This window comes from Formosa agariphila KMM 3901, from assembly GCF_000723205.1.
GTDB classification, from domain to species: Bacteria; Bacteroidota; Bacteroidia; order Flavobacteriales; family Flavobacteriaceae; genus Formosa; species Formosa agariphila.
In genome coordinates this window covers 3,647,414-3,750,776 of sequence record NZ_HG315671.1, presented here as the reverse complement: position 1 = coordinate 3,750,776, position 103,363 = coordinate 3,647,414, and the positions used below count along the sequence as shown (strand labels likewise).

Here is a 103,363-nt window from a genome sequence, read left to right as displayed (position 1 = left end):
AAAAATCACTCTAACACCTTTATCATTATGAAAACATTAAACTTACAGCCTTAGCCCTTGTATTATTTGGATTATTAACCGCTTGTGTAAATGAAGAAATGGATGACGACATGCTAGTTTCACCAGAGCACGTTGAATCAGGAGTTCTAACCGGAGGAGGAATAGACGAAATATAAAAGATAATATCACTAGATAACTAATTTTTAAAAATCACTCTAACACCTTTATCATTATGAAAACATTAAAACTTACAGCCTTAGCCCTTGTATTATTTGGATCATTAACCGCTTGTGTAAATGAAGAAATGGATGACGACATGCTAGTTTCACCAGAGCACGTTGAATCAGGAGTTCTAACCGGAGGAGGAATAGACGAAATATAAAAGATAATATCACTAGATAACTAATTTTTAAAAATCACCCTAACACCTTTATCATTATGAAAACATTAAAACTTACAGCCTTAGCCCTTGTATTATTTGGATCATTAACCGCTTGTGTAAATGAAGAAATGGATGACGACATGCTAGTTTCACCAGACCACGTTGAATCAGGAGTTCTAACCGGAGGAGGAATAGACGAAATATAAAAGATAATATCACTAGATAACTAATTTTTAAAATCCCCCTAACACCTTTATCACTATGAAAACATTAAAACTTACAGCCTTAGCCCTTGTATTATTTGGATCATTAACTGCATGTGTAAACGAAGAAATGGATGACGACATGCTAGTCTCACCAGACCAGGTAGAATCAGGAGTACTAACAGGAGGAGGAATAGACGAAATATAGCAGTTGAATAAAATTTTATCTTTTATTGAATGTATATATTGTATGTAATATTCAAAAAATATAAATACATTTGATGAAATTGATACACTAAATCTTGAATAGTTTTTTTAAAATTTTAATATTTTTTGTGTTGTATTTTTGCATTTATAATGTAGAAATAATTGCTCAAAATAAAACTAGTGATAGTATTGAAAACTTACTTCTAAAGTCGACCAACCCAACAGAGTTTAGTTTTGAAAGTAGGTTCTTATTTGCAAAACAAGCGCAACAATATTCTAACCAATTAAAATTAGATTCATTAAGTCTAATTAGTACCATACAAATAGCTAGATTATATGAAGAGCGAGGTATTTACGATTTGTTTTTATCTACTAGTCATAAAAATTTAAGAGAAGCAAAACGTCTTGGTGATTCTTTGTCGATGGCGACGGTCAATCATAATATTGCTAATTATTATTTTAAACGATCTGTAGATAGTGCATATAATTACTTTCACAAAGCCGAGAAAATTTATAGAGCTTTAAACGATGATTATAATACAGCCTCAACTTTATTAGGAATTGCTGTAATCCAAAAAAATGAAAAAGATTTTATAGGGAGTGAAGTGACCTCTGTAGAAGGAATAACGCTTTTAGATAATCTACCCGATTCTGAACAGGTTACTCGTAAAAAAGCGTATTTATATAATAATTTAGGACTCGTTTTTGATCAGCTAGAGCAATTTGATGATGCTATTAATTATCATAATAAATCGTTAGAGTTAAAACGAAGTTTAAAGGGTGATAATAGCGAAACCATTAACAACTCCAAGAATAATTTAGCTTTAGCATATAAAAATTCAGGTGCTTACAGCATCGCTTTAAATTATTATGAAGATATTCTAAGTAATAAATCTCTTAAAAAAAAGAGACCCGATATTTATGCACTCGTGTTGGACAACTATGCCCATACACAATACCTTAATAATGATGAAGATCAGGTTCTAAAGTTGTATTTAGAAGCTTTGCACATTTGTGATTCTATTAACTCCTCCTACAATTCGATTATGATTAATCAGCATTTAGCTGAATTTTATAATGATAGAAAACAAATGGATTCAGCTAGATATTATGCCTATAATGCTAAGGAACTTTCGAAGGATTATCATAACGATGATTTTTTAGAGTCTTTATTATTGTTGTCACGAATAGAAGTAGACAGTATCGCGGTTAAGCATTACAAGGATTACATTCATTTAAACGATAGCCTTCAAAAAAGTGAACGTAATGTTCGTAATAAATTCGCTAGAATTAGATACGAGACTAAAGAAATAGAACTTAAAAATAAAAAAATCACCCAAGAACGACTCTCGTTCATGTTGCTGTCTGTAGGGTTATTATTAACTTCATTTTTAATAATTGTCATTATATCTCAACGAAATAAAAATAAATCATTACAATTTAAACAGCGCCAGCAACAAGCTAATGAGGAAATATACAACCTTATGCTATCTCAACAAGATAAGGTCGATGAAGCTCGAACGCTAGAAAAACGTAGAATCTCTGAAGAATTACACGATGGTATTTTAGGCCGCCTTTTTGGAACGCGATTAAGTTTAGATAGCTTAAACGCAAGTAAAACTAACGATGCTATAGAAACACGAAGTAACTATATTGATGAATTAAAATCTATTGAGGCAGAAATTAGAAAAGTTTCTCACGACTTAAACACAGACTTTGTATCGAACTCTGGATATATCGATATTGTAAAAACACTTTTAGAAAAGCAATCTATAGCTTACGACATAAAATGTGACTTGAAATATGAAGATAATATTAATTGGGAAGATATTTCAAATAAAACCAAAATTCATTTTTATAGAATTATTCAAGAAGCGCTTCAAAACACCTATAAACATGCCAAAGCAGATTATATAACTATTGATTTTTATAAAAAAGATGATGATATTTGTTTAGACATTTGCGATAATGGCGTAGGTTTTGATCTCTCAAAATCGAAGAAAGGAATAGGCTTAAAAAACATGTCGTCTAGAGTAAATGAAATTGAAGGATTTTTAACTGTAAAATCGAATATAAACGAGGGGACCAAAATTTCAATTAGAACCCCTCTAAACAACTAAATAAAGATAATAAATGAAAGAGACTATTAGAATTTTAATGACCGACGATCATCCAATGATTATTGAAGGCTATCAAAATACATTGTTATCTACTAAAAAACCAAATCAAGAACTAATTATGCAAACCGCTAATAATTGCGATGAGTCGATTACGGCCATGCATCGTAGCATTAGTAGAGGAGAGCATTTCGATGTTTTATTTATTGATATAAAAATACCACCATCATCAGATGGAAAATTTACCAGCGGCCAAGACCTTGCTAGATATGCAAGAAAAATTTTACCAGAAGCCAAGATTGTAATTCTTACTATGTTTAACGAAACGTATCGTATTCATAATATTGTTGAAGAGTTAAAGCCAGAAGGTTTCCTAATTAAAAGCGACTTAACATCCAGAGAATTAGCAAGTGCATTTCAGGCCATCTTAAATAATCCGCCATTTTACAGCGGAACTGTAAGTAAGTACTTAAAGCAAACTATAATTAGTGATATTTATTTAGACGATAAAAATCGTCGAATTCTATATTTACTATCTCAAGGTGTTAAAACTAAAAACCTTGCAGAGCATATCGATTTATCTTTAAGTGGTGTCGAAAAACGTAAAAAGCAATTAAAGTTATTATTCGGTATTGAAGATGGGCAAGACGAATCTTTAATTATTGAAGCTAAGAATTTAGGATTTATTTAAAGAAATTGCTAAATACTTTAAAAAAAGTGCAAAAAGTACGGTTTTCCCGCAATAAAAACTTAAAAAGACTCCTTATCTTTGATAAATAGGTATCAACTTGTTAGGAAATATTCCAAAAGAAATTAATTGTTGATAATAGCAAAATTAGTATCAAGCCTTATAACCCTCATTATAAGGCTTTTTTTATGTTATATAAATCCTTCCTTATACTGCCAAAACAAACGAATAAATAATCCGAAGTATACCACGGCAATTATAAATTTTAAAAGCGTACCTGTTACAAAACCTAAAAAAGAACCAAAAGCAGCTTTTGCAGCTGTTTTATGATTGGCTTTATACATCATTTCTCCAATAAAGGCACCAACGAAAGGCCAAATTATAATTCCGAGAAATCCTAAAACAGGAAAAATCATAGAAACCACAAGTCCAATAGTCGTACCAATTACACCATATTTACTACCTCCAAATTTCTTGGTCCCCATGGCTGGAATGGCGTAATCTAAAATTACAATTACAATTGCTATAAGTAAAGTAATCCCTAAAAAGGTCCAATCGTTGGGAATGGTTTTGGTTAAGTACAACAATAACAAACCTACCCAAGATATTGGAGGCCCCGGTAATACGGGTAAAAAACTACCCAAAAGCCCAACAATCATACATATAAAACCGAGTATAATAAGTAAGATATCCATTTGTAATATTTTAAGTTTTAGCGAAGTTACATATTTAATTTATTGTTTTTGTAACTAAAAAATTAGTTCAAACTAAATATTTAGTTATATTTGTTTCAAGGTTAAACTAAAAACTTAGTTAAATGAAGGCGTTAACAAAAGCAGAAGAAGAAATTATGCAAGTGCTTTGGCAGTTAGAACAAGGCAATGTAAAAGCTATAATTGAAGAATTACCAGAACCAAAACCAGCTTACAATACAATATCTACCATAGTACGTATTTTAGAAAGTAAAGGCTTTGTAGATTATGAAAAGCAGGGTAAGGGACATATTTATTTTCCGTTAGTCTCTAAACAAGACTATAGTAACCAATCGTTAAACACGTTGGTAGATAATTATTTTCAAGGGTCGTTTAAAAGTTTAGTCTCATTTTTCGTGAAGAAAAACGATGTGAGTTTAAATGATTTGGAAGCCATGATGAAGGAAATTGAAAAAAATAAATAATTATGTTACACTACATCCTACAAACCATAGCGTTCCAGTTGTTTTTTTTAATGGTGTACGATTTATTTTTAAAACGTGAAACCTTCTTTAATTGGAACCGGTTCTACTTATTATTTACACCAATTGCTTCATTAGTATTGCCTTTAATTAAAATTGAAGCTTTTAGAAATGTTTTGCCTCAAAACTATATTGTGCAATTGCCAGCCGTAATCTTAAATCCAGATGCATCAACTGTACAGACACAGTTATTACCGACGGTTTACCTTAAAAATAGCAGTTCGTTTTGGTCGTGGGAATTCATATTATATGTTGGTATTTATGTGTCCGCTTTTATATTTATTTTCAAAATGTTTAAGCTCTTTAAAACAATCAACATAAGTGAAAAGAATACTGCAAGCGGACTTACTATTATCACCTTAAAAAACAGTTCTGCAGCATTTTCATTTTTTAATTATGTCTTTTTAGGCGATGCCATAAATCCTAAAAATTATCAAACTATTTTGGCTCACGAATGTGTTCATAAAAGTCAGAAACACAGTGCCGATTTATTGTTTTTCGAACTTCTTCGAATCCTATTTTGGTTTAATCCGTTAGTGTATATGTACCAAAACAGAATGGTTACACTTCACGAATATATTGCCGATGCTTTAGTTGTGAAACAACAAGATAAAGTGACCTACTATCAGAACTTGTTAAGTCAAGTTTTCGATGTCAATCATATTTCATTCATCAATCCATTTTTTAAACAATCATTAATCAAAAAACGAATCATTATGTTAACAAAATCGAAATCAAAACAAATTCATTTATTAAAGTATGCCATGCTTATTCCTATGGTTTTTGCAATGCTATTGTATACGTCTTGTGATAAAGAGGCTGACAATTCTGAATCTACCGAAATTCAAACAAGTAAAGATAAGATTCAGGAAAAAATAGATAAGATTATGGAGGAAAATCCGAATGTAAAAATTAAAATAATAGAAGAGGATTCTGTAATAGATGATGATATAGAAGTGCCTTATAGCGTTGTAGAGCAAGTACCTATATTTCCAGGATGCGAAGATTTACCTGCGGCGGAACAAAAAGGTTGCTTTTCTGGTGAAATTTCTAAATTTGTAGGGCAAAATTATAATATAGATTTAGCAACAACATTAGGACTTTCAGGAAGACAACGCATTAATGTATTGTTTAAAATTGACAAAAGTGGAAACATTACAGGTGTAAGGGCAAGAGCGCCTCACCCTAAATTAGAAGAGGAGGCTATTCGAGTAATTAATGAATTACCTAAAATGATACCAGGAGAACAAAAGGGAATAGCTGTTACTGTACCATATTCTTTACCAATAGTGTTTGAAATTAAAGAGTAGTCATTTTAAGATTATATCGAACAAAACTGAAGCTAATCACTTCGGTTTTTTTGTTTTAAGGGAAATAGAATCGACTTTAATCAATTTAATTTAAGAATTGGTTCGGAAAAAGTGTTAAATACTAAAAATATTGTATTTTCGATTTTCATCTTAAACTATGAAGCATTTCGTATTTATACTTGCATTACTATTAGTCTGCGCTTGCGACGATTTAAAGGTGAAAAAAACATCTACCGAAGCCATTTTAAATGAAGAATTACAATCGTTTAAATGGAATGAAATCGACGAATATCCTACCTTTATTTCTTGCCAAACATCAGGATCGCAGCAAGACCGTAAACTATGTTTCGAGCAAACATTAGCTACTACTATTTTAAATCGATTAGAAGCTGAGCGAATTATTGTAAACCGCGATGTGTTAGATACGTTGCTTATTCAGTTTAAAATTTCAGATTCCGGTGAGTTAAGTCTGCTAAACTTTAAAGTTGACTCTCTTACTCAAGCCGAAATTCCGAATATTAAATTTTTAGTCACCTCTAGTTTGGATAGTTTGCCAGCTATCGAGCCCGCTATAAAACGCGGACAAAAAGTGAATTCAGAATTTACGCTTCCAATTATTATAAAAGTGAATTAGTCGAGTTATTTCGCAAACTGTCTGTCTTTCCAAGTGTACGATGTAAATAGCGATGCAACTGCTACATACGAGCAAAATATAGGATATAAAATAGCAACTACTGGATACCATTTTAAATGTTTTTTCTGATTAAAAAATACCGCGCTTTTATAGATAAGCATAAAGTCGATATGAAATTTTACGAGGCAAATAATTGTAAAATATATAGGTGAAAAATCTTCAAAACACATAAATATAAATAAGCAAATCCATAAAGCATTCATGCTTAAAACCAAGAGCCCTGTAATCTGACTAAATGTATTTTTATAGGCTTTTGTTTTAGATGCCCAACGTTTACGCTGACTAATTAAATCGCCTAATGTAGGTTGCGCATGCGTGTAAATTACGGCATCAATCGATTTTAAATACTTAACGCTTTCAGGTTGCGCTTTACTGATTTTTTCAAGTAAAAAAATATCGTCACCGCTTGCAATAGAATCATTTTCTGCAAATCCGTTTACCTTGTAAAAACCTTGTTTTGTGTACCCCAAATTAGCACCATTACATAGAAAAGGTGTGTTGATGCCGAATCCACCAACAGTTGCTCCCTGTAAACTCATTACATCAAACCACTGAAAAATAGTTAAAAATTTAGACGTTGTAAAATAGGTAACAGGAGCCACGATTAATTGACAATCCGGATGCCCTTGAATAAAAGCATTAAAGGTGTTTAGCCACGTTTTAGGCAGTACACAATCGGCATCGGTAGTTAATATCCAGCTGAATTGAGCATGAGAAATCGCTAAGCTAATTGCGTCTTTTTTAGGCGAGTTAGAGTGGCGTTTATTTTGGAGTAATGTAATTTGTAACTCACGATGTGTTTGTGTAAAATGGTTAACAATACTTTCGGAAATATCTTCAGACCCATCATTTATAAGAATAATTTCAAAATGATTTTTAGAGTAATCTAATTCAGAAATAGATTGTAATAATTCAGGTAAATGTTTGGCTTCATTCCTAAAGGGGATAACAATAGAGAAACTGGTTTCATTAGAATGCGTATGAGGTTTAAACGTCTTAACTTTTGTAAATCCCCAATACAAACTCCCAATTAAAAAGGTGTATAATGTTAATGTGATTAGACTAAAAATTATCATATGTTAAGATTTTGGAAGTTTAAAACGCATAACAAAATAACTTCCAAAAAAACTTGGTAAAACCACGTTTAAAATCCACATAAGTGTAATGCAACTTAATATAATAGTTCCATTAATGTCGAAAAACGAAAATAAATACACTGCAATACTACCTTTTAAAATCACATCAAAAACAAAAACACTTGGGAGAATTGAAGCTAAAAGATACATGCTGGACAGGGCCATCATGGTGTTTAGATAACTTAAATCTACTTGAAATAATTGCAGTAATAGGTAAAATTGAAATGAAAAAATAAAATATCTTAGGGTAGAAAATAAAAGTGTTTTCATCAGTAAACTAAGAGAAATAGCCGATAAAAAGCGTTTAATTTTTAAGAGCCATGTTTCTGGTTTTAAATAGGTTTTTGCTAGTACTATTAGAGCTGTTACTAAGAGTCCGAAAATTAAATATTGTGACCAATGCAGTGTTTTATAATCGAAATGTATAGGAAATGTACTGCTAAAAAATAGTAAACCCAAACTTCCAAAAAAGGTGGTGACACACATTTGAGCGAAGTTTCCAAGTCCGTTTAATCCCATTATTTTCGCTCTAAGATTGGAAGGGAAATATAAGGCCTTCGCACCATAATCTCCAATACGGTTAGGCGTAAAAAGAGAAGCCGTATGTGCGCCTAAAGTTTGTTCGGTAGCGCGTTTTAAAGAAATCCGTTTAAAAGTACTTACTAAATACTTCCATTTTAAAATTTCAAAAAACCAATTTAAACAAGATAATACCGTAATAAGTAGCAGGGATTGTAAAGAGAAACCTGTTTCAGAATTTAAAATAGTCCAAAATTGGGAGAAGGATAACTCATCGTTATCAGCTAGTTTAGAATAGATAAAATAGAAACTAAAGGCAATTATACTTATCTTAACCAGATAAATTAAAACTGAATGCGATTTATAAGTAAGTGCCTTGGCGTACATAGTGCAAATTAAACCTTTTATTGTAAGATGTCTTCTAAATTAAAAAAACAAAAATACATTTCTGCCTTAGTTATTTTATTAATCTTTACTTCTTTCCACGGGATTGCTCAAATAGATGAAGATGTACTGCGATTAGAATTTAGTGTTGGTGGTAATCACGCCTTAAGCAGTGGGTTTTCCGAAGGGTATTCGGGAAAAGGATTTAATATACCTTCAGTGAATTTAGGGGCTCAATACCTGTTTACAGAAAAGCTTGGTGCTAAATTAGATCTAGGGTTTAATCGTATAAAGGGTGAAGACGATAGCTTTAAAATTAATTATACCCGCGTAAATATTCAAGGGGTATACAATTATTCTAAACTGGTTGGTATAAAAGATAAATCAGATTTTAAACTTCTGGCTCATGCTGGTCCTGGGTATACATTTGTAAGGCCTTTAGGTGGGTTAAAAAATGTAGATCAAAATTATTTTAATGCTATTATTGGAACAAATGCGGTATATGCTTTAAATAGAAATACAAGTTTATTGTTCGATGTTTCTTATGTTCATGGGTTTACAGAACCAGATGTGTATACACCTTTTACAGATGGATTAGGAGCTTTTAATGGCAGTATCGTTACCTTTACAGTTGGCATTTCCCTATCTTTGAGCGGATGTTATTATTGTAATTAATGAGTAAAGAACGTATTATTTTAGGGATTGACCCCGGAACCACAATTATGGGATTTGGACTGATAAAAGTTGTGGGGAAAACCATGTCTTTTTTGCAATTAAATGAATTAGATTTAAAAAAATACGATGACCATTATTTAAAACTTAAACTCATTTTTGAGCGGACTATCGAGCTTATCGAAACGCATCACCCAGACGAAATAGCTATTGAAGCTCCTTTCTTCGGGAAGAACGTACAAAGTATGCTTAAACTAGGGCGTGCACAAGGCGTTGCCATGGCTGCAGGTTTGTCTCGCGAAGTTCCAATTACCGAATATTCGCCAAAGAAAATAAAGATGGCAATAACCGGAAATGGTAATGCCAGTAAAGAACAGGTTGCTAGAATGCTTCAAAGTGTATTAGGATTAAAATCACTTCCTAAAAATCTCGATTCTACCGATGGACTTGCCGCAGCAGTGTGTCATTTTTATAATGAAGGTCGTGTAGAAGTTGGGAAGAACTATACCGGTTGGGATGCTTTTGTAAAGCAAAACGAGAAGCGTGTTACCGCTCCTAAAGTCTCGAAAACGAGAATAAATAGCATTAAAAAATGATACTAAATACAGATTCTAATCGTACAGAATTAGTTGAAGGTGTTGGCATTTACATCCACATTCCATTTTGTAAACAAGCATGTTTTTATTGCGATTTTCATTTTTCTACATCCTTAAAAAAGAAGGATGAGTTAATTGATGCTTTAATTGTAGAACTGGAATTACGAAAATCTGAATTTGAAAACGATACAGTTGCTACTATATATTTTGGAGGCGGAACGCCTAGTTTGCTGTCTCTAGAAGAGATTAATCAGATTTTAAACGCTGTATTTTTAAATTATAAAGTGATTGAAAATCCTGAAATTACTTTAGAAGCCAATCCAGACGATTTATCGGAAACTAAAATATTAGAGCTAGCTAAAAGTAAAATAAACCGTCTAAGTATTGGCGTACAATCGTTTTTTGAAACTGATTTAAAACTGATGAATCGCGCACATAATGCTACAGAAGCAAAGCAGTGTTTAGACTTGGCAACTCAGTATTTCGATAATATTTCGGTCGATTTAATCTACGGAATTCCAGGAGCAACTCATGAGCAATGGCAAGAAAATATTCAAACTGTTTTAGATTTTAATATTCCGCATATTTCAAGTTACGCCCTAACGGTCGAGCCAAAAACGGCCTTAGAATCATTAATAAAAAAAGGGAAGATTGAAGATGTCGATGAGGTGCATGCAGAGACTCAGTTTCATATGTTAATCGACGAATTAAAAGCGGCTAATTTTCAGCATTACGAATTATCGAATTTTGGTAAATCAGGTTATTTTAGTATAAACAATTCAGCCTATTGGAAAGGCAAAAAATATATTGGTATTGGGCCTTCGGCACATTCTTTTAACGGAGAATCTCGCAGTTGGAACATTGCTAATAATTCAAAATATATTATGGCCATTCAATTTAAAGAATTGCCTAGTGAAGTAGAAATTTTATCACTTAACGATAAATATAACGAATACGTTATGACGGGTTTACGTACCATTTGGGGCGTGTCTTTACAAACTGTAGAGACCGTATTTGGTTCCGATTTTAAATCTTATATACTGAATCAATCAGAAAAATATTTAAAAGAAGAATTGTTGTATATTGATGGTGATAATCTTAAAGTTAGTACAAAAGGTAAATTTTTAAGCGACGGCATTGCGTCCCACCTTTTTAAGATTTAAATGTAGTATTTATTATGATTGCAAGCATTCAAACAAATTCAAAAAAATATCAAATCGATTTAACAAAACCAATCGATATTTCTATTCCTTTACGAGCGTCTAGTACTAATGTTTCGGCATTTTATGTAGAGCCTCCAGTAATAGAGCCAATTAAAGATGATGAAGGGTTTTTAGCACGTGTTTCCGATGGTGCGGCGTTTAATTTTAACACCGTTTCATTTACACCACACGGGCATGGTACACACACCGAATGTGTGGGGTATGTATCTCGAGAGTTTAATTCGGTTAACGAAAATTTAAAACAGTTTTTCTTCTTAGCAGAGGTCATTACTGTGGCAGTAGAGAAATTAGGAGAAGATTTGGTAATTTCTAAAAAACAACTTCAGTTTGCTTTAGGAAATAAAAAACGAAAAGCAGTAGTTATTAGAACCATCCCGAATACTGTAGATAAATTGACTATGCAATATTCGCATACCAATCCGCCGTATTTACTAGAAGATGCTGCCATATATTTAAGAGAAAAAGGGGTTGAGCATTTGTTGGTAGATTTACCAAGTTTAGATAAAGAAAAGGATGATGGCGAATTGCTAGCGCATCATGCCTTTTGGAATACTCAAGGAAAGGTGAGGAAAAATGCAACAATTACCGAGTTAATTTATGTTCAGAATTTTGTGCAAGACGGCACCTATTTTCTGAATTTACAAATTGCGCCTTTCGAAAATGATGCAACGCCCAGTAAACCCATTTTATACGAGGTAATTACTAACTAATTTCTGTAAGCATGTTCGAAAACTCATTAATGGTGCTTCTTGGTGTTGTAACGACATATTGGGGATTTACCATTTTTAAAAAGAAGGAAAAAAAGGACCTTACCGAAAAACAGTCTACCATACTTTTAGAAAAAATTAAAAGTGTTTGTAAACTTATTACGGTAGAAGGGGAGTTTGCCGAAATTTATCATCACGAAAATATTAAAGAGCATTTTTTAGGATTGTTCTCTAGTAAGCGTAAAGCATTAATTGTAATTAATGCAAAGGTTCATATAGGGTACGATTTTGCAAAATTAAAAATGCATACAGATACGTTGAATAAAAAAATCGTAATTGAATATATGCCGCAACCCGAAGTCTTATCTATAGAACCAGATCTAAGATATTACGACATAAGAAACGGTTTGTTTAATAAGTTTGCTTCAGAAGATTTAACGGTATTAAATAAAGAAGCTAAACAACATATTTTGGATAAAATTCCAGAAAGTGGTTTAATGATAACTGCAAGAAAAGAAGCACTTCAAGCCATTTTAATGATAGAAAAAATTGTTGAAACCATAGAGTGGGAGCTTGATTATTCAGCTTTAAAGATTGAAGATAAAACCATTGAAAAAATCAAGCACTTATGAAAACTATACTAAAGCTAGAAGAAATTGCAATGTTGATGTTGTCTGTTTTTTTATTTTCCAATTTAACTTTTGATTGGTGGTGGTATTTAGTATTGTTTTTCTTGCCCGATGCTGGTTTTGTGGGCTATGTGTTTAACACACGATTAGGTGCATTTCTATATAATATATTACATCATAAAGGGGTTGCCATTGTGCTTTATATAGCGGGTGCAATATGGCAAATAGAAGCCTTGCAATTGGCAGGAATTATTATGTTTGGACATGCCGCTTTTGATCGTATCTTCGATTACGGATTAAAATATACAGACAGTTTTCATAACACGCATTTAGGACATATAGGAAAATCTTCGGAGTCATGATTAATATCGAGCAACTTTACGATTACTGCTTAAAAAAGAAAGGGGTTACCGAAACATTTCCGTTCGATGATAATGCGCTTGTTTTAAAAGTATTAGATAAAATATTTCTGCTAACTTCGTTAAAAAGTTGGGAAGCTGGAGAACCTACAATAAATTTAAAATGCGACCCTACAAAAGCAGAATCTCTAAGAGGTACTTATAATAGTATTCGGCCTGGATTCCATATGAATAAAAAACACTGGAATACCATGCATTTAAATCAAGGAGACTTACCAATGCCTTTAGTGTTAGAACTTATAGATCATTCTTATGATTTGGTGGTTCAAGGTTTGCCTAAAAAATTAAAAGATACTTTGTAGTTTTTGTTAAGTAATTGTAAATCAATGAAATATTATAGTTGTTTTTTAGTACCTTAGGTTGCTGCCCTCCCAAGTAGAACTAAAATTAATAGAAGCTGTACTGCTCAAAATGAGCAGTAGAGCTATCTAATTTTGTATTAATTTTAATTCTACTATGTTATGAAATCTTATCGTCTTCTTAGTTGTTTAGTATTTTTTAGTTGTATGTATTCTTTGAATGTGGTTGCACAAAAAACGCAATCGGAATCTCCCAAATATATAACAGTAACCTACCATTATTGGGATTTTTCTAGTCAAGATTTAGATATGAATGCATGGAAAATGGGGGAACAAGAGTACTTTGATAAGGTTACCGATAAAAATGAATTTATAAGATCATCTACATATTATCTTCACCGTTTTTCAGATGATAGTAGCGAAATCTTATTAGTGCAATCTTTTAATTCTTGGAGCGATATAGAGAAGTCTACCATTAGAAATTCTGAACTAGAACTTGATGCTTGGCCAGATGAGGCTGAGCGCAACGATTTTTTAAAGAATATGTCTAAATTTTATAAACTCTATCATTCCGATGAAATTTATGCGACCCTTCCACAAATAAAGCCTTTAACAGAATTTGCGACTCCCGAAAAAGAATTATTGCTTTATGTTAGAAAAAGTCACTTTTCAAAAGACGGAAATGGCCCAGATGCAGAGTTCGAATCGCTTCAGAAAATATATCTAGATAAAATTTTTAAAAAGAACGAATACATAAAAGGGTACTATGCTAATATTCACGCTTGGGGTTCCGATAAAACAGAATTTATTGAAGCTTTTTATGTGCGGTCTTATTCAGATTTAGATCTGATGTTCCTTAAAAATGAAGAGTTGATTTCTCAAGCGTGGACTAATGAATCTGATAGATTAAAAATGAACGCACGCTATTCAAATTATTTTACGGGTATTCACGGTGATTATATATACGTGGCAGTTCCTGAATTTTCTAAATAAAATAAAGTGTTTTGCTTTTTTTGTGTGTTTTAATTCGGTGTATAAAAGCTTCAAAAACAGGTGAATCAAAATGAGGATGCCGAAAACCGATTTCAGCTAAAAAAATAACCTTAAATTTGGATACTTTTCATCAATTTAGAATCCAAATATATGCGATATAAACAGATTTCAAATTCACTTTTCAAAAATAATAGAGCACGTTTTAGCAAGAGTATGGCACCTAATACCATTGCTGTTTTAACGTCTAACGATATTAAGCATAATAATGCAGACGATATGATGGGGTTTACCCAAAATAACGATTTGTTTTATTTGTCGGGTATCGATCAAGAAGAATCTATTCTAGTGTTATACCCAGATGCTAATAAAGTAGAAAACCGCGAGATATTATTTGTTAAAGAAACATCGGAACAAATTAAAATTTGGGATGGCGACAAATTAACAAAAGAACAAGCTGCAGAAATATCTGGAGTTAAACGTGTAGAGTGGGTACATGACTTCGAAAAACTATTACAATTTATGGCTTTCGAAGCCGATGGTTTTTATTTAGGACATAACGAACATGTAAAACGCATTACCTATAATCAGCAAACACAGCAGGATCGTATGATTTTATGGATAAAAGAAAAATATCCATTGCATAATCTACACCGAGTTGCAAAGCTTACACGTGCATTACGTCCTGTAAAATCTGTTGAAGAAATTGATTTAATGCAACATGCAGCCGATATTAGTGTAGAGAGTTTTAAACGTGCATTAAGAGCAACTAAACCCGGCGTAAAAGAATATGAAATTGAAGCAGAACTTATTTATCATCTTACAAAATCTGGAGCTACGCGTCATGCGTTTACTCCCATAGTTGCTTCTGGTAAAAACGCTTGTGCGCTTCATTATAACGATAACGATGATGTGTGTCAGGATGGTGAAATGATTTTAATGGATTTTGGAGTCTGTTATGCCAATTATAATAGCGATACTACAAGATGTTTTCCTGTAAATGGAACGTTTTCAAAACGTCAAAAAGAAGTGTATACCTCGGTTTTAAATTGTTTAAAAACAGGAAGTAAATTATTAAAACCTGGAGTGTTATCGGCAGATTATGAAAAACAAATGGGAAAACTGGTTGAAACAGAATTAATTAAATTAGGGCTTTTAAATGCTAAAGATGTTGCAGAACAAGACCCTGAAAAACCATTGTATAAAAAATATTATATGCACGGTTCGGCTCACCATATTGGTTTAGATGTTCATGATGTAGGCTTGTATTATCGTCCGTTTGAAGCAGGTATGGTACTCACTTGCGAACCTGGAATTTATATCCCAGAAGAAGGCATTGGTTGCCGATTAGAAAATGATTATTTAATTACTGAAGACGGTAATCGTAATCTTACGGAAGCGATGCCAATTGAAATAGAGGACATTGAATTAATAATGAAAAACAACAAGTAAAGGATGATGACATTAGGATTAGGAGGCTCTACAGTTGAAGCCGAATTAGCTGCAATACAATCCAAAGCACATTTAGTACAACCTATAAAAAGTGATGCTTATCCAAAGCGTATAAAGCATGCATTACAATTAATGAAGCAAGAACATGTATCGGCAGTTTATTTACATGCGGGTACAAATCTATTTTATTTTACAGGGACAAAATGGAATTCTAGCGAACGCATGGTTGGTGCTTTGTTATTAACAGACGGAAGTATTCATTATATCGCGCCACATTTTGAAGAAGGTACTATTCTAGATTTTATGGAGTTCGAAGGTCTAGTTCATGGTTGGGAAGAGCATGAAAGTCCGTTTGAATTGCTTGTCTCTATTTTAAAAGCAAACGGAATCTCAAGTGGTAAGATTGCCATGGATGAAGTGACTCCGTTTTTTATTATAGATGGTGTTTTAAATTGTCAGACCGATTATAAATTAGTCAATGCAAAGTCTATTACAGCAGGTTGTCGAATGATTAAATCTGATGAAGAAATTGCAATCATGCAAACAGCAATGGATATTACTATGGATATTCATAAAGCGGTAGCACGTATTTTAAAACCAGGAATTTCGGCACAAACTGTGGTCGATTTTATTCATGAAGCTCATAAGCGTTACGGTGCTCCCGAAGGCTCTTACTTCTGCATCGTGTTGTTTGGTGTGGATACTTCTTTTCCGCATGGTGTGAAAAAACCTAAAGATTTAGAAGAAAACGATGTGGTGTTAATAGATACAGGTTGTATGCTTCACGATTATATTTCGGACATTACAAGAACTTATGTGTATGGAGAAATTACAGACGAACAACGTCGTATTTGGAATTTAGAACGCGAAGCACAGTTTGCAGCATTTAAAGCGGCTCAATTAGGCGAAACCTGTGGGTCTATAGATAGTGCAGTTAGAAAAACCTTAGAAGCAAACGGATTAGGTCCAGATTATAATTTACCTGGATTACCGCACAGAACGGGTCACGGTATTGGTTTAGATATTCACGAATGGCCGTATTTGGTAAAAACAGATCAAACGGTTTTAAAGCCAGGCATGTGTTTTAGTAATGAACCTATGTTAGTCGTTCCTAATGCATTTGGAATACGTTTAGAAGATCATATTTATATGACAGAGAACGGCCCAAAATGGTTTACAGAACCAGCACATAGTATTGAAAATCCTTTTGGACTTTCAGAGTAATTTAAGAATTGTGTATTAAATAAGATAATGAAGACTGCTAAAGTAATTAAACGTTTGTCGTAATTCGTTTTAAACCGTATTTTCGCAGCTCTAAAAATATAAAAAAATTATGAGTGTTTTACAAACCCTAGAAGAACGTAGCCAATCTAGTTGCGAGCTTTGCACATCTAAAGAGCAATTAAAAAAATATGTTATTCCACCTTCGTTAAACGAAAGTGTAGATAATAGTGTATTGGTTTGTAATACGTGTTTAGAGCAAATTGAAGGTAACGTCGATATGGATGCAAACCATTGGCGTTGTTTAAATGATAGTATGTGGAACGAGCATGTTGCCGTACAAATTATGTCTTGGAGAATGTTACAACGTTTACGCGGAGAAGGTTGGCCAAAAGATTTAATAGATATGATGTATCTAGATGATGAAGCTATGGCGTTAGCTCGCGCAACAGGAGAACATGAAGATGAAAGTGCTAAAATAATTCACCGCGATGTAAACGGGGTTATTCTAGAAACAGGAGATTCTGTAGTGTTGGTAAAAGACCTAAAAGTAAAAGGATCTAGTATGGTTGCTAAGCAAGGAACTGCGGTTAGAAATATCCGTTTAGATCATGAGAATGCCGAATATATTGAAGGTAAAGTGGGCAGTCAACAAATTGTGATTATTACCAAATACGTGAAAAAATTATAAAAATTAAATACTTTAAGAGTTTTAAAGCGGGCTGTAAATTTTTTTACAGCCCGCTTTTATTGTGCTTTATTTTTGCGTCGACACCTCTTATTTAAGGTTTTAAACTAAAGTTCAATTCGCTTTAACGAGTATTTTGTAGTGTTCTGAAAATAAATTAGAAATTCAATTTAATTATTAGTGCCATAAAAAAAATATCAACCTTAAAGCCAACTAAAATTATAGCGCTATAAATTATAAAACGAATGAATTTCCCCTTTTCTAAAATGAATACATTAGGTCTAAGCTTACTTTGCAGTATGTTGAGTTTTACTTGTACCTATAGTCAAACAGTTACCGATATTATTAATGCAGTTAGCCTAGACTCATTATCACTTACTGTTAACGAATTTTCTGGCGAGCAACCTACAGTAGTTAATGGTAATACTGTTACAATTCTAAACAGAAAGTATAATAATAATGATTTGGCTGCCCAATACTTGTTTGAAAGGTTAGACAAGTTAGAAAATATAGAGGTGCAGTATCAATTTATAGATGATAATGATAGCAAACGAAATGTTATAGCCACCCAATTAGGAACTACCAATCCAGAGCAAATTTATATGATTTGCGCACATTACGATGGTGTAACAGATTATTGTGCAGATGATAATGCAAGTGGAGTGGCGGCCCTTTTAGAGGTGGCTCGAATTTTATCTGGTCAATGTTTAGAAAACACTATTGTTTATGCCCTTTGGGATGATGAAGAAATAGGATTGTTTGGATCCAAATATTATGCTGAACAAGCTAAAGCCAATGGCGATAACATTTTAGGTGTTTACAATATAGACATGATTGGGTATGATGGTGATAATGATGAAAGTTTCGATATTGATGTAAGGAAAAATGACGAAGGTTCTAAAGGTATGAGCGACGATATAGTTGCTGTTTTAGAATCGTATCCGTTTAAGTTAAATGCAAATATTGTTATCCCAGGAACAGAATATAGTGATCATGCTAGTTTTTGGAATCGTGGATATCCGGCCGTATTAATTGGAGAAGCGTGGTCTGAAGATGATCAAAATCCAGAATATCATTCTAGCGACGATCGTTTCGAGCTTTTTAATTTAGAATTTTTTCATGAACTGTCTAAATTGTCCGCAGGATATATGGCGACTAAAGCAGGATTGGTGGGAGTTGATAATGCTGTAGTCCAAACCGGGAATAGTTTAAAAGCAATTCAGGAGTCGGCAACGTACCAATGGTATAATTGTACTACGGGTACAGCTATTGCAGATGCAACATTTCAAACCTATTTGCCTACTGAAAATGGAACTTATAAAGTTGAAATTACTTCGGGATTTTGTACAGAATTTAGTGATTGCTACGAGTTTGGTACTTTAGGTTTACCAACATTTTTACAATCGGAGCTTAAGTTGTATCCTAATCCCGTGCAATCTCATTTAACGGTAGAACGATCTGTTGCCGAAAGTGCAGATTTTACACTCTACGATGTGTCTGGGAAGTTGGTTTTAAATCTAACTTCGGACAAAGAAACTACCGAATTACAGCTGAATGATTTGGCTAAAGGCGTTTACTTTTTAAGTGTAGAAAGTGCAAATAAAAGAGGGGTCTATAAGATTGTTAAAGACTAAGTTTGTAATGATTTTATAAAGTTGAAATAAGCCATAGGCTCTTGCGTTAGCGATTGCAGTGGCATCCTTTTTAGCCATGATACCGATATGTTTTAATTGAAGACTAAAGTCGATGGGATTAAACATGCTGAGGAAAGTTAATATTGAATAAAAAGATATAACGGAAAGCGCGACCTTTAGGTAACGCCCAAATTGGTGTAAATAAAAAATCCGTTCAACACGCTATTGAACGGATTTTTTTAGGTTTACACTATCCTTAAGTTAAAACGTACTGTGTAGTTGCTCTATTTCATCGTGTAGATTATCCAAGGTTATTTCCTTAAAAACAAATTCTATATTGGGATGTTCTGTGGTTTTAGTTTCTAAATTTCCTAAGTATAATTTTCCTTGATCTTTTTTAATAGCTATAAGCACTACGTTTTCATCTTTAGGAACGTTTTTAAAATCGAATACATCACCGATTTTGCTACTTGGTATAATGGACTTTATAGATTTAAAAACCATGCTAACTCTAATGTCGTCGCCCGCATTTTTAATTTTAAGTTTAAATGGTATGTTGGTTCTTCTAATAAACCGATCGCAATTTATCCAGCCTAATTTTGAAGTTCTTAAAATATAACCATTTAGTTCGTAGGCCTTAACGCTTGCGGGGTTCTCGATTAATTTGTCTTCAAACTTTTTGTTTACAATGGAATCTCGTCTTAGAGTTTCTTTTCGAGGCGTGCTTCCTGTAAGAGCAGATAGTTGATTGCTTTCGGCCTGAAAAACAAAGGGCAAAGAGTAGGGGACGATTACTGTTTTTCCTCTTTGTTTCCCGGGTGTCATTTTAGGCAATAAGGCTATAACTCTGTTCGCTTCAATTTCTAATTCTGGGTCAGATGCTCTAGACGTGATAGATACAGGTCTGCCTTCTTGATTAATCCTAAAAATTGTATTAATTCTTTGTCTTCCTGTTAATCCCAAGTTCATGGCGATTTCAGTGTTAAAGTTGGCCATTACAAATTTACTAATGGCGACACTAGTGCATTTTTTGCTCGCCGAAGGTTCAAGATGTTCGCAACCAGGATATGCTGGAGGAATTTCAACAATCGAAAAGGGAATATCTACCTGCTCTTCTTGTACCATGTCTAATACGACTTCTTCAACTACAACGACTTCTGTGTCACTATTATTTTGAAGTGTCCAATTTATGTTTCCACTATCCCATGCTCCCGAAAAAAGTTGCATTCCTTTCTTTTGTGTTTTACTAGGAAATAAAATTTCAATGGTTGTATTTGGCGCCAAGTGTAAGGGTGCATTATTTTGGAAAGCTTTTATATTTAGCATGCCTCCGGTTTCTAATAGTGTTTCATCAGACTGCGTAGATAATTGAGCTAATAACATATCGGAAAGCGTGTAATATTCTGTGACTTCTAAATCTATATTGCCTGTAATTACGGTGTTGTTTTTATCTAGAAAAGACCCTTTTTTTATTGTTAGTTTAGTGCCTTCTTTACAAACAATTGTGGTGTCTTTGTCTGCATTAAAAGTAATGGTTTGAAAAGGCTTCTTAGGGATTTCAATTTTAGCAATTTTTGTTTTTACCTCGGGTTTTACTACATCTGTTTTTGTTTGTTCTTGGGGGGCTTTTGTAATCTCTTTTTCCACGACTGTGTCAGTGGTTGTTTTTAAAGATGTTAAAGTGTCTATTGAAAGAGTAGGAGTAACGACCTCTATAGTGCTGTTATCTTTTTTTATAACCTCTGAATTATTGGCCGTAGTAAAAATAAATACGGAAATAATAATTACCAATGCTAGAGTCGTGAATCCAAAATATTTAAGCCATTTGTATCTCGTGTATATTTTTTTACCCGAAATAATTTCAGCTTTTAATTGTTGACGTTTAATGCCTTCTATAAGGGTGGTGTGCTCTTTAAACAAACTGTTGAATTGCGAATCTGTTTTTAACCGCTCTTCAAAAAAGAGTGTTTCTTTTTTAGATAATGTTTTATTTAAATACCCATTGATAAACGCGATGTCTTTTATATGATTTTCCATGATGTCTCGAATTAAGATTGAAGGGATTGATTTGTTTTGTAGATGTCTTTAGCTTTGGTTAAGCATTTATACTTCTGGTTTTTTGCAATTTTTTCGGATTTAAATTGCATAACATGCGCGATGTCTTTAAAAGACATAGCTTTGTTATAAAACAGTTGTAAAAGTTGCTGACATCGCTCTCCTAATTCGAGGAATGCACGCTCGGCACGTTGGTATTTTTGTTCTTCTAAAACGCTTTGAGCCTGTTCTAGTTCTAGTGCGTTTAAATTTTGTAAGCTGTCTTTGGTGATTTTATTCTGAGTGTCTTTCCATATAAATCGTGAAACCGAATATAAATAGGTGTAAAAGGAAGACGTGAGTTTAAAATCTGACTTTTCGAGATTTCTATTCAAGATAATGAGCGCTTCTTGGAATACATCTGAAGCGTCTTGTTTCTGACCGCCTTTAGATAGAATTAAGGCTTCTATTTTTGGATATAAGCTATATAACTTGCAAAATGCTTGTTCTCGCTGACCGGTTCTAAAAAGTTCTAAAATATGCTTGTCATTCATAAAACGTATTTATTACTTAATGGTCAGAAGATGAAAAGGTCTCCCGAAAAAGTTGAAGTAATTTACAAAAACAAATACGATTATTGTGTTTGCTCTATATTTTAATGATTTGGACGTTTTTGCGTTAGTGATTGCAGTGGCATCCTTTTTATGAGATGATAAGAATGCATTTTAATTGAAGCTTAAAGGTGCTTGGCATAAAATTGCTGAGGTAAGGTAATAAAAAGATATAACGGAAAGCGCGACCTTTAGGTAACGCCCAAATGGGATTAAATAGAAAATCCGCTCAACACGATATTGAACGGATTTTTTATAAATGAAGTCTAAAATTACTTAGACAATGCTGTAAAGTGTTTGTAGAACATTGGTATGGTTTCGATACCTTTTAAGTAGTTCCAGATTCCGAAATGTTCGTTTGGCGAGTGAATGGCGTCGCTGTCTAATCCGAATCCCATTAAAATGGTTTTGCTTTGTAATTCGTCTTCGAAAAGCGATACAATAGGAATACTTCCTCCGCTTCGTTGTGGAATTGGCGCTTGCCCGAACGTATCGGTATAAGCTTTCGATGCCGCTTGGTAACCAATGCTGTCTATAGGTGTTACGTATCCTTGTCCGCCATGATGAGGTTTTACTTTTACAGTTACTGCATCTGGAGCAATACTTTCGAAGTGTTTTTGGAATAAGCCTGTTATCTCTTTCCAATCCTGATTTGGCACTAATCGCATAGAGATTTTTGCAAATGCTTTACTTGCGATAACGGTTTTTGCACCTTCGCCAGTATAACCTCCCCAAATACCGTTAACATCTAACGTCGGGCGGATAGAATTGCGTTCGTTGGTTGTGTAACCAGCTTCGCCGTAAACAGCGTCTATATCTAAAGCTTTCTTATAGTTGTCTAAATTAAAAGGCGCTTTAGCCATTTGAGCACGTTCTTCTGTCGATAATTCTTCAACTTTGTCGTAAAAACCAGGAATGGTAATATGATTGTTTTCGTCGTGTAGAGACGCAATCATTTTGGTTAAAATATTGATTGGGTTTGCAACAGCACCACCGTAAAGTCCAGAGTGTAAATCGCGATTTGGTCCGGTAACCTCAACCTCAACATAGCTCAATCCGCGTAATCCTGTGGTGATTGAAGGCACATCCTTCGCAATCATTCCCGTATCTGAAATCAGGATAACATCGTTTTTAAGTTTCTCGTGATTGTTTTTTACAAAGGTTGCTAGGTTTACACTACCAACTTCTTCTTCCCCTTCAATCATGAACTTTACGTTACATGGTAACTCATTGTTTTTGGTCATGAATTCCAATGCCTTTACATGCATGTACATCTGACCTTTATCGTCGCATGCACCACGCGCGAAAATAGCACCTTCGGGATGTGTTTCGGTAGTTTTTATTACAGGTTCGAATGGTGGAGACGTCCAAAGTTCGATAGGATCTGCCGGTTGTACGTCGTAATGACCATAAACAAGCACAGTTGGAAGCGATTTGTCGATGATTTTTTCACCATAAACAATTGGATGGCCATCGGTTTTACAAATTTCTACGTGATCGCATCCTGCTTCTTCAAGACGTGTTTTAACGATTTCTGAAGTTTTTAAAACGTCGTCTTTATATGCTGAGTCGGCACTAACAGACGGTACCTTAAGTAATTCGATAAGTTCGTTTAAAAATCTATCCTTGTTATTTTCGATGTAAGTCGAGATATTTTTCATGTGGAATTATTCTGTTTCCTACAAAAATACAAAAATGTTGAATTTTTTTTCAAAAGTTGAATTGTTTATTGAAAGTAATTTTTATATTTGCACACCTTATTGCGGGCGTGGTGGAATTGGTAGACACGCTAGACTTAGGATCTAGTGCCGCGAGGTGTGAGAGTTCGAGTCTCTCCGCCCGCACAATAAGAGAAAGCCGACTATTTATAGTCGGCTTTTTTTATGCTTGGTACAACATAGGTACAACATTTACTCTTTTTTTTAAATTTTAACACTTCTCTGTTAATTTGTAGTCAAATGACTTCAATATACTCTATTTTATATTGGTTTTTCAATTTTAGTAACTTCAAAAGCAAACTTTAATCTGGATCATTAATAACCTTACTAGAAACCTTCAACCTCAAATCACGTTCCCCAGCACTTTCATTAAGCGTAAAATTTACCACTCTATCATTACTAATTGAAAACTTAGGAAGTACATAAACAACAGTTTGAGAACGTTTCTTTAAAACACGTGTTGGCATATTGTAAACAAATTTTGGTGCTACAAATAGACTTTGCATAGATTTGTTTTTGCCTTTTTTACGAGTTACAACAGTTGTGTTTAGGTAATTAATATCGTAATCTAGACTGGAATTGTTGATGATTTTTAGGATGGCGTATAATTTGTTCTGGTTATACACAATGTTTTTTAGTTCTAAAGTTATATCGTGTTTTTTCGTTTTCCTGATGGAATTGTTTTTATTTTTTGTGATTAAATATTGGCAGAATTCAGCATTGTAATCTACTGTTTTAGTAGCGTTTGTTATGGATTTTATTTTAGGTTTGATGTTATCATATACTTGTTTTTCATGACCAACAGCTTCTGATGTTGCAACAAACCGATTAAATTCTTTGAGTTGTGGTTTATGTGCTAAAATGTAAGAATACACTAATCCACTATCACTAATAATTAAAAGGTTACTATCTTGACTTTGCTTACCCTGGAGTAATCCGAAATGTTGCTTGTTTTCTCTATTGTAAGTGAATATAAAATCATCTGACCCTGTAATGGCTTGACGGATTGGATCCGGGAAGAACAGCGCCATAGCTTGATGGTCGTTAGCATAAAGGGTGTCTATTATGGGTTTAGGTTGTGCTAAGGCTTTACTGAAACATAGTAAACTAATTGAGAAAATGTAAAAACGTATCATAAGTGCAGAGATTTAAAGATTATAGTGTTGGTTTTAATAGGAGTTTGTAATTATTCAAAATGGTGACTTTAACATGCTGATTACTTCTAGAAAACACGCTTTTAAGACCGCTTATTTGTGGAACACCGGAGATGTTAATGTCATCAACAATATCCCCGATGACTTCGGTTTTTGCTTCAGCCCGATAACTGTTTTCAAAATAAATACCTTCGGAGCCATCAAGCAAATCAAAAGCTTTTAGATTCACTTTATGATGATTAATGTTAGAGATGTTTACCATCACGCGATTCGGTTTAAAACTTACAAAACCAAAGACTTTAGTGTTTTTAGGAAAAGAATGCCCATTTAAAATGGTTGCTTCAGAAAGCCGCATTTGTAAACGGTATTCTTTTTTAACGATTTGAGTTTGGTCTACGACAACAGGAATTGGAGGTATGGTAGATTCCACGTTTATTTTGTCTTGAAACTTAGGATTGGACGCAAAAAAGAGTTGGTGTTCTAATCCGATTTCCTTGAGTTCTATACGATCAGCTTCTACCTGGTTTAAACTGTCTTCAGTTTTAATTGTTGGATTAATTTCAACAGTTTCTTTTTTAGGTCTATAATCACGATTGGAAGTGTTAATTCTATTTTGTTTATAAATACTATCTACAATACGTTGCTTCTCCTTTTCCTGAAAATCCGCATCAAAATACCCGAGAGAATCCATTAGTTTTTCATCGTAAATACTAGGTGCATTGGTTTCTCTAACTTCCTTAAGGTCATTAATCGCATCAAGTTTCGAACTGTAGGTTTGCTTGTCGTCTTCTAGTAAAGGGACTTCCGTTTGTTTTAAAGTGCCTGTGTCGTCTTCAGATTCATTAATTAAAAGTAGCGAGTAACTCACTAGGAAAATAAGTACGACAGTGATCACACCTCCAAAGACTATTTTGTTTTTATTGAGTTTCATAATATCTTGTTTTTTAGTTTTTGGCTTGAACTTTCTTGAGTGTGTTTTCAAAGTAATTGGTTATCAGCATCCCGTGGGTGTTTTTAGGGAAATTCCGATCGACCATAATTAAGTCTCCAGAGGATTCGAGCTCGTACGTATCTATAGTAGTACCGCGATTGATTTCAAAAACAGTTACCGTTTGAAATTGGTAAGGTTCAGACGTTAAATCTAATTGGGTGTCTATTCTGAGTACCTTTTGAACTAAAGAATATTGTAATAAGCGGTTGTAAACGCCATCTGCTTTTTTCTGCCGATATAGGTTATCTACAGAACTATTGCCAAGCCATAAGGCTTTTTCAAGGTGAGACTCATAATTACTAGCATCGATATCATAGAAGTAGGTGTGAAATAATTCTATATGCGCCAAAGCTTCTACTTCTAAGTTTTCTTTTTGAGTCACCCAAGACAACGGAATTACAGCGCCATTGGTGCTGATTGCAAAGGCACTATTAAGCGCTTTTTTATGAGTATCGTAAACAATCCAAGTTGCAAAACAGCAGATTAAAAGTGTGCAGACCACCAAGGAAATCACAATAATTCTATTGAGTTTTAGAACACTATAAATATTTTTATAAGGCGTTTTCATTTAGTTAAAAAGTTTAAAGGTGAAAGATGTAGCACGTTTATATAATTTGAATTTTAGGAAGACTATAAATCCGATAGACCCGAGATCAACTATAGGAGCGAATATGCCGCTTCCGAATTGCGACCCAAAAAGGTTTACCCAAAACGTCGTGTTGATTTCAGTGTAAACCGCATTGACAAATACATTGACAAAAAAGAACGCTGGAACAAGCATATACACTGCTGCATATAATTTAAAAAAGGTGTAGGCCATGGGACGAAACTTTTCAAATACAGCCATGCTTATAATCAAAGGAAAAAAGGCTTGTAGGATCCCTAATAGAAAATAGCGTTCAGCTAAAAAGAGCGGATAAATAAACAAATCGATAAGCCATAATCCTAAACTGATAATAAAGGCTAGAATTTTAAATCCGTATAGCGGAGTCACCAATGCATCATATAATAATGCCATTGCTTTAGTAGCCATATCCAACATGCCTACATCGGTTTCTAAAGGAATATCTTGCATTTGAAGGGGGAGTAGAGCAGGAGCCGTTGTTTTATACTCTGTTTCAATAGCTACCAAAATACTGTCAAAAACCCCTAGCACTTGAGATGAAAAAATCACAAGGATAATCACGGTAAAATTCTTAGCCAATTCTCCAGGACTTAAGCCCCAAGTATACCCATCCTTACTAGCAACACCTTCATTGTATTTCTTTAAAATATTGACTAGGAAAAACAAAACCGCTAAAGATTTCATACCCGTCATGGCATATAGTGAAAAATCACTGCCTTTTATAGTCTGAAAAATGGCATCTACATATTCTAATCCAATGCTCATAAGTATCATAATCTGGAGTGTTTAGTAATTTTTAGCTCTATTGTTTATTAAATCCTGCATTTCTCTAAACGAGATGATTTCACGATAACGTTTGGTTTTATTACTAATTTCCGACACCATATTATTGGACTCCTTTTCCTTTTCTTTAAGGATTTTAGAACGGTCTGCATCAGTCATTTTTAGAAAATTACTAGATAGAATTTGATCAATAAAATCGAGGTCTTCAATGGCTGTTTCCATAATTGCATTGAAGGTGTCTGAAATGCGATTTACTTCGTCTGACCTTATATATTTGGAGTTTAGTATGTCTCGTAAATCCGTACGAACAACGTTATATAAGCGTTCATTATTTTTAGCTAATTCCTTCACTGCTTTGAGTTGCTGGATGACGGCGTTTACTTTCTCTATATTCTCCTTTTGATCTTTTAAAAACTTAACCGTTTGTATAAGCTGGGAGGTTTGTTTTGCAGATTCTACAAGTGATTTTACTAAACTTACAAAATTGGTATTGTCATAAACAGGCATCCCTTGTGCGCTTAGTTTACAGGTAAACGTAAAAGCAATGATTAGAATTAAAAGTGTGATTTTTGGTTTCATAAGGCATCCGTTTTAAGATTTTGAAATGAATGTTGTAATCGCTTTTTCCATAGAACCACAGGACTCATAAAGTGCCATGATATCTTCGTTTTCTTCTCCATCTGTGAGGTAAGCAGCATAAACAGCTTTGGGAACTTCTAACCTAAAAATGTTGCTTTCCTTTCCGATTTTGATAAATATTTCTGTGTATTTACGGTTTCCCGTGAGATTGTTTTTAATGGACTTGAGCTGATTTAGATCGTGGCTAGATAAATGCAAACGTTCCTTTAATTCATCGTAACCTTTTTCGTTATTTAAGCTGTATATCACTTGCGTATTTTCCAAAATACTAGCCGAGGTACTCGAGTTTGGTAACTGGTTTATAGACTGCAGAATAATTCCAATGGCTCCATTTTGTTTTCGAATGGCTTGATAGTAGAATTCTACACTCTCCAAGACATTATCGAATTTGAGTTGCTTAGCAAACTCATCGAAAAGGATGATTCCCTTTTCCGAACGATTCTGCCAAATGGTACGCTGAATGGCTGTTTTAATAAGCTTGAGCATCACAGATAAAATTTCTTTATTATCCTTGACTTCATCAAGTTCAAAGACAATCAAACGCTTGTCTTCAATTTTATAGGATTGATCTTCGTTCACTTCAAATAGAAAACTATACATGCCGTCTCCAACATATTCAGACATAATGTGTAAAAAGTTGGTAATGTTGAAATAGTCTTTATGAATCTTTAAATCGGCTAATAAAGTACCTTGATTTTGTTCAATAAATGAATACAGCCCTTGAAGTGAATGGCCATTCATAACGTCCTTATAATAATGTGCGAGTATCTTTTTAAGGGCCACAGTTTGTGCCTTACTGACTTCGATGCCTGCAGCAAATAGTTCCAATAAAAACACGCTTAAATCTTCAAGACGATCTGTAGTTAGCTCTTCAGATTGTGCCAAGTAAAAGGGATTAATCCCTAAATTGTGACCATATTTGTATTTTAAAATGGTATGATCATTTGGATAAAGTTTTGCGAATTTGGAATAGGAGCCGCCAAGGTCTATGATGACTAGGCGCACACCACTTTCAAAATATTGACGCAGAATATTATTAGCTAAAAAAGACTTTCCTTCTCCCGTAGGTGCAAAAATGGCAAAGTTCCGCGCTTTAATGCGTTTCTTGTCATCATCCCAAACATCCTTGAAAACAGGGGTGTTATTTAGCCTGTCATTGAAGAGAATACCTGTAGCATCAGATTTGTAATTACTAGTGTTGATGAGTAAACAAAGGGCATGTTTTAAATCGGTTACATATAAATCATCATCAGAAAAGTTAGAGGTGAAGCAGCAATAATTATTCAGTATATATTGAGAGCGTTCGTGCCCTTTTGGAGCATATGGAATCATCCCTATATCTTTAAATTCTGTTTTAATTTTGGAAGCAATCGTATCTAATCTAGATTCATCTTTTGACCAAAACATTACATTTAATTGGCCTCGAACCACAAGACTGCTATCGTCCTGATTGATCTGAGATAATATGTGCTGAATCTTTTCAAGAATCACTTTGTTCTGAGATCCGAAATTGGAACTCTTCTGCAGTTCGTCTACTTTTTTATCTAGGAGTTTTCGCCATTTTTGTTTGTCGTCGAGATAGATGATTTGATTGATAATGTGATTGTCGTTTAAGGTTAATCCCAAACCATCTATAAACCCCTGATGGAACACAAAATCATCTGAAGTGAAATTGCTATTCTTCTTGCAAGATTGTACATGCTCATCAAAGCACAATTCGCTGTTTATGGCTAAGACATCAAAATGATGTTCACCGATTTGAGCTCCTGATTTATCCAATAGTATATCCGTATCTACTTCCGTATTAAACCCATTAAAATAGGTTCTGGTATACTCCAGGATTTCAGATTCTGACAGTGGAGTAAATACGAAATGCTTAGACATATTTAGAAAGGAAATGGTGTCTGATACGGCCTTAATAAAGGCAAGGACTAGATCAGTGGATTCCATTGCTTTTGCAATCGACGGTTTTTTAAACGGATTAATAAATTTACTGGAGTTTGTGCCTTTCGATTTAGGAAGGGTAAAAAACAAGTAGCAGTCATGAGTGATGGTACTACGGTCTTTAAAGTGGTCGTGAGTAGCACGTTCTAAAAATGTATTATTTGGCAGCTGTTCTGAATTATACTTTTGATTTAAATACATATCCTGTTTATGAATCACACAACCAGCAGGCAAGGATTTAATAGCTTGAAACCAATTGGTGTGCAAGTCATCAAAATCTTTTTCAGCCAGTGAATAGACTTCAGGTAAGTCGCCTTTATATCCTAAAACTACATGGCCATTATTTGCAAAAATGATATGGTTTTGAATATCTATAATCGGGTGATATTGTGCAAGATTAATTTTATTCATAATTCAGGTTTGAACATTGCTTATTGCTTATAAGTTTTGGAAAGGTATTGCCCAGCTGTAGGTGAAAGGGATGCTTTACGAGTCTTGTAAGTAGGATATAGAGTCCTGCATTTGCGATAAGTACAACAATAACCATCTGAAAGCTGAAAGAGAAGATGATTACCAAAAGCGATAAAATAATCACCATCATCATCACAGCGAAATACAGCATAGGCAAACCAAATATGATGGCACGCTTACGAATATCTTTGTATATGACGTAGCGTTTCATTAGACCACAATTCCGATTAGATATGTGAAAATTCCCACTACAGCGCCTGCGATAAGAACAAAAACTAAGACACGAGTAATTCCCTTTTTTAGATCAGCATTCTCTCCAAAAAAGTGACCGGCATTAAATAAGAATCCGATTAAAAAGATAACCCCTAGAATAATTGGGAAGATGGTTCTGATGGTGTCAGACACATCATTTACAGAATTTTCAATACCTCCAATTTGAGCAGAGGCCGATAGCGATGCTAATAGAAACGATAAAAAAAGAAAAGTTGATTTTTTCATAATACATAGATTTAGCCCTAAAAGGCAGTTAGTGAATATTTTCATTATGGAATCTATGAGGGAATCAAAGAAATGATAGAGAAGTTGAAAAAATTAACATTTCAAACTGTTAATTTTTAGAGTATTATCATGGATTTAGAGAAAACGCTTCATTTTGTGTAATAAAACTTTAACAAAATGAAACACAGGACGATACATATTGTAATTGTATTTGGCATGCTCATGTTAAGCAATATTGTTTTTGGTCAGGTTGTTATTATTGATCCTGGTCATGGCGGTATAGATTCGGGAGCCGTTGGCAGCCACCAACAAAAACTGGAAAAGGATATTGTTTTAGCTATTGCAAAGGCAATGATTGAGCAAAATCGGATGGATGAAACATCGGGCTTAGAAATGTATTTAACGCGGTATACAGATACGTTAATCGCCCTTAAAAATCGCACGCGACTAGCAAAAGCATTAAAACCCATGCTTTTTTTGTCGTTACACTGTAATAATACAACTCATGAAGATGCAAATGGGGTAGAAGTATATGCATATAGCAAAAGTGGAAGATTTAAAGCAGATGCGGTCTATTGGGGCTATGTTTTAGAAAAACAGTTGACACAGTTTAAGAATTTAGAAAGTAGAGGAGTTAAGTTTGAAAACTTTCATGTGCTTAGAAATTTGGTAAATGATACGCCTAGTGTGCTTTTAGAACTCGGATTTCTATCGAATCCTGAAGATGAAACTTATTTATCAAGTAAAAAAGGAATCCATCAAATTGCTCTTAAAATAAACCAAACCATTAATTCAAACTTAAAAAAATGAAACAGTTTTATATACAAACCGTCCTTGTGTTTAAGGAAATTATGCTATCAACTTATACTGAATTAAAGGTTTGGTTGAAGAGATTAAAAAATAAGTCATTCTGATTTACAATTTTAGTTTAGCCCAAATAATGGGGTGTTCACTCGCGGCTTGTCCTTTGTGTTTTAAGCTCGGATACACCGTCCAATGTGGTCTGTGTGGCGGCCACATAGCTTTACGATTCATGCCACTATCTTTTAATGATTTCCATAGATTGGGAGACACTAGCATATAGTCTTTTTGTTTGATGTTTACGCCTTTTCTATAGGCACCTAATCTGTAGTATGAACGATCAGAACCATGATCACAAACGACTTCAAAAGATAAATGTTTGGTGACTTCCTTTAGAGTTGTGTTTTTAAATAAAGGGGATAAAGAATCACAATATGAAGGGACTTGTAATGTGCCAGTAATGATGATGTTTTTAAGGCCTTTTAGGAGTAGTTGATTGTAAATGTTTGCCACTTGGTTGGTTTGTAACTTCCGATCGAAATGAGATTGGTTTAAGTCGGTAGTTGGCTTGTCTAAATGCAAATTGATAATATGAATCGTTTTTCCTTTTGGCGTTTCGATATCGTATTGAATGAAATTTTGATCTTGATGTGTTTTAATACCAAGGAGATTATAACCCTGTCTAAGCAGTATTCCCATTTCTAATCCATTGTATTTATTACTTTGTACAACGATACATTGGGTGTAGGGTTCACAATAAAATTTTGGTAATATTTGATGATTAAATTCTTCTAAAGATCCACGATCTTCTACTTCTTGAAGCAGTAAGACATCAGCATTAATATCTGCAATCAGTCTGGCTTTATGTTCAACTGCAGTATAGGGGATAGGCGTGGTTTGTAATGTAATCCACCCATTCCAATAGTTTAAATAACTGGCTTTATGTTCTAAAGAATGATCAATGCCTTTTAAATACAGGTGTCCAGCTCGTCTACGAAGCACAGCATAGGGTTTGTCTATGGTTTTTTCGAAACCAATTAAAAATGAAAGTTCTTTGATACGATCACGTTGGTCTTCAGAATTATGTTTAATGGTCATTAGGTTATCCAATTCAGAAATCCAATCTTTTAGATTTTTACTCGGATTTACATGGATAAGATTTTTATCGCGATGAAATAAATTTTGAATATTGAAAGTTGCTATTTTCATAAGGTTTAGTTTTAAATACGTTTGTCTGTAGTGTCTTTGTCAAATGTTATCAGATTAAATAAATGGCGCATTCTAGAACGGACTCGTGTTCCATAGCGTTCTTCAATTTCCACAGCGTTAAGATTGGTGGTCAGGTGGGTTTTTATGTTTGTTTCAAGAAACAACTCATATCGAGATAAGAGGATTTCTCCCATAACGTTGTACGTATTGCCATAATATTTCCCCATAGGTTCAATACCTAAATCATCGAAACAGTAGCAGTGCCTATTCCCGAAATCTTCAATGGTTTTTGTTCCCAAATGATTGTAGGCGAAGACTATATTTCGAGTCGGCACCACCTCAATCTTCCTTTTGTTTAAGGATAAATTTCTGATTAATTTCATAAGGCTTGTTTTTCCACTTCCAACTGGTCCTGAAAGCAAAATACCTTTGTTTAAATCAATTCCACGAGCTTCGCAATAGGATTCGTCTTTGATAAAATAACAGCTTAATTTGAGAATCAAATCGTGATCTTGTTTGTATATTTTAAACTGCTCTCCAAACATCAGTTTGCCTTTGGCCTCCAAATACTCCAGGATTTTTTTAAAATCGTAGGAGATCATTTGACCGTTCATTTTTCCCAAAGTATATTCTACGTCTCCTTCGGTAATTTTATAGAGGTTGATCATAATCTTTATTGTTTTGGGTTATGAGGTTGTCTTTGAAATGGGACACTGCAGATTTTTTTTCTATTTCAGCGGCCTTTATCATCCAATTAGAAGCTAAAGCTTGCCAGTTTTCGACTTTCGATTTTCCTCCAATCGTCCATCCAATCGCCTGGTTGTGATTGTAGAATTTTTGTGCTTCAATAGTCGGCCAATTTTTAGATTTAAAAAAAACTAAAACTTCATTTTCGTTTTTTGGTAACTTACTTTGTATAAAGTTTCTATTTGGTTTATTTAAGTTTAGTATTGGTGTTACCGCTTGTTTACAAGTTGTTTCTTCCTTGTTCCTTGCTTGTTTCCTACTTGTATCAAATTTGAGCATCCTAATTTGGCTACCCTTGTACATGTTATGAGAAGGTAAATACAAAAGGTATTTCCAATCATTTAAGTTTCTTAAACAACGGTAATAGGTTTTTGTAGATCCCAATTTTGCTATCCCCATAATTTCAGCTCGAGAAATATAAAATTGGTCTTGAAAATTGGTATAATTCCAATATTGGAAGAGCGCCATATACAGACTAATATGCGAAGGGTTTAGCCTGGGGTCTTTCTGAAATACTTTAAAAACGGAATTAAGATGTTTTATGTAGTTCATAAGGTTTTATTTAAATGTATCTTCAATACGATTATCGTCTAGCATCTTTTGAATTTTTTCTGCATCATAATAAATAAGTCCTCCAACTTTTGAATAGGGAAGGGTGCCATTTATTCTTAAATTTTGTAAAGTGCCAGAACTAATCTGTAGTAGTTTCATAACTTCAGATGAACGTAAATGCTTTTTTAAAGTGGCTTCAGATTTGTTGTTTAATAAAGTTTTAATGTCTTTCAGCAATTCAATTTTGAATTCAGAAAGATCTTCTGTGGTAATAATACTTGTTGGCATATTGTAAGGTTTTAAAAATTAATATGTTACAAATCTCAATACTTTAAATGAGTTTTTAGCAGGAGTTGAATCGAACTCGGTTAATTTTTAACATTTGTAAGTAAACAGTATTAAGTGGTTTAAAATCAGGTAAAAAGCATGGTGAGTTTGCTCGTGTATAGTGTATTTTACTAGGAATTATTTCAAAAAATAGTTAACCGTAGTTCTATCGAACTCTGTTCTTTAATTAATCTTCAGGATCCGAAATATTATTTAAAAATCTTTTAGTCATCATGCTTAAAAAAGTGGGAAGCTCATTGTTTTTATATTTCATTTCGGCATATTTCTGATAAATATTTCCTAAGTCACATGAAAACATAATTTGAAAAGAATGCACTATGTCTTTTAATGTTGAATTGCCATTATTTAATGCACCACTTTGGTGTAATCCATAAATAAGTTCTGTGAGAGCATTTTTGGTAGCTGTCCATTTAAGGGGAATTATATTTGGTGTTTTACTCTTATTTCCAGTTAGTTTATATTTTAAGTGGTCTACGACCAAAAGGAAGGCTTGATGTTTAGCAAGTAGCATATCATATGCTGTACTAAATTCTGGATCTCTAAAATATAAATCGGAACATGAATACGGTATTTTGTCTGCAGCAGATCTTGTGAAGTATAATTTATCGGAGTGGGTATGGCCACAAATAACATATTGGTTAAAGTGTATATTTCTAACAAAGAATTGGTCTATTTCGGTTAATTTCTTATGGATATAAGCCTGTTGAGTTATTTCACTTCCCTTTGGAAGGTTTAATTCAAAATTTCGAATTTCAGTATAATAAACAATTTGTATTAGGGGAACTTGTTTGGTGACTTTAAAAAAGTGGATTTCATCATCAACTGTTTTGAATCCAATTTGAAACATGATTTTTTTTAAGTTTGAAAGCGTATTTCTACTTAGTAATATGGAAGCGTTTGCTTGATTGATAATTTCATTTGTAGAGTTGTTTATTACATTTAATTCATTCTGAAATTTTGTTAATTCGATTTGATAGTTCATTAGTATAGTTTTTAGTTAGAGAAATTATTTTTAGTAGTTTTTCCTAAAAGAGTATCTATGTCTTTTCTTATTCTATACTTTGGGAAGGGCTTTATAAATGTCCGAAAATTGATTTATTAACGGTATTTAAATATGCGTATATTCTGCGTAGATGTACTACACAAACATACGCATTCAATGATAGTAAGGGTTCTCAGAGGGGTGTTTTTTTAAATTTGCTTATAAACTGACTTCTATTAGAGCAATTAGATTTACTAAAAATGTTAGAAGCATGTTTTCTAACGGTGCTTTCTGCGATAAACATATGTTTAGCAATGACCTTGTAATTTGACTCTTTTATTATTTGAAGGGCAATTTCATTTTCCCTATCTGTAAATTCGGGATGAAGTTGTTTTACGAGTTTTATAACAGCTTCATTTCTAATTCTATATAGATAACTATCCAATTCTATTACAGATATTAAAAGAAATGAAATACTAGTCATTGAAATAATCCAAGGTTCAAAAACATGAAACCAAGTAAGCACGGGCAAGAACGTTAAAAAAACAATTGCACTTAGAGCCAAGTAAGTCCTAAATTTAAAATCACTAGAATAGGATATAAATTTTCTAGCGGTAAATACAAAGCTAATCACAAAAGCGATGGCGAGAATAATAGGGTAGATTAAAAAATAGGTGTATGCTAATTGGATAGATCTAGTTAGATAAAGTGGTAAAATAAACAGTAAGACATAGCATAAGGCCATTGTTCTAATTAAATTTTTAATCTTAAAAATCTTGTGTTTAGTTGAAATATTAAACTCTGTATATAAATACCAAATAGTGTATAAACATACAGATAATCCTAAAGCACATTCTATGCTTAGTTGGATTAAAACTGGCAATGGCACATTTTTATTGGGAAGTAGGTTGTTTGTTAAATTGAGAACGAGGTAAATTGAAGTTAAACTCAGGTAGTTGAGCTTTACTTTCCAATTTTTTTTAGGCTTATATAGTATTCTTAATAATTGAAATATAATTATTGCGGTTAGAATAGAAGCCATTAGGATTGTAGTCCAATGTAAAGGGGATACATAGGTGTATGACACCAATTTTACTTGGTAGATTTGTGGAAACATTTGTAGGTTAGTAAGTTAGTTAATTTGAAAGTAAGAAATATCCTCAGGATTCACTAGTTATTTGTTTTTAATTCGTTGAATTGCAGAGAGGTGTGTGTTTTATTGTGATTGTGTAATTAGCGTTTTTAAATATTAAGAATGCTTTATTTGTTTTTTAGTATATTGGATTTAATAAAAGATTTATTCATGTGTTTCCATACGGCAACCACCTCCAAAACTAAAAGACTAGACAAACATTTTGGTGTGAAATTAAGTGCTGAAGATGTTCGTTCTATTTTCGATACGCCTCAATATCATTTAAACGGATTCACGCATCCTAATATGTTAGTCATCCCACAGCAAAAGCCAGAGGTATTGGCACCTGGTGTTTGGGGTATTGTGCCCTATACTAAAACACCGGATCAAATAAACCCGTATTACAAAGAAGCTGTAAAATATGGTGGCGGACTCAACGCACGTGCTGAAAAACTGTTCAATCACTTCATTTATAAAAATGCCATTCACGAGCAACGCTGTATCATTCCGGTAACAGGTTTTTATGAGCCTCATGAGTTTGAGAAGAAGAAATATCCGTTTTTTATTCAAAATGGTAATAGAGAACCACTTTCCTTAGCAGGAATATATACTATTATTGGAACCTATGTAACGTTTTCAGTCATTACTAAAGTAGCTTCACCATTATTTGCTAAAATCCACAACGTTAAAAAGCGTCAGCCTTTAATTTTGGATGCAGAACATGTCAAAGCATGGCTATCTTCAAGCGTATCTGATACTCAAATTAAAGAGCTAGTGAATTTTAATTATTCTGAAGATAAACTACATACTTATACAGTTAGTAAGGATGTGTTTAGTCCTAAATTAGAAAGTAATGTTCCGTCTGTTTTGAATGAAGTGCAATATGATGGTGTGACTATTTAGTATTTTACACTATGTCGTCAAATTCTAATTTTAAGTTATTAATTAACGACTCTAACAGTTTTGATGATTCTGTAATGTTTTGTAAAAATTCCTCATTTTTTATGCGCTTTCTCATATTGCATTGTAAAAGGTTTCTCCCTTCGGTGGTGGTTAATGTCGTGCGAAAATCATTTTCGTTTTGAGGAAACCTATGCGTAAAAGAATTTCTTTTTTCTATGGTCTCTTTTATAGATTCATTAAAAGATATAAGTTGCTGTTTTATGGGGTTTGATTCTATTTCAGAAAACAGTTTTCCCCAGAATTTTACTTGGCTTTCATTTTTTCCCATGTCAAAAAAATAATTTAAAATATGAGCAAGGGTCTCAAGTGAAGAAAAGAAAAAATAATAATAGATTTCTACATAAGATATATAAAACATATGTTTCATATATCTTATATTTGGATGTATATAGTACATAAGTGCTATGTACTAACGTTGTACACAATTTGAACCACAAACTTATGAATAGAATTTTAGTAGTATTATTTGTATTGACTTTTAGCTTTTCTTGTAAAAACAATGAGAATAAAAAAACAGCTGATTCAGTAAAAATTGAATATCAAGAAATAAAAAAAGATGAATATTCATTAAATAAACCTACTAAAAACATAAAAGCTGTTTTAGTGCTTTTTGGTGGTTTTCCCGAAAACGTTGAAGACATAAAACGAGAATTCGAAATACTTGAAAATGCGAAAAAAAATAACATTTCAGTTTTATATATGAACTACAATCGAAAATTGTGGATAGAACAAAATGAATTAGAACAATTATCTAAACGTTTACAAAGCATATTTAAAGAGAATAAATTACCTGTAGATAATATTTATGTTGGTGGATTTTCAAGTGGTGGAAATATTGCTTTATTAATTAGTAATTTTATGACTAATGAAAATTCTAACATAATTCCAAAAGGTGTTTTTATTGGCGATTCACCTATAGATTTAGCAGAGTTATATCATACTGCCGAAAAAAATATTGAACGTAATTTATCAAATTCTTTTGCGGAAGAAAGCAAATGGTTACTTGAAACTTTAGGTAAAGAATTTGGAAACCCAAACAATGATATTTCAAAATATGAACTTTATTCTGTTTTCACTTCTAAAACAAATAATATTGATAATCTAAAAAATTTAAAAAACACCAAAATAAGACTATATACCGAGCCAGATACTCTATGGTGGAAAGAACAAACAATGGCTAAATATGAAGAAATGAATGCTTACCATATTAAACAGCTTTCTGAATTATTAAATAAGTCAAATTTTAAAAATGTAGAATATATTCCAACAGAAAACAAAGGATATCGAGCAGATGGAGAAAAAAACCCTCATAGTTGGTCTATAATTGATAGAAAGGAATTAATAAACTGGATGTTGAATAAATAAAAACTGTGTACAACAAAGTATATAAAAAATTGCTATTTTTAGCTTAACCAATGTTAGTTGCTTTGTTTGCTAGCTTCTGATTTTCCTTCGGAAAATCCTCGCAAACAAAAAAGCAACTTTCCATATACATAAACGTTAGGCACAAGCTAAAAAAACATCCGTCAATAAATGAACTTACAGCAATTAACAGAAAAAGCAGAATTAATAATTACGGATTTAAAAGACAATGGTCGATTTCCAAAAGAAAATAATGGAATTGATTACAAGCTTAAATTAAATATTGCCAAAACGAAAAGTCCGCTTGAAAATTTCCTTCTAAATTTTGCTAAAGACATACTTTCTTTCGCCAATTCAGATGGCGGAATGTTATTGTTAGGAATTGATGAAGATTCAAAAACTGGAATTCATACTGACACAGGTCTTGATAAAGAAAATCTTGATTTACTCAAACAGATTGACTTAAATGATGTAACTCAAAAATTTGAAAAAATTGCTAAAATTGGAATTTCAGTTGACTTACAAATATTTCAAATAAGCACAAGAAAATTTTATTATTTATTAATTGAAAAGAGTAGCCAAATATTAGTTCCAATCAACGATTTTTCTGAATTAAAAATAAAAAAAGGTGCAATTTACTATCGAGCTTCAAGTAAAAATGAACACGCTAACAAATCAACGACAGATTTTAATAGATTTTTACAAATTAAAGCTAATGAGAAAAGTAAGGAATTTATGGAAATTTGGTCGAAATTACTTCCTGAAATGGTTGACATAAACCCTAGAGAAGTTCTTATATTAAATCCTGCACAAAATAAAGTTTATGGTTTTAATAGTAAGGAAAAAACTTTATCTGGAAGTGACATAGAAATTGACAAAACACAAAATGGGGTTTTTAATATAATTTTAAACGCAATATCAGCAGGAGAAATTGGAAAAATAACTACAACAGAAGGAAAACCCATTTATAAAATTGTTGGAGAAATACAAAATGTTAGAGAACACATAATGCTAAGTAATCTTCATAAAGAAATTCAACGTCTTTCAAAATATAAATTCTCAAGTGGACAATTAAAGCAAGTTATGTTTAACTTAGATTGGGTTAAAAATCCTAAATTTAATGCTGTTAATCCAACTAATGGAAATATTAATAACAAATTTGACAAATTTATTTGGATAGAAACTACTGACAAATTTTCTAATCGTACTAAAGTCTATTTTTCAGAAGAAGCAGTTACTGAACTTTTAAAAACAGTAGATGATGAATCAAAACATAAAGAGATTTTCGGAAAATTATTATCGCTAAAAGCCAGTGCCTAACAAAGTACTGTGGTAAAAAACAAGTAAAAAAGCATTAACTTTTCACTAAAGTTCTTCGATAAGAATCATCATATATTAAACCAGATTTTGCGATAGCAAAAGCCTGTTTTAGAAGCTTATTACACACAGCTATTAAAGCTAGTTTTTTACTCTTCCCTTTTGCTACAATTCGTTCATAAATATCTCTGCATGCTTTGTTGTATTTACAGGCATTAAAACTGCACATAAATAATAAATTACGAAGCTTTTGATTTCCTATTTTACTTATTCTACTACGTCCATTTACACTGCTACCACTCTTTCTAACTACAGGAGTTAATCCAGCATAACTGCAGAGTTCACTACCGCTTGTAAAACGCTCAAAACCATCCGTAAGAACCACAAGCATCAATGCCGTTTTATTTCCAATTCCTGGTATGCTTTTTAAGCGAGTTAATACATCCTGGTGGACTTCTTTAACTAATACCATCAGTTTATCTTCTAAAGTTTTGATTTCTTTTAAAACGTGTTTTAAGCTTCGTTTAATAGAACTTACAACTGCTTTGCTAGGATTTCCTAAAACGGCTTCACCATGTATTTTATTCTTCAGCATAGTGCTCTGTTTTGTATACACAGAAAGGAGTCTGGTCATTTGAAGACATTCTGTTTGATGTTTGGATTGACCTTCCCAGGGCTTTAAATCTACTTGTTTTGCATATTCACAAATAAGTTTAGAATCACTCTTATCGGTCTTGATCTTAGACAACTTCATCTGGATAAAGCGTTTAACAGCTAAAGGGTTTTCTACTGATACTTTTATCCCTAATTCTAGTAAATAATAGGCCAATTGATAGTGGTAGTATCCCGTGGCTTCCATAACACAATGACTATCCAAATCTAAGAGTTTTGTGAATTTTTTAAAGCCAGAAATTGTGTTTTTAAATTGGTAGTAATTGCCATCTGAATCTGTCACATCAAAAACTAAATGGCTAATATCAATTCCAAAATATTTAATATCTTTATTCATAAGAAAATGATTTTTGAAAGGACGACTACGCGAGTTTCAACGACTTAAAATCGAGGTCTAAAAGCCTCATAGAACTGTACGAAATCTGTGTAGTAAAAGAGAGGGGATTTTCAATGTTGACGAGATCTGTAGTCTCTCCGTATATAATAACCTTATTCCTCTCTTTTGTTCTTTCTAATTTATAGGTATTAATTTAGTGTTTTTATTAAAATGCTAACTTAAGACGTGTATAATTAATGGCTGGTTTTCGCCTACTTACGAAAAACCTTGCGGATTTTCTATTCGGTAATTATTTGCTAAATTAGGTGCTTAAACACGCCACAAATCATACACAAGACCGTTAGGTGCAATTAAAACCAACTCTTCAACTAAAGAATGACACCAGAATATCGAATAGAAACTGAAAATCAAATTAGAGAGTATTTTAAATCATATGATGATATAAAAGAAATCGTGAATATTAAATGCGAGGAGACATTTAACGATTTAGATGTTGTAGTTAACGTTTGGAACGTAAAAACCGAAGATGAAGCTTATTGGGTTGTCGAAGGAGAAAATGCACCAATGAATTTATATACTCAACGAGCTCACTACTTTTCAGCAGACGAAGCATATTCTTTTCATATGGGAATTACTCAACGATTATCTAAAAGATATCAAAATGATTTTAAACATATAATTGACGAAATTCCATTAGACATTGGTCATTTAAAATCAATAAACAGAAAGTTAAATATGGCTTCTGAAAAACTCTCGATTGATTTAGAACCTGAAGAATTTCAAGCTATCGGACTTTTGTGTCGCGAAAGTTTAATTGACTTATCAAAAGAACTGTGCGAAAGGAATCCTGAATTGATAAAGGAAAAAGGATTAAAAAAATCTGACTTTAAAGGTGTTGCTAATACTTTTATAGACTTGTATATTCCTGGAAAACAAAACTCGGATTTACGAAATTATTCACGAAAATTGGTTGATAGTGCTTGGAGTTATAATTCAATGGTCGTTCATTCACAAAATAAAAAATATCCAGATGCAAAAATTGCATTATTACTTACTTCTTCAATCATTAGTTTACTTGAGAACTTATTTTTTAAGTATATTGGTTTCGACCAAGAATTAGCTTGTCCTGAATGTGGAAGTTTACAAATGGAATTTATTGAATTTGAAAAAGACAAATTAAAACAAGTTTGCCAAAAATGCGAACACGAAGAAGTTTTAAACCTTGAAGAACAATAATAACTGCACCTAACACAGTATAAAATTAATTGCGGTTTAGTGCTTAATCAAAGGTCGTTGCGTGTTTGTAACGTCTGATTTTCCTTCGGAAAATCCTCGCATACAAACCCGCAACTAATCTTATACATAAACGTTAGCAACAAGGCTAAAAAGTGACATCTCCATGAAAGAAGTCTCTACAAACTTGATAGAAATTTATTTTGTTTCCCCTCGCGCAACTTTTTTGAAATGTCAGTGCAAAATTGAAACCCCATTCGCAAACAACACATTTGCAAATCGCTAGAACCAGCCTGCAAACCAAAATTTGCAAAAGAGTTGTTTTTGGCCATCCCAGTATCTACATTTTGATATTATTATCCTTTATCATAGCAGTTAAAAAAATTGTATACTTCTTTTATAAAATAGTTTAAGCAACAAAGCCCTAATATGCCCTTACTTTGTATCGTAAGTTTTTATTAAAAACTAATATTAAAAAGAGATGAAATACAAAAGTTTAGGAAACACAGGATTATATGTTTCAGAGTTAACACTTGGAACAATGACCTTCGACCAAGAAGGCGGAAGTTATTCAGCCATAATGGGGGCAACCGGGCAAGAATTGGCAACTAAAATGGTTAATCTGGCATTGGACGCAGGGATTAATATTTTCGATACTGCCAATATATATGGTTCGGGAGAATCGGAAACTATGCTCGGTAAAGCTTTAGGAGACAAAAGGAAAAATGCAATAATTGCAACAAAGCTGTACAACACAATGACGACAGGTCCAAATGATTTGGGAACAAGCCGCTTGGCAATTATGCGTGAAGTGGAAGCCAGTTTAAAACGTTTAGGGACTGATTATATTGACCTATATCAGGTGCATAACTTCGACATAACAACACCACTGGAAGAAACATTAAGAGCTTTAGATGACTTGGTTCGACAGGGTAAAGTTAGGTACATTGGATTATCCAATTTTAGTGCATGGCAAATTGCTAAAGCCGATGGATTAGCGAAACTAATGGGTACTGAAAAGTTCTGCTCTGTTCAAGCATATTACTCTCTCGTTGGCCGCGAGCTGGAAAGAGAAATTATACCTGCGTCTATGGATTTGGGATTAGGAACGTTGATAGTAAGCCCATTGGCGGCTGGTTTTTTAAGTGGGAAATATACACGCAATGGTGAAACTACTGGACGAAGAGCAATTTTTGAATATCCACCGGTTGAAAAGGAACAGGGTTATAATATTGTTGATACACTGAAGGAAATTGCCGACAGAAAGAATGCTTCGGTTGCACAAATTTCTTTAGCCTGGTTGCTTCACAAACCAGGTGTTACAAGTGTATTAATTGGAGCCCGTAAAGAGGAGCAGTTAATTGATAACCTGGGTGCTGCTGATATTGTTTTAAGCGAAGAAGAAATGAAACAACTGGATGAAGTGAGTGCCATTAAACCAGAATATCCTCAATATTTACCTCTGATGCAGCGAGGACAAAACTTATTTGGAAGTTTTGACCAATAGGCATTCAATTCTTCTTTTATAGAATTACATCTTTGGCTTGCTCTTGCAATAGAGGCAATAGAAGCCAAAGATGATTTCTACTATTGATTTTTAGTATCAAATCATTGTAATTGGAATTGAAAATGAAAAAAATAATCATTATAACAGGGGCAAGCAGCGGAATAGGTAAAGCAACAGCTCTGCAACTAATTAAAGAAGGACATACTGTTTATGGAGTTGCACGCAGATTGGAACATATGAAAGAACTTGTAGCGGCAGGTGGAAAAGCAATTGAAATAGATGTAACCGACCACAATCAAGTACATTCTCAAATAAAAAAAATAATTGAAGCAGAAGGAAAAATTGATGTATTGGTGAACAATGCGGGTTATGCAGTTTATGGCCCTATTGAAGAGGTTAGCTATGAACAAGCAAAGCGACAATTTGATGTAAACTTGTTCGGATTAGCAGAAGTAACAAAAGCCGTGCTACCAATAATGCGAAACCAACAAAGTGGTTCTATTATCAATGTATCTTCCATCGGTGGCAAAGTATACGGACCATTAGGTGCTTGGTATAACGCAAGCAAATTTGCACTGGAAGGATGGAGTGATTGTCTACGCTTAGATGTCAATCAATTTGGAATTAAAGTAATTGTTATTCAACCAGGTGTAATAAATACGGGATTTGCCAAAGCTATGGACCATCATTTAGAGGACAGCAACAGCCCCTACAAAGAACTCAAACAAATTGTTGCTAAAATGATGCAAAACACCAGTAAACCTGGTCAATATAGCGAACCTTCAGTGATTGCAAAAACTATATCTAAGGCAATAAAATCTAAGAAGCCTAAAACAAGATATGCAGCAGGTAAAATGGCAAGGCAGACTCTGTTAGCCAGAAAACTATTGAGTGATAAAGCTTTTGACAAGATGTTTTTAAATATGGTTAAGAATTATGGTAAATAATAATCTTGATAAATAAAGCTAAATATAGAAACAAAAATGTTACGCTAAATGAAATTATTGAAACTAAAAATGGGTAAGTTCAATCCATATTTTTAAACTAAATTTGTAATAATGAATGAGTTCGTATACAAAACAATCACAGAAAGAAATGAGCAAATGGGTTGGGCTCTACCTGAGAATCCTTTGTTTCATATAATGCACTTCAAACTGAAAAAGAACGAGATAATTAGTTGCAGTGATGAAGATAAGACAGAGTCAATAAGCCTAACCAATGGTTTTTATATTATCACTTTAAAGAACATCATTTCAGGAGAACTTATTTATGGGCGAACCAAATACGACTGTACGAAAGGAACTTTGTTCTGCACAGCACCAAACCAAACAATAACATATAAGAAATTGGCTGTTAGTAAGGAAACAATGCAAATATCTTTTCATAAAGATTTCCTAAACGGAAGTCCTTTGTTTGAAAAAATAAAAAAATATAATTTCTTTAATTATAGTGTAAACGAAGCACTTCATGTATCGCCTAAAGAAGAGAAGTTGATTAAAACTATCTTTGGAAATATAAAAACTGAATACCACAACAATCAGGATGAGTTTAGCAAAGTAATTATCCTGAACCAGTTGGAAACCCTACTAAACTACATAGACCGATTTTACAAACGTCAATTCCTAAATCGTCAGGAAATTAATCAGGCTTTATTTACGCAGTTCAAAAAAATATTAGACAAATACTTTGAAACAAACCAATTTGAACAGAATGGCATTCCTAAAGTTGATTGGATAGCAAATCAATTAGGAGTTAGCTACAAATACATGAACGACACCATTAAAACGGAAACAGGTAAAACAGCCGTTGACCAAGTTAACTTATACCTGATAGAAGAAGCAAAGAATCTGCTGCTTGCCCCTAACGCTTCAATCTCAGGAACAGCATATAAATTAGGATTTGAGTATCCGCAATATTTCTCACGATTGTTTAAAAAGAAAGTTGGGGTAAGTCCAAAAGAATATATTGAGAATGCAGGATTGAATTAATTCCCTTCCCTATTTGTAAGCACATTGGCAAGTCTCACAAGCCTCACTCAGACCAAAACTTGCCAAAGAGCTTGCAAAGCCAACCCTAATAACCGCCTTTGAGGGAGGCATTAGGATTTGCTCTCCCTTCTAAAACAAAATAAATTCTGAGCTCTAAATCTAGGTCAGTTTGGATTGATTAGTTGTTTAAATTATTGATAATCTGACATAAACAAAGCAAGCTCAGTTGCTAACAATGTATATAAAACATTTGGCGGATAGTGCTAATTTTTAAGTATATTGCACTTAATAATCATTACAATGGCTTGATACGAGATCGCTTTGAAATGCCAAACGTTTCATATACTTGTCCGTTGTAGCCATTTGAGAAATGACTTTAACTAAAAAAATACTAATCGGAATTTCTTCAACAATAATATTATTTATTGGATTTGTATTTTGGTTATTTTTAGAAATCGCAAATGAAAATAAAGGAGATGAAAGATTTTATAATATAGAAATCCCTGAAAATCTAAAATTTGAGAAACCAATCTTATTTTTATCAAATAGACAAATTGATTCTTTAAGAAATTTAAAAGTTGAACAAGAAAAAATATTGGTAATTGGAAATGGATATTCTGGGTATGACTTTTATATGTGGCATAAACCGAGTGAAAAAGGTGAATTATTTATTAAAGCGTATGAATTGACTAAAAATATTCAATTATCAGAATGGAAATTAAATAACCGAACGAAAAATGAAATATCAGAATTGAGCAACGAATATAAACTCTATGAAGGGAGAACAGTAATTGACGAAGGAACATTTGAAAACTTCTATCCGACTCGATTTGAATTATGGTTTAAATCTGAAAGTTCGGGAAAAGAAAAAAAACTGACTGAAAAAAAATACTTGATTGATGGTTGGGACAGATAAAAAACTGGCTACAACAATGTATAACCGCAATTACGGCGGATTCGACTACGTCCGAATCCACTCGGAATTGCTAAAGCCTGTGCTAAACCGAAAATAATCGCTAATTTAACCCGTAACTGACGGTTATACGAAACCGTCAGACTGTCTAATAACTATTGCTTTTTTAGTTACATTTTTTAGAAGTTCTCAAGTGATTTTCAGGTGATTTTTGTATCTTTTAGTTATGAAATTCATACCTGGAAAAGACCGAAAACAGACCTGTCTTTTTCCTGTTTCTCTTGATGATTCAATAGATTCCGAGAATAGCGTAAGGTCTATAGATCAATTTGTAGATTCACTTAACCTTGCTGAACTTGGATTCCGTTCAGACTTTACCGAAAACGGTCCTCCTGCCTATAACCCAGCTGTTCTTCTCAAACTTTACATCTACGGATACATGAACCGTATTCGTTCTTCAAGACAATTAGAAAAAGAATGCAGGCGTAACATTGAAGTCATGTGGCTGCTTGAATCGCTAGCTCCAGATCACAACACCATCAGCAATTTCAGAAAAGATAATGCAAAGGCTATTAAAAAAGTGTTCTTTGCTACCGTACAAATTGCACGTAATTTTGGGCTTATAGGCGCTACACTTATAGCTGGAGACAGTACTAAGTTTAGAGCTCAGAATAGTAAGAAAAACAATTTTAATAAGAAGAAAATACAGCGTCACATAGATTATATTGACAATAAATTAGAGCAGTACAATAAAGCTCTTGAGCAAAGTGATAGTGAAAATGAAAAAGAGAAAATTAAGAAAGATATTGATAAACATCAAGGTCGCAGAAAAGAATACGAAAAACTAAATGCACAGTTGAAGGCTTCAGAAGAACCACAAATTTCTACCTCTGATCCCGATATCAAGCATTTAATTGTGCGTAACAATATTACTGAAGTTGCTTACTGTGTACAATCTACTGTAGACGCAGATCACAATATTCCGTTCGACTACTTGGTTACCAATAAAAACGACTCCAAGGCTATGGGACAGATGTTACAAAGAGCTAAAACTATTTTAGGAACGAACACCTTTACGGTGCTCTATGACAAAGGATATCATACGGGAAGTGAATTTAAAACTGCTAATAAACTGGGTATTAAAACCCTTGTTGCTATTCCTGGAATAGGAAGAGCATCGCAAGCTCCAGATCCTAACTATAACTCAGAACATTTTAAGTATAACAAAGAAAACGACACCTATACTTGCCCGGAAGGAAACATACTTAAAAGTAATGGCAGCACTTATAAAGGGCGTAATTATCGTTTCAAACAATATAAAACAAACAAATGTAAAGCTTGCCCCGCAAGAGCATTATGCACCACGTCTAAAGTAAATGGAAAAGTAGTACAGCGCAGTGAATTCCATAAATATATTGAAGCCAACGCAAAGAGCGTATTACAAAATCCTGATGCTTATAAAAAACGCCAAGCCATTGTAGAGCATCCATACGGAACCATAAAACGCCAGTGGAGTTTTGATCATATTATGACTAAAAAAACGATACAACGTGCTAGTGCAGATGTAGGGTTTATGTTTATTGCCTATAACTTAAAAAGAATTTGGAATATCATTAGAAAAACAAATACACCTCGTGTTCAAGCTCACAGGTCTTTAATTAGGCTTTTTACAGCTATTCTAACAAGTTTTGAAGAACCCTAGAAACAAAATTCAAAATATAGAATCTTAACTCACGTCTAATAGAAAAAACTGTATTTTAGTAGAAATATATAAAATTGCAGTCGGTTATTAGACGGACTGCCGTTGTGTGTAATGTAAAAACACGCTATTGAACAGAATAAAGTTGATTTGGAATAAAATTTGTAGTATATTTGATATTATGGCAAAGATAAGTTTTTCATTTATAGGTAAACCAAAAACAAAAGACACAGGACTTCGTGGTACTTTTGGAGGCAGACTTTACGTTGATAAAAAAGTTTTTTATAAAAGGAAAGACATTCAAGATATCATTAATGAGATAAAAAATTCTGAATCTATTAAAGAACAAATATCTCAAAGTAAAGCAAGTGCCGTATAATTTATTTTTATTACCAATTATTACAGGATATTTAATCCTAACTTTTTCCTTACTTTTTAAGTATAATTTACAAAGACTTTCCAGAAATCGGATATTGTTTGAATCTGTCGGAATAGGAATTTTAACAGTAACTTTTGGATTCACTATACGTACTGTTTTAGAGTTTTTTTATAAACCAATAATTTCTAAAACCATAGATTTCTTACAATTTGTACCAATCGAAAAACCCGATTATTTTTGGACTGTGATTATTTCTTGCATTATTGGATTAATTATCACTTGGTTAAGTAATAAAATCATAAGAAAAAAATACAAAAATGATGAACCAATAATTTGGGCAATTAGACAGAATGGAGATGAGATAGAAAGATTGTTTAAAGACTCTGTGGAAAAAGGTTTTGCTATGCAAATAACTTTAAAAAACAATAAAGTTTACGTTGGTTTTTCTGAAACAATTCCTATTCCGCAAAAAACTAATTATCTGACAATAACACCAATAATAAGTGGATATAGAGATAGCGAAACTAAAAGATTACACATAACTACAGATTACTTCAAAGTAGTAGAGGAATTTATTAAAGATATAGAAGAACAAGCAGATGAAAATATTGATTCAATACACCTAAATACTGATATTATAATTAAACAAGATGAAATTCTATCAGCGAGTGTATATGAACAAAAAATATATGACAGATTTAACAAACCATCTGAATAAAAACACTACACACAACAAAGTACTGTGGTAAAAAAACAAGTAAAAAAGCATTAACTTTTCACTAAAGTACTTCTATAAGAATCATCATATATTAAACTAGATTTGGCGATGGCAAAAGCCTGTATTAGAAGCTTATTAAAACGCCAGTGGAGTTTTGATTATATTATGACTAAAAAACGATACAACGTGCTAGTACAGATGTAGGGTTTATGTTTATTGCCTATAACTTAAAAAGAATTTGGAATATCATTAGAAAAACAAATACACCTCGTGTTCAAGCTCACAGGTCTTTAATTAGGCTTTTTACAGCTATTCTAACAAGTTTTGAAGAACCCTACAAACAAAATTCAAAATATAGAATCTTAGCTCACGTCTAATAGAAAAAACTGTATTTTAGTAGAAATATATAAAAACGAAGCAAGTTATTAGACAGACTGCCGTTGGGCTTAATGAGGAAATGGATAGATTTAAAGAATTACCAACAGAAATAAAAATTCAGCAAGAAGCTGAAATAAATCCATTAGGAAAAACTATTCGCGGAGTTAAAGCTATTGATAAAATTACTCATTGGGTTTATGACTTCGAAGAGAATTGTGATGAGTTTTTTGAATGTTTTAATGACCCTTTTTCAGAATTATATAAAACTAGTCCTTCCGAAACTGGAGCAAAATACATATTCCGAGGTCAACGAAATTCAGATTGGGAATTAATTCCTTCCGCATTTAGAGATTTAAATTCCAAAGAAGAAAAAAATAGGTTAAATATTTTGAAATCTGGCAACGGCCATTTTTTACCTGAATTAACCGATTTTATAAATTTTATTAGAGGTTTAAATAGTTTGGGGTACAAAATCGAAGATGACTCATTTAAATTAATTAACTCAACTTTAATTGATGATAATTTTAAAGCATTTGACCTAATACAAGATTTTCCAAAACCAGAACAATTAAAAGAATTAGCTTTAGCTCAACATTATGGTGTTCATACAAGATTACTAGATTTTACTTTTAATCCAAATAAGGCAATATTTTTTGCTACTGAGAAAATAAAACCTCCAAAAAAAGAGGATAATTCTAAAATTGGAATTTGGGCAATTCCAGAAAGATTAATTGAAATATGTCAAGAAGACTTTTATTTAAAAAGAATATTCGTTGAAGGATTTCAGAATAATAATATGGTAGCACAACAAGGACTATTTATTAATTATTTTAAAGGTCGTTCAATCGACGAAAATCTTTTTAATAAAGAAGGTAAAATAAAATCATTAGATAAATATTTATTTGATTGTAAAAAGAGTGCTAATAACGAGCGATTAATAAATGAAAAAATTGGAAAACCAAGTTTATTTACTCTATCACATAGAGTTGCTTGGCAAGTTTTAAAGAGACTTGAAATATTAAACATTAACTGGATGACAATTCAACCAGACTTAGATGGAATAAAAAAAGAAGTTGAAAGAAAAAAAATAAATCACTAAGCACAACAAAGTACTGTGGTGAAACTATGCAAAATCCATTACGTATTTCTTTTAAGTACTTCTATAGAAATCCCATAAATTAATCCTGATTAAATTTAGAATTGACTGAACAGATTCTTAATTATCTGGTTGAAAATTTAGTCCGTTTCCATTGTAAAGAAAACAATTGCATTAAATTATCAACGATCCAACTTCGAAACCCAGTAAGACCTTTCACGTCCTATTCCGTGAAAAACGCCATAGGAGCAAAAGGACTTACTTCTAAAAAAATCTTGAACATCTCTTTAGTAGTCTATACAGAGATCATGTCTTTTAGCATATTTATAAGTTAAATGAAGTGTAGTGTTTTCAATATTAGGAAGAGACGTTCGCTTTACATATAGATGAATTCAAAATTCGAGTTCTACTCCCATCAAGCCCATTTATATTCTATTCCGTAAGGACTCCATGTCATAAAAAAGCGCTTGACTCCTAAGTCTTGGACACAACTACAAAGATTTCACTGCTCATTTCGTTTCCTGCTAAAAAGCGAAGGAACTACATGCCCAACTCCAGCTTTTAAGTCAAGTCCGCTAAAACAGGAAATGGATTTATAATCCGTGTTCTACTGCTATCTATGAATGTGTACTTCTCATAGGACTTTTAGATGCTCCGCCATACCATCACTATCCTTCTTTTTTGACAGCAAAATAACAACATTTAGAATTGCATGACTGCATAACCAGGCTCGTTCCTCACCTTTTTATAAGCCATTGCAATTCTGAATATTGAATCGGTCTAAGCAACAAAAAAGGGAACAGTGACGGCACTATGGAAAGTAAATCTAAAATGAAACTTATGAAATCTTACACAATCAATAAAAAGACAGCAGTAGAACAGTTAAAAAAACAAAACCAGGAAAACGTTCTGGATATAATAAGTAAATCATTCATTATTAATCTTTAAATCTTTTATTATGAGCACAATTAAAAATCATGTACAGTTAATTGGAAACGTTGGACAAGAGCCAGTAATCACCAATCTTGAAAGCGGTAAGAAAGTAGCTCGTTTTTCATTAGCCACAAACGAGCATTACAAAAATGCTAATGGCGAGAAGCAAACCGAAACCACTTGGCACACCATTGTGACGTGGGGTAAATCTGCAGAAATTATTGAAAAGTATGCCGGGAAAGGAAAAGAACTTGGAATCTCAGGGAAATTGAAATCTAGAAGCTATGAAGCTGAAGATGGAACCACGCGTTATGTTACCGAAGTTGTTGCAGATGAAATTTTATTACTAGGAGTAAAACCAAATTAAATCTATTAAGCAGATGTTGCAACGGTGTGGCATCTGCTTTTTTATTCACTTTAAAAAGCAAAGATCATGACAACTCAAGCACATATTTTACAACATAAATTAGATCATTTTTGTGGATCTCAAACGGTATTTGAAATCCCAACATTCGGCACGCGATTTACAGAAGGTGTACAATTTTTGGCGACCGAAGCAAGGTGTTTCTGGCTAATTACGGATGCCTCAATTATTGCCCATAATTTAATGGCAAAAAGTTACTTTATTACCATCGATTTTAAACGCTTACCTATAGAAGAGCAGATTAAAAAAGGGTATGAGGCGAAAGTTACTTTTAGTGATGGCGATGAAAATGTTTTTGAAATCCAAACCTATCAATCGACAGATTTTCCGTTCGATACCTTTAAATTATTTTTTATAGATAATACGCTTATGTTAACTAGCGAATATTAATGTAATTGAAGCGTGTGAAATTATATATGTGATTAGCATATAAGAAGTATTTATAAAGACTTTTGATAATCAAGGGTCTTTTTTTTGTTTATGAATTTGGCAATGATTTCTGAAATTCGATAAGAATTCAATTAAAACTGCACGTCTAAAATCTTAAAAATTTCCGGCTATCCATTCAATTGAAATGTGAGTACTATCTTAAAATTGGTTGAAATTTTGTCCCGCTGTGGCGGGACGAAATGGTAGAGCAAGAGGGTAACCCGCTGCACGAGGTTACGGGAGCTAACAGTTGTTTTAAGGTGCTGTAAATCAGTAGTTTAAAATCACAAATATTTAAATGTAAGTGCTTGATTAACAGGTTTTTTACTAAAAAATAGTCTCAGCCCAATGAAACAGGATATTAAATTACTAAAAAATGGATAAAAGACTAAAGAAAGGAGGTTTTACAACCTTGAAAATTAAAGATGAAGTTGCTAAGCGATTTAGAAGGTTTAGTAAGAATATGACATTGTCCCAATCTATGACTTTGTTGTATATGATAGACTTTTTTGAAAATAACGGATTGTCTCCATTGGAGTCTATCAGTCCTAAAATTCAAACTTTAGAAGTCCTCTTTAAGAAACGAATGAATGGTATGATTGCCATTATGAAGGATATTGAAAAGCATCAAACCAAACCAACAGTAGCTATGTTACAAGCGCTTTTTGAACAAGCGGAAGCCAGTAAAAAACCAATATTAGAGCAAAAAGTTCGCTTTGAAGAAAAGATAAACAAAGTGAAAAATAATGAAGAAAACCATAAAACGTAAGGTCATGTATATCGCAATTAGCCCACAAAAAGTGTCAGGAACCTATTCCAAAAGTGTAGCCGACTTTGTGTCTTATTTAGAGAAAGAAAACGAAGGTCGGAGTGAAGGAGAGATGGAACATTTCTTTAATCAATATGGTGATGAAATATCAGCTGAAACGGTGATTGAAACTATTGATAAAAACACGGCTAAACTTAAATTAAATGAACCTAAATTTTATAGTATAACTGTAAGTCCAAGTGCACGAGAATTAAAACAATTACAGCACAGTAGTGAAGATCTAAAACGCTACACGAAATCCATAATGCATGATTATGTTTCTGCCTTTAACCGTGAGATTTTAGGTAAACCGATTTCTATAAATGATATTGTCTACTTCGCAAAAATAGAACATGAACGTACTTTTAAAGGCACTGATAAAGTGGTTCAGGAAAACCAGCCCTTTGCAACTAAAATACTAGAGCTTAAAACCGAGCTTCGAAAAATAGATCAAGGGTTGAAAACAGGAAATTCTAAAGAAATTGTAAACGATATTAATCGTTTAGAACAGGAAGCACCGCATAAGCAGGATGGTAAACGCATTGTTCAAGGGATGCAGAAGTCAGGAAATCAAAGTCACATTCATATTATTGTAAGTCGAAAGGATGCCTCTAATAGAGTGAGTCTATCTCCAGGAAGTAAATACAAGGCTTCGGATGTTGAGTTTAATGGTAAGCAAGTCAAACGCGGATTTAATCGTGACGCGTTTTTTACAAAAGCAGAAGAGCGATTTGATGCAACATTTGGGTATCAACGGAATTTTGCAGAATCCTATGCTTCAAAAAAGCTCTATGTAAAACATCCCGATCGTTACTTTAAAATTCTATTGGGTTTACCAACGAATGAGCGTTCAATAGCTTTTAAAATATTAGGACGGTCCGGAATTAAAATTCCTCATATTCCAACCAGTACAGCACAATTGGCATTTAGTGCTTTGCGAATATTTAAGCGTGGTGTGGGTGTCGCTATGAAATCAGGTTCAATTGGCATATAATATGGATGATTCAATAGTAACATATGGACTAATATTTCTTTTAGGCACTGGAACAATATTTGGTTGTTATAAGATTACTAATTATGCCTTTATGCTGAATCTCATTTGGATGAGTATTGGGCTATTATTCATTTGGGGAATGGAGATAAATAATCATCAATTTCTGAATATCTTAATCTATTTGGGGTGTCCGTTACTATTCTTGAATTGTATAGGAATAGTGTTTTTACAAAATGAAGATGATAATACGGGAGTCGATACAACCTATCAGGTACATTTTAAATTAGAGCGTGGGAAACTAAAACTCGATAATATAAAGCGGGGTGTATCTATTATTGGATCTGCAGGAAGTGGGAAAACGGAGAGTGTGGTTTATAATTTACTTGATCATTTTAGTACGCATCAATTTTCAGGTGTCATTCACGATTATAAACATTTTGAATTGACAGAAATGGCATATCCCATTTTTGAAAAACAAGGTGTAGATTTTAAAATTATTTCATTTGATACGATATATCATCGGGTGAATCCGATTGCACCACGTTATATGATAAATGAAGAAAGTGTAAATGAAGTGTCTCGTGTATTAATTGAAAATCTTTTAGAACAGAAGGAGTCCGGCAGTGTGGGAGCAAGTAAATTTTTTAATGATGCTGCAGAAGGATTAATTGGTGGATTGATATGGAAATTGAAAACAGCTTATCCAAAACAGTGTACTTTACCACATGTTATTGCGATTTATCAATATTTAGATACTGAGAGTTTAATTAAATTTCTGAGTAGTAATACCACATCACGAGCTATGGCTGATGCTTTTATCAGCGGAAAGGATTCTGAACGGCAAACAGCAGGAGTAAAAAGTACCTTGGCAAATGCACTAAAAAAGATTAGTACACAACGTATTTTTATGACACTATCTGAAGATGAAGTTCCACTAAATTTAAATACGCTGGAGAAACCAACTGTAGTTTCAGTTGTGAATAATCCCAAATATGAAACAGCATATGCGCCAGTTATAGCAACCGTTATTCATACCATCACAAAACAATTGAGTATCCGCCATGGAAATCCTTCATTTTTGATGATGGAAGAAGCTCCGACTATCCGATTATTAAATATGCATCGGATTCCTGCCACCTTGCGGAGTTATAATATTGCTACGGTTTATGTGATGCAGGATAAAATCCAGAATGATATTATGTATGGAGATAAAGCGAGTCGTGCGATTCTAAGTAATTTATCCTATCAATTTTTTGGAAAAGTAAATGATCCAGATACTGCTAAATACTATGAGCGCTTTTTTGAAATTGTAAAACAGGAAACTACAAGTATTAATCGAGGTCATAATTTAGATTTTGATACGAGAGTAACAACAGGAGAACGAGAAGTTGCAAAAGTACGAGCAGATGCTTTTTTCAGATTAAAGCAAGGCCAGTTTGTGGTGTTTGCCGATGGAACAGACCACAAGGTTCAGTTTACTTTGCTGAATATAGTTAGAGGTTTACCAAAACAAGTACAGGTATATTCTGATGAAGATTTGCAGGTGAATTTTGACCGAGTATATGATGAGGTTAGAAGTATGTTTAATTAAAAAATCTAGAATATATTTTTTATACCTTTAAAGTTAATTCTAAATTCAGATGGTGTACAATTCTGTTTTTTCTTAAATATTCTATTGAAATTAGATAAGTTATTAAATCCACAACTAAAGCAAATATCAGTTACACTATCGTTTGTTTCAATTAATTTTCTAGTGGCATAACCAAGACGTAATTCGTTTAAAAACTCTATAAAAGTTTTGCCTGTCCGTTGTTTTATCAATCTGCTAAAAGAGATAACAGTCATGTTAACTAGGGAAGCTGCATCCTCAACTTTAATTTTTGAATTATAATTTGCTTTTACATATTTATATACTTTTTCGATACGCTCACTATTGTGGAAGTCATATTGCTCTTCAAAAGAAATATTAGTTAGTAGTCTTTTGTTTTTAGCTATGGATAAAGCGTACAAAATAGATTGAAAGTTTAAAAAATTATCAAAGCCACTCTTCTTACTTAATGAGTTTAGCTTATCTTCTAATTTGATAGCGGTCTCTTTAGAAAATAGAATACCTTGATTTGAATTTCTGAAAAGTTCTTTAATAGGGGTGAGTATATTTTTGCTGAGTAATTTCGAATCAAAAATATCTCTAGGAAATTGAATTGTAATTTCATGTAAAGTCTGTGATTTGTCATTCTTAAAGTTCTCCCAGCCATGGTAAATATTAGGGCCAACCATAACTAGCTCGTATTCGTTAATTTCGCTAATGTGATCTCCAATTATTCTTTTTCCTCCAGTTGCATTTTTTATAAAATTGATTTCATATTCCGGATGGAAATGGATTGGAAAAGAGAATTCTTTTCGTTTTCTATCAAAAACCAAAAAACAATCATTTTCCTTCAAAGGTGTTATTTCTCGATGTATTTCCATGATTTAAAATGCCTAATTAAGCTTGAATCTTAGTGTTTAGTCGTAATAGTATGTGTGTTTATTTACCCTAAATATATGTAAAATTAACAGTTAAAAGTTGTTTTTACTATGTAACTAGTAATAGTTTTTGTGTAATATATTGGTATTGAGTTATTTAAAATTAAAAACATGTGGTTCTGATTTAATAAAAATATAAAGATGTGTTTAAGTATGATATAATAGTATTGTTAATTGATGTAAAACTATTTGTTAACACCTTGTTAAGGTCATAATTTTGAATCGTGGAATTAGTATATAATTATTATTTAGTCAAATTATTGTTAATTCCATAATAAATACGATTAAAACAAAACAAACTAACAAGCAAACATGTTTATTATGAAAAAAAACCTTCGATTTATTTTACTGTTTTTATTTCTAGTTTCTAACTGGATTGGATATTCTCAAACCAATACTGTTAAAGGAACCATAACAGATGAAAGTGGTATGCCTTTACCGGGAGTAACTATTTTGGTTAAAGGGACAGCTAATGGAACAATTACTGATTTTGATGGAAATTATACTTTGGAATATACTAGTCCTGATGATGTTTTTTCATTCTCATATGTAGGTTTCAAAACGGAAGAGGTTATAATAGGAACAAAAACCTCCTTAGATTTAACAATGGAGTCCGATATCGTTGGACTAAATGAAGTTGTGATTGTTGGGTATGGAGCCATGAAAAAAAGTGATTTAACAGGAGCTGTTTCTTCTGTAACAGGAGATGATTTATTAAAAGTGGCTTCGAGTAGACCTGTAGAAGCTCTGCAAGGTCGAGTGGCAGGTATGAATATTTCAAAATCTTCAGGACGGCCTGGTGCAGGAGTAAAAGTAAGAATTAGAGGAGTAGGTAGCACTAATAACTCAGATCCGTTATATGTAGTGGACGGGGTTCCTGTTGGTACTGATATTGAATTTTTAGCTCCAGAGGATATTCAAAGTATTGAAGTGTTAAAAGACGCATCCTCTACTGCAATCTACGGAAATAAAGGTGCAAATGGAGTTATTATTGTAACTACAAAGTCAGGTAAATCTTCTAGTAAACCTGTTTTTTCCTTTAATACTTATTATGGAGTTGCAGAAATTCCTAATAAGGTAGATTTATTAAATGCATCAGAACAAGGACGTCTTATCTTAGAAGCTGCTGCAAACGATGGACAATCTTTACCTTCAGATTTAGAGACACGAATTAATTATGTAGTTGCCAACAATTATAAAGGAACGGATTGGCAAAATCAAGTGTTTAGGGATGGTAGTCAGCAAAATTACAATCTGAGTGTTAGAGGAGGAGTAGCTTCAAACGAAGCTGATCGAGGGATTACTTATTCTTTGAGTGGAACTATTTTTGATGAAGAAGGAATTGTTGAAAATACAGGTTTTAAGAAATATATATTTAATTCTAAGAATGAGTATAAGATAAATAAACGTTTAAAAATTGGAGTTCAATTAGACTTGTTTAGAAATGAATATGGGAATTTTCCACAAGGAATTTATGGTGGACCAATTCCATTATCACTGACTAGTAGCCCGATAGATAGTCCTACAAATTCCGAAGGTGATTTTATTGCAATGCAAACAGCCTTTGGTAATAACCCAGCTTTAATAGTTGATCAATTAAAGTATGGTGAAAATACTACAAACTCATATGGTTTTAGATCTTGGCTAGAATATGATATAACAGATGACTTAAATTTTAAAACAAATTATAAAATTTCTAGAGGAGCTACCCATAACAAAAATTATAGTCCTGTATATTATTTAAGTGAAAATTTTAATAGAGGTCAAAGTGAATTATATGAGCAACGTGGAGATTTTTACAGTTGGACATGGATTAATTTTTTAACGTACACCTATACTTTTAATGATATACATAAGGTTATTGCAACCTTAGGACATGAATCTGCATATAATACAAGTTCTGGTTTTAGCGGTGTTGGGATTGACGTACCTGAAGATGAGAATTTACAATATTTAAATCTTGCTAAATCCTTTAATGAAAGATTAAATGCATATCAAAGTCAAACAGGAACAACTTCATATTTTGCCAGAGGATTTTATTCTTTTAAGAATAAGTATATGCTTACAGGTACCGTAAGATATGACGGTTCAAGTAAATTTTCAGGGGATAATAAGTGGGGGCTTTTTCCTTCTGTTGGTGCATCTTGGAAGGCTGATGAAGAAGCTTTTATTCAAGATTTAAATATGTTTTCTACTTTGAAATTTAGAGCTGGTTGGGGTCGAGTAGGAAATGAGTCTAGTGCGCAAGCAGGTTCGGATGTTGCTAATATTGGGAATTATTCAATGCAATATGTGTTTAATGATGAACAATATCAAGGGGGAACATCTACTAACATTCCAACTCCAGATTTAAGGTGGGAAATTGTAGAAACTCAAAATTATGGTGTCGATTTAGGATTTTTAGAGGGTGACATTAGTGTCACGGCAGATTACTTCATCCGAGATACAAAAGATATGATAACCAGAGTTGCATTACCTAGTTATTATCCTAAAGATAGACCAAATTCTAATATTGGAACAATGAACAATAGTGGGTTTGAGTTTTCCTTAAATTATGGTAAATCTATCGGACAGATTAATTTTAGTATAGGTGGTAATATTACGTTTATTGATAATGAAATCATAAAATTAAATGCTGATCAGGATGCTTTTATTGATGGTGGTTATATTGATAAATTAGGATATACTACAAGAACAGAGGCTGGTAGAGAAATAGCTTATTTCTATGGGTACCAAACAGACGGAATATTTAGAACGCAAGAAGAGGTAGATGAATATATTTCAATTCAACCAAATGCTCAGGTAGGAGACGTGAGATTTAAAGATAATAATGAAAATGGTGCTATTGATGCAGATGATAGAGCGTATTTAGGTTCTGGTCAAGCGGATTTTTCTTATGGCTTTAATTTTAGTGTTGATTATAAAGGATTCGATTTATCAGGAAATTTTTATGGTGTTCAAGGTGCGGAAATTGTCAATGGGATGAGTTTAAGATTACTTGATGTAAACGACTACTTTAATGCTTATGCAGACCGTGTCGATCGTTTTCATCCTGTAAATAATCCTACAGGAACTCAACCTAGAGTTACTTTGTCTGACGCAAATAATAATCTTCAATTTTCAGATAGATATGTAGAGGATGGTTCTTATTTAAGACTTAAAAATTTACAGATTGGTTATACAATACCTTCAGAGTTTACAAAAAAATCTGGAATAGATAAGCTTAGATTTTATGTGTCTGGACAGAACCTTTTAACGTTTACAGATTATAAAGGTTTCGATCCGGAAATTGGAGACCTCACTCAAGATGCAGCTAGTGATGTTCAGAGTTTAGGTATAGGTGTGGATTTGGGAAATTATCCGCAACCTAAATTATACTACTTCGGTATTAATCTTACATTTTAATTAAAAGAAACAATTATGAAAATATTTAAATTGATATCATTCACGATGATTATTCTGTTAGTTATCTCATGTGAAGATAATTTAACTGAACTAGATAACATAGGAACGCAAACAGCAGATGATTATTTTAATGATCCTGAAAATGCTCTGGCAGGTTTAAATTCTTGCTATGCGGCGCTTCAAGATGACGAATACTTTATTTATGGAGATATTCTTTCAGATGACGCTATTAAAGGAGGTAGTAGTCTTTTTGATTGGGCAGATCGCCAATATTTGAAAGATTTTAATGCAAATTCAGGTAATGCTGCTTCTGAAGGAATTTGGTCGCTAATGTATACTGGTATAGTGAGGTCAAACGAAGTGATTAATGCAATTCCTAACGCAACTTTTGATGAAGATCTAAAATCTCGAATTATCGGAGAGGCGAAGTTCTTACGTGCTTATTTCTACTTAAGGTTGGTTAGTTTATATGGTGGTGTGCCATTAATTACAGGAGATTTAAGTGTAGACGATCTTGCTGTGCCAAGAAGTACCGAGAAAGATGTGTTTGATTTAATTAAATCAGATTTAGATGAGTCTATTTCTGTTTTACCTGAAAAAAATGAATATGCATTATCAGATCTAGGAAGGGTTACCAAGGGTGCAGCTCAAATGTTGAAAGTTAGGGCTCTAATGCAAGAAACAGCATTTGCTAATAATGAGGTTCTGGCAAGTTCTACAGATTATAATGTGGATTTAAACGCAGTATGGAATGAAGTATTTAGTCTTACCTCTGAAATTATAAACTCTGGCCAATATGCTTTAGCAAATAATTTTGCTACAATTTTTGAAGAAGAAGGAGAAAATAATGTAGAATCTGTTTTCGAAGTACAGCATAAGCAAACTAATAATGAATGGGGAGAAAGTGTTGGAAATACAACTATTGTCCAAATGGGGAATAGAGATGATTGGGGATGGTGTTTTAATCTACCTACAGATGCTTTGTATAATACCTATTTAACTACAGATCCACGGTTATTTAATACTATTTATGGTCAAGAGTTTGGTATTCTTTATGGCATACCTCAAACGTGGGACAAACAATTATGGACCTTAGAGGACGACAGTACTAAAGATTTTGTTTCTAGTTGTAGATTAAATAGAAAATATGCTTTAGCTAAAGAAGATAGAGCAAGTAATCATAATAACCAAGACGTTAATAAAAGATTGATGCGTTATGCAGAAGTATTATTAGCTCATGCGGAAGCTGCATATTATGTAGGACAAGAGGGGGTAGCTCGTAATACAATTAATCTTATTCGTTCTCGTGCTGAAAATTCAACGATGCCGTTAGGTTCTAAAGAAGGTCAAACTAATAATTATTCTTATGATGCGCTTTCGGGAGCTAAGGTACCAGCTATTACAAGTACAGGTGAAGATTTATTGTTAGATATATGGAAAGAGAGAAGGATGGAATTAGCAATGGAAGGAATTAGATATTTTGATATAATTCGTACCGGAAGATTAGAATTACTACCAAATGAGTCTAATTATAGGTCTCATGATGGGTTACTACCTATCCCAGTAGGAGATGTAAATGCATTTGAAATAGCTCAAAATAAAGGGTATTAATAATCTTAAAAAAAATAAAATGAATAAAAATATAAAATATTTAGTCTTGACTGTCACAATGATGTTGATGGTGATTGCTTGTGAAACTGACGATTCTGTATATGATGTAGATTGGCCAGTGCCAGAAATATTTGAAGTTAGTTCTTTTAATGAAGTGCTTTCAAATACAATAAAACTTACTGGAGAATTTGAAAAAGTAGATAATGTTTATTTCGGGGATGTCGTTGGGGATAATTTAAAAGTTTCAGATGATGAGAAATCTTTACAGGTAGATGTACCAAGAACCATGAATGTAGACGGAGCTCCAATTGTAGTTTCGAATAAATACGGGCAACAAAGTGAGACAGCTGCTAATTTTGTACCTATTATTCCTTCAACGGAAGTTAAGGAGGTAAGTGATATTCAGGTTGGTTTGAATTTTAAAGTTATAGGAATAAATGTCGATTTGTTAACAGAGGTAACAGTTAATGGAGAAGTGGTAGATGAAATTTCTAAAACTACAGAGGAATCTGTTTTTTCAGTTGCAGATTTAGATTTAAAAGCAGGTATGTTAGTAGATGTAGCCTTTAAAAGTTTGGCAAATGATGAAATTCCAGTGGCGAAAAAAGTAGAGGTAATCTATCCATTTATTTCTTATGATGAAGTGGTGGTTTGGGACTTTAAAGACGGAACTCATCAATATGTAGGAGAGGGAGATGCAAGCGTAAAAACTGGAGATTTCAATGGAACAGATATTAATTATTTTTCTTTAAGAGCACCTGGCTATGGTTGGGATAAAGAATCTGGAAATATGACCTCTGAAGAAGTTCCTGATGTGAGTGGTTTAATTAATCCATTTTTAACATTTGCGGTAAGAACACCTGCGGGAAGTGCAGGATATTTTCAACTTGAAGATCAAGCAGGAAACTGGAGACATTTTGGATATGGATTTGATACCGGTGGTCAATGGGTTATAGTGTCTCAGCCTTTAGAAGATAATTGGGAAGGAGGAGAGTTTAATTCAGGGGCTTTTAAACCTAAGTTAACTTTTAAATCAGGAAATGCAGGCGCAAATCAAGATCTGGATATTGCATTTTTCAAAATTACAGAAGGGCAGTACGATGGAAGTCAGGAAATTGGTGATGCTTTAGTGGGGTCAACTAAACCTTCAAAAATTACCGTTATGGGATTTGAAGATTCAGGAGCATGGCCGGATATATATAATAACGGAAATTTGGTAGCCTCTTTAGATTTAAGAACTAATGAAATTGATCCATTTTTTGGGAATCAATTCTATACCTATACCGATGATGGAAGTTTAGGTAATTGGGGTGGATATTGGGGACAATCAATTTCTAAAGAAATGAAGTCCTCTCAGCTTTCTGTATTTAACGATCCATATGTGTCACTAGCGCTTAATAGTATTCCTGATGAAACCCAATATATAATTGTAAGAATGTTTCAATACGATGAACAGCTAGTACTTATTCAAAAATTCTTTCCTAATACTAATGGAAAATGGGAGACGTTTCAATTTAGCTTATTTAATTCAGATATGGAAAACTGGAGTGACTCTACAACAGAGTTAGGGCAGCATTATGCTTCGTTAAAAAGGTTTAATAAAGACGCACCACTTGATCGTATAGAAGTTATTGTGAACAGAAATGATGGTAATGAAATTGGGGTTAGCATAGATGATATGGTAATTACTGAAGGACCAAGATATTAGATTTGTTTTTTTATTATTAGTTTTTTTTTTGGTTAGGAAATCGGGTTCCTGTGGTTAAGGTGCCCGGTTTACCTATTCAATTCAATTTTTAAAAATGTATTAAATGAAGCAATTTATAAAGTTAGTATTAATTTCTGTATTTATTATTTCATGTTCAGAAGATAGTGATACACTGTTAAGTAGTGATGCAGAACTCTTATCCTTTTCTATTTCAGAATTAAATGTCAATTTTGATATTCTATCGAATAATAATGTTGTTGCAACTGTAGAAGAAGGTGTGGATTTAAAGGATCTTACAGCTGTATTTAAAGTCTCTGATAAAGCAAATGTTTATGTAGAAAATAATCTACAAACTTCTGGATATTCAAAAAATGATTTTTCCAATCCTGTTGTATATGTTGTGGAAGCTGAGGATGGAACAAAGCAAAATTACTCGGTAATAATTAATGTGAAAGCAAGTGTTACTTCTTTCAAAATAAAAGAATTACCAGATACTGATTTTGATATTAATGGTACCTCAATAGCAGCGAATGTAAACGCAAATACAATATTAAATAATTTAACAGCAGAATTCACTTTAAGTGATGGTGCAGAATTATTTATCGGTGATAAGCTACAAGTATCAGGTGAAACAAAAAATGACTTTTCAAAAATTGTTAATTATACACTAAAACAAAATAATGAAATAGTTAAAGAGTATACAGTTATAATTACACAAGCTGAAAATAGTTTGCCTGTAGCAAATGCAGGAGAAGATAAAATAGCAATTATAACTGAAGAACAATCTAAGGTATGGGTAGAACTTGATGGTTCCGCATCCTCAGATGAAGATGGTGAAATAGTTGAATATAAGTGGCTAAAAGCAGATGTAGTTGTTGGGAATGAGAAGGAAATTAGGTTAGAGCTCCCTTTAGGAATTCATGAAATAGAATTAATTGTTACCGACGATGTTGGAGCTACGGCATCAACTACTATAACCGTAGAAGTTAGAAAGCAAGGAGAGTATATACCAATTGATGCTGGAGCGACATATGAAACTAAAAATTTGTTTCAAAAAATTGGGCAATTATCTAATAGTAGCCAATTTGCTTTTGGGCAAGAGTTTCCAATGTCTTTTAAATTAGATGGATTAAGAACAGATTTAAGTACATCTGACTGTAAAGATGTGACAGGAGATCATCCCGGTGTTTTTGGTATTGATCCCCATTACATGTTGTATAAATCAAATGAAGAAAAACAACTTCATATTCAAGAAGCTAAATACGCTTATAACAATGGAGCAATAGTCACATTTGATTTTCATCAGCAGAGTAGAAATGATAATAAAATTTATTTTGACGAGATGAGCACAGATCAAGATAAATCTCTAGTGTATGATATTGTTAATGATATCGATGGTTCTCGAGATTGGTTTTATAATGAGTTAGATGATGTAGTGAATATCATTAATTCAGATTTAGGTTTTCCTGTTGTATTCAGGTTATATCATGAAATGGATGGTGACTGGTTTTGGTGGGGAACCAAAACAAAAAATCATAGTTCTCAACTGTATATTCAGTTTTATCAGTTAGCAGTAAACTATATCAAGTCAAAAACCGATTTAGTTCTATTTGGTTGGACTCCAAATCAAAAAATAGATGAGAGTTATTATCCGGGTGATAATTATGTAGATGTCGTTGGTGTAGATGTGTATGACCCTACAAAATCAACATTAAAATCTAATCTTATTGAGCTTAGTTCCTTTGCCTTAAATCATGGTAAAGTGGCTGTTCTTTCTGAAACAGGTAGACAGGGATATATAAATTCAAATCCTACCTTTTGGACTTCAAATATATTAGCAGCTATAGAAGAAGGAGCAAGTGATATTAGAATAGCGTGGGCCTTAGCATGGTTTAATGCGCCTTGGGAAACCTCTCAAAATAATTTATTTATTCCTAATGCAAGTAGCCCTAATAATGTGAAAGATGATTTTAATAAATTTTATGAAAGTGAGAGAACCTTATTTATGGATGAGATAAAAACTTTTGATATTTATAATTAGAGAAATGAGAATAATTAGTAATCATAATTTAATCACATTCGTGATAATGGGGGCTGTTTTGCTTGGTTGTGCTGGAAACAAATCTGTTGTTTCATATAAGACTAAAAAGGCTCCAAAACTTCTAAAGAAGTTAAAAAAGGACAATCATAAGGGAGTTATGCTTGGTCACGAGGATGCTTTGGCTTATGGTATAGGTTGGAAACATACTAAAATTGATTCTTTACAGTCTGATGTGAAAAAGGCTACTAATAAGTTTCCGGTAGTAATGGGGTGGGACTTAGGAGGAATAGGCGATGCTGCAAATTTAGATGGTGTTTCTTTTAACGATATGAAATTGTTAGCAATTCAATCTCATGAAAAGGGTGCAATAAATACATTTAATTGGCATCCATTTATTTACAGTGACACCATTTCGTCTTGGGATACAAGTACAAAAATTGTAGAGACAATTTTACCTGGTGGAAATAAGCATCAAGCTTTAATTTTAAAATTAGACCAAATTGCCACGTTTATTAGTTCTTTAAAAACGAAATCGAACAAATCAATTCCAGTCATATTTAGACCATGGCATGAGATGAATGGTACATGGTTTTGGTGGGGAAAGGATTACTGTACGCCAGAAGAATATAAAGCCTTATTCAAATTCACGGTAGACTATTTGAAAAGAGATAAAGGTTTAGATAATTTAATTATAGCTTATTCTCCAGATAGACAATTTTATACAGAAAAACAGTATTTAGAATGGTATCCTGGTGATGCTTATGTTGATATTTTGGGAGTGGATAATTATTACGATTTTACCGAAAATGGTGATGGTTTACAAGCTGTAATTAACAAACTGAATATTGTTGTAGGGTTAGCAGATGAAAGAGGAAAATTGGCAGCTTTTACAGAAACAGGTTCAGATAAATTACTAGATAGTGCGTGGTTCACTGATAAGTTAAGTAAGGTCTTAATAGAATCTGAATTGTATAAAAAAATTTCTTATGTGCTTCTTTGGAGAAATAGAGATGAAGAACATTTTTATGTTCCATATAAAGGGCATCCAGCATTCCAAGACTTTATAGAATTTACTAAAAATGAAAATATTTTACTTTTAAAATAAAGAGTCAATCATAAAAAAAAATACATTGAAAATGAATTATTTAGAACGTGTTGAAAAAATTAAATCGGATCATGAAAAATTAATTAAAACTCCAAATAAAGAGCTTTTTAGTTCTAATGGTGTTTATAGTAGATACGAGAACCCTATTTTAACAAGAAATCATGTGCCTTTAAATTGGCGTTATGATTTTAATCAATTAACGAATCCCTACTTTTTAGAGCGTATAGGCGTAAATGCTGTATTTAATGCCGGAGCAATAAAATTAAATAATAAATATTTATTAGTAGCTAGAGTAGAAGGTGATGATAGAAAATCATTTTTTGCCGTAGCTGAGAGTCCAAATGGAACTGATAATTTTAAATTTTGGGAAAGACCAATCCATTTGCCGCAGAATGAGGAGTTCGATACAAATGTTTACGATATGAGATTAACGCAACATGATGATGGCTGGATTTATGGTGTGTTCTGTTCTGAAAAAAAAGATAAAAATGCACCAACAGGAGATACTTCAACAGCAGTCGCTTCTGCAGGAATAGCTAGAACAAAGGATTTGATTACGTGGGAAAGATTACCTGATTTAATATCACACACAGGACAACAAAGAAATGTCGTATTGTTTCCTCACTTTATAGATAATAAATATGCATTCTTTACAAGACCACAAGATGGGTTTATAGATACCGGTAAAGGTGGAGGTATAGGTTTCGGATTGTCTGAAAGTATTTTAAATGCTGAAGTAAAGGAGGAAAAGATAGTAGATGCCAAGACCTATCATACTATTTATGAAGTTAAAAATGGGTTAGGTCCAGCTCCAATAAAGACAAGTAAGGGATGGTTGAATATGGCTCATGGTGTAAGGAATACAGCTGCAGGATTACGCTATACATTGTATTTGTTTATGACGCATTTAGATCGACCATGGGAGGTAATACATAAACCACAAGGTCATTTAATGGCTCCAATGAAAGAGGAACGAGTGGGAGATGTTTCAAATGTCTTGTTTAGTAATGGTTGGATTGCTGATGATAATGGAGATGTATTTATATACTATGCTTCTTCTGATACTAGAATGCATGTTGCGAAATCTAATATAGATATACTAGTAGATTATTGTATAAATACACCTTCTGATAAATTATATTCTCATCTTTCTGTAGAAACAATAAATGAGAATATTATTAAGAATGAAAGCCATCGGATAGACTTGTAAATGAATTACCAAATAATTAATAGAAGATAGCTTAAGCGTTAAAAAAATAAAAATGACTTTAGAGGAAATTAGCCAATTTAAATTAGAATTATCATCAGAATTAGATGCCTTATTGTCATATTGGGCCACTACAGTTAGAGATGTTGAATATAAAGGTTTTTTTGGCGAAATAAACAGTTCTGGAACAATTGATAAAAAGGCTACACGAGGTGTTGTTTTAAATACCCGAATTTTATGGGCTTTTGCAGCAGGCTATAACCGTACCCAAAAAGAAGAATATAAGCAGATTGCAGAAGAACAATTTATCTACATTATTGAAAACTTTTGGGATTCTGAAAATGAAGGTGTAATATGGGAAATTGATTGTGATGGGAATCCAGTGAATACCAGGAAACAAGCTTATGCTCAAGGATTTGCAATATATGGGTTTTCTGAATTTTATAGAGCGACAGGGAATGAATTGAGTCTAGACTTGTCCATAAAATTATATAATATTTTACAAGACAAATTTTGGGATAAAGAACATTTAGGATACATCGAGGCATTGCAAAAAGATTGGAGTATAATCCAAGATATGCGCTTAAGTGATAAAGACTTAAATGTACCCAAATCAATGAATACACATTTACATATTTTGGAACCTTATACTAATCTGTATAGGGTCTGGTCAGATGGCAGTTTGAAAAATAGTATTCAAGACTTAATTTCTATTTTTCAAAATATTATCGTCGATAAAGATACAGGACATTTTAATTTGTTTTTTGGTCAAAACTGGAAATCAAAATCAAAGACAATTTCTTATGGACATGATATTGAAGGGGCTTGGTTACTACATGAAGCAGCAATAGAAATTAATGAACCAAAGGTGATTGAAAGTATTAAAAAAACATCTCTAAGATTGGTTGATATAACCTGTAATGAGGGAATGGGGCAAGATGGTTCAATATTTAATGAATCGGAAGAAGGTATTATTGATAAAGACAAACATTGGTGGGTTCAGGCAGAGGGGCTTGTAGGTTTAATTGATGCTTATGAGATTTCAGGCGATGCGACATATTTTTATAAGGCAGTAAAGTTGTGGGCATACATAAAAACATATATACGAGATATAAAAGAAGGGGAGTGGTATTGGAGAGTTGATATAGAAAATAAACCCATCTTATCGGAGTACAAAATAGGCTTTTGGAAATGCCCATATCATAATAGTAGAGCTTTAATTGAGCTCTTAAATAGATTAGATAAAATAGAAGAAGTGAGGTTATGAAAGATAAAATTGGAATAAAGGAGAAAGTTGGTTACGGGTTTGGGGATTTTGCGTCATCTATGTTCTGGAAGTTGTTTTCTATGTATCTCATGATATATTACACAGATATTGTTGGTCTTACCCCAGCAGCTGTCGGAACTATGTTTTTACTTACAAGGTTGTGGGATGGATTAAATGATCCAATTATGGGAATAATAGCAGATCGGACACAAACATCTAAAGGGAAATTTAGACCTTATTTGTTATGGGTAGCAATACCTTTTGGTCTAATAGGTGTGCTAACATTTTCAACGCCTGATTTAGATGCATCAGGAAAATTAATTTATGCCTATATAACATATTCATTAATGATGATGGTGTATACCGCTGTAAATGTACCGTATTCCTCTTTAATGGGAGTTATGACTTCTGATACAAAAGAGAGAACTACTTTAGCTTCTTTTCGATTTATAGGTGCGTATTCAGGTGGAATATTTATGACGGCTTCTGTACCTTATTTACTGGATTATTTTAGAGATACTGGGGCAAATGACGCGCAAAGTTATCAGTATACAGTTGCTATTTATGCAGTTCTTGCGGCCTTCTTTTTTATTATGACGTATAAATGGACTAAAGAACGCGTTAAACCCTTAAAGTCTAAACAATCTATTAAAAAGGATTTAAAAGATTTAGCTAAAAATGGTCAATGGTTTATAATGCTTGGTGCCGGAATAGCGGTACTTATATTTAATTCTTTGAGAGATGGTAGTATTATGTACTACTTTAAATATTTCGTTCATGATCAGACCTTACCTGTTTTTGGTGAAGTAAAATGGGATAAACTAGCTGGAGCTTATATGACTGTATGGTTAGTAACAAATCTATTAGGTGTCTTAATCGCAAAACCGGCTTCCGCCAAATTTGGAAAGAAAAATACGTTTATAGGAGCTATGATTGTAGCATCTATTTTTAGTTTTCTTTTTTATTGGGTTGATCCCAATAGTATAGCGTTAATTTTTATCCTAAATATAATTATAGGGTTGTCTGCGGGTATTGTATTACCACTTATTTGGTCTATGTATGCGGATATAGCCGATTATTCTGAATGGAAAACTGGTCGCCGTGCAACGGGATTAGTTTTCTCATCATCTTCAATGTCTCAAAAGATGGGATGGACCTTAGGAGGTGCAATTACCGGTTGGTTGCTCTATGCCTACGGTTTTGAAGCAAATGCAGATCAAACCACCGAATCTTTAAAAGGAATTAAAATGTTAATTAGTATTTATCCTGCAATTGGCGCCTTAGTTTCTGCACTAATACTTATGATTTATAAGTTGAGTGATTCTTATATGAGTAAAATTTCTAAAGAACTAGAATTAAAAAGATACAACTAATATTATGAAAAAAATATTTTTTTATGTGTTCACCCTAATATTTTGTTTTGGGTGTGGGACACCACGTCATACAGTTAAGACATCAACGAACTTAAAAGACAATACGTTTCAAAATTTTATAACCACTAATGGTGCTTATCTTATGGATGGGAATAAAGAATTTAGGTTTATCTCAATGAATATCCCTAATCTAAATTATATAGAAGACGAATTAGACTTCGAAACCCAAAACCCATATAGATATCCAACGGAATTCGAAATAAGAGATGCTTTTAAAACAATAAAGCAAATGGGAGGAAAAGTAGTTCGCATGTATACCCTTCCTGTTTTTAGAAAAGATGAACCAAATAATCCAACCTTTATTACAGGACCTGGAGAATTTGTAGAAGAGGCCTTCGTTATAAATGATTTAATGTTGAAAATTGCTAATGAAGAAGGTGTGCGTGTTGTATTTTCTTTGCTTAATAATTGGAAATGGATGGGGGGAGCTCCTCAGTACGCAGATTTTAGACGGAAAACTTTTGAAGATTTTTGGGTAGACGAACAATTAATTTCCGACTATAAAAAAACGATAGAATATACGTTAAATAGAAAAAATACTTTAACAGGAATACGTTACAAAGACGATAAATCTATTTTATGCTGGGAAACGGGAAACGAATTAAATTCTCCTTATTCTTGGGTTAAAGAAATAGCGGCATACCTAAAACAATTAGATAATAACCATCTTGTTATGGACGGTTATTATGCTATGGATAATTTTAGATATGTACATCAAGAATCAGTTGAAGATCCTAATGTAGATATTTTATCGTCTCATCATTATGAACAAGATCCATATTCTCAAATCGAAAATATTGAAAGTAATTTGTCTATTATTAAAGGTCGTAAACCCTATATACTTGGTGAATTGGGGTTCGAAAGTACATCTGCTCATCGTCATGTTTATGATTATATAATTGCAAATAAAGAAATTGCAGGAACCTTTAATTGGAGTATTAGATCGCATCGAGAAGAAGGTGGTTTCTATTGGCATTCAGAACCTGTTGGTCATAATTTGTATAAAGCCTACCATTGGCCAGGATTTGATTCGGGAAATGATTATGATGAAAAGGGGTTGTTGCAATTAATGCGAGAAAAAGCCTATGAGATAAGTGGCTTAGACGTTCCTGAACTGCCGATTCCACAAGCACCTACTTTATTACCTATTAATTATGTTTACGAGATTTCTTGGCAAGGTTCGGTTGGAGCATCTGGTTATAATATAGAAAGATCAGAATCTAAGAATGGCCTATGGGAAACCATTGCTCATAATGTTTCCGATGCAGCTGTACAATATGTGCCAATTTTTAATGATACTTCAGTCGAAATAGGACAGTCATATTACTATAGAGTAGAGGCTTTAAATACATCAGGGATTTCTTCAAAATCAAACGTAATTGGTCCAATTAAAGTCGGTGAAAAAGCAATTATTGATGAAATGGGGAATTTAATGACAGTATTTGGGTATAAGGATGTTACTGTTAATAAAGGTTTAGATAGAAAATTTAAAGAAGATACCGAACGCATTCTAGGTGAATTAGGTGCCGAATTATCCTATGTTGTTCCAGGTAATATTGATGGAATTAAAGTTTACGCTTATGAACAAAACGATTTAGATGGTTTGGAGTTTTTTGTGTCTAAAGATGGGGAAACATTTACTTCTATGCCAATTGATGCGATAAAACAATCAAAAGGAGGTGGTGACTATGATTACTGGAATCCTGTATTGTACAAGAGTGATGATTTAACTCCAGGTTATAATTATTTAAAAATAAAATTTAAAAATAAAACTCAAATAGGAAGAGTATTGATTAGTTATAATTAAAGCAATTAACGAGATCTTGAAGTTTTAACTAAATACCCTTAGAAATTATGTTTAATGCAAAAGTGGCAATATTATTATCATCATTTATCATTTTTATGGTAGGCTGTAAACAGGATATTGTGAAGGAAATTAAATCAACAGAAGTGCAACCTAATGTGATTATAATTTTAACAGACGATCAAGCTTATGGCGATTTATCCTTTACGGGAAACCCTTATGTTAACACGCCTGTAATTGATAAACTAGCGGCTACTGGGGCTATTGCAGATCAATTTTATGTGAGTCCAGTTTGTGCACCAACACGGGCTAGTTTGTTAACAGGAAGGTATCATCAACGGACAGGTGTGTCCGGTGTAACTAGGGGTAGAGAAAATATGAACTTAGATGAAGTGACTTTTGGAGATGTGTTTCAGTCATTAGGTTACAGAACAGGTATTTTTGGTAAATGGCATAATGGTGCACACTTCCCGTATCATCCTTTAGGACGAGGATTCGATACATTTGTTGGATTTACCTCTGGCCACTGGACCAACTATTATAATACAACAATTGAAAAAAATGGGAAAGATTTTAAAACAAGTGGATATTTAACGGATGTTTTAACAGACGAAGCTATTTCTTTTATAAAGGAGAGCAATACAGAAAAAAAACCTTTCTTATGTTATATCCCTTATCAGACGCCACACACACCATTACAAGTGCCCGATAGTTATTTTAATAAATTTAATAGAATAGGCTTGGGTGCTTTTAATTCTGCTATTTATGGAATGGCAGAAAATATAGATGATAATATTGGAAGGTTGGTAACTGTCCTAGAAGATTTAAATATTAAGGATAATACAATTATTGTTTATATGTCAGACAATGGCCCTTTGAATTTTCGATATAATGCAGGTTTAAAAGGTAAAAAAGGGTCTGTAAATGAAGGGGGAGTGAAAGTGCCATTTCTAATTAATTGGAAGAACAAAATCGAAGCTCACAAACAAATTTCTATACCTCTAGCACATATAGATGTTTTGCCAACGATATTAGATTTAATAAACAAAAATTATGATTTTGAAAAACAAATTGATGGTATTAGTTTCAAATCTCAAATAGAATCGAAAAATGAAATCCAATTGCCATCTCGTAAATTGTATCAGGAATGGAATGGGAATAAACGAGTAAGATCAGGTGACTATTTATTAGTTAATGAAGAACTTTTTAATGTTAAGTTAGATAGTTCTCAGAGCCAAGATGTTAGAAGTGATAGAAAAGGGGTCTTTGATTCTCTAAGTTTTGCATTTTCCACTTGGGAAAATACGTTACCCAAAGAAACAAAACAGAAATATATACCTGTAGGTTTTTGTGAATTTCCACAAACGTATTTGCCGGCACATGAAGCCAATTTATATCCGCCATTTGAATTTAGAAAAGATCGAAAAAAAACAGGAATTGCCTATCATAGTTTATACGGTTGGGCTCATGATTGGATTGATTATTGGACGAGTACAGCAGCATATCCATCTTGGGAAATTGATGTTCAGGAGTCCGGAAATTATAAAATATATTTAGAATATGCACTAGCTTTAAAAGACGAAGGGGTAAGGTTAAGATTGAGGATAGATTCTACAACCGTTGCAATAAATAACTTAAAAGCGTTTGAGCACACCGAATTGAAAAATTATGATCGTGTAAAACGTGATCAAGAAGCTCCTGAGACAAATTGGAAAACGCATTTTGTAGCTGAGATAAACCTTTTACAGGGACAACAGGAATTAAGAATTGAAACGGAGACTATTACAGGAGAGAAATCAATTGAGCTTAAGGGAATTAAAATAATAAAAGTGGGATGTTTAGATTATTAATCTTACTTATCATGTCGGGGCTTTAATTTGGATGCCATTCAAAAGATACTAATAATATGAAAGAGGTTGTAATTCAAAAACAATGGACATATAAGTCCGCTGATGGTTTGTATTCAGGAATAGCAGTCGTTCCAGGAACTATTCATACTGATTTATTAGCAAATGGTTTCATTGAAGATCCATTTTATAGAGTGAATGAAAAACAACAACAATGGATTGATAAAAAAGACTGGGAATACACTACGGTTTTTAATATTTCTAAAGAAGAAATAGAAAAAGACAATATTATTTTAGACTTTAAAGGATTGGATACTTATGCAGACGTCTATGTAAATGATAGCCTAGTATTAGAAGCTAATAATATGTTTAGGGAATGGGAGGTTAATATTAAAAAGTTGGCAATATTAGGAGATAATAAGTTAAAAGTGTTATTGCATTCGCCAATTAAAAAAGGGTTAGAGTTATTAGAAAAAGCACCTTATGCATATCCAGCAATTAATGATCAATCAGAAAATGGGGAAATGGGAGATAAAAAAGTTTCTGTTTTCACGCGTAAAGCAGGGTATCATTACGGTTGGGATTGGGGACCACGTTTAGTAACTTCAGGAATTTGGAGACCCGTTATTTTAAAAGCTTGGAACGAAATTAGAATTACAGATGTATTTGTTAAACAACCAAATATTACCAAAGAAGAGGCTAAATTAATATTTGATGTTTCTGTAGATGTTGATGAGCAGTTTTCAGGAACTATCAATATTATAAATTCCGAAACACAATCAATTTATAAATCAATAAAAGTTGATTTAAAATCAGAAAACGAAAAAATAGCAGTACCATTTTCAATTCAGAAACCAAAATTATGGTGGTCTAAAGGATTAGGGCTTCCTAATATGTATAATTTTACAGTTCAACTTTTAGGTAATAATGATAACGAAGTTTCAAGAAAAGAGATTTCAACTGGATTAAAAAGCATAAAATTAATTAGAGAAAAAGACGAAGTTGGTGAATCTTTTCTGTTTGAAGTAAATGGAATTCGCACGTTTATAAAAGGTGCAAACTACATTCCTAATGATAATTTTGTGACTAGGGTTACAGAGTCAGATTATAAAAAAGTGATAAAAGATGCTGTAGATGCCAATATGAATATGTTACGTGTTTGGGGTGGAGGTATTTATGAATCCGATACATTTTATAAACTTTGCGATGAAAACGGATTATTGGTATGGCAAGATTTTATGTTCGCTTGTTCAATGTATCCTGGTGATACCACATTTTTAGAGAATGTAAAACAAGAAGCTATAGACAATGTAGTTCGTTTAAGAAATCATCCAAGTATTGCACTTTGGTGTGGGAATAATGAAATGAATGCAGCTTGGAGCCATTATTCTGATGGTGGTTGGGGTTGGAAAGAAACCTATGAAGAAAAACAAAGAGAAGAAATTCATAATACCTATTTAGAAATTTTTCATAAGATTTTACCAGAAGTAATTGAAAAATATACAGATGGAGATGATTATTGGCCATCATCACCACAAGCAGGTTTTGAACCCGAAAAGCACGCAGGTTACGAAAATACTTCGGGCGATATGCATTATTGGGGCGTTTGGCACGGAAAACATCCTTTTGAAGATTTCGAAAAATACAAAACACGTTTTATGAGTGAATACGGTTTTCAATCGTTCCCAGATTTTGAAACTGTAAAAAAGTACGCCATTCCAGAAGACTTTGATATAGAATCTGATGTTATGGCATCGCATCAAAGAAGTGGAATAGGAAATTTAACCATAAAAGAATATATGGGATGGGATTATAAAGTGCCATCAAAATTTGAAGATTTCTTGTATATGAGTCAAGTTTTACAGGCCCGTGGTGTAAAAATGGCTATAGAAGCGCACCGTGGAGCAATGCCTTATTGTATGGGAACCATGTATTGGCAATTGAACGATTGTTGGCCAGTAGCAAGTTGGAGTAGTACAGATTATTACCATAAATGGAAAGCCCTACATTATACCGTAAAAAAAGTATACGAATCAATTATATTAATTGTAAAGCAAGAAGGAAAATCGATTGTAATTAAAGGAGTTTCTGATGAGTTACAAGATGTAAAAGGTAATTTAAGGATTACATCGGTAGACTTTAATGGAAATGAGATCTTTACTACTTCTAAAAAGGTAACTGTATTAAAAAATGCAAGTACCATTATTAATGAAATTAATAAAAATGAAATTTTAGGAAAAGCAAACTCTAATCAGGTTGTTTTAAAAGTGGAATTATTAAATGATGAAGAAATAGTAACTAATAATTTATACTACTTCTCTAAACCCAAAGATTTTCAATTACTAAAACCATCCATAAAAACTGAAATAATTATTAAAAAGGGAAAAGTATTTTTAAAGGTTTCTTCAGATAAATTGGTGAAAGATTTGTATATCAATTTTAAGAATCAAAAGGTGTTTTTGTCTGATAATTATTTTGATTTGTTACCTAATGAGACCACGCTACTAGAACTAACAACCGATGAAAAATTAGATGTAGATTCACTTGAGCTAAAACATCTACAAAACTTAAAATAGTTCACTTATGTATAAAAAAGAATACCAAATTATTAAATCTCTAAAACATTTAGGGTTGATAACACTAATGTTTTTAATCAACATTTCTTGTGATAGAAATGCTACAATTAATAAGGAGGAAAAAACTAAAGATTGGCCAATAATTACTCGAAAAGGAGATCAACTTTTTGAGGGAGATAAAGCCTTTAGATTTTTAGGGTTTGCAGCTCCTAATATTCAGCAAAATGAATCTCAATTAAAAGCAGATATGTCAAACCGATTTCCAGATGAATATGAAATAAGAGATATATTATCTGGTTTACAAAGAATAGGCAGTAGAGCTACACGTACTTTTGCTTTATCGGTGTTTTCGCCAGAAGATAATTTACCTGTATACATATCATCAAAACGAGAATATAATGAAGAGGCGTTTCAATGCTTAGATAAAATTTTAGCATTTGCTCCTGAATATGATGTGAGAATTATTATTCCTTTTATTGCATCTCAACGTTTCGGAGGTTTTAGAGGGGTAGATGAGTTTGCTATTTTATCAGGGAAAGAAGAAGGAGAATTTTGGACCGATAAAGAAGTGAAAGAAGATTTTAAACACTTTCTTAATTTTATTTTGAATAGAAAGAATACTGTAAACGGAGTTATCTATAAAGATGATCCTGCAATTTTAGCATGGCAATTAGGTAATGAGTTTGGAAGTTATTATGGAGATAGAGGATTACCTGAAGAGGTTTGGAGTCCGAAAATTTTAGAATGGAGTCTCGAAATGGCAGCTTATATTAAAACGGAAGACCCAAATCATTTAGTAATGGAAGCGGGTGGAGCTGATAAAGAAGCGTTTATTGAAGACCCAAATATTGATGTTATTAGTGAACACTTATATGAGTATTGGAATAAAGTAGCAGGTAAACCATGGAAGTTAGCTCCTTATGCAAAAGAAGTTCGCGAAATGTCTAAAGGTAAGAAGCCTTTAATAATAGACGAGTTTGGTTTAGGAACTACCGAAAATATTAAAGAATTAATTAATACTATTAGAGACGAAAATATCGTTGGTGGTTTAATGTGGAGTATGCGTGGTCATCGTCGAGATGGTGGCTGGTATTACCATAATGAAGGAGGAACACCTGTAAATTCATTCCATGTACCAGGTTTTTCGGCTGGATTTAATTACCAAGAAGATCAAATACTTCAAGTGATGAAAAAGTACGCTTACGAAATTTCTGATATACCAAAACAAGAGACTAAACCTCCTTATCCAAAACCAGTTTTAATGAAAAAAGGTGAAGGGTTTACTTGGAGAGGTTCTGCGGGAGCTGCTTTTTATACTATTGAAAGAGCCGAAAGTGAAAATGGAGAATGGATAGTAATTGCTACAGGTTTACAGGATTCTGTAATAGCCGATGTTATAAATTTTGAGCATACAAAACAAGCCTCAGAGCCTTTAGTCTTATTTTATGATGAACTTAAAGAGAAAGGTGAAAAATACTATTACCGTATTAAAGGAGAGAACATTGCTGGTGTAACTGAGTATTCAAATGTTTTAGAAGTTGAATAAGATGTTAGAAACACTTTCATTAAATAAACTTGGACAGATTTAGATGTTTTTCCAGAAAGATTTACAAATAGTGAATCTAATTATGGTTATTGGAAACCGAAAATTTATAGTTACTCAGGTGCTAAAAAATACAAATACTTAAAAGTATTGTTTAAGGGAGGAATTGCTCAATTGGCAAGAGTAGAAATAACATATAAATAAAAACTAATGAACCAAATTAGAATAGGGATATTACTTATTTCTGTGCTTTTTTTATCGTGTGACATGGTAACGGAAAAAAAACAATCGCCGAATGTTTTAATAATACAGGTTGATGATTTAGGTTATGATGATTTGTCATTGCATGGAAATCCACATTTAGAAACACCAAATCTTGATAAATTGGGTAAAGAATCTGTTGAGTTTCAACAATTTTATTTGCAAAGTGTATGTGCTCCCTCAAGAGCTGCTTTTTTAACAGGACGAAATTTTCAAAGAACAGGCGTAACTTCTGTACACGCAGGACGTGATTTTATGAATTTAGAGGAAACCACAATTGCAGAAATTTTCAAAGAAAATGGATATCAAACAGGCATGTGGGGTAAATGGCATTCTGGTAAAACAAATGGTTATTTTCCTTGGGACAGAGGTTTTGATGAAGCGTATTATGCTTGCCTATATAATTATTGGGATAATACCGGTCTTTTAAACGGAAAACCGATTCAAACCAAAGGATTTACAACAGATGCAATTACAGATATGGCAATTAATTTTGTTGCTAAAAAAAGAGACAAACCTTTTTTTGCTTATATATCTCATTTAGCTCCCCATAATCCGTGGAGAGCTCCTGATAATTATGTTAAAAAATATCAATCTAAAGGACTTTCTGACCCTATGGCACAGCTGTATGGAATGATTGATAATTTAGATTATAATATAGGTAGATTGCTAAATGCCTTAGATGAGAATGGATTAACAAAAAACACCATTATTGTTTTTATGAGTGATAATGGGCCTTGGGTTAGAAGCTATAGATTTGGATTAACTGATAAGGAATGGGAAATGCGGAATCCTTCAGGGCTACGAGGAGCTAAAGGTCAGAATTGGCAAAATGGAGTGAAGTCTACGCTTTTTATAAAATGGCAAAATAAATTAATGCCTAGCAAAACCAAACAGATCACAAAAATTGAAGATCTTTTTCCGTCTTTAACACGTATGTGTAAAATAAAAATACCAGATTCATTAGATTTAGATGGAATAGATTTTTCACCAATTTTTAAAGGAGAAAAGGTGATTGAAACCCCTGTGTTCTTTGCGAATCACAGTCCAAAAGGAACATCTTTTGAAAATTCAATTGATGCAATGGTCACTGCAAGTACGCCTCTAACAGAAACTTTCAAGTCAACATTTATTTTCGAAAATCAAGGGTTGGCAATACGTAAAGGTGACTATAAGTATGTACAGAATCAAGATAAGGTACAAAAGGGATTATATAATATTAGTAGCGATTCTAAAGAAGAGTATAACTTAATTGATAGTATTCCGGATAAAGCCAAAGAATTGGAAAAAGAATTAGAGAATTGGTATCAAGGTATATTAAAAGCAGATTCTTTTAATATGCCAGTTCTACAAATAGGATTTGAAAACAGGGAATTTAGTCAGATTTATGCTGCGTCACCAAGTTCTCTAAGTGGTGATTTAATTAATAAAAATCATGAATTGGAAAATTGGAACACTGTTTCGGATAGTGCATTTTATAAAATAAAAGTACACACACCAGGTAAGTATAAAGTGTTTTTAATCCATAAAATGGAAGATTATAAGGATATTTCATTTTCAGTGTCAACAGGTGTAAAAACTATTTCGGCACAATTATTAGATAAAGGAAATCGAGATTTTGGGACACTTTTGGAAGGAGAAAGTGCCTATTGGGATGATTTTGATAATCCAGATACTTTTAAAAAAGAAATTATAAAATCAGAAATTGGAGAGCTTCAATTATTTAAAACTGATACCGTTTTAAATATTTCTCCTACACGAATAAAAGACATTAAAAATAACAGGCAATTAATTGCTATTCAATTTTATAAAATTAAATAAAATGAACACACTATATCCTTTAAAATTTCAACCTCTTTTTCACTACAGAATATGGGGAGGTGATAAATTAAGAACAGTCTTAAATAAAGATTATTCAGAAAACAACATTGGAGAGTCATGGGAAATTTCTACTGTACCTGGTAATGAATCTGTGGTTAGTAAAGGAAGCTTAAAAGGAAATACTATAAATGAACTGATTAAAGAGTATGGGGCTGATTTTTTAGGTGAAAATGTTTTAGAAAGGTTTGGAACGGATTTTCCATTATTAATCAAATTTATAGATGCGAAAACACCCTTATCTATTCAAGTGCATCCAGATGATGTATTGGCCAAAAAGCGACATAATTCGTTTGGAAAAAACGAAATGTGGTATGTAATGGGGGCTGATAAGGATGCTGAATTAATTATCGGGTTTAATAAACTGTTAGATAAAAAGTCTTATAAAGCGTCTATTGAAAAAGGGGATATTGAAGAAGCCTTAAACAAGGTGAAAGTTTTAGAGGGGGATACCTTTTTTATTCCAGCTGGTCGAGTACATGCTATTGGTGCTGGGGTTATGATTGCCGAAATTCAGCAAACATCAGATGTGACGTACAGAATATTCGACTTTAATAGAGTAGATGAAAAAACAGGAGCAACACGTGAGTTACACACCGAACAATCTGTTGACGCTATCGATTTTAATTTAATTGACAATTACAAAACAGTGTATAGCTTAAGTGAAGCAAATAATAAATTGGTTCATACAAGGTATTTTAAAACTAATATTTTAAATATTCAAGGTAATATAAGTTTAACAGTTTCTAAAAAAGAATCGTTTAAAATATTGATTTGTATAGAAGGGGATGTGGATATTTTATATCAAAATAAAATGGAAATGTTAAACAGAGGTGAAACTATTTTGTTGCCAGCATCATTAGACTACAAAGTATTGATAAGTGCTACCAATGCTAAAATATTAGAAGTTTATATATAATTCACTATCTCAAAATCTAAATTAATTATGACTTTAAGTTCTAAATTATCACTAATAATTATCTGTCTGAGTTTGTGTTCTTGCGCGGGTTATAAAAAGAGCCTGGTTCAAGTTAATGATAAAGGGTTTCAAGCTAATAACAAAAACTATAATTACATTGGGGCTAATTATTGGCAAGGAATGAATTTAGGAGCTCCAAAATCTGGAGATCAACAACGATTGATACGAGAATTAAATCATTTACAAGCATTAGGAGTAACGAATCTACGGGTGCTGGCATCAAGTGAAGCAGATGCTGAAATGAAATATGCAGTACATCCTGCTTTACAAACTGCACCTGGTGTATATGATGAAGATATTTGGCAAGGTTTAGATTTTTTATTGTCAGAAATGGAAAAAAGAGGCATGAAAGCTGTTATGGTACTAGGTAATTTTTGGACCTGGAGTGGAGGCTTTCCTCAATATTTGAAATGGGCAGGAGCAGGGAAAATCCCTTATCCACAAGAAGAAGGTACTACTTGGTCCAATTTTTCAGATTATTCAAAACAATTTTATACTAATGACAAAGCTCAGGACATGATGAATAATCATATTAAAAAGGTTATTTATAGAAAAAATACTATTACAGGAAAAGTATACAAAAAAGACGCTACAATTATGGCTTGGCAATTGGCCAATGAACCAAGAGGTTATGATGTTCCAATTGAATTTGTGAAATGGACCAGGAAAACTTCGGCATATATAAAAAGCTTAGATAAGAATCATTTAGTTTGTTTAGGTACAGAAGGAAATACAGCAGCAAAATATGCAGGGACGGATGTTTTTAGAGATAATAATGATGTAAATATCGATTATATAACAATGCATATATGGGCTCAGAATTGGGAGTGGTTTGAACCCACTGATGGAGAGTCTGTATATAAAGAAGCGATAGAAAAGGTAAATAATTATTGGGAAGATCATAAAAAAGTAGCTCTACAACTAAATAAACCTATAGTTTTAGAAGAGTTTGGTATCGCGAGAGATTATTCGTCTTACAATCCTAAAGAGACTACAGTTTGGAGAGATAAGTTTTTTGATTATTTATTTAGTAAGGTAGTACATTCTATAGAAACCAATGATGTTGTAAAAGGTTTAAACTTTTGGAGTTATTCAGGAGAAGGTAGACCAAATAATCCAGGAGAATTTTGGGACATAGGAGATGCTATTTTAGGCGATCCCCCTCATGAAAGGCAAGGCTGGTATGGTGTTTATAATACGGATATTTCTACAACTAATATAATAAAACGGTATAGTGATAGAATTAATAACTAATTTAATTTTAAGGTAAGATTGAAGGTAGATATTTTTCAATTTATTAATATTTAATCAGGTATATAGTTTTAATTGTTATTTAGATTCGCAGTGTTAAAAACCTCCCAAAATTGAATAAAGTAAACGACTCCTTTTTATTGGATAGACTCAAGGAAAATGATCATAAGGCATTTAACCGCATTTATGATTTGTATTGGGAAAAACTGTTTGCTTTCTGTTATAAATTGACAGGGAGTAATGAACTTACGCATGAAATTATTCAAATTATTTTTGTGCAATTATGGGAAAAAAGGCATGAAACAGAAATTTCTAATCTTAAGTCGTATCTTTTTCAAAGTGTAAAATATCAATTCTTCTCTTATTATAAAAAGAATAAAATCCATTCAAATACTTTGCCAGCCGAATTGGAGAGTTACTTGATGGAAAATTTAAATGAAGATCATCCCGAAATATTAAATACCTTAAATAAAGCCTTGGAACAGCTTCCACAAAAAAGAAAAGAAATTTTATTACTAAGCAAGTATCAAAATATGTCTGTTCAAGAAATTTCTGAAAGCTTAAATATATCTCCTCAGACTGTTAGAAATCAAGTGTCTAAGGCTCTTATTCAATTGCGAGAAGTGTTATGTCAAGGTGTTTTTTTATTTGTTTACCTTGAATTAACGTTTTGGTAATGTAGGAGGGTGGTACATAATTATGTTTTCAATACTTAGTTAAAAGTAAAGAAGTATAATATGCTAAATCATAATGAAAAAAATATAAACGGACTTTTTGAAAAACATATTTCTAATCAAACTTCGAAAGATGAAGTAAAGATTTTAAATGATTTTTTAAAAACGCTTTATGAAAACTCAGAATGGGATGAAACTCATATGGGAAATAAGATTAAAGCTAAGAACGATTTGAAAGATGCAGTTAATTTAAAAATTAAAAAGTCTAAGCGAAGTTTTTCATGGGTAAAATATGCAGCAGTTGGAGTTTTACTTATTCTTTTAAAGTTGTATTTACCTGTTACCAAATCTTTAGATGAAATATCATTTTATACAGGAAAATCCATAGATAGTATAACGCTTCCCGATAATTCTAAAATTATTTTAAGTCCAAATTCAGAAATTGTTTATACATCTAATTTCAATGACAAGGATAGAAAGGTTGCTCTACTACGTGGGAATGCATTCTTCAAAGTAAGTAAAAACAAGCAAAAGCCCTTTATTGTCACCTCACAGGATCTTAAAACAACTGTTTTAGGTACTTCATTTAATATTGACTTAAATGATGAAAATATTAAAGTTTTAGTTAAAACAGGACGAGTTAAAGTGTCGAGCTCTAAAAATCACGAAATCCTTATACCTGATCAAGGAGTATTGTATAATCCTGAATCTCAGAATATGAGAAGAATTGAACAAATTATAGTCCACCCTTGGTATAAAACAGACGTCACCTTAAATGAAATATCTATACAGGAATTAGGTGTTTTTATTCAGAATAGATTTGGAGTTGACTTGATTTATTCAAATGAAATTGTAAGAGATCAATTTGTTACACTGCATGTGTCTAAGGATGATGAAGTTCTAAAAATTATTGAAAAACTAAATTATATAACCAATTTAAACTTTAAAATAGATGCAAATGAAATAATAGTTACTAAATAAAAAAGAAAAAACCGTAGTTGCGCCAACAACCACGGTCTAAATAAGATTAAAGTATTGAAAAAATGTATTACAAGTACAACACTAAAAAATTATGCTAAACAAAAATATAAATATTTGTCTAATACTCACATTGTGTTTTAGTTTATTAATAACAAATACAATGCCAGCAGCAGTTAAGTATGATACTATTTCAGAAAATAGAGTCGTTTTAAAAGCTGATAATATCACAATTCAGGCCATATTTAATGAATTACAGAGTTTAACTCATTATAATTTTAATTACGGAATTGACATTATTAACAACAAATCTACATATTCTATAGATTATAATGATGCCACTTTAAATAATGTTTTGAGCGATTTGTCAAAAAAAATTGGATTTACTTATGTTATTGAACAAAATAATGTATTAATAAAAACACCAAAATCAGTAAGTATACAACAACAGGCTGTTAAAGGAGTAATAATAGACGATTACGATATGCCACTACCTGGTGTAAATGTTGTTGAAAAAGGAACAAAAAATGGAGTGATTACAGATTTTGATGGAAATTACTCGATTTCAACAACAACCTCAAATCCGATTTTAATTTTTTCTTATATAGGTTACAAAACGAAAGAAGTTCAAGTTTCAGGGCAAAGTGTGATTGATCTTAAAATGGAATCTGAATACACTGCTTTAGATGAAGTTGTTGCTATTGGATATGCTGTTAAGAAAAAAGTGAATTTAACGGGAGCTGTAAGTTCAATCGATTCAAAAGTTTTGGAAAGTAGACCTATAACAAATTTAAGCCAAGGGCTACAAGGTCAATTACCAAATGTTGAGATTTCTTTTCCTTCGGGAAGACCAGATGAAACTGGAGAGTTTAATATTCGTGGGTTAGGGTCTATAAATGGAGGAAGTCCTTTAATTCTAATTGATGGGACTCCTGGAAATATCAACACTTTAAACCCTCGTGATATCGCAAATGTATCTGTATTAAAGGATGCCGCTGCATCCTCAATTTATGGAGCACGAGGTGCTTTTGGAGTTGTTTTAATTACAACCAAAAAAGGTAAGGAAGATGGTTTAAATATTACCTATGATTCAATGTTTGGGTTTTCTTCTCCTACTCGTATACCTAAATTGTATCTTGATGATCCTGTTAAATATGCAGAAATTCATCAGCAGGCAGGTAATTCATTTTCAGATGCACAGATGGATTATATTAAAGCAAGAGCAAATGATCCAAGTTTGCCAGAAATTGTGGCAAGTGTAAATGATGCTGGGCAACCGTATTGGCTTACTGCAGGAAACACAAATTGGTATGATCTTATGTATCAGGACAACGCGCCTATGAATATTCAAAATGTAGGTGTTTCTGGTGAGTCAGGAAAGTTTAACTATTATTTATCTGGAGGCTTATTAAATCAAGAAGGGGTCTATAAAATAGGTACAGATGATTACAAAAGATATAATCTAAGAACTAAAATTACAATAGATCTAGCGAGTTGGTTGTCAGTAACTACAAATACTGAATTTGCTAATGGGGTTTACGATCAGCCTAATCCTTATTTTAGATATAATCTTAATGTGGAGCGTATGATGTCTCAAGAAGCTAATCCGTATAATGTGTTACAAACACCTGATGGTTATTGGACAAATCACGGTGTAGTTCTTGGGTTTATGCAAGATGGAGGACGTCAAGTAGAAGACCAAAAATTATTTAAAACTACCCTTGCCTTTGATATGTCATTTTTAAATAACGATTTAAAAATACATGGGGATTACACGTATCAAAATGATAATACCTTATTAACAGCTAAACGTATTTCACCGTTATATTCACCATCTCCTGGAATCGTTGAGGAGTTCCCTATCGATGATCCAAACTCATTGAAACGCGGAACGACAGATAATGATTTTAATGTTATTAATCTACACGCAACCTATAGTAAAACACTTGGGAAACATGATTTTTCTGCGATGTTAGGGTATAATCAAGAGGAATATTCAAATAGCTACTATGAAGTTCTTAGAGCTGGGCAATTAAGTGATGATTATTCATCATTAAACCTCTCAACTGGAACGATTAAAACCTATGACAAAGAAAGTGAATATGCTCTTAGAGGTGCTTTTTATAGAGTAAACTATAATTTTAATGATCGTTATTTAATTGAGTTGAATGGGCGTTATGATTTATCTTCTAGATTTCCAACCGACGATCGTGGTGGATTCTTTCCGTCAATATCAGCAGGGTGGAGGATTTCGGAAGAAAATTTCTTTAAAAACGCAAACTTAGGGATAAAAAACTTAAAGCTTAGAGCATCATACGGTGCACTCGGAAACCAAAATGTAAACGATTATTTATATATCTCAAATCTATCTGTAAATAATAGTACATGGTTGTTTGATGATAGTATACAACCTTATGCTGGAGCACCTAGTCCAATAAGTTCTAATATAACTTGGGAGCAAATAAAAAGTTCAAACTTTGGTTTAGACTTAAGTACGTTCAACGGAAGATTAACTGCGAATTTCGATTATTTTATTCGTAATACATACGATATGTTAATCCCTGGAGGAAGCTTGCCTTCTATTTATGGTGCTACCGTACCGATGCAAAATTCCGGAGATCTAAATACCAAAGGTTGGGAAGTTTCCGTAGGATGGAGAGATAATTTTATGTTAGCAGAGAAGGACTTCTCTTATTTCGTTAATGTAAATGTTGGAGATGCAAAATCAGAAATAACTTCTTTTAATAGTAATGCTACTAAAAGTTTAGGAAGTTGGACCGATCCAGATTTTTATGAAGGTATGGTTGTAGGCGAGATTTGGGGGTACACAACGGATGGGTATTTTCAAAATGATGGAGAGGTCAATGCTGCACCAGATCATCAACAAGTCTATCCAGATTTTGCTCCGGCACCTGGAGATATAAAGTTTGTAGATACTAATGGAGATGGTGTTATAGATAAAGGTCAAAACACATTTGATGACCATGGGGATTTAAGTGTCATTGGTAATAGTACACCTAGATATAATTATGGTTTTGGTTTAGGGTTTAATTGGAATAATATTGATTTTTCTGTGTTTTTCCAAGGTGTTGGTGAGCGTGATTTTATGCCTAATAATGAAGCTGCACTTTATTATGGTTTTTATAATAGAAAATATCAGCCAATATTCGAGCATATGACAGATTATTGGACAGCAGACAATCCAGATGCCGCTTTTCCAAATCCAAGAGGATATATAGCAGGAGCATGGAAAGATCAACCTTTAAGTGTAAATCAAACGGGGCAGATCCAAGATGCATCTTATTTACGTTGGAAAAATTTAACCATTGGATATACCTTTAAGAGAGATGTTATGAAATTCTTAGAATCGTTTAGACTTTATGTTTCTGCAGAAAATATTATGGAATGGACAGCCCTTAGTGAAGCGTTTGATCCAGAAGCATTAGGAGATGATCCTTACTCGCCAGGTCTAGATGGACAAGGTATGGTTTACCCGTTAAACAGAAAAGTTACATTGGGATTACAGTTAAACTTTTAATTTAAAATTTATAATTTAAGATGAAAAATATATATAAAATATATAGTGTAGTTGTACTTACTTTTATGTTTGGATGTAACGACGATTTTTTAGAACGTTACCCTACAACCGAAATTACTGAACAAAACTTTTTTCAATCTGCTGGTGATTTAAGATTATATACCAATGGGTTTTACGAGACTTTAAATCCACCACATAGTTTAGGATATGGTGCAGATTATGAAAGTGACGATATGGAAACTGGTAATGATGAATTATCTGTGTTAGAACAAGGTCGTGTTATTCCTTCAACTATTTTAGGTGCCGATGGTTGGGATTGGGAATCCTTAAGAAGCATTAATTACTTTTTAGAACATTATAATAATGAAGAAATTCCTGTAGAGTCAAGACAACATTATGCTGGAATTGCTAGATTTTTTAGAGCATGGTTTTATTTCGATAAGGTGAAAACTTTTGGAGATGTGCCATGGGTTAATAAGGTTTTAGAAGATGGAGATGAGGCTTTAATGGGGGAAAGAGATTCTCGAACTCTAGTTATGGATTCTATTTTATCAGATTTAAATTATGCAATAAATAATATAAATCTAGACGAAGGGTATAATAGAATTAACAGTAATTCCGCCCTAGCGCTAAAGTCTCGTGTAGCATTGTTTGAAGGGTCTTGGCAAAAATACCATAATGCGGATCAGTCAAGGTCAAATGTATTGTTTAATGAGGCTAAAAGTGCAGCTAAAGAATTAATTGAGAGTGGTGCCTATGCTATACATAATACAGGGAACAGCGATGAAGATTATCTTAATGTATTCGCGTCCGAAGAAGCATTGGACGATGAGTCTATCTTAGTACGTACCTATATTGAAGGCGAAGGTTCTGGACACAGTTCTAATTATATTTTTAATGATTACAATCAAGGACGACGTCAAGCAACTAAATCATTCATAGATTCTTTTTTAATGAATGATGGTTCTGCATTTTCAAATCAAAGTAATTCTCAAAATTTACCTTATAGTGAAGAGATCTTAAATAGAGACCCGAGATTAAGTCAAATAATTAGAACACCGGGGTATAAAAGGTTAAATGAAGACTTGGAATTATTACCAGACTTAACATATGCAGCCACTGGATATCAAATTATAAAATATGTCACAGGTCCAGAAGACGACTCGTATGTGGCTAATACAAATGATTATATTCTGATTCGTTATGCTGAAGTTCTTTTAAATTATGCTGAAGCAGTAGCAGAATTAGGAGAATTAGGCCAACAGGATTTAGATATCTCTATTAATAAATTAAGATCAAGAGCAGGGCTTCCAAATTTGTTGTTGAATGCAGCTTTAGACCCTTTTCAAAGTGCGTTATATCCTAATGTAACAGATCCAATGTTGCTTGAAATAAGAAGAGAAAGACGTGTGGAATTATGTTTTGAAGGTTTTCGTTTAGATGATGTTAGACGTTGGAAGGTTGGCCAGTTAATTCGTAATGAATATCAAGGAATGTATATTGAAATGGTAGGTAAAGCCTTTGATATGAATAATGATGGTAATAATGATGCAATTGTATTAAATAATCAAGCAGATTATGATGATACCACTATGAATGGGTTGCAGCGTATTATTTTAGGTGAAGATTCTCCTAATGGAGGTAAAGCTATTGAATTGTCATCAGGAAATTCAGGGAATATTATTTTGCATGCAGATGTGAGACCAGTGTTTCAAGATTACGAATACCTATATCCAATACCAACGCCAGAGTTATTGTTGAATCCGAACTTAGTTCAAAACGAAGGTTACTAAAATGAAGTTACAACTAAATGTAAATCTAAAAAACACAATCCGTTTTTTAGGTTTACTTAGTATTGGGATAGTCAATGCACAGGATATAACAGGAATCGTTTTTGAAGATGTTAATGCCAATCAAATTTTTGATGCTGGTGATAAGGCATTAAAAAATGTTGTAGTAACTAATCAATTAGAGTCTGTGGTAACAAATTCAGATGGAGTTTTTACATTGCAATTAAGGGAAGAGCATTTTATTTCTGTAACTAAACCTAAAGGCTATCAGTTTGAAATCGATAATAAAAACAAACCAAAATCTTATTTTTATTATCAGCCAAATCCCATTAAGGAAGTTTTAAAATATCCTGGAACAAATGTGTCAAATGAGCTTCCAAAAACTTTGTACTTCCCAATGCATAAAGTTAATGAAGACTCCCATAGAGCACTATTAGTAGGTGACCCTCAAATGGGAAATGACCAACGGTTAGATTATTTTAAAGATGGATTACTGCCATTTATGGCGATAGAAGATGCTGATTTTAGAATCGTTTTGGGAGATATAGCTGATGATTATTTAGATATTTTATCTAAAGAATTAGAGTTTTCAAGTAAAATGGGTCAGGTAGGTTATTATGTTTTTGGAAATCATGATATCAATTATCAGGCTAAAGATAATCGCTATGCAACCTCGACTTTTAAAGATACTTATGGTCCGGAATATTATTCGTTCGATTATGGTAATTTTCATTATATCGTTCTAAATACCATTCAATATGATGGATGGAATTATAAGAAAAAGAAAAGAGGAAGCTATTTTGGCGGTATTGATTCCGAGCAGTTAACTTGGTTAAAGAATGATATGAAGTTTGTTGCACATGACAAAACGATTGTTGTTTGTACACATGCTCCAATTTTGGACCGTTTTACTAAAAAAGATGATGTTGAAACTATTTTTAATATACTTAGTAAAAATAATAAGGTCTTTGCAGTTTCAGGTCATTTACACACTGTAAAGGCCTATGATATAGAAGAGCATTATCACAGCGATATTGATGGCCTTGTAGCCGGTGCAACTTGCGGTTCTTGGTGGTTATCACCTAAAGACGAATTAGATATTCCTTATGCAACATCTACGGACGGTACCCCTAAAGGATATTTTGTAATGGATGTAGAAAACAATCAATATACTTATACGTATAAACCTGTAAATTATCCTGAAAATTTTCATATGCGAATTTATACTGATCAGGAGAATGTTTTAGTAAACTGGTTTATAGGTAAAAAAGGAGATAAAGTTATAGGGAAAATAAAAGGTACAAATCTAGAAATTGAATTTACCAATAGCGTCGATAAAGATCCTTTTATGTTGTCTACCATTTCTAGTAAGAAAAATGATGATAATTGGACGCCAGGTGTTGCCGAAACCGAACATATTTGGAAAGCTAAATTACCCTCTAATTTGGAAAAAGGATCCTATGGTTTAGAGATTGAAGCTGTAAATTATAAAGGTAAAAAGTTTAAAGGATTTAAGATTATTTCAATAGAATAAGAATATCATTTTGTTTGTTTGAGTAACCATTCGTGGTTGTAGTTTGTTTAAGACCACCTGAGAAGGTGGTCTTTCAAATAATCAATGCGTTGTTTAGAATTTTTAAAATATCTAAGTGAAATTGAAAAATGAATATAGTATTTAAAATTTTGATAATCCTTTAGTGTTCACTAGAATGTTCACTGGTTTTAGATAACAGTCACTGTTTTTTAATTCTCATTGGTCTGAAAATGATTACTAAATGAAATAACATAACTTTAACACGTGTTGTAATTGATTGTAAATCAGTATTTAACTCTTTTGGTTGGTTATGTTACATTTTGGTGTGTTATTGCGTATTCGATTAATACGGATTAATTTTATTATTTAAATATATAAAGTATGTCAACACATAAAAATTACCCTAAATCGTTTTCTCATATTGGATTAACAGTTCCTAATATAGAAGAGGCATTGAATTTTTACTCAGAAGTAATGGGCTGGTACGTAATTATGGAACCTTCAAAAGTAAAGAAGGAAAAAGATACAGCTATAGGTAAAATGTGTATTGATGTTCTAGGTGAGGACTGGACGGAGTTTGAAATTGCACATTTAGCCACATCAGATGGTATAGGAATAGAATTATTTTCTTTTCCAAACGGAATTAAACAAGCTCCTGAATTTAGCCCTTTTAACACAGGTCTATTTCACTTCTGTATACAGGATCCGGAAATAGAAAGTCTTGTTGATAAAATAGTAACTTATGGCGGTAAACAGCGAATGCCTATAAGAGAATACTATCCTAATGATAAACCTTTCAAGATGTGTTATGTAGAGGATCCTTTTGGAATTGTATTTGAAATATACACGCATAGTTATGAATTAACCTATTCTAGTGGAGCTTATCAAAAATAAAACTTATGAAAAATATAGTATTAACCTTATTGTGTTTAATAACATTAAATAGTTGTATGAATAATTTTAACAGCACTCAAAAGCAAGAGGTTGCAGTTTTTAAGGGGCAACAAGTTACAGGGGTAACAGTTAGTGATAAAGGTCGAATTTTTGCTAATTTTCCAAGATGGCGTAAGGGTGTGGAAAACTCAGTTGTCGAGGTGGTGGAAGAAGGTAAGCCCAAAGCCTTTCCTAACCCAAAATGGAACAGCTGGACATTAGGGGACCCTACATCCGAGAATGTCTTTGTAGCGGTTCAATCGGTAGTTGCTTTTGAAAATAACTTGTATGTTTTAGATACCCGAAATCCATTGTTTAATGGTGTAATCGAAAACCCAAGAGTTTTTATGTTTGACCTTTTAACAAATGAGCATATAAAGACTTTTATTTTACAAGAAGGCACATTTCATAAAGACTCTTATATAAATGATTTACGTATAGATAAAAAACGCGGTAAAATTTATTTAACAGATTCGGGGCATGCAGGTTTGGTTGTTGTTGATTTAAAATTAGGGACATCATTTAGGGTTTTAAATGATCATAATTCTACACTTGCCGAAACAGATTTTTTAAATTTTTCAGGTTCTAAGTGGGTAAATACTGTTCATTCTGATGGAATTGCCTTAGATACTAAAAATGATTTACTATACTACCATGCTTTAACTGGTTATAGTTTATATGCGGTTTCAACGGATATTTTAGCAAAAGGAAATCAAAAGGAGATTGAAGACGACGTGAAGTTTATTATGAAAACATCAGCACCCGACGGGATGATTTTTGATGAAATGGGGAATCTCTATTTAGGTGATTTAGAGTATAATAAAATCATGAAAGTAAACCCTGTTGAGGGAGCTATTGAAACGTTTTACGAAGGTGAGGATGTAAGATGGGCAGACACATTTAGTATTTATAAAGACACATTATATTATACTAATTCTAGAATAAATGAAGCAAACGATAATATTGACAATCTGTCGTTTACAATTAATAAATTAAACATTAAGTAAAAACAAAAATATATATGACTATTAAAATTATTATTTCTACCGCTATATTTTTGTTATCAGTTTTCGAAATAAAAGCTAATGAATTATGCTTGGCTGTTAAAAGCAATAATTTAGTTGAGGCTAGTAGATTATTGGAACATGGTATAGATGTTAACGGGAAAAATGCGCTCGGATATACACCTTTAATGCTTTCTGCAGGTTTAGGAAATTATCAAATGTGTGACTTACTTCTTTCTGCTGGAGCAGATGTTCATATACTTGATAACAGGATGGGGGCTACGGCGCTTCATAAATCAGCCCAAAGCGGTGTAGTACCTGTGGCAGAATTGCTTATTCGTCACGGTGCATTTATAGATATGCGATCACCAACAAATGGAAATACACCACTAATAGATGCTAGTTGGTATAGAAATGCGGCTATGGTTAAGTACTTATTAGAGGCTGGAGCTAATTATACGATTGAAGCTCGAGGAACATTAACAGCACAGGTTATAGCTGAAAATGCAGGGGATAAACATATTGTAAAGATTATAGAAGATTATATTAAAAAAGTGAATTTATATAAATCAAATACTACTATTTATACTGAAATTGAAAACAATAATATTGCGGAAATTGAAAAGTTAATAAGCGATGGATTGGATATTAATGCAAAAGCTGACCATACCTTAAATGGAGCTTTAAAGGGGATAACACCTTTATTGTATGCCTCGAGATTAGGCAAGAGTGATATTGTGAAACTTTTATTGGAGCAAGGTGCAAACCCTAGAATTGTAGACTGGACAATGAAATCAACGGTGTTGCATAAGTCTGGATATATGGGTCATCCAGAAAGTATTGATCGTTTGGTAATTGCCGGAGCAGAACTAAATGCTCAAGGTCCTTATAATGGATATACTGCTTTACATGATGCTGTTTGGCATGGACATACAAAAACAGTAATTGCCTTATTAGATGCTGGAGCGATCCCAAATTTAGAAGGGTTAGACGGGAATACTCCGTTAGATTTAGCAGTAAAATATAACTATACAGATATTATAAGTATTCTATCAAAACCAGAATATTCTGAACAAAATTAAATTTTAAATACGTAATCATATTATGAAAAAAATATTGTTTATCGTGGCTATAATAGTGGTCACAGCTTGTCAAACTAAAGTAAAAAAAGTAAATAAAGATGTTCAAACTATAAAGGAGTCTAAAAAGGTTTTGTTTGTTGTGACTTCGCACGAAGAGTTAGGAGAAACAGGTAATAAAACTGGATACTGGTTAAGTGAAGTTTCTCACGTTTGGCATATTCTGTCGAAGGAGGGATTTGAAATTGATTTTGTAAGTCCTGATGGTGGAGAGGCTCCTATAGATCCAACTAGTATGGACACTAATGATAGTATTAATATCGCTTTTTTGGAAAATAACAAATATCAGCAGAAAATAAAAAACACTTTTAAGCCAATTGAGGTAAATCCTAAAGATTATAGTGCTATTTATTTTGCTGGAGGTCATGGAACTATGTGGGATTTTGCAGACAATGAAAAGTTAGAGAATATAACAGCTACAATTTATGAAAATGGTGGTTTAGTTAGTGCCGTTTGTCATGGACCTTCAGGATTAGTAAATGTAAAATTACGTAATGGGAAGAATCTTTTAGAAGGGATATCGGTTAGTGGATTTACAAATGAAGAAGAATCTGAAATAGAATTAACTGATGTTGTTCCTTTTTCATTAGAGGATGCATTAATTAATAGTGGAGCTAAAATGAATAAGGCAGGGCTGTGGCAAGAACAAGTTACTGTGGATAGCAGAATAATAACGGGTCAAAATCCACAATCTGCTTCTGCTGTGGGAAGGATGTTATTAAAGAAATTAGAAAAATAAATTACGCTTAATGATATTGCTAGAATTGTATGAAAATATTAAGTAGTTACATAAATAAAATACCTAATCTTTTTATTTTATTATTTTTAATCTCGACATTCTCCTGTAAAGATTTAAAAAAACAAAAAAATAAAGGGCTGGTTGATGTTAGTACTAAATATAATAAATCAATAAACAATTTAGTCTCTTTTTTTAAAGTAAACGCCTATGAATCTGAATTAGGCACTTATTATTCCGAAATAGATAATTCAGGGCAAGTTGTTTCCAATAAAGTCTATAATGTTGCCCTTAGTAGGTTAATTTATGGAATGTCATCTTCTGCAAAGGCAAATGGAAATAATTTGAATAAAGCAATTAATGCTTATAATTTTCAGATGAATCATTTAGTAAGTAGAGATTCGGTCGGACATTATTTTAATTCATTTTATGATGTAAAGTTAAAGACAAAAGACATTACAAATAGCTTAGATGTTTGGCAGCAGGTTTATGGTTTGTGCGGCTTAGTAGAATTATATAAACATTATCCAAATGAAACATTACTACTTAATATAAATAAATTAAATGTTGATTTTATTGAACGTTTTCACGACAAGAAAAATGGGGGCTTTTACGGTGCTTATGATATGAGTAAAGGTCAAGTCTCTGGTAGTAAATCGCTTCAGTCTTTAATGTATCCAATTACAGCATATTTAGAAAACTTATGGGGCACAGACGTGGTGAACAAGTTAAAATATGAGTCTTATTTAAAGGAAAATTTATCCATTATTTATAATCAAGCCTGGAATGCTAATTTAGGCTGGGTGAATTTGAAATATAATGATGATTGGAGTGTTTTTAAATTTTCAAATTCAAAAGATATTGCAATAAAAGTTACTCCAGGACATAATTTCCAGCTTGCATCGTTGCTATTAAGAACTAAGTCATGGGATTTTTTAACATTAGAACAAAAACAGAAATATTATAACCTAGGTATAGAAATTCTAGATAGAACGTTGAGTAAACCTGTTTTTCCAGAGGCTAATCTTTCTCAAGGGATTTATAGTGAAGTAAATGTTATGTCTGAAGAAGTTATAGATTTTAGAAAAACTTGGTGGCAACATTGTGAAGCTCTCATCGCTTTATCTTTGGGTGGTGAACTCTATAAAGAGAGACTATTAAAATTGGAAGATTTTTATTTTAAGGCATTTACAGATATAGATAACGGTGGGGAATATTTTTATATTGATAAAAATAATATTCCAATAACCAATGAACTAAAAGGAAGTATAGGGAAATCGACCTATCATACATTAGAAATGATTCAATATTTAATTAAGAGTAAAAATACTATCAAAGAGTAACAACAATTTAATACATAAACTAAATTTTGAAATATGAAATTAACAGATTTAAATGGTAGTTTTCAATTAAATAACGGAGTTGAAATGCCATATTTTGGTCTTGGTGTTTTTAAGTCGGCAGATGGAAATGAAGTTATTAATGCCGTGAAATATGCATTGAAGGCTAATTATCGCCATATTGATACTGCTGCGATTTATGACAATGAGAAAGGTGTAGGGCAAGGAATTAAAGAAAGCGGAATTGATCGAAAAAATATTTTTGTAACAAGTAAGGTTTGGAATTCAGATCAAGGTTATGAGAATACTTTGAAAGCTTTTGATGAAAGTCTAAAAAAATTACAAACAGATTATTTAGATTTATACTTGGTTCATTGGCCTGTTAAAGGTAAGTTTCAAGATACATGGAGAGCTTTGGAATTTTTGTATAATGAAGGTAAGGTTAGAGCTATTGGTGTTAGTAATTTTATAATAGAGCAGTTAGAAGAATTGCAAACTACAGCTCAAATTATTCCTATGGTTAATCAAGTAGAATTTCACCCGTATTTACAGCAAAAGGAACTGTTTCAGTATTGTAAAACCAATGGCATTCAATATCAAGCTTGGAGTCCTTTAATGCAAGGTAGAATTTTTGAAATAGAAATTATTAATAAACTGGCTACTAAATATAATAAAACAGAAGTTCAAATCGTGTTAAGGTGGAACTTGCAAAGAGGTGTAATTACAATTCCTAAGTCTGTTAAGGAAAGTAGAATAATTGATAACGCTAAAGTATTTGATTTTGAATTAAGTGTTGAAGAAATAGAAATGATAAATGGGTTAGATCGAATGGAAAGAATTGGTCCAGATCCGAGTAATTTTAATTTTTAAATAAGAAATCATTTCAAGTGTTATTTTTTACTTAAAATGATCTCTATAAATTATGTTTAAAAGGAGTTCTCCTTACTTTTCTATGTAAAATTTTCCATTGTCTTTATAGTTAAGAGGAGAAGTATTTAAAGGTCTCCACCATAAAATAGAAGGTTTTGTATTTTCCATCTGATCGTGATCCATAACTCCGATATTAACACGCAACCAATCCATATCCTCCATTTTTTTATCAAAGATGTCTTTAAGGGGTAAAGAAAATTCTAAAATAAGTTCGTTTGAATTTTGTTTTAAAATGGCATCGATATTTTTAGATTGTCCTTCATTCCAAATAATAAAAGGACTTGAAGATTTTGAATTTTTAATAAACTCTAATTTTATTTGTTGTTTCGAAGAGTTTAAATTTACATAAAATTTATCTTGGTTTTCTTTAATATTATTATTGAAAATAAGCTTGTCATCCTTAAATGAGATACCTATGTATAATTGCTTATTATCTCGAGAAAGAGAAAACTTAAAGTTCCCATCTTTAGGGCCAGTCCAATCCCAATCTTCTTTTAAAAATTGGGGTTGTAATACGTCTATAAAATCAGATGAATTCCAGTCATTTAAATCTCCATCAATAGATATATTGTTCTCGGTCTTAAGAAGAGTGTGATTCCAATCGGTTAATAAGGTTTTGGAAGTTGAAATAAAAATACTATCATTTAAAGCGCTTAAAAATCCACCGTTTAAAGTGATATTTGTAAGGGTGTTATTTAATGTTTGAATTGATGCATTGTTGGAATTGGAGGATACTGTTAAAGGAATGGTTTTGCTAGTACTTGGGGATAACGTATCCGAAATAGTGTTGGGTGAAAATGTTAATCCATTCGTATCTTTAATTTTTCCTTTGATAATCATATTTCGTTTAGTATCATTTCTAAAAATCATTTCTGTCGCAAACGAATTAAAAGTGTTTGTTGCGTTTACATAAGGTGAGACTTCTAACCATTTACCTTTTCGTAAGACTTGAATGTCTTCATAATCCGCTTCTAAAACTACATTTTTGTCATAAATTCCAGAAAGTTCTAAATGTGCAATTTTTGGACCTTCGGCTTTCATTGTAATCCAACTAATATGGTGAAATTCTCCTACATTAGCACCTCTCAGGTTACTACCACCTCCAGAGGTTGCTAAGGTGAAATGTTCCATGTTATTGTGGTTTTTGTACCTATAATGGTGATGATGTCCACTAAATAAAGTGTATTGTCTTTTACCTAATGCTTTTTCAATTTGCTTATAGCCTAAATCATCTTCATATGACCAAACAGGTCTATGCATAAATAACAAGGTCCAACGTACGTCTTGGTTTTTCGCTAAAGTTTGCTCAAAATAGTTGATTTGGGTTTGACTTAATCCACCGCCTTCAATTTCATCTGTATTGATAGCTAAAAATAAAACATTCTTATATTTAAAATGATAATAATCTTTACCTAGCCGTGCGCGCCAAGCTTCTAATAATAGTTCATTACTAGTGTCGTGGTTACCTGATACATGGTAAAATGGCATCTCTAATTTGTTTACAATCGAATCAAATTCATCCCATTGTGCATTCCAAATTTTAGGGTCCTTGGTGTATCCATCAATAAGATCTCCAACAGAAATAACAAATTCAGGCTGAACTAAATTAACTTTATCCAATGCTTTAGCGAAAACACCGGGTTGCATTCCACCAGTGCGATCACTAACCACTACAAATTGAAAGTCGTTTTCGTTATTATTAAATTCTTTATCCGTTTTAGGTAGGTTTTGTGCTCCACCATTAAGGATTCCAGTGATCGTTATGAGCACAACTAAAAAATACTTATTCATAATTCTTATATGTTTTTATATAAGTGTTTTTAATTATAAAAAGTACTATTTGGTAATGTTATGAAATTATTAAGCCTGTGCAAAAAGTGTTTTATCTTGTGTTCTATACTTATTAATTAATAAGAATCAAGTGCTGTTGGGAGGAATATGTATGGTTCGGATTATCAATTACAGATACTTTTGTTTTAAAGGCAATTCGGAATGTTTGTGAATTCCATTTTTAAAGTTCTTCTTTTTTTTAGTTCGTAATGTATCATGCAAAAACAAGGCATTAGTAGAAAAACCATCAAGTCAAATCAAACAACCTAATGTTATCGTTATTCTTATAGACGATGCAGGCTATGCCGATTTTGGCTTTATGGGTAGCAAGGATTTGCTACCCCCCCCCATATAGATAATTTGGCCAAAAGTGGTGTGGTGTTTACAGATGCTCATGTAAGCGCTACTGTTTGCGCCCCTTCAAGAGCCGGTTTGATAACAGGAAAATATCAACAGCGTTTTGGATTTGAGGCCAATGGAACGGGATATGGAGATTCTGGTGATATTGGTTTGTCAGATGATGTTGTTACTATGGCCGATATTTTTAAAAATAATGGTTATAAAACGATAGCCTTAGGTAAATGGCATTTAGGAGCTAGTAAATCAGACCATCCTAATCAAAGAGGATTCGATGAGTTTTTTGGGTTTGAAATAGGAAGTAGATCTTATTTTCCCTTGAAAAATCCTTCAAAATATAATATGCTACAACACAATGGTAATCGTGTGAAATTTGAAGGGTATATGACAGATGTTTTGGGGGATAAATCGGTAAAATACATTGAAGAGCATAAGGACCAACCATTTTTTATGTATTTAGCATATAATGCGGTTCATACCCCAATGGAAGCTAAAGAGGAGCATTTGGAAAAGTTTAAAAATCATCCTAGACAAAAACTGGCTGCTATGACCTGGTCTTTGGATGAAAATGTTGGGAAATTAAATCAAAAATTAAGGGATTTGGGTTTGGAACAAAATACCCTCATATATTTTTTAAGGGATAATGGAGGAGCTGCCAATAACAGTTCAAGTGGAGGCCCTCTTAAAGGCTGGAAAGGTAATAAATTTGAGGGTGGCCATAGGGTGCCATTTGTTGTTAGTTGGCCCAAGGAGATTAAAGGAGGGCAAACCTTTAAAGGGTTGTCTTCGTCATTAGATATTTTTACAACATCGATAGCAGCTGCTAAAATTAAAATGTCAGATGATTTATTATTAGATGGTGTGAATTTGTTACCATATTTAAAAGGTGTAAAGTCCGGAAACCCTCATGATAGATTGTTTTGGAGGAAATTAGAAGAAGCTGGAGTTAGGGTCGGCGATTATAAAATGGTTCGTTTGCAAGGTTACGGAGCAACTTTATACAATTTAAAAAATGATTTGGGGGAAATGACAAACCTTGAAAGTAGAAATCCTAAAGAATTTCAATTGTTACAAAACGAATTAGAAAACTGGGAATCTCAAATGATAAGACCACTATGGGGTGAAGAACGCAGTTGGATGGATGTAACCTATCATATACATGAGAGATTAATGCAAAATGAAAAAGTATTGTATACAAATCCTTTTGAGTATAGAAATGAAAATTAATTAAGATTTATATCATTTGTAGATTTTAATATCTATTTAAGAAGATTAAATTAACTTTGTTTTACCAGATTAAGTATCGTAAAATATCGGGAAGTAGGGTGAGCTAATAATTTCATGTATATAAATTACGAAATTAAACAGAACAATATTTGATAATTGCAAGATGTTTAAGTACTTGTATTGCATTTGCTTTGTCATTAAATTGCTATACGTAGAAAATAATTCAAATTCTATAGATTGAAATTATTAAAAATTTATAACTCGATCTAAAGCATCGTCTGCGTCTTTATGAATGAAATTACCTTGGTATCCGATTGTAGTACTTAAATGAGAGTGTCTATACAATTTCTGTAGCATTAAAGGGGAAATTCTATCTCCAGCTATATTACCGAAACTATGTCTAGAAATATGCATGGTTAGGCTTTTTGTAATTTCTGCTTTCACTGCAATGGATTTTAAGTACTTATTTGTTTTTCTATTGGCGGCTTTAATCTTTGAAAGTACATCTGCAGGGTTGTTGAAATCAGCAAATTTCATTTCTGGAAAAATAAAGTCGTCTTTGGTTTGTTTTAGTTTTAAGTACGAATTACAAATTTTTAAGGCTTGTTCCGGCATTTTTAAAGTAACCTTTTTAGTATTCTTGTCCATTTCATAATTAAGTCTACCATCACTTATGTCATTCCACTTTAATTTAAATACATCTGCAGCTCTAATACCAGCAAGGTAAAAACTAAAAAGCCAAATGTTTCTTGCATGAATTTCTTTATCGGAGAGGTTTTTTAAATCTTCAATTTTTTTAATCTCATCATGGTTTAATCCAATCTTTTTAGTTTCGGGAAATTTAATTTTAATTTTATGTTTCCCAAACGGATAGAATTCTTGTTTGGTTACCTCAAATTGTATTGCTCTATTAAAGATGGTGCGAATAAAAATAAGATTGTTTATTGCTGAGCGTTCATTTAAGGACCTCTTGGATTTTAAAAATGTTTTATACTGATTTAAATATTTGACATTTATTTCTTTAAAAGTTAAATTTTTGGATTTGTTAAATTTTAATAAATTTCCCAAATAAGCCTTTTCACTAGATAACCTAGTCAATTTATTATTTACTTTTAATTCTTCTAAATATGTATTTGAGAAGTCAAAGAAATTGAATGACTGCGTGGTATACAGTTTTTCTTTAATTTGAGAAGATGAAATATCACAATCCTCTTCTTGTAAGTTCAAAAGGCTTTTATTTGCTTCAGCGATTTTTGTAAGTAATAAACTGTTTAAATTATCTGCATATGGATGGGATTTTTTAACCCGATTATTTCTTTTATCCCAATGTTCCAATAGAATATATTGGCCAATGTAATGGTAACTAGATTTTCTTTCTTTTGTAATGCGGATAGCTAAAGGATATTCTTTATGCTCATTTGGCTTTTTTCTGATTACGACTTTAACACTTGAAGACATATGATGTTGATTTTTAATACTTAAAGATAATTCAAATAAAATTAAGGTTGGTACAACATAGGTACAACATTTAGTGTTATTAAATGGTTTTATATGATATTGGTTAAAATGTAAGTATCTTAAAATCAGTGTTTTTACTTGATTTTGATTTTAATTGTTTAATTCTTGTAAAGACTTAGGATCTAGTGCCGCGAGGTGTGAGAGTTCGAGTCTCTCCGCCCGCACAATAAGAGAAAGCCGACTATTTATAGTCGGCTTTTTTTGTTTTAGAATTTATGACTTATGACTATGTTTTTCGTTTTTATGTCTCAATATTATCACAAGTATAGTCCTGTCTTCTTGCTAAAATGAAAAAAATAAATTGAAGCAAAACAGCTTATAAAATTGTTTTTCAAATCCAATTATTAATTTTTTTATTTACTTTTAACATACCTGGGTTATCATTCTATCTAGTTATTTTATAAAGTGATATTTGAGCTCATAATTTTATACCAAATAACCAACCTAAAACCAATGAAGGATTACAAAAAACGTCTAGTAAAACCAAAAAATAAAATTGTAAGTGGGATGATGTATTTGTTACCCATATTTATTCTTTTCATTGTTATTGAAAAATTATGGTACAAAGTCAGTCATCTCGGAAAAATAGTTGTTCATAAC

Annotated in this window: 89 protein-coding genes, 1 tRNA gene and 1 pseudogene (1 of these 91 only partly in view); 67 read left to right on the top strand and 24 right to left on the bottom strand. The window is 32.6% G+C overall.

The features are described from left to right. Positions 1 to 232 precede the first annotated feature (232 nt). The 5 genes from BN863_RS18535 to BN863_RS15805 all read left to right on the top strand — a co-directional run bounded on the left by BN863_RS18535 (position 233) and on the right by BN863_RS15805 (position 3,600). The gene (locus tag BN863_RS18535; protein WP_158409042.1) at positions 233 to 382 is read left to right on the top strand and encodes a hypothetical protein; all 150 of its coding nucleotides are present in this window, start codon (positions 233 to 235) and stop codon (positions 380 to 382) included. 56 nt (positions 383 to 438) lie between these two features. Then, a complete protein-coding gene (locus BN863_RS18530; RefSeq protein ID WP_158409041.1) occupies positions 439 to 588 on the top strand; it encodes a hypothetical protein in 150 nt (49 codons plus the stop codon). A 55-nt stretch (positions 589 to 643) separates the two neighbouring features. Then, positions 644 to 793, top strand: a complete 150-nt coding sequence (locus BN863_RS18525; protein ID WP_158409040.1) for a hypothetical protein — start codon at positions 644 to 646, stop codon at positions 791 to 793. 130 nt (positions 794 to 923) lie between these two features. Then, the gene (locus tag BN863_RS15810; RefSeq protein WP_148304635.1) at positions 924 to 2,912 is read left to right on the top strand and encodes a tetratricopeptide repeat-containing sensor histidine kinase; all 1,989 of its coding nucleotides are present in this window, start codon (positions 924 to 926) and stop codon (positions 2,910 to 2,912) included. Positions 2,913 to 2,925: 13 nt separating this feature from the next. After that, a complete protein-coding gene (locus tag BN863_RS15805; RefSeq protein WP_038532200.1) occupies positions 2,926 to 3,600 on the top strand; it encodes a response regulator in 675 nt (224 codons plus the stop codon). Positions 3,601 to 3,788: 188 nt separating this feature from the next. On the opposite strand, the gene BN863_RS15800 is transcribed toward BN863_RS15805, so the two are convergent. Continuing rightward, positions 3,789 to 4,292 carry a DUF456 domain-containing protein gene (locus BN863_RS15800; RefSeq protein WP_038532199.1) on the bottom strand — a complete coding sequence of 168 codons (504 nt, stop codon included), beginning with the start codon at positions 4,290 to 4,292 and terminating at the stop codon, positions 3,789 to 3,791. A gap of 122 nt (positions 4,293 to 4,414) precedes the next feature. Here BN863_RS15800 and BN863_RS15795 point away from each other — a divergent pair, with 122 nt between their 5' ends. The 3 genes from BN863_RS15795 to BN863_RS15785 all read left to right on the top strand — a co-directional run bounded on the left by BN863_RS15795 (position 4,415) and on the right by BN863_RS15785 (position 6,775). Beyond that, positions 4,415 to 4,774, top strand: coding sequence for a BlaI/MecI/CopY family transcriptional regulator (locus tag BN863_RS15795; RefSeq protein ID WP_038532198.1), 360 nt, complete (start codon positions 4,415 to 4,417; stop codon positions 4,772 to 4,774). A gap of 2 nt (positions 4,775 to 4,776) precedes the next feature. Continuing rightward, positions 4,777 to 6,141, top strand: a complete 1,365-nt coding sequence (locus BN863_RS15790; RefSeq protein WP_038532197.1) for a M56 family metallopeptidase — start codon at positions 4,777 to 4,779, stop codon at positions 6,139 to 6,141. 157 nt (positions 6,142 to 6,298) lie between these two features. Beyond that, positions 6,299 to 6,775 carry a hypothetical protein gene (locus tag BN863_RS15785; protein ID WP_038532196.1) on the top strand — a complete coding sequence of 159 codons (477 nt, stop codon included), beginning with the start codon at positions 6,299 to 6,301 and terminating at the stop codon, positions 6,773 to 6,775. A gap of 5 nt (positions 6,776 to 6,780) precedes the next feature. On the opposite strand, the gene BN863_RS15780 is transcribed toward BN863_RS15785, so the two are convergent. Continuing rightward, positions 6,781 to 7,911: a glycosyltransferase family 2 protein gene (locus BN863_RS15780; RefSeq protein ID WP_038532195.1), complete on the bottom strand. Its 1,131-nt coding sequence runs from the start codon at positions 7,909 to 7,911 to the stop codon at positions 6,781 to 6,783. A 3-nt stretch (positions 7,912 to 7,914) separates the two neighbouring features. After that, positions 7,915 to 8,877, bottom strand: coding sequence for a lysylphosphatidylglycerol synthase domain-containing protein (locus BN863_RS15775; RefSeq protein WP_038532193.1), 963 nt, complete (start codon positions 8,875 to 8,877; stop codon positions 7,915 to 7,917). A 27-nt stretch (positions 8,878 to 8,904) separates the two neighbouring features. Between BN863_RS15775 and BN863_RS15770 the strand changes: the two genes are divergently transcribed. The 12 genes from BN863_RS15770 to BN863_RS15715 all read left to right on the top strand — a co-directional run bounded on the left by BN863_RS15770 (position 8,905) and on the right by BN863_RS15715 (position 19,404). Further along, entirely contained in the window at positions 8,905 to 9,549 is a 645-nt protein-coding gene (locus BN863_RS15770; protein ID WP_051774898.1) for a hypothetical protein, read from the top strand. Then, positions 9,549 to 10,142, top strand: a complete 594-nt coding sequence (gene ruvC / locus BN863_RS15765) for a crossover junction endodeoxyribonuclease RuvC (RefSeq protein WP_038532190.1) — start codon at positions 9,549 to 9,551, stop codon at positions 10,140 to 10,142. The genes BN863_RS15770 and ruvC overlap by 1 nt, the downstream gene beginning before the upstream one ends. After that, the gene (gene hemW, locus BN863_RS15760; RefSeq protein ID WP_051774897.1) at positions 10,139 to 11,305 is read left to right on the top strand and encodes a radical SAM family heme chaperone HemW; all 1,167 of its coding nucleotides are present in this window, start codon (positions 10,139 to 10,141) and stop codon (positions 11,303 to 11,305) included. Before ruvC ends, hemW begins: the two co-directional genes overlap by 4 nt. A 14-nt stretch (positions 11,306 to 11,319) precedes the next feature. Next, complete coding sequence (locus BN863_RS15755; RefSeq protein WP_051774896.1) at positions 11,320 to 12,075, top strand: cyclase family protein; 756 nt, start codon at positions 11,320 to 11,322, stop codon at positions 12,073 to 12,075. Positions 12,076 to 12,086: 11 nt separating this feature from the next. Then, complete coding sequence (locus BN863_RS15750) at positions 12,087 to 12,704, top strand: DUF4230 domain-containing protein (protein WP_038532186.1); 618 nt, start codon at positions 12,087 to 12,089, stop codon at positions 12,702 to 12,704. After that, positions 12,701 to 13,063 carry a DUF4260 domain-containing protein gene (locus BN863_RS15745; RefSeq protein ID WP_038532184.1) on the top strand — a complete coding sequence of 121 codons (363 nt, stop codon included), beginning with the start codon at positions 12,701 to 12,703 and terminating at the stop codon, positions 13,061 to 13,063. Before BN863_RS15750 ends, BN863_RS15745 begins: the two co-directional genes overlap by 4 nt. Next, positions 13,060 to 13,422 carry an MmcQ/YjbR family DNA-binding protein gene (locus BN863_RS15740; RefSeq protein WP_394331980.1) on the top strand — a complete coding sequence of 121 codons (363 nt, stop codon included), beginning with the start codon at positions 13,060 to 13,062 and terminating at the stop codon, positions 13,420 to 13,422. Before BN863_RS15745 ends, BN863_RS15740 begins: the two co-directional genes overlap by 4 nt. Before the next feature lie 159 nt (positions 13,423 to 13,581). Next, the gene (locus tag BN863_RS15735; protein ID WP_148304634.1) at positions 13,582 to 14,412 is read left to right on the top strand and encodes a hypothetical protein; all 831 of its coding nucleotides are present in this window, start codon (positions 13,582 to 13,584) and stop codon (positions 14,410 to 14,412) included. 150 nt (positions 14,413 to 14,562) lie between these two features. Then, positions 14,563 to 15,861, top strand: coding sequence for an aminopeptidase P family protein (locus BN863_RS15730; protein ID WP_038532181.1), 1,299 nt, complete (start codon positions 14,563 to 14,565; stop codon positions 15,859 to 15,861). 3 nt (positions 15,862 to 15,864) lie between these two features. Next, positions 15,865 to 17,085: a M24 family metallopeptidase gene (locus BN863_RS15725; protein ID WP_242404043.1), complete on the top strand. Its 1,221-nt coding sequence runs from the start codon at positions 15,865 to 15,867 to the stop codon at positions 17,083 to 17,085. Between the two features lie 109 nt (positions 17,086 to 17,194). Then, positions 17,195 to 17,773 (top strand): PhnA domain-containing protein, encoded by a 579-nt coding sequence (locus BN863_RS15720; protein WP_038532177.1) that lies wholly within the window; start codon positions 17,195 to 17,197, stop codon positions 17,771 to 17,773. 242 nt (positions 17,774 to 18,015) lie between these two features. Continuing rightward, positions 18,016 to 19,404, top strand: coding sequence for a M28 family peptidase (locus BN863_RS15715; protein WP_084817563.1), 1,389 nt, complete (start codon positions 18,016 to 18,018; stop codon positions 19,402 to 19,404). Positions 19,405 to 19,665: 261 nt separating this feature from the next. On the opposite strand, the gene BN863_RS18155 is transcribed toward BN863_RS15715, so the two are convergent. The 3 genes from BN863_RS18155 to BN863_RS15700 all read right to left on the bottom strand — a co-directional run bounded on the left by BN863_RS18155 (position 19,666) and on the right by BN863_RS15700 (position 23,710). Continuing rightward, on the bottom strand, positions 19,666 to 21,441 hold the full coding sequence (locus tag BN863_RS18155) for a hypothetical protein (RefSeq protein ID WP_051774895.1): 1,776 nt from the start codon (positions 21,439 to 21,441) through the stop codon (positions 19,666 to 19,668). Positions 21,442 to 21,452: 11 nt separating this feature from the next. Further along, a complete protein-coding gene (locus tag BN863_RS15705) occupies positions 21,453 to 21,992 on the bottom strand; it encodes an RNA polymerase sigma factor (protein WP_038532174.1) in 540 nt (179 codons plus the stop codon). A gap of 329 nt (positions 21,993 to 22,321) precedes the next feature. Then, positions 22,322 to 23,710 carry a dipeptidase gene (locus BN863_RS15700; RefSeq protein ID WP_038532172.1) on the bottom strand — a complete coding sequence of 463 codons (1,389 nt, stop codon included), beginning with the start codon at positions 23,708 to 23,710 and terminating at the stop codon, positions 22,322 to 22,324. Positions 23,711 to 23,811: 101 nt separating this feature from the next. Here BN863_RS15700 and BN863_RS15695 point away from each other — a divergent pair. Further along, positions 23,812 to 23,893, top strand: a tRNA-Leu gene (locus tag BN863_RS15695). 176 nt (positions 23,894 to 24,069) lie between these two features. On the opposite strand, the gene BN863_RS15690 is transcribed toward BN863_RS15695, so the two are convergent. The 7 genes from BN863_RS15690 to BN863_RS15655 form a co-directional block, all read right to left on the bottom strand. Continuing rightward, positions 24,070 to 24,903: a DUF4138 domain-containing protein gene (locus BN863_RS15690; protein ID WP_038532171.1), complete on the bottom strand. Its 834-nt coding sequence runs from the start codon at positions 24,901 to 24,903 to the stop codon at positions 24,070 to 24,072. A 19-nt stretch (positions 24,904 to 24,922) separates the two neighbouring features. Continuing rightward, a complete protein-coding gene (traM, locus tag BN863_RS15685; protein WP_038533803.1) occupies positions 24,923 to 25,852 on the bottom strand; it encodes a conjugative transposon protein TraM in 930 nt (309 codons plus the stop codon). A gap of 13 nt (positions 25,853 to 25,865) precedes the next feature. Next, entirely contained in the window at positions 25,866 to 26,480 is a 615-nt protein-coding gene (locus BN863_RS15680) for a conjugal transfer protein TraK (RefSeq protein WP_038532169.1), read from the bottom strand. Next, on the bottom strand, positions 26,481 to 27,311 hold the full coding sequence (locus BN863_RS15675; protein WP_038532166.1) for a hypothetical protein: 831 nt from the start codon (positions 27,309 to 27,311) through the stop codon (positions 26,481 to 26,483). A gap of 12 nt (positions 27,312 to 27,323) precedes the next feature. Next, a complete protein-coding gene (locus BN863_RS15670) occupies positions 27,324 to 27,899 on the bottom strand; it encodes a conjugal transfer protein (protein WP_038532165.1) in 576 nt (191 codons plus the stop codon). 12 nt (positions 27,900 to 27,911) lie between these two features. Beyond that, positions 27,912 to 30,314, bottom strand: a complete 2,403-nt coding sequence (locus BN863_RS15665) for a TraG family conjugative transposon ATPase (protein WP_038532163.1) — start codon at positions 30,312 to 30,314, stop codon at positions 27,912 to 27,914. 270 nt (positions 30,315 to 30,584) lie between these two features. After that, positions 30,585 to 30,872 (bottom strand): hypothetical protein, encoded by a 288-nt coding sequence (locus tag BN863_RS15655; protein WP_038531316.1) that lies wholly within the window; start codon positions 30,870 to 30,872, stop codon positions 30,585 to 30,587. A 177-nt stretch (positions 30,873 to 31,049) separates the two neighbouring features. Here BN863_RS15655 and BN863_RS15650 point away from each other — a divergent pair, with 177 nt between their 5' ends. Continuing rightward, complete coding sequence (locus tag BN863_RS15650; protein WP_038532160.1) at positions 31,050 to 31,682, top strand: N-acetylmuramoyl-L-alanine amidase family protein; 633 nt, start codon at positions 31,050 to 31,052, stop codon at positions 31,680 to 31,682. A 105-nt stretch (positions 31,683 to 31,787) separates the two neighbouring features. Here BN863_RS15650 and BN863_RS15645 read toward each other — a convergent pair whose 3' ends face one another. From BN863_RS15645 to BN863_RS15620, 6 genes are all read right to left on the bottom strand, one after another. Next, positions 31,788 to 32,882 (bottom strand): exonuclease/endonuclease/phosphatase family protein, encoded by a 1,095-nt coding sequence (locus tag BN863_RS15645; RefSeq protein ID WP_038532158.1) that lies wholly within the window; start codon positions 32,880 to 32,882, stop codon positions 31,788 to 31,790. Between the two features lie 11 nt (positions 32,883 to 32,893). Further along, a complete protein-coding gene (locus BN863_RS15640) occupies positions 32,894 to 33,550 on the bottom strand; it encodes a P-loop NTPase family protein (protein WP_038532157.1) in 657 nt (218 codons plus the stop codon). Continuing rightward, positions 33,534 to 34,181 (bottom strand): hypothetical protein, encoded by a 648-nt coding sequence (locus tag BN863_RS15635; protein WP_038532155.1) that lies wholly within the window; start codon positions 34,179 to 34,181, stop codon positions 33,534 to 33,536. The genes BN863_RS15640 and BN863_RS15635 overlap by 17 nt, the downstream gene beginning before the upstream one ends. A 6-nt stretch (positions 34,182 to 34,187) precedes the next feature. Next, positions 34,188 to 34,469 carry a helix-turn-helix domain-containing protein gene (locus BN863_RS15630; protein WP_038532153.1) on the bottom strand — a complete coding sequence of 94 codons (282 nt, stop codon included), beginning with the start codon at positions 34,467 to 34,469 and terminating at the stop codon, positions 34,188 to 34,190. Between the two features lie 226 nt (positions 34,470 to 34,695). Next, complete coding sequence (locus BN863_RS18150; RefSeq protein WP_051774894.1) at positions 34,696 to 35,511, bottom strand: RteC domain-containing protein; 816 nt, start codon at positions 35,509 to 35,511, stop codon at positions 34,696 to 34,698. Positions 35,512 to 35,704: 193 nt separating this feature from the next. Next, complete coding sequence (locus BN863_RS15620) at positions 35,705 to 36,553, bottom strand: response regulator transcription factor (protein ID WP_038532152.1); 849 nt, start codon at positions 36,551 to 36,553, stop codon at positions 35,705 to 35,707. A gap of 213 nt (positions 36,554 to 36,766) precedes the next feature. On the opposite strand from BN863_RS15620, the gene BN863_RS15615 reads away from it, so the two are divergent. Further along, on the top strand, positions 36,767 to 37,546 hold the full coding sequence (locus BN863_RS15615; protein WP_316930366.1) for an SOS response-associated peptidase: 780 nt from the start codon (positions 36,767 to 36,769) through the stop codon (positions 37,544 to 37,546). A 4-nt stretch (positions 37,547 to 37,550) separates the two neighbouring features. On the opposite strand, the gene BN863_RS15610 is transcribed toward BN863_RS15615, so the two are convergent. Further along, positions 37,551 to 37,964, bottom strand: coding sequence for a Cthe_2314 family HEPN domain-containing protein (locus BN863_RS15610; protein WP_242404109.1), 414 nt, complete (start codon positions 37,962 to 37,964; stop codon positions 37,551 to 37,553). A gap of 83 nt (positions 37,965 to 38,047) precedes the next feature. Here BN863_RS15610 and BN863_RS15605 point away from each other — a divergent pair, with 83 nt between their 5' ends. Both BN863_RS15605 and BN863_RS15600 read left to right on the top strand, forming a co-directional pair. Continuing rightward, positions 38,048 to 38,971 (top strand): hypothetical protein, encoded by a 924-nt coding sequence (locus tag BN863_RS15605; RefSeq protein WP_051774893.1) that lies wholly within the window; start codon positions 38,048 to 38,050, stop codon positions 38,969 to 38,971. A gap of 168 nt (positions 38,972 to 39,139) precedes the next feature. Then, a complete protein-coding gene (locus tag BN863_RS15600) occupies positions 39,140 to 40,288 on the top strand; it encodes an ATP-binding protein (protein WP_038532146.1) in 1,149 nt (382 codons plus the stop codon). A gap of 34 nt (positions 40,289 to 40,322) precedes the next feature. Here BN863_RS15600 and BN863_RS15595 read toward each other — a convergent pair whose 3' ends face one another. Then, the gene (locus BN863_RS15595; RefSeq protein WP_038532145.1) at positions 40,323 to 41,294 is read right to left on the bottom strand and encodes an IS110 family RNA-guided transposase; all 972 of its coding nucleotides are present in this window, start codon (positions 41,292 to 41,294) and stop codon (positions 40,323 to 40,325) included. A gap of 375 nt (positions 41,295 to 41,669) precedes the next feature. On the opposite strand from BN863_RS15595, the gene BN863_RS15590 reads away from it, so the two are divergent. The 14 genes from BN863_RS15590 to BN863_RS15525 all read left to right on the top strand — a co-directional run bounded on the left by BN863_RS15590 (position 41,670) and on the right by BN863_RS15525 (position 56,384). Next, the gene (locus tag BN863_RS15590) at positions 41,670 to 42,530 is read left to right on the top strand and encodes a hypothetical protein (RefSeq protein WP_038532143.1); all 861 of its coding nucleotides are present in this window, start codon (positions 41,670 to 41,672) and stop codon (positions 42,528 to 42,530) included. A gap of 478 nt (positions 42,531 to 43,008) precedes the next feature. Continuing rightward, positions 43,009 to 44,034 carry an aldo/keto reductase gene (locus BN863_RS15585; protein ID WP_038532141.1) on the top strand — a complete coding sequence of 342 codons (1,026 nt, stop codon included), beginning with the start codon at positions 43,009 to 43,011 and terminating at the stop codon, positions 44,032 to 44,034. Between the two features lie 122 nt (positions 44,035 to 44,156). Then, positions 44,157 to 44,981 (top strand): oxidoreductase, encoded by an 825-nt coding sequence (locus BN863_RS15580; protein ID WP_038532139.1) that lies wholly within the window; start codon positions 44,157 to 44,159, stop codon positions 44,979 to 44,981. A gap of 111 nt (positions 44,982 to 45,092) precedes the next feature. Continuing rightward, positions 45,093 to 46,022 carry a helix-turn-helix domain-containing protein gene (locus BN863_RS15575; protein WP_038532137.1) on the top strand — a complete coding sequence of 310 codons (930 nt, stop codon included), beginning with the start codon at positions 45,093 to 45,095 and terminating at the stop codon, positions 46,020 to 46,022. Positions 46,023 to 46,392: 370 nt separating this feature from the next. After that, on the top strand, positions 46,393 to 46,938 hold the full coding sequence (locus BN863_RS15570; protein WP_038532136.1) for a hypothetical protein: 546 nt from the start codon (positions 46,393 to 46,395) through the stop codon (positions 46,936 to 46,938). A 223-nt stretch (positions 46,939 to 47,161) separates the two neighbouring features. Further along, entirely contained in the window at positions 47,162 to 48,637 is a 1,476-nt protein-coding gene (locus BN863_RS15565; protein WP_051774892.1) for an IS1182 family transposase, read from the top strand. 178 nt (positions 48,638 to 48,815) lie between these two features. Continuing rightward, on the top strand, positions 48,816 to 49,013 hold the full coding sequence (locus BN863_RS15560) for a hypothetical protein (RefSeq protein WP_038532134.1): 198 nt from the start codon (positions 48,816 to 48,818) through the stop codon (positions 49,011 to 49,013). Next, positions 49,003 to 49,731 (top strand): hypothetical protein, encoded by a 729-nt coding sequence (locus BN863_RS15555; protein ID WP_148304632.1) that lies wholly within the window; start codon positions 49,003 to 49,005, stop codon positions 49,729 to 49,731. The genes BN863_RS15560 and BN863_RS15555 overlap by 11 nt, the downstream gene beginning before the upstream one ends. Before the next feature lie 457 nt (positions 49,732 to 50,188). After that, complete coding sequence (locus BN863_RS15550) at positions 50,189 to 51,208, top strand: FRG domain-containing protein (protein ID WP_038532130.1); 1,020 nt, start codon at positions 50,189 to 50,191, stop codon at positions 51,206 to 51,208. Between the two features lie 955 nt (positions 51,209 to 52,163). Further along, on the top strand, positions 52,164 to 52,505 hold the full coding sequence (locus tag BN863_RS15545; protein ID WP_038532129.1) for a single-stranded DNA-binding protein: 342 nt from the start codon (positions 52,164 to 52,166) through the stop codon (positions 52,503 to 52,505). 66 nt (positions 52,506 to 52,571) lie between these two features. Further along, a complete protein-coding gene (locus BN863_RS15540; RefSeq protein WP_038532128.1) occupies positions 52,572 to 52,952 on the top strand; it encodes a DUF6876 family protein in 381 nt (126 codons plus the stop codon). Between the two features lie 415 nt (positions 52,953 to 53,367). Beyond that, positions 53,368 to 53,760: a BfmA/BtgA family mobilization protein gene (locus BN863_RS15535; RefSeq protein ID WP_051774891.1), complete on the top strand. Its 393-nt coding sequence runs from the start codon at positions 53,368 to 53,370 to the stop codon at positions 53,758 to 53,760. A gap of 4 nt (positions 53,761 to 53,764) precedes the next feature. After that, positions 53,765 to 54,793, top strand: coding sequence for a MobB family relaxase (gene mobB / locus BN863_RS15530; protein WP_038533794.1), 1,029 nt, complete (start codon positions 53,765 to 53,767; stop codon positions 54,791 to 54,793). A 1-nt stretch (position 54,794) separates the two neighbouring features. Next, positions 54,795 to 56,384, top strand: coding sequence for a type IV secretory system conjugative DNA transfer family protein (locus BN863_RS15525; protein WP_038533792.1), 1,590 nt, complete (start codon positions 54,795 to 54,797; stop codon positions 56,382 to 56,384). 5 nt (positions 56,385 to 56,389) lie between these two features. Here BN863_RS15525 and BN863_RS15520 read toward each other — a convergent pair whose 3' ends face one another. Next, positions 56,390 to 57,262, bottom strand: a complete 873-nt coding sequence (locus BN863_RS15520; protein WP_038532127.1) for an AraC family transcriptional regulator — start codon at positions 57,260 to 57,262, stop codon at positions 56,390 to 56,392. Between the two features lie 378 nt (positions 57,263 to 57,640). Here BN863_RS15520 and BN863_RS15515 point away from each other — a divergent pair, with 378 nt between their 5' ends. The 26 genes from BN863_RS15515 to BN863_RS15390 all read left to right on the top strand — a co-directional run bounded on the left by BN863_RS15515 (position 57,641) and on the right by BN863_RS15390 (position 97,771). Beyond that, positions 57,641 to 60,724: a SusC/RagA family TonB-linked outer membrane protein gene (locus BN863_RS15515; RefSeq protein ID WP_038532124.1), complete on the top strand. Its 3,084-nt coding sequence runs from the start codon at positions 57,641 to 57,643 to the stop codon at positions 60,722 to 60,724. 15 nt (positions 60,725 to 60,739) lie between these two features. Next, positions 60,740 to 62,335, top strand: coding sequence for a RagB/SusD family nutrient uptake outer membrane protein (locus tag BN863_RS15510; protein WP_084817560.1), 1,596 nt, complete (start codon positions 60,740 to 60,742; stop codon positions 62,333 to 62,335). Positions 62,336 to 62,354: 19 nt separating this feature from the next. Further along, the gene (locus BN863_RS15505) at positions 62,355 to 64,043 is read left to right on the top strand and encodes a hypothetical protein (RefSeq protein ID WP_148304631.1); all 1,689 of its coding nucleotides are present in this window, start codon (positions 62,355 to 62,357) and stop codon (positions 64,041 to 64,043) included. 103 nt (positions 64,044 to 64,146) lie between these two features. Next, positions 64,147 to 66,084 carry a glycosyl hydrolase gene (locus tag BN863_RS15500; RefSeq protein WP_038532120.1) on the top strand — a complete coding sequence of 646 codons (1,938 nt, stop codon included), beginning with the start codon at positions 64,147 to 64,149 and terminating at the stop codon, positions 66,082 to 66,084. A gap of 4 nt (positions 66,085 to 66,088) precedes the next feature. Next, positions 66,089 to 67,189 (top strand): glycoside hydrolase family 26 protein, encoded by a 1,101-nt coding sequence (locus BN863_RS15495; protein ID WP_051774976.1) that lies wholly within the window; start codon positions 66,089 to 66,091, stop codon positions 67,187 to 67,189. A gap of 31 nt (positions 67,190 to 67,220) precedes the next feature. Further along, a complete protein-coding gene (locus tag BN863_RS15490) occupies positions 67,221 to 68,399 on the top strand; it encodes a glycoside hydrolase family 130 protein (RefSeq protein WP_038532117.1) in 1,179 nt (392 codons plus the stop codon). A gap of 52 nt (positions 68,400 to 68,451) precedes the next feature. Next, positions 68,452 to 69,663: an AGE family epimerase/isomerase gene (locus BN863_RS15485; protein WP_051774889.1), complete on the top strand. Its 1,212-nt coding sequence runs from the start codon at positions 68,452 to 68,454 to the stop codon at positions 69,661 to 69,663. After that, a complete protein-coding gene (locus BN863_RS15480; protein ID WP_038532115.1) occupies positions 69,660 to 71,036 on the top strand; it encodes an MFS transporter in 1,377 nt (458 codons plus the stop codon). The genes BN863_RS15485 and BN863_RS15480 overlap by 4 nt, the downstream gene beginning before the upstream one ends. 4 nt (positions 71,037 to 71,040) lie before the next feature. Further along, a complete protein-coding gene (locus BN863_RS15475; protein ID WP_148304630.1) occupies positions 71,041 to 72,903 on the top strand; it encodes a glycoside hydrolase 5 family protein in 1,863 nt (620 codons plus the stop codon). Between the two features lie 47 nt (positions 72,904 to 72,950). Next, entirely contained in the window at positions 72,951 to 74,750 is a 1,800-nt protein-coding gene (locus tag BN863_RS15470) for a sulfatase-like hydrolase/transferase (RefSeq protein ID WP_051774887.1), read from the top strand. A 56-nt stretch (positions 74,751 to 74,806) separates the two neighbouring features. Next, entirely contained in the window at positions 74,807 to 77,323 is a 2,517-nt protein-coding gene (locus tag BN863_RS15465) for a beta-mannosidase (protein ID WP_038532113.1), read from the top strand. Between the two features lie 7 nt (positions 77,324 to 77,330). Next, positions 77,331 to 78,869, top strand: a complete 1,539-nt coding sequence (locus tag BN863_RS15460) for a cellulase family glycosylhydrolase (RefSeq protein ID WP_038532112.1) — start codon at positions 77,331 to 77,333, stop codon at positions 78,867 to 78,869. Positions 78,870 to 79,133: 264 nt separating this feature from the next. Then, positions 79,134 to 80,948 (top strand): arylsulfatase, encoded by a 1,815-nt coding sequence (locus BN863_RS18145; RefSeq protein WP_051774886.1) that lies wholly within the window; start codon positions 79,134 to 79,136, stop codon positions 80,946 to 80,948. Between the two features lies 1 nt (position 80,949). Continuing rightward, positions 80,950 to 81,924: a type I phosphomannose isomerase catalytic subunit gene (locus tag BN863_RS15450; protein ID WP_038532109.1), complete on the top strand. Its 975-nt coding sequence runs from the start codon at positions 80,950 to 80,952 to the stop codon at positions 81,922 to 81,924. Between the two features lie 27 nt (positions 81,925 to 81,951). Beyond that, a complete protein-coding gene (locus BN863_RS15445; RefSeq protein WP_038532107.1) occupies positions 81,952 to 83,238 on the top strand; it encodes a glycoside hydrolase 5 family protein in 1,287 nt (428 codons plus the stop codon). Between the two features lie 110 nt (positions 83,239 to 83,348). Then, positions 83,349 to 83,912 (top strand): RNA polymerase sigma factor, encoded by a 564-nt coding sequence (locus tag BN863_RS15440; RefSeq protein ID WP_158409039.1) that lies wholly within the window; start codon positions 83,349 to 83,351, stop codon positions 83,910 to 83,912. 60 nt (positions 83,913 to 83,972) lie between these two features. Next, the gene (locus tag BN863_RS15435; protein ID WP_038532104.1) at positions 83,973 to 84,890 is read left to right on the top strand and encodes a FecR family protein; all 918 of its coding nucleotides are present in this window, start codon (positions 83,973 to 83,975) and stop codon (positions 84,888 to 84,890) included. A 160-nt stretch (positions 84,891 to 85,050) separates the two neighbouring features. Continuing rightward, positions 85,051 to 88,425 (top strand): SusC/RagA family TonB-linked outer membrane protein, encoded by a 3,375-nt coding sequence (locus tag BN863_RS15430; RefSeq protein ID WP_051774884.1) that lies wholly within the window; start codon positions 85,051 to 85,053, stop codon positions 88,423 to 88,425. A 20-nt stretch (positions 88,426 to 88,445) separates the two neighbouring features. Beyond that, a complete protein-coding gene (locus tag BN863_RS15425; RefSeq protein ID WP_038532102.1) occupies positions 88,446 to 90,218 on the top strand; it encodes a RagB/SusD family nutrient uptake outer membrane protein in 1,773 nt (590 codons plus the stop codon). 1 nt (position 90,219) lies between these two features. Next, positions 90,220 to 91,749, top strand: coding sequence for a calcineurin-like phosphoesterase C-terminal domain-containing protein (locus tag BN863_RS15420; protein ID WP_038532100.1), 1,530 nt, complete (start codon positions 90,220 to 90,222; stop codon positions 91,747 to 91,749). Between the two features lie 381 nt (positions 91,750 to 92,130). Next, on the top strand, positions 92,131 to 92,643 hold the full coding sequence (locus BN863_RS15415) for a VOC family protein (RefSeq protein ID WP_038532098.1): 513 nt from the start codon (positions 92,131 to 92,133) through the stop codon (positions 92,641 to 92,643). 5 nt (positions 92,644 to 92,648) lie between these two features. Further along, positions 92,649 to 93,689: an L-dopachrome tautomerase-related protein gene (locus tag BN863_RS15410; protein WP_038532096.1), complete on the top strand. Its 1,041-nt coding sequence runs from the start codon at positions 92,649 to 92,651 to the stop codon at positions 93,687 to 93,689. Positions 93,690 to 93,703: 14 nt separating this feature from the next. Beyond that, the gene (locus tag BN863_RS15405) at positions 93,704 to 94,768 is read left to right on the top strand and encodes an ankyrin repeat domain-containing protein (RefSeq protein ID WP_051774883.1); all 1,065 of its coding nucleotides are present in this window, start codon (positions 93,704 to 93,706) and stop codon (positions 94,766 to 94,768) included. A gap of 22 nt (positions 94,769 to 94,790) precedes the next feature. After that, on the top strand, positions 94,791 to 95,564 hold the full coding sequence (locus BN863_RS15400; protein WP_084817554.1) for a type 1 glutamine amidotransferase domain-containing protein: 774 nt from the start codon (positions 94,791 to 94,793) through the stop codon (positions 95,562 to 95,564). Between the two features lie 29 nt (positions 95,565 to 95,593). After that, positions 95,594 to 96,904, top strand: coding sequence for an AGE family epimerase/isomerase (locus BN863_RS15395; RefSeq protein WP_038532095.1), 1,311 nt, complete (start codon positions 95,594 to 95,596; stop codon positions 96,902 to 96,904). Positions 96,905 to 96,937: 33 nt separating this feature from the next. Beyond that, a complete protein-coding gene (locus BN863_RS15390; protein ID WP_038532094.1) occupies positions 96,938 to 97,771 on the top strand; it encodes an aldo/keto reductase in 834 nt (277 codons plus the stop codon). Positions 97,772 to 97,843: 72 nt separating this feature from the next. Here BN863_RS15390 and BN863_RS15385 read toward each other — a convergent pair whose 3' ends face one another. Beyond that, on the bottom strand, positions 97,844 to 99,622 hold the full coding sequence (locus tag BN863_RS15385; RefSeq protein ID WP_038532093.1) for a metallophosphoesterase family protein: 1,779 nt from the start codon (positions 99,620 to 99,622) through the stop codon (positions 97,844 to 97,846). Between the two features lie 387 nt (positions 99,623 to 100,009). On the opposite strand from BN863_RS15385, the pseudogene BN863_RS15380 reads away from it, so the two are divergent. After that, positions 100,010 to 101,245, top strand: a pseudogene (locus tag BN863_RS15380) (sulfatase-like hydrolase/transferase); the annotation flags it as partial. A gap of 246 nt (positions 101,246 to 101,491) precedes the next feature. Here the strand turns inward: BN863_RS15380 and BN863_RS15375 are convergent. After that, positions 101,492 to 102,703 (bottom strand): site-specific integrase, encoded by a 1,212-nt coding sequence (locus BN863_RS15375; RefSeq protein ID WP_038532092.1) that lies wholly within the window; start codon positions 102,701 to 102,703, stop codon positions 101,492 to 101,494. 513 nt (positions 102,704 to 103,216) lie between these two features. On the opposite strand from BN863_RS15375, the gene BN863_RS15370 reads away from it, so the two are divergent. Next, positions 103,217 to 103,363, top strand: partial view of a hypothetical protein gene (locus tag BN863_RS15370; RefSeq protein ID WP_038532091.1) — the 5' portion only. The gene runs 432 nt beyond the window's last position; the window shows 147 of its 579 coding nt (coding positions 1-147); it begins with the start codon at positions 103,217 to 103,219; its stop codon lies off the right edge, out of view.

Bases quoted from the DNA above. Each gene is read 5' to 3' on its own strand.
- BN863_RS18535 (WP_158409042.1), top strand. From the start codon at position 233: ATGAAAACATTAAAACTTACAGCCTTAGCCCTTGTATTATTTGGATCA.
- BN863_RS18530 (WP_158409041.1), top strand. From the start codon at position 439: ATGAAAACATTAAAACTTACAGCCTTAGCCCTTGTATTATTTGGATCA.
- BN863_RS18525 (WP_158409040.1), top strand. From the start codon at position 644: ATGAAAACATTAAAACTTACAGCCTTAGCCCTTGTATTATTTGGATCA.
- BN863_RS15805 (WP_038532200.1), top strand. From the start codon at position 2,926: ATGAAAGAGACTATTAGAATTTTAATGACCGACGATCATCCAATGATT.
- BN863_RS15800 (WP_038532199.1), bottom strand. From the start codon at position 4,292: ATGGATATCTTACTTATTATACTCGGTTTTATATGTATGATTGTTGGG.
- BN863_RS15795 (WP_038532198.1), top strand. From the start codon at position 4,415: ATGAAGGCGTTAACAAAAGCAGAAGAAGAAATTATGCAAGTGCTTTGG.
- BN863_RS15790 (WP_038532197.1), top strand. From the start codon at position 4,777: ATGTTACACTACATCCTACAAACCATAGCGTTCCAGTTGTTTTTTTTA.
- BN863_RS15785 (WP_038532196.1), top strand. From the start codon at position 6,299: ATGAAGCATTTCGTATTTATACTTGCATTACTATTAGTCTGCGCTTGC.
- BN863_RS15780 (WP_038532195.1), bottom strand. From the start codon at position 7,911: ATGATAATTTTTAGTCTAATCACATTAACATTATACACCTTTTTAATT.
- BN863_RS15775 (WP_038532193.1), bottom strand. From the start codon at position 8,877: ATGTACGCCAAGGCACTTACTTATAAATCGCATTCAGTTTTAATTTAT.
- BN863_RS15770 (WP_051774898.1), top strand. From the start codon at position 8,905: ATGTCTTCTAAATTAAAAAAACAAAAATACATTTCTGCCTTAGTTATT.
- ruvC (WP_038532190.1), top strand. From the start codon at position 9,549: ATGAGTAAAGAACGTATTATTTTAGGGATTGACCCCGGAACCACAATT.
- hemW (WP_051774897.1), top strand. From the start codon at position 10,139: ATGATACTAAATACAGATTCTAATCGTACAGAATTAGTTGAAGGTGTT.
- BN863_RS15755 (WP_051774896.1), top strand. From the start codon at position 11,320: ATGATTGCAAGCATTCAAACAAATTCAAAAAAATATCAAATCGATTTA.
- BN863_RS15750 (WP_038532186.1), top strand. From the start codon at position 12,087: ATGTTCGAAAACTCATTAATGGTGCTTCTTGGTGTTGTAACGACATAT.
- BN863_RS15745 (WP_038532184.1), top strand. From the start codon at position 12,701: ATGAAAACTATACTAAAGCTAGAAGAAATTGCAATGTTGATGTTGTCT.
- BN863_RS15740 (WP_394331980.1), top strand. From the start codon at position 13,060: ATGATTAATATCGAGCAACTTTACGATTACTGCTTAAAAAAGAAAGGG.
- BN863_RS15735 (WP_148304634.1), top strand. From the start codon at position 13,582: ATGAAATCTTATCGTCTTCTTAGTTGTTTAGTATTTTTTAGTTGTATG.
- BN863_RS15730 (WP_038532181.1), top strand. From the start codon at position 14,563: ATGCGATATAAACAGATTTCAAATTCACTTTTCAAAAATAATAGAGCA.
- BN863_RS15725 (WP_242404043.1), top strand. From the start codon at position 15,865: ATGATGACATTAGGATTAGGAGGCTCTACAGTTGAAGCCGAATTAGCT.
- BN863_RS15720 (WP_038532177.1), top strand. From the start codon at position 17,195: ATGAGTGTTTTACAAACCCTAGAAGAACGTAGCCAATCTAGTTGCGAG.
- BN863_RS15715 (WP_084817563.1), top strand. From the start codon at position 18,016: ATGAATTTCCCCTTTTCTAAAATGAATACATTAGGTCTAAGCTTACTT.
- BN863_RS18155 (WP_051774895.1), bottom strand. From the start codon at position 21,441: ATGGAAAATCATATAAAAGACATCGCGTTTATCAATGGGTATTTAAAT.
- BN863_RS15705 (WP_038532174.1), bottom strand. From the start codon at position 21,992: ATGAATGACAAGCATATTTTAGAACTTTTTAGAACCGGTCAGCGAGAA.
- BN863_RS15700 (WP_038532172.1), bottom strand. From the start codon at position 23,710: ATGAAAAATATCTCGACTTACATCGAAAATAACAAGGATAGATTTTTA.
- BN863_RS15690 (WP_038532171.1), bottom strand. From the start codon at position 24,903: ATGATACGTTTTTACATTTTCTCAATTAGTTTACTATGTTTCAGTAAA.
- traM (WP_038533803.1), bottom strand. From the start codon at position 25,852: ATGAAACTCAATAAAAACAAAATAGTCTTTGGAGGTGTGATCACTGTC.
- BN863_RS15680 (WP_038532169.1), bottom strand. From the start codon at position 26,480: ATGAAAACGCCTTATAAAAATATTTATAGTGTTCTAAAACTCAATAGA.
- BN863_RS15675 (WP_038532166.1), bottom strand. From the start codon at position 27,311: ATGATACTTATGAGCATTGGATTAGAATATGTAGATGCCATTTTTCAG.
- BN863_RS15670 (WP_038532165.1), bottom strand. From the start codon at position 27,899: ATGAAACCAAAAATCACACTTTTAATTCTAATCATTGCTTTTACGTTT.
- BN863_RS15665 (WP_038532163.1), bottom strand. From the start codon at position 30,314: ATGAATAAAATTAATCTTGCACAATATCACCCGATTATAGATATTCAA.
- BN863_RS15655 (WP_038531316.1), bottom strand. From the start codon at position 30,872: ATGAAAAAATCAACTTTTCTTTTTTTATCGTTTCTATTAGCATCGCTA.
- BN863_RS15650 (WP_038532160.1), top strand. From the start codon at position 31,050: ATGAAACACAGGACGATACATATTGTAATTGTATTTGGCATGCTCATG.
- BN863_RS15645 (WP_038532158.1), bottom strand. From the start codon at position 32,882: ATGAAAATAGCAACTTTCAATATTCAAAATTTATTTCATCGCGATAAA.
- BN863_RS15640 (WP_038532157.1), bottom strand. From the start codon at position 33,550: ATGATCAACCTCTATAAAATTACCGAAGGAGACGTAGAATATACTTTG.
- BN863_RS15635 (WP_038532155.1), bottom strand. From the start codon at position 34,181: ATGAACTACATAAAACATCTTAATTCCGTTTTTAAAGTATTTCAGAAA.
- BN863_RS15630 (WP_038532153.1), bottom strand. From the start codon at position 34,469: ATGCCAACAAGTATTATTACCACAGAAGATCTTTCTGAATTCAAAATT.
- BN863_RS18150 (WP_051774894.1), bottom strand. From the start codon at position 35,511: ATGAACTATCAAATCGAATTAACAAAATTTCAGAATGAATTAAATGTA.
- BN863_RS15620 (WP_038532152.1), bottom strand. From the start codon at position 36,553: ATGGCTTCTATTCTAACCGCAATAATTATATTTCAATTATTAAGAATA.
- BN863_RS15615 (WP_316930366.1), top strand. From the start codon at position 36,767: ATGCTTTATTTGTTTTTTAGTATATTGGATTTAATAAAAGATTTATTC.
- BN863_RS15610 (WP_242404109.1), bottom strand. From the start codon at position 37,964: ATGTTTTATATATCTTATGTAGAAATCTATTATTATTTTTTCTTTTCT.
- BN863_RS15605 (WP_051774893.1), top strand. From the start codon at position 38,048: ATGAATAGAATTTTAGTAGTATTATTTGTATTGACTTTTAGCTTTTCT.
- BN863_RS15600 (WP_038532146.1), top strand. From the start codon at position 39,140: ATGAACTTACAGCAATTAACAGAAAAAGCAGAATTAATAATTACGGAT.
- BN863_RS15595 (WP_038532145.1), bottom strand. From the start codon at position 41,294: ATGAATAAAGATATTAAATATTTTGGAATTGATATTAGCCATTTAGTT.
- BN863_RS15590 (WP_038532143.1), top strand. From the start codon at position 41,670: ATGACACCAGAATATCGAATAGAAACTGAAAATCAAATTAGAGAGTAT.
- BN863_RS15585 (WP_038532141.1), top strand. From the start codon at position 43,009: ATGAAATACAAAAGTTTAGGAAACACAGGATTATATGTTTCAGAGTTA.
- BN863_RS15580 (WP_038532139.1), top strand. From the start codon at position 44,157: ATGAAAAAAATAATCATTATAACAGGGGCAAGCAGCGGAATAGGTAAA.
- BN863_RS15575 (WP_038532137.1), top strand. From the start codon at position 45,093: ATGAATGAGTTCGTATACAAAACAATCACAGAAAGAAATGAGCAAATG.
- BN863_RS15570 (WP_038532136.1), top strand. From the start codon at position 46,393: ATGACTTTAACTAAAAAAATACTAATCGGAATTTCTTCAACAATAATA.
- BN863_RS15565 (WP_051774892.1), top strand. From the start codon at position 47,162: ATGAAATTCATACCTGGAAAAGACCGAAAACAGACCTGTCTTTTTCCT.
- BN863_RS15560 (WP_038532134.1), top strand. From the start codon at position 48,816: ATGGCAAAGATAAGTTTTTCATTTATAGGTAAACCAAAAACAAAAGAC.
- BN863_RS15550 (WP_038532130.1), top strand. From the start codon at position 50,189: ATGGATAGATTTAAAGAATTACCAACAGAAATAAAAATTCAGCAAGAA.
- BN863_RS15545 (WP_038532129.1), top strand. From the start codon at position 52,164: ATGAGCACAATTAAAAATCATGTACAGTTAATTGGAAACGTTGGACAA.
- BN863_RS15540 (WP_038532128.1), top strand. From the start codon at position 52,572: ATGACAACTCAAGCACATATTTTACAACATAAATTAGATCATTTTTGT.
- BN863_RS15535 (WP_051774891.1), top strand. From the start codon at position 53,368: ATGGATAAAAGACTAAAGAAAGGAGGTTTTACAACCTTGAAAATTAAA.
- mobB (WP_038533794.1), top strand. From the start codon at position 53,765: ATGTATATCGCAATTAGCCCACAAAAAGTGTCAGGAACCTATTCCAAA.
- BN863_RS15525 (WP_038533792.1), top strand. From the start codon at position 54,795: ATGGATGATTCAATAGTAACATATGGACTAATATTTCTTTTAGGCACT.
- BN863_RS15520 (WP_038532127.1), bottom strand. From the start codon at position 57,262: ATGGAAATACATCGAGAAATAACACCTTTGAAGGAAAATGATTGTTTT.
- BN863_RS15515 (WP_038532124.1), top strand. From the start codon at position 57,641: ATGAAAAAAAACCTTCGATTTATTTTACTGTTTTTATTTCTAGTTTCT.
- BN863_RS15510 (WP_084817560.1), top strand. From the start codon at position 60,740: ATGAAAATATTTAAATTGATATCATTCACGATGATTATTCTGTTAGTT.
- BN863_RS15505 (WP_148304631.1), top strand. From the start codon at position 62,355: ATGAATAAAAATATAAAATATTTAGTCTTGACTGTCACAATGATGTTG.
- BN863_RS15500 (WP_038532120.1), top strand. From the start codon at position 64,147: ATGAAGCAATTTATAAAGTTAGTATTAATTTCTGTATTTATTATTTCA.
- BN863_RS15495 (WP_051774976.1), top strand. From the start codon at position 66,089: ATGAGAATAATTAGTAATCATAATTTAATCACATTCGTGATAATGGGG.
- BN863_RS15490 (WP_038532117.1), top strand. From the start codon at position 67,221: ATGAATTATTTAGAACGTGTTGAAAAAATTAAATCGGATCATGAAAAA.
- BN863_RS15485 (WP_051774889.1), top strand. From the start codon at position 68,452: ATGACTTTAGAGGAAATTAGCCAATTTAAATTAGAATTATCATCAGAA.
- BN863_RS15480 (WP_038532115.1), top strand. From the start codon at position 69,660: ATGAAAGATAAAATTGGAATAAAGGAGAAAGTTGGTTACGGGTTTGGG.
- BN863_RS15475 (WP_148304630.1), top strand. From the start codon at position 71,041: ATGAAAAAAATATTTTTTTATGTGTTCACCCTAATATTTTGTTTTGGG.
- BN863_RS15470 (WP_051774887.1), top strand. From the start codon at position 72,951: ATGTTTAATGCAAAAGTGGCAATATTATTATCATCATTTATCATTTTT.
- BN863_RS15465 (WP_038532113.1), top strand. From the start codon at position 74,807: ATGAAAGAGGTTGTAATTCAAAAACAATGGACATATAAGTCCGCTGAT.
- BN863_RS15460 (WP_038532112.1), top strand. From the start codon at position 77,331: ATGTATAAAAAAGAATACCAAATTATTAAATCTCTAAAACATTTAGGG.
- BN863_RS18145 (WP_051774886.1), top strand. From the start codon at position 79,134: ATGGTAACGGAAAAAAAACAATCGCCGAATGTTTTAATAATACAGGTT.
- BN863_RS15450 (WP_038532109.1), top strand. From the start codon at position 80,950: ATGAACACACTATATCCTTTAAAATTTCAACCTCTTTTTCACTACAGA.
- BN863_RS15445 (WP_038532107.1), top strand. From the start codon at position 81,952: ATGACTTTAAGTTCTAAATTATCACTAATAATTATCTGTCTGAGTTTG.
- BN863_RS15435 (WP_038532104.1), top strand. From the start codon at position 83,973: ATGCTAAATCATAATGAAAAAAATATAAACGGACTTTTTGAAAAACAT.
- BN863_RS15430 (WP_051774884.1), top strand. From the start codon at position 85,051: ATGCCAGCAGCAGTTAAGTATGATACTATTTCAGAAAATAGAGTCGTT.
- BN863_RS15425 (WP_038532102.1), top strand. From the start codon at position 88,446: ATGAAAAATATATATAAAATATATAGTGTAGTTGTACTTACTTTTATG.
- BN863_RS15420 (WP_038532100.1), top strand. From the start codon at position 90,220: ATGAAGTTACAACTAAATGTAAATCTAAAAAACACAATCCGTTTTTTA.
- BN863_RS15415 (WP_038532098.1), top strand. From the start codon at position 92,131: ATGTCAACACATAAAAATTACCCTAAATCGTTTTCTCATATTGGATTA.
- BN863_RS15410 (WP_038532096.1), top strand. From the start codon at position 92,649: ATGAAAAATATAGTATTAACCTTATTGTGTTTAATAACATTAAATAGT.
- BN863_RS15405 (WP_051774883.1), top strand. From the start codon at position 93,704: ATGACTATTAAAATTATTATTTCTACCGCTATATTTTTGTTATCAGTT.
- BN863_RS15400 (WP_084817554.1), top strand. From the start codon at position 94,791: ATGAAAAAAATATTGTTTATCGTGGCTATAATAGTGGTCACAGCTTGT.
- BN863_RS15395 (WP_038532095.1), top strand. From the start codon at position 95,594: ATGAAAATATTAAGTAGTTACATAAATAAAATACCTAATCTTTTTATT.
- BN863_RS15390 (WP_038532094.1), top strand. From the start codon at position 96,938: ATGAAATTAACAGATTTAAATGGTAGTTTTCAATTAAATAACGGAGTT.
- BN863_RS15385 (WP_038532093.1), bottom strand. From the start codon at position 99,622: ATGAATAAGTATTTTTTAGTTGTGCTCATAACGATCACTGGAATCCTT.
- BN863_RS15375 (WP_038532092.1), bottom strand. From the start codon at position 102,703: ATGTCTTCAAGTGTTAAAGTCGTAATCAGAAAAAAGCCAAATGAGCAT.